General features: G+C 67.1%; 103 protein-coding genes, 3 tRNA genes and 1 riboswitch (1 of these 107 running past the window's edge). Of the genes, 47 read left to right on the top strand and 59 right to left on the bottom strand.

Annotation, left to right across the window (positions count from 1 at the left end):
- The first annotated feature begins 144 nt into the window (after window positions 1–144).
- Entirely contained in the window at window positions 145–1,464 is a 1,320-nt protein-coding gene (locus B4A39_RS07030) for a UDP-glucose dehydrogenase family protein (RefSeq protein ID WP_292034721.1), read from the top strand.
- Window positions 1,465–1,529: 65 nt separating this feature from the next.
- Here B4A39_RS07030 and B4A39_RS07025 read toward each other — a convergent pair whose 3' ends face one another.
- A complete protein-coding gene (locus B4A39_RS07025; protein WP_292034719.1) occupies window positions 1,530–2,204 on the bottom strand; it encodes an OmpA family protein in 675 nt (224 codons plus the stop codon).
- 201 nt (window positions 2,205–2,405) lie between these two features.
- On the opposite strand from B4A39_RS07025, the gene B4A39_RS07020 reads away from it, so the two are divergent.
- Both B4A39_RS07020 and B4A39_RS07015 read left to right on the top strand, forming a co-directional pair.
- Window positions 2,406–2,828, top strand: coding sequence for an Hsp20 family protein (locus tag B4A39_RS07020; RefSeq protein ID WP_292034718.1), 423 nt, complete (start codon window positions 2,406–2,408; stop codon window positions 2,826–2,828).
- 55 nt (window positions 2,829–2,883) lie between these two features.
- On the top strand, window positions 2,884–3,138 hold the full coding sequence (locus B4A39_RS07015; protein ID WP_292034716.1) for a DUF1150 family protein: 255 nt from the start codon (window positions 2,884–2,886) through the stop codon (window positions 3,136–3,138).
- Between the two features lie 34 nt (window positions 3,139–3,172).
- On the opposite strand, the gene B4A39_RS07010 is transcribed toward B4A39_RS07015, so the two are convergent.
- The 11 genes from B4A39_RS07010 to rplU form a co-directional block, all read right to left on the bottom strand.
- Window positions 3,173–3,637 carry a PTS sugar transporter subunit IIA gene (locus B4A39_RS07010; RefSeq protein ID WP_292034714.1) on the bottom strand — a complete coding sequence of 155 codons (465 nt, stop codon included), beginning with the start codon at window positions 3,635–3,637 and terminating at the stop codon, window positions 3,173–3,175.
- A 75-nt stretch (window positions 3,638–3,712) separates the two neighbouring features.
- Complete coding sequence (hpf, locus tag B4A39_RS07005) at window positions 3,713–4,360, bottom strand: ribosome hibernation-promoting factor, HPF/YfiA family (protein ID WP_292034711.1); 648 nt, start codon at window positions 4,358–4,360, stop codon at window positions 3,713–3,715.
- Between the two features lie 76 nt (window positions 4,361–4,436).
- Window positions 4,437–5,954: an RNA polymerase factor sigma-54 gene (rpoN, locus tag B4A39_RS07000; protein WP_292034709.1), complete on the bottom strand. Its 1,518-nt coding sequence runs from the start codon at window positions 5,952–5,954 to the stop codon at window positions 4,437–4,439.
- A gap of 392 nt (window positions 5,955–6,346) precedes the next feature.
- On the bottom strand, window positions 6,347–7,144 hold the full coding sequence (gene lptB, locus B4A39_RS06995) for an LPS export ABC transporter ATP-binding protein (protein ID WP_292034707.1): 798 nt from the start codon (window positions 7,142–7,144) through the stop codon (window positions 6,347–6,349).
- Between the two features lie 6 nt (window positions 7,145–7,150).
- Window positions 7,151–7,636 carry an LptA/OstA family protein gene (locus tag B4A39_RS06990; RefSeq protein WP_292034705.1) on the bottom strand — a complete coding sequence of 162 codons (486 nt, stop codon included), beginning with the start codon at window positions 7,634–7,636 and terminating at the stop codon, window positions 7,151–7,153.
- Window positions 7,633–8,295, bottom strand: a complete 663-nt coding sequence (lptC, locus tag B4A39_RS06985) for an LPS export ABC transporter periplasmic protein LptC (protein ID WP_292034703.1) — start codon at window positions 8,293–8,295, stop codon at window positions 7,633–7,635. Before lptC ends, B4A39_RS06990 begins: the two co-directional genes overlap by 4 nt.
- A 7-nt stretch (window positions 8,296–8,302) precedes the next feature.
- Window positions 8,303–8,917 (bottom strand): ribonuclease D, encoded by a 615-nt coding sequence (locus tag B4A39_RS06980; protein WP_292034701.1) that lies wholly within the window; start codon window positions 8,915–8,917, stop codon window positions 8,303–8,305.
- A 169-nt stretch (window positions 8,918–9,086) separates the two neighbouring features.
- Window positions 9,087–9,173 (bottom strand) — tRNA-Leu (locus tag B4A39_RS06975).
- 124 nt (window positions 9,174–9,297) lie between these two features.
- Entirely contained in the window at window positions 9,298–9,831 is a 534-nt protein-coding gene (locus tag B4A39_RS06970; RefSeq protein WP_292034699.1) for a GNAT family N-acetyltransferase, read from the bottom strand.
- A 173-nt stretch (window positions 9,832–10,004) separates the two neighbouring features.
- Window positions 10,005–10,289, bottom strand: coding sequence for a 50S ribosomal protein L27 (rpmA, locus tag B4A39_RS06965; RefSeq protein ID WP_292034698.1), 285 nt, complete (start codon window positions 10,287–10,289; stop codon window positions 10,005–10,007).
- Between the two features lie 95 nt (window positions 10,290–10,384).
- The gene (gene rplU / locus B4A39_RS06960) at window positions 10,385–10,864 is read right to left on the bottom strand and encodes a 50S ribosomal protein L21 (protein ID WP_292034696.1); all 480 of its coding nucleotides are present in this window, start codon (window positions 10,862–10,864) and stop codon (window positions 10,385–10,387) included.
- Between the two features lie 276 nt (window positions 10,865–11,140).
- Between rplU and B4A39_RS06955 the strand changes: the two genes are divergently transcribed.
- The 4 genes from B4A39_RS06955 to B4A39_RS06940 all read left to right on the top strand — a co-directional run bounded on the left by B4A39_RS06955 (window position 11,141) and on the right by B4A39_RS06940 (window position 14,244).
- Window positions 11,141–11,800 (top strand): hypothetical protein, encoded by a 660-nt coding sequence (locus B4A39_RS06955; RefSeq protein ID WP_292034693.1) that lies wholly within the window; start codon window positions 11,141–11,143, stop codon window positions 11,798–11,800.
- Window positions 11,801–11,885: 85 nt separating this feature from the next.
- Complete coding sequence (locus B4A39_RS06950) at window positions 11,886–12,881, top strand: cation diffusion facilitator family transporter (protein ID WP_292034692.1); 996 nt, start codon at window positions 11,886–11,888, stop codon at window positions 12,879–12,881.
- A 50-nt stretch (window positions 12,882–12,931) separates the two neighbouring features.
- A complete protein-coding gene (locus tag B4A39_RS06945) occupies window positions 12,932–14,038 on the top strand; it encodes a CobW family GTP-binding protein (protein WP_292034690.1) in 1,107 nt (368 codons plus the stop codon).
- On the top strand, window positions 14,035–14,244 hold the full coding sequence (locus tag B4A39_RS06940; protein ID WP_292034687.1) for a DUF2093 domain-containing protein: 210 nt from the start codon (window positions 14,035–14,037) through the stop codon (window positions 14,242–14,244). Before B4A39_RS06945 ends, B4A39_RS06940 begins: the two co-directional genes overlap by 4 nt.
- Before the next feature lie 18 nt (window positions 14,245–14,262).
- Here the strand turns inward: B4A39_RS06940 and B4A39_RS06935 are convergent, their stop codons facing one another.
- Window positions 14,263–14,949 (bottom strand): alpha/beta fold hydrolase, encoded by a 687-nt coding sequence (locus B4A39_RS06935; RefSeq protein WP_292034684.1) that lies wholly within the window; start codon window positions 14,947–14,949, stop codon window positions 14,263–14,265.
- A gap of 87 nt (window positions 14,950–15,036) precedes the next feature.
- On the opposite strand from B4A39_RS06935, the gene B4A39_RS06930 reads away from it, so the two are divergent.
- The 3 genes from B4A39_RS06930 to B4A39_RS06920 all read left to right on the top strand — a co-directional run bounded on the left by B4A39_RS06930 (window position 15,037) and on the right by B4A39_RS06920 (window position 18,822).
- Window positions 15,037–16,002 (top strand): WD40 repeat domain-containing protein, encoded by a 966-nt coding sequence (locus B4A39_RS06930; RefSeq protein WP_292034682.1) that lies wholly within the window; start codon window positions 15,037–15,039, stop codon window positions 16,000–16,002.
- 42 nt (window positions 16,003–16,044) lie between these two features.
- Window positions 16,045–16,749: a monofunctional biosynthetic peptidoglycan transglycosylase gene (gene mtgA, locus B4A39_RS06925; protein ID WP_292034680.1), complete on the top strand. Its 705-nt coding sequence runs from the start codon at window positions 16,045–16,047 to the stop codon at window positions 16,747–16,749.
- 117 nt (window positions 16,750–16,866) lie between these two features.
- Window positions 16,867–18,822, top strand: a complete 1,956-nt coding sequence (locus B4A39_RS06920) for a pilus assembly protein TadG-related protein (RefSeq protein ID WP_292034679.1) — start codon at window positions 16,867–16,869, stop codon at window positions 18,820–18,822.
- A 76-nt stretch (window positions 18,823–18,898) separates the two neighbouring features.
- On the opposite strand, the gene B4A39_RS06915 is transcribed toward B4A39_RS06920, so the two are convergent.
- The gene (locus B4A39_RS06915) at window positions 18,899–19,810 is read right to left on the bottom strand and encodes an isopenicillin N synthase family dioxygenase (protein ID WP_292034728.1); all 912 of its coding nucleotides are present in this window, start codon (window positions 19,808–19,810) and stop codon (window positions 18,899–18,901) included.
- 237 nt (window positions 19,811–20,047) lie between these two features.
- Between B4A39_RS06915 and B4A39_RS06910 the strand changes: the two genes are divergently transcribed.
- The gene (locus B4A39_RS06910) at window positions 20,048–20,260 is read left to right on the top strand and encodes a hypothetical protein (protein ID WP_292034677.1); all 213 of its coding nucleotides are present in this window, start codon (window positions 20,048–20,050) and stop codon (window positions 20,258–20,260) included.
- Between the two features lie 51 nt (window positions 20,261–20,311).
- Here the strand turns inward: B4A39_RS06910 and B4A39_RS06905 are convergent.
- The 3 genes from B4A39_RS06905 to B4A39_RS06895 all read right to left on the bottom strand — a co-directional run bounded on the left by B4A39_RS06905 (window position 20,312) and on the right by B4A39_RS06895 (window position 21,143).
- Window positions 20,312–20,387, bottom strand: a tRNA-Ala gene (locus tag B4A39_RS06905).
- 84 nt (window positions 20,388–20,471) lie between these two features.
- Window positions 20,472–20,547: transfer RNA gene (locus B4A39_RS06900), tRNA-Ala, on the bottom strand.
- Window positions 20,548–20,675: 128 nt separating this feature from the next.
- Complete coding sequence (locus tag B4A39_RS06895; protein WP_292034675.1) at window positions 20,676–21,143, bottom strand: TIGR02300 family protein; 468 nt, start codon at window positions 21,141–21,143, stop codon at window positions 20,676–20,678.
- A gap of 147 nt (window positions 21,144–21,290) precedes the next feature.
- Here B4A39_RS06895 and aroA point away from each other — a divergent pair, with 147 nt between their 5' ends.
- The 5 genes from aroA to mscL all read left to right on the top strand — a co-directional run bounded on the left by aroA (window position 21,291) and on the right by mscL (window position 26,051).
- A complete protein-coding gene (gene aroA, locus B4A39_RS06890) occupies window positions 21,291–22,601 on the top strand; it encodes a 3-phosphoshikimate 1-carboxyvinyltransferase (RefSeq protein WP_313005439.1) in 1,311 nt (436 codons plus the stop codon).
- Window positions 22,598–23,248 carry a (d)CMP kinase gene (gene cmk / locus B4A39_RS06885; protein ID WP_292034673.1) on the top strand — a complete coding sequence of 217 codons (651 nt, stop codon included), beginning with the start codon at window positions 22,598–22,600 and terminating at the stop codon, window positions 23,246–23,248. Before aroA ends, cmk begins: the two co-directional genes overlap by 4 nt.
- A 169-nt stretch (window positions 23,249–23,417) precedes the next feature.
- Window positions 23,418–25,121, top strand: a complete 1,704-nt coding sequence (rpsA, locus tag B4A39_RS06880; protein WP_292034671.1) for a 30S ribosomal protein S1 — start codon at window positions 23,418–23,420, stop codon at window positions 25,119–25,121.
- A 213-nt stretch (window positions 25,122–25,334) separates the two neighbouring features.
- Window positions 25,335–25,625, top strand: coding sequence for an integration host factor subunit beta (locus B4A39_RS06875; RefSeq protein WP_292034669.1), 291 nt, complete (start codon window positions 25,335–25,337; stop codon window positions 25,623–25,625).
- A gap of 15 nt (window positions 25,626–25,640) precedes the next feature.
- A complete protein-coding gene (gene mscL / locus B4A39_RS06870; protein ID WP_292034667.1) occupies window positions 25,641–26,051 on the top strand; it encodes a large-conductance mechanosensitive channel protein MscL in 411 nt (136 codons plus the stop codon).
- Between the two features lie 18 nt (window positions 26,052–26,069).
- Here the strand turns inward: mscL and B4A39_RS06865 are convergent, their stop codons facing one another.
- Entirely contained in the window at window positions 26,070–27,236 is a 1,167-nt protein-coding gene (locus B4A39_RS06865) for an N-acetyltransferase (RefSeq protein WP_292034664.1), read from the bottom strand.
- A gap of 294 nt (window positions 27,237–27,530) precedes the next feature.
- On the opposite strand from B4A39_RS06865, the gene B4A39_RS06860 reads away from it, so the two are divergent.
- Window positions 27,531–29,237, top strand: a complete 1,707-nt coding sequence (locus B4A39_RS06860; RefSeq protein ID WP_292034662.1) for a peptide MFS transporter — start codon at window positions 27,531–27,533, stop codon at window positions 29,235–29,237.
- Window positions 29,238–29,329: 92 nt separating this feature from the next.
- On the opposite strand, the gene B4A39_RS06855 is transcribed toward B4A39_RS06860, so the two are convergent.
- On the bottom strand, window positions 29,330–31,366 hold the full coding sequence (locus B4A39_RS06855) for a TonB-dependent receptor plug domain-containing protein (RefSeq protein ID WP_292034661.1): 2,037 nt from the start codon (window positions 31,364–31,366) through the stop codon (window positions 29,330–29,332).
- A 148-nt stretch (window positions 31,367–31,514) separates the two neighbouring features.
- Between B4A39_RS06855 and B4A39_RS06850 the strand changes: the two genes are divergently transcribed.
- Window positions 31,515–32,480 carry a TraB/GumN family protein gene (locus B4A39_RS06850; protein ID WP_292034657.1) on the top strand — a complete coding sequence of 322 codons (966 nt, stop codon included), beginning with the start codon at window positions 31,515–31,517 and terminating at the stop codon, window positions 32,478–32,480.
- Here the strand turns inward: B4A39_RS06850 and tldD are convergent.
- The 4 genes from tldD to B4A39_RS06830 form a co-directional block, all read right to left on the bottom strand.
- A complete protein-coding gene (gene tldD / locus B4A39_RS06845; protein ID WP_292034655.1) occupies window positions 32,477–33,907 on the bottom strand; it encodes a metalloprotease TldD in 1,431 nt (476 codons plus the stop codon). The genes B4A39_RS06850 and tldD overlap by 4 nt on opposite strands.
- 114 nt (window positions 33,908–34,021) lie before the next feature.
- Window positions 34,022–34,801, bottom strand: a complete 780-nt coding sequence (locus tag B4A39_RS06840) for a GIN domain-containing protein (RefSeq protein ID WP_292034654.1) — start codon at window positions 34,799–34,801, stop codon at window positions 34,022–34,024.
- A gap of 21 nt (window positions 34,802–34,822) precedes the next feature.
- Window positions 34,823–35,389: a DUF1700 domain-containing protein gene (locus B4A39_RS06835; RefSeq protein WP_292034653.1), complete on the bottom strand. Its 567-nt coding sequence runs from the start codon at window positions 35,387–35,389 to the stop codon at window positions 34,823–34,825.
- On the bottom strand, window positions 35,386–35,802 hold the full coding sequence (locus B4A39_RS06830; RefSeq protein ID WP_292034650.1) for a PadR family transcriptional regulator: 417 nt from the start codon (window positions 35,800–35,802) through the stop codon (window positions 35,386–35,388). Before B4A39_RS06830 ends, B4A39_RS06835 begins: the two co-directional genes overlap by 4 nt.
- 249 nt (window positions 35,803–36,051) lie before the next feature.
- Between B4A39_RS06830 and coxB the strand changes: the two genes are divergently transcribed.
- From coxB to B4A39_RS06775, 11 genes are all read left to right on the top strand, one after another.
- Window positions 36,052–37,023 carry a cytochrome c oxidase subunit II gene (coxB, locus tag B4A39_RS06825; protein ID WP_292034648.1) on the top strand — a complete coding sequence of 324 codons (972 nt, stop codon included), beginning with the start codon at window positions 36,052–36,054 and terminating at the stop codon, window positions 37,021–37,023.
- 23 nt (window positions 37,024–37,046) lie between these two features.
- A complete protein-coding gene (gene ctaD, locus B4A39_RS06820; protein ID WP_292034646.1) occupies window positions 37,047–38,699 on the top strand; it encodes a cytochrome c oxidase subunit I in 1,653 nt (550 codons plus the stop codon).
- 63 nt (window positions 38,700–38,762) lie between these two features.
- Window positions 38,763–39,740 carry a heme o synthase gene (locus B4A39_RS06815; RefSeq protein WP_292034726.1) on the top strand — a complete coding sequence of 326 codons (978 nt, stop codon included), beginning with the start codon at window positions 38,763–38,765 and terminating at the stop codon, window positions 39,738–39,740.
- 4 nt (window positions 39,741–39,744) lie between these two features.
- A complete protein-coding gene (locus B4A39_RS16410; protein ID WP_312217509.1) occupies window positions 39,745–39,978 on the top strand; it encodes a hypothetical protein in 234 nt (77 codons plus the stop codon).
- Window positions 39,975–40,538 carry a cytochrome c oxidase assembly protein gene (locus B4A39_RS06805; RefSeq protein ID WP_292034645.1) on the top strand — a complete coding sequence of 188 codons (564 nt, stop codon included), beginning with the start codon at window positions 39,975–39,977 and terminating at the stop codon, window positions 40,536–40,538. The genes B4A39_RS16410 and B4A39_RS06805 overlap by 4 nt, the downstream gene beginning before the upstream one ends.
- A 58-nt stretch (window positions 40,539–40,596) precedes the next feature.
- Window positions 40,597–41,475, top strand: a complete 879-nt coding sequence (locus tag B4A39_RS06800) for a cytochrome c oxidase subunit 3 (RefSeq protein ID WP_292034643.1) — start codon at window positions 40,597–40,599, stop codon at window positions 41,473–41,475.
- 59 nt (window positions 41,476–41,534) lie between these two features.
- Window positions 41,535–41,882 carry a DUF983 domain-containing protein gene (locus B4A39_RS06795; protein ID WP_292034641.1) on the top strand — a complete coding sequence of 116 codons (348 nt, stop codon included), beginning with the start codon at window positions 41,535–41,537 and terminating at the stop codon, window positions 41,880–41,882.
- Window positions 41,879–42,601, top strand: a complete 723-nt coding sequence (locus B4A39_RS06790; protein ID WP_292034639.1) for an SURF1 family protein — start codon at window positions 41,879–41,881, stop codon at window positions 42,599–42,601. The genes B4A39_RS06795 and B4A39_RS06790 overlap by 4 nt, the downstream gene beginning before the upstream one ends.
- A 50-nt stretch (window positions 42,602–42,651) precedes the next feature.
- The gene (locus B4A39_RS06785) at window positions 42,652–43,866 is read left to right on the top strand and encodes a M16 family metallopeptidase (protein ID WP_292034637.1); all 1,215 of its coding nucleotides are present in this window, start codon (window positions 42,652–42,654) and stop codon (window positions 43,864–43,866) included.
- Between the two features lie 42 nt (window positions 43,867–43,908).
- Complete coding sequence (locus B4A39_RS06780; protein WP_292034636.1) at window positions 43,909–44,532, top strand: GNAT family N-acetyltransferase; 624 nt, start codon at window positions 43,909–43,911, stop codon at window positions 44,530–44,532.
- Window positions 44,529–46,196, top strand: a complete 1,668-nt coding sequence (locus tag B4A39_RS06775; RefSeq protein WP_292034634.1) for a putative bifunctional diguanylate cyclase/phosphodiesterase — start codon at window positions 44,529–44,531, stop codon at window positions 46,194–46,196. The genes B4A39_RS06780 and B4A39_RS06775 overlap by 4 nt, the downstream gene beginning before the upstream one ends.
- On the opposite strand, the gene B4A39_RS06770 is transcribed toward B4A39_RS06775, so the two are convergent.
- On the bottom strand, window positions 46,193–46,759 hold the full coding sequence (locus B4A39_RS06770) for a YqgE/AlgH family protein (RefSeq protein WP_292034632.1): 567 nt from the start codon (window positions 46,757–46,759) through the stop codon (window positions 46,193–46,195). The two genes, B4A39_RS06775 and B4A39_RS06770, sit on opposite strands and share 4 nt — an antisense overlap.
- Window positions 46,760–46,897: 138 nt before the next feature.
- Between B4A39_RS06770 and B4A39_RS06765 the strand changes: the two genes are divergently transcribed.
- Both B4A39_RS06765 and B4A39_RS06760 read left to right on the top strand, forming a co-directional pair.
- Complete coding sequence (locus B4A39_RS06765; RefSeq protein ID WP_292034630.1) at window positions 46,898–47,386, top strand: peroxiredoxin; 489 nt, start codon at window positions 46,898–46,900, stop codon at window positions 47,384–47,386.
- Window positions 47,387–47,409: 23 nt separating this feature from the next.
- Window positions 47,410–47,820 carry a very short patch repair endonuclease gene (locus B4A39_RS06760; protein WP_292034628.1) on the top strand — a complete coding sequence of 137 codons (411 nt, stop codon included), beginning with the start codon at window positions 47,410–47,412 and terminating at the stop codon, window positions 47,818–47,820.
- On the opposite strand, the gene B4A39_RS06755 is transcribed toward B4A39_RS06760, so the two are convergent.
- From B4A39_RS06755 to B4A39_RS06735, 5 genes are all read right to left on the bottom strand, one after another.
- Entirely contained in the window at window positions 47,817–49,715 is a 1,899-nt protein-coding gene (locus tag B4A39_RS06755; RefSeq protein WP_292034626.1) for an ATP-binding protein, read from the bottom strand. The genes B4A39_RS06760 and B4A39_RS06755 overlap by 4 nt on opposite strands.
- A 66-nt stretch (window positions 49,716–49,781) precedes the next feature.
- Window positions 49,782–50,819: a quinone-dependent dihydroorotate dehydrogenase gene (locus B4A39_RS06750; RefSeq protein WP_292034624.1), complete on the bottom strand. Its 1,038-nt coding sequence runs from the start codon at window positions 50,817–50,819 to the stop codon at window positions 49,782–49,784.
- A complete protein-coding gene (locus B4A39_RS06745) occupies window positions 50,816–51,172 on the bottom strand; it encodes a DUF952 domain-containing protein (RefSeq protein ID WP_292034622.1) in 357 nt (118 codons plus the stop codon). The genes B4A39_RS06750 and B4A39_RS06745 overlap by 4 nt, the downstream gene beginning before the upstream one ends.
- Window positions 51,169–51,666, bottom strand: coding sequence for a SixA phosphatase family protein (locus B4A39_RS06740; RefSeq protein ID WP_292034620.1), 498 nt, complete (start codon window positions 51,664–51,666; stop codon window positions 51,169–51,171). Before B4A39_RS06740 ends, B4A39_RS06745 begins: the two co-directional genes overlap by 4 nt.
- A gap of 9 nt (window positions 51,667–51,675) precedes the next feature.
- Window positions 51,676–52,446, bottom strand: coding sequence for a class I SAM-dependent methyltransferase (locus B4A39_RS06735; protein ID WP_292034619.1), 771 nt, complete (start codon window positions 52,444–52,446; stop codon window positions 51,676–51,678).
- A 152-nt stretch (window positions 52,447–52,598) separates the two neighbouring features.
- On the opposite strand from B4A39_RS06735, the gene gloB reads away from it, so the two are divergent.
- Window positions 52,599–53,327: a hydroxyacylglutathione hydrolase gene (gene gloB, locus B4A39_RS06730; protein WP_292034618.1), complete on the top strand. Its 729-nt coding sequence runs from the start codon at window positions 52,599–52,601 to the stop codon at window positions 53,325–53,327.
- On the opposite strand, the gene B4A39_RS06725 is transcribed toward gloB, so the two are convergent.
- From B4A39_RS06725 to B4A39_RS06680, 10 genes are all read right to left on the bottom strand, one after another.
- Window positions 53,324–53,635 (bottom strand): YdeI/OmpD-associated family protein, encoded by a 312-nt coding sequence (locus tag B4A39_RS06725; RefSeq protein ID WP_292034616.1) that lies wholly within the window; start codon window positions 53,633–53,635, stop codon window positions 53,324–53,326. The genes gloB and B4A39_RS06725 overlap by 4 nt on opposite strands.
- 156 nt (window positions 53,636–53,791) lie before the next feature.
- A complete protein-coding gene (locus B4A39_RS06720) occupies window positions 53,792–54,160 on the bottom strand; it encodes a hypothetical protein (RefSeq protein WP_292034614.1) in 369 nt (122 codons plus the stop codon).
- Between the two features lie 366 nt (window positions 54,161–54,526).
- Window positions 54,527–55,354: a DUF4908 domain-containing protein gene (locus tag B4A39_RS06715; protein WP_292034612.1), complete on the bottom strand. Its 828-nt coding sequence runs from the start codon at window positions 55,352–55,354 to the stop codon at window positions 54,527–54,529.
- Between the two features lie 48 nt (window positions 55,355–55,402).
- The gene (gene phbB, locus B4A39_RS06710; protein ID WP_292034609.1) at window positions 55,403–56,128 is read right to left on the bottom strand and encodes an acetoacetyl-CoA reductase; all 726 of its coding nucleotides are present in this window, start codon (window positions 56,126–56,128) and stop codon (window positions 55,403–55,405) included.
- 100 nt (window positions 56,129–56,228) lie between these two features.
- Window positions 56,229–57,299, bottom strand: coding sequence for an NAD(P)-dependent alcohol dehydrogenase (locus B4A39_RS06705; RefSeq protein WP_292034607.1), 1,071 nt, complete (start codon window positions 57,297–57,299; stop codon window positions 56,229–56,231).
- A 76-nt stretch (window positions 57,300–57,375) separates the two neighbouring features.
- Window positions 57,376–58,125, bottom strand: coding sequence for a DUF72 domain-containing protein (locus B4A39_RS06700; protein WP_292034604.1), 750 nt, complete (start codon window positions 58,123–58,125; stop codon window positions 57,376–57,378).
- A 63-nt stretch (window positions 58,126–58,188) separates the two neighbouring features.
- Entirely contained in the window at window positions 58,189–58,569 is a 381-nt protein-coding gene (locus tag B4A39_RS06695; RefSeq protein ID WP_292034602.1) for a hypothetical protein, read from the bottom strand.
- A 13-nt stretch (window positions 58,570–58,582) separates the two neighbouring features.
- Window positions 58,583–60,175 (bottom strand): ATP-binding protein, encoded by a 1,593-nt coding sequence (locus tag B4A39_RS06690; protein WP_292034600.1) that lies wholly within the window; start codon window positions 60,173–60,175, stop codon window positions 58,583–58,585.
- 83 nt (window positions 60,176–60,258) lie between these two features.
- Window positions 60,259–61,620, bottom strand: a complete 1,362-nt coding sequence (locus tag B4A39_RS06685) for a glutamate--cysteine ligase (RefSeq protein ID WP_292034599.1) — start codon at window positions 61,618–61,620, stop codon at window positions 60,259–60,261.
- A 70-nt stretch (window positions 61,621–61,690) separates the two neighbouring features.
- On the bottom strand, window positions 61,691–62,410 hold the full coding sequence (locus B4A39_RS06680) for a 16S rRNA (uracil(1498)-N(3))-methyltransferase (RefSeq protein WP_292034597.1): 720 nt from the start codon (window positions 62,408–62,410) through the stop codon (window positions 61,691–61,693).
- 99 nt (window positions 62,411–62,509) lie between these two features.
- On the opposite strand from B4A39_RS06680, the gene B4A39_RS06675 reads away from it, so the two are divergent.
- A complete protein-coding gene (locus tag B4A39_RS06675; protein WP_292034595.1) occupies window positions 62,510–62,866 on the top strand; it encodes a hypothetical protein in 357 nt (118 codons plus the stop codon).
- A gap of 28 nt (window positions 62,867–62,894) precedes the next feature.
- Here B4A39_RS06675 and B4A39_RS06670 read toward each other — a convergent pair whose 3' ends face one another.
- The 5 genes from B4A39_RS06670 to B4A39_RS06650 form a co-directional block, all read right to left on the bottom strand.
- The gene (locus B4A39_RS06670) at window positions 62,895–64,058 is read right to left on the bottom strand and encodes an acyl-CoA dehydrogenase family protein (RefSeq protein ID WP_292034594.1); all 1,164 of its coding nucleotides are present in this window, start codon (window positions 64,056–64,058) and stop codon (window positions 62,895–62,897) included.
- 111 nt (window positions 64,059–64,169) lie between these two features.
- Window positions 64,170–65,951, bottom strand: a complete 1,782-nt coding sequence (locus B4A39_RS06665; RefSeq protein WP_292034593.1) for an acyl-CoA dehydrogenase C-terminal domain-containing protein — start codon at window positions 65,949–65,951, stop codon at window positions 64,170–64,172.
- 2 nt (window positions 65,952–65,953) lie between these two features.
- Window positions 65,954–66,439, bottom strand: coding sequence for a MerR family transcriptional regulator (locus tag B4A39_RS06660; RefSeq protein WP_292034592.1), 486 nt, complete (start codon window positions 66,437–66,439; stop codon window positions 65,954–65,956).
- Window positions 66,440–66,584: 145 nt separating this feature from the next.
- Complete coding sequence (locus B4A39_RS06655; RefSeq protein ID WP_292034590.1) at window positions 66,585–66,995, bottom strand: DoxX family protein; 411 nt, start codon at window positions 66,993–66,995, stop codon at window positions 66,585–66,587.
- A 212-nt stretch (window positions 66,996–67,207) separates the two neighbouring features.
- Window positions 67,208–68,671, bottom strand: coding sequence for a protein adenylyltransferase SelO family protein (locus B4A39_RS06650; RefSeq protein WP_292034587.1), 1,464 nt, complete (start codon window positions 68,669–68,671; stop codon window positions 67,208–67,210).
- A 209-nt stretch (window positions 68,672–68,880) separates the two neighbouring features.
- On the opposite strand from B4A39_RS06650, the gene nhaA reads away from it, so the two are divergent.
- Together nhaA and B4A39_RS06640 are read left to right on the top strand one after the other, a co-directional pair.
- Window positions 68,881–70,086, top strand: coding sequence for a Na+/H+ antiporter NhaA (nhaA, locus tag B4A39_RS06645; protein ID WP_292034585.1), 1,206 nt, complete (start codon window positions 68,881–68,883; stop codon window positions 70,084–70,086).
- Window positions 70,087–70,323: 237 nt separating this feature from the next.
- Window positions 70,324–72,924, top strand: a complete 2,601-nt coding sequence (locus B4A39_RS06640) for a TonB-dependent receptor (RefSeq protein WP_292034583.1) — start codon at window positions 70,324–70,326, stop codon at window positions 72,922–72,924.
- 160 nt (window positions 72,925–73,084) lie between these two features.
- On the opposite strand, the gene B4A39_RS06635 is transcribed toward B4A39_RS06640, so the two are convergent.
- From B4A39_RS06635 to B4A39_RS06600, 8 genes are all read right to left on the bottom strand, one after another.
- Complete coding sequence (locus B4A39_RS06635) at window positions 73,085–76,201, bottom strand: efflux RND transporter permease subunit (protein WP_292034581.1); 3,117 nt, start codon at window positions 76,199–76,201, stop codon at window positions 73,085–73,087.
- Between the two features lie 9 nt (window positions 76,202–76,210).
- Window positions 76,211–77,356 (bottom strand): efflux RND transporter periplasmic adaptor subunit, encoded by a 1,146-nt coding sequence (locus B4A39_RS06630; protein ID WP_292034580.1) that lies wholly within the window; start codon window positions 77,354–77,356, stop codon window positions 76,211–76,213.
- Window positions 77,357–77,525: 169 nt separating this feature from the next.
- Window positions 77,526–77,939, bottom strand: a complete 414-nt coding sequence (locus tag B4A39_RS06625) for a DUF6491 family protein (protein ID WP_292034578.1) — start codon at window positions 77,937–77,939, stop codon at window positions 77,526–77,528.
- A 61-nt stretch (window positions 77,940–78,000) separates the two neighbouring features.
- Window positions 78,001–79,812: an FAD-dependent 5-carboxymethylaminomethyl-2-thiouridine(34) oxidoreductase MnmC gene (gene mnmC / locus B4A39_RS06620; RefSeq protein ID WP_292034576.1), complete on the bottom strand. Its 1,812-nt coding sequence runs from the start codon at window positions 79,810–79,812 to the stop codon at window positions 78,001–78,003.
- Window positions 79,813–79,926: 114 nt separating this feature from the next.
- Window positions 79,927–80,208: a hypothetical protein gene (locus tag B4A39_RS06615; RefSeq protein WP_292034574.1), complete on the bottom strand. Its 282-nt coding sequence runs from the start codon at window positions 80,206–80,208 to the stop codon at window positions 79,927–79,929.
- 186 nt (window positions 80,209–80,394) lie between these two features.
- Window positions 80,395–80,685, bottom strand: a complete 291-nt coding sequence (locus B4A39_RS06610; protein WP_292034572.1) for a hypothetical protein — start codon at window positions 80,683–80,685, stop codon at window positions 80,395–80,397.
- 461 nt (window positions 80,686–81,146) lie between these two features.
- Window positions 81,147–82,016 carry a flagellar motor stator protein MotA gene (gene motA / locus B4A39_RS06605; RefSeq protein ID WP_292034570.1) on the bottom strand — a complete coding sequence of 290 codons (870 nt, stop codon included), beginning with the start codon at window positions 82,014–82,016 and terminating at the stop codon, window positions 81,147–81,149.
- A 98-nt stretch (window positions 82,017–82,114) separates the two neighbouring features.
- Window positions 82,115–83,914 (bottom strand): long-chain-acyl-CoA synthetase, encoded by a 1,800-nt coding sequence (locus B4A39_RS06600; protein WP_292034568.1) that lies wholly within the window; start codon window positions 83,912–83,914, stop codon window positions 82,115–82,117.
- 337 nt (window positions 83,915–84,251) lie between these two features.
- On the opposite strand from B4A39_RS06600, the gene B4A39_RS06595 reads away from it, so the two are divergent.
- A complete protein-coding gene (locus B4A39_RS06595; RefSeq protein ID WP_292034565.1) occupies window positions 84,252–84,815 on the top strand; it encodes a hypothetical protein in 564 nt (187 codons plus the stop codon).
- Window positions 84,816–84,880: 65 nt separating this feature from the next.
- Here the strand turns inward: B4A39_RS06595 and B4A39_RS06590 are convergent, their stop codons facing one another.
- The gene (locus B4A39_RS06590) at window positions 84,881–86,194 is read right to left on the bottom strand and encodes a PQQ-dependent sugar dehydrogenase (RefSeq protein WP_292034563.1); all 1,314 of its coding nucleotides are present in this window, start codon (window positions 86,192–86,194) and stop codon (window positions 84,881–84,883) included.
- Window positions 86,195–86,325: 131 nt separating this feature from the next.
- On the opposite strand from B4A39_RS06590, the gene B4A39_RS06585 reads away from it, so the two are divergent.
- The 3 genes from B4A39_RS06585 (at window position 86,326) to B4A39_RS06575 (ending at window position 89,143) form a co-directional block, all read left to right on the top strand.
- Window positions 86,326–87,273, top strand: a complete 948-nt coding sequence (locus tag B4A39_RS06585) for an ABC transporter ATP-binding protein (RefSeq protein WP_292034562.1) — start codon at window positions 86,326–86,328, stop codon at window positions 87,271–87,273.
- Window positions 87,273–88,040 (top strand): ABC transporter permease, encoded by a 768-nt coding sequence (locus B4A39_RS06580; RefSeq protein ID WP_292034559.1) that lies wholly within the window; start codon window positions 87,273–87,275, stop codon window positions 88,038–88,040. The genes B4A39_RS06585 and B4A39_RS06580 overlap by 1 nt, the downstream gene beginning before the upstream one ends.
- Window positions 88,041–88,138: 98 nt before the next feature.
- Window positions 88,139–89,143 carry a hypothetical protein gene (locus B4A39_RS06575; RefSeq protein WP_292034556.1) on the top strand — a complete coding sequence of 335 codons (1,005 nt, stop codon included), beginning with the start codon at window positions 88,139–88,141 and terminating at the stop codon, window positions 89,141–89,143.
- Here the strand turns inward: B4A39_RS06575 and B4A39_RS06570 are convergent.
- From B4A39_RS06570 to B4A39_RS06560, 3 genes are all read right to left on the bottom strand, one after another.
- Window positions 89,140–89,604 carry a hypothetical protein gene (locus B4A39_RS06570; RefSeq protein WP_292034553.1) on the bottom strand — a complete coding sequence of 155 codons (465 nt, stop codon included), beginning with the start codon at window positions 89,602–89,604 and terminating at the stop codon, window positions 89,140–89,142. The two genes, B4A39_RS06575 and B4A39_RS06570, sit on opposite strands and share 4 nt — an antisense overlap.
- Before the next feature lie 114 nt (window positions 89,605–89,718).
- Entirely contained in the window at window positions 89,719–90,096 is a 378-nt protein-coding gene (locus B4A39_RS06565; RefSeq protein WP_292034551.1) for a hypothetical protein, read from the bottom strand.
- Between the two features lie 44 nt (window positions 90,097–90,140).
- Window positions 90,141–90,923: a ribonuclease T2 family protein gene (locus B4A39_RS06560; protein ID WP_292034550.1), complete on the bottom strand. Its 783-nt coding sequence runs from the start codon at window positions 90,921–90,923 to the stop codon at window positions 90,141–90,143.
- Window positions 90,924–91,042: 119 nt separating this feature from the next.
- Here B4A39_RS06560 and B4A39_RS06555 point away from each other — a divergent pair, with 119 nt between their 5' ends.
- Both B4A39_RS06555 and B4A39_RS06550 read left to right on the top strand, forming a co-directional pair.
- Window positions 91,043–91,324, top strand: a complete 282-nt coding sequence (locus B4A39_RS06555; protein ID WP_292034549.1) for a hypothetical protein — start codon at window positions 91,043–91,045, stop codon at window positions 91,322–91,324.
- A 70-nt stretch (window positions 91,325–91,394) separates the two neighbouring features.
- Entirely contained in the window at window positions 91,395–92,072 is a 678-nt protein-coding gene (locus tag B4A39_RS06550) for a DsbA family oxidoreductase (protein WP_292034548.1), read from the top strand.
- 10 nt (window positions 92,073–92,082) lie between these two features.
- On the opposite strand, the gene B4A39_RS06545 is transcribed toward B4A39_RS06550, so the two are convergent.
- Together B4A39_RS06545 and B4A39_RS06540 are read right to left on the bottom strand one after the other, a co-directional pair.
- Window positions 92,083–92,598: a cupin domain-containing protein gene (locus tag B4A39_RS06545; RefSeq protein WP_292034547.1), complete on the bottom strand. Its 516-nt coding sequence runs from the start codon at window positions 92,596–92,598 to the stop codon at window positions 92,083–92,085.
- A gap of 193 nt (window positions 92,599–92,791) precedes the next feature.
- Window positions 92,792–93,574 carry a hypothetical protein gene (locus B4A39_RS06540; protein WP_292034546.1) on the bottom strand — a complete coding sequence of 261 codons (783 nt, stop codon included), beginning with the start codon at window positions 93,572–93,574 and terminating at the stop codon, window positions 92,792–92,794.
- 357 nt (window positions 93,575–93,931) lie between these two features.
- Between B4A39_RS06540 and B4A39_RS06535 the strand changes: the two genes are divergently transcribed.
- Both B4A39_RS06535 and B4A39_RS06530 read left to right on the top strand, forming a co-directional pair.
- Window positions 93,932–94,948: a phosphoribosyltransferase-like protein gene (locus B4A39_RS06535; RefSeq protein WP_292034544.1), complete on the top strand. Its 1,017-nt coding sequence runs from the start codon at window positions 93,932–93,934 to the stop codon at window positions 94,946–94,948.
- Window positions 94,917–95,588 (top strand): NADAR family protein, encoded by a 672-nt coding sequence (locus tag B4A39_RS06530; protein ID WP_292034542.1) that lies wholly within the window; start codon window positions 94,917–94,919, stop codon window positions 95,586–95,588. Before B4A39_RS06535 ends, B4A39_RS06530 begins: the two co-directional genes overlap by 32 nt.
- Here B4A39_RS06530 and thiC read toward each other — a convergent pair.
- Window positions 95,551–97,515, bottom strand: coding sequence for a phosphomethylpyrimidine synthase ThiC (gene thiC, locus B4A39_RS06525; protein ID WP_292034540.1), 1,965 nt, complete (start codon window positions 97,513–97,515; stop codon window positions 95,551–95,553). The genes B4A39_RS06530 and thiC overlap by 38 nt on opposite strands.
- Before the next feature lie 63 nt (window positions 97,516–97,578).
- Window positions 97,579–97,688: riboswitch (TPP riboswitch) on the bottom strand.
- A 223-nt stretch (window positions 97,689–97,911) separates the two neighbouring features.
- Here thiC and B4A39_RS06520 point away from each other — a divergent pair.
- From B4A39_RS06520 to B4A39_RS06505, 4 genes are all read left to right on the top strand, one after another.
- On the top strand, window positions 97,912–98,913 hold the full coding sequence (locus tag B4A39_RS06520) for a D-cysteine desulfhydrase (protein WP_292034725.1): 1,002 nt from the start codon (window positions 97,912–97,914) through the stop codon (window positions 98,911–98,913).
- Entirely contained in the window at window positions 98,910–99,569 is a 660-nt protein-coding gene (locus B4A39_RS06515) for an aspartate/glutamate racemase family protein (protein WP_292034538.1), read from the top strand. The genes B4A39_RS06520 and B4A39_RS06515 overlap by 4 nt, the downstream gene beginning before the upstream one ends.
- Before the next feature lie 162 nt (window positions 99,570–99,731).
- Window positions 99,732–100,667, top strand: coding sequence for a nucleoside hydrolase (locus tag B4A39_RS06510; RefSeq protein ID WP_292034536.1), 936 nt, complete (start codon window positions 99,732–99,734; stop codon window positions 100,665–100,667).
- A protein-coding gene (locus tag B4A39_RS06505) for a ribokinase (protein WP_292034534.1) crosses the window boundary here: on the top strand, window positions 100,664–100,884 show its 5' end (the start). 622 nt of this gene lie beyond the right edge of the window; only the first 221 of its 843 coding nucleotides appear in the window; it begins with the start codon at window positions 100,664–100,666; its stop codon lies beyond the right edge, outside the window. Before B4A39_RS06510 ends, B4A39_RS06505 begins: the two co-directional genes overlap by 4 nt.

Here is a 100,884-nt window from a genome sequence, read left to right as displayed (position 1 = left end):
CCCGATGATCTTGAAGGTCGATAAGATTAGAGCGGTCGATCCTTTCGGATCGGCCGCTCTTTTCTTTGTCTGGCGATATGGGCTGACTGGCAAACGTCATGCTTGGGCGTTATCTCGACCTGACAGCATAAAGAGGATGACCGCATGCGCGTCGCAATGATCGGCACCGGCTACGTCGGGCTCGTTTCCGGAGCCTGCTTCGCCGACTTCGGCCATGTCGTGACCTGTGTCGACAAGGACGCCCGCAAGATCGATCAGTTGAACAATGGTCGGATGCCGATCTATGAGCCGGGCCTCGAGGATCTTGTCGCGGCCAATGTGCGCGACGGGCGTCTGTCCTTCGCGCTGGATGGCGCCGAAGCCATCCGCGCCGCCGACGCCGTCTTCATCGCTGTGGGCACGCCTTCGCGACGCGGAGACGGCCACGCCGACCTGTCCTATGTCTACGCCGCCGCCGAAGAAATCGCGGACCTGATCCAGGGCTTCACCGTGGTGGTGACCAAATCGACCGTCCCAGTGGGCACCGGGGACGAGATCGAGCGCATTATCCGCGCACGCCGCCCGGAGGCGGATTTCGCGGTCGTTTCCAATCCCGAATTCCTGCGCGAAGGTGCCGCCATCGGCGACTTCAAGCGTCCCGACCGCGTCGTGGTCGGCCTGGAGGACGAGCGTGCTCGTCCGGTCATGGCCGAACTCTATCGCCCGTTGAACCTGAACGAGACGCCGATCCTGTTCACCGGCCGTCGCACCTCGGAACTGACGAAGTACGCCGCCAACGCCTTCCTGGCGCTGAAGATCACCTTCATCAACGAGATGGCGGACCTGTGCGAAAGCCTGGGAGCGGATGTCCAGCAGGTGGCGCGGGGGATCGGTCTGGACAACCGCATCGGCTCCAAATTCCTGCATGCCGGCCCCGGCTATGGCGGGTCCTGTTTCCCGAAGGACACCCTGGCCCTGGTGCGCACGGCGACCGACGCCGGTTCGCCGCTGCGCCTGATCGAGACGACGGTCGAGGTGAACGATGCGCGCAAGAAGGCCATGGCCGACCGCGTGGTCGCCGCCCTGGGTGGGACGGACCTGAAGGGCAAGACCGTGGCCCTGCTGGGCCTCACGTTCAAGCCGAATACGGACGACATGCGCGACGCGCCCTCTCTGGACGTGGCGCCGGCTCTGATCGCCAAGGGAGCGTCGGTTCAGGCCTTCGATCCGGAAGGCATGCACGAGGCGGCGAAGGTGCTGGACGGGGTGATATTCCGCGACGGTCCCTATGATGCGATCGAAGGGGCCGACGTCGTCGTCATCCTCACGGAGTGGGACCAGTTCCGGGCCTTGGATCTGGACCGGATTAAGCTGCTGCTGAAGCAGCCGGTCATGGTCGATCTGCGCAATGTCTATCGGCCTGAGGACATGAAGGCGCGGGGCTTCCGCTACACCTCGATCGGCCGCCCGGACAGCGCGCGCTAGTCATCTAGACAAGAAAAAAGGGCGGCGCGCTGGCGCCGCCCTTCTGTTGTTCTGCTCAGCGGCCCTTAACCAGTGAAGGGGCGGATGAGGATTTCAACGCGGCGGTTCTTCGCCTTGCCGTCTACCGTCGTGTTGTCGGCGATGGGGTTGCGCGAGCTGTTGCCGGCGACATACAGGCGCTCGCGGATCAGGCCGCGCTCCATCAGGGCGGCGGCGACCGAAGAGGCGCGACGTTCGGATAGGGGTTGGTTGATGGCGTCGCCGCCCGAGGCGTCGGTGTGGCCGATGACGTCCACCATCGAGCGGTCGTACTCGTTCAGCACGCGGGCCACGTCATCCAGGACCGGCAGGAAGCGGCTGTCCAGGCTGGACTGGTTGGTGGCGAAGGTGACGTCGGAGGGCATCCGCAGCACCAGATTGTCGCCTTGGCGGGCCACGCCGACGCCGGTGCCGGACAACTCCGCTTCCAGGGCGCGCTGCTGGCGGTCCATGTACTGGCCCACGCCGGCGCCGGCGAGGGCGCCGATGCCCGCGCCGATCAGCGCATTCTTGCGGCCCTGTTCACCGCTCGAGGTATTGGTCAGATAGCCAAGCAGAGCGCCGATGCCCGCCCCGGCGAGCGCGCCGGTCCCCGTGTTGTTGCGGGTCGGGGTCGAGCTGTAGGGATCGGTCGTGGTGCAGGCCGAGGCGCCGAGCAGGGCTGCAATGCTGGCGCTGGCGACAATGAGCTTGGCGCGCATGAGGTGTCCTTTTGATGTGATGAAGTCAGATGGAAAAACGGGGCCTAACGGTGAAGGTTCCAACCTGTATGTCAGGTGAACGGCTGCGACATACGGGCGGTTGACCGCGCCGGGCCGCGTAACCATCTAGGTTGGACGGCCGCGCGTTCTTGCCGCCTTAGGGAGAACGCGGACGGCCAGGTCGCTTGTATGCGAGGACCGATGACGACGCGAACACTCCTGTTTGACAGCCCCTTCCTGCTGGGCTTCGACCATACACGCAGCCTGATCGATCGGGCGACGAAGGCGGCGGCAGAAGGCTACCCGCCCTATAATGTCGAGCAACTCAGCGATAGCGCTGTGCGTATCAGCCTGGCTGTCGCCGGTTTCACGCCTGAAGACCTGGCGATCACGCTCGAGGGACGCCAACTGACCATAGCTGGGAAACGCGACGACGCAGGGAGGGGCGAACAGGCCTTTCTCCATCGTGGCATCGCCGCGCGAGGCTTCGTGCGCAACTTCGTGCTGGCCGACGGTCTGGAGGTCGCTGGGGCGCGGCTGGAGCACGGCCTGCTGCACGTCGACCTGGAGCGGCCGGACTTGGAGCGCCAGATCCAGCGCATTCCCATTACGACGGGATCGTGATCCGTCGAACCGCTCGGCTTGCCGGGCGTTTAGTCAAGCGTAAGGAGGCGGTCCTATGACGCCGATGATGAACCAGAAAGACTTCGCCGGCCTCGGCGCGCCCGACCTCGTCTATGTCCGTGCGATCCGCGCCTCGGACGTCATGGATGACGCCCATGTCGAGGTCACGCCAGGCCTGGATATTGATCCGGAACAGATCCTATACGCCGTTCACGGCGCCGATGGGGAACGCCTGGCTGTCATGCTTGACCGCGAGACAGCCTTCGCCGCTGCGGCCGCGCATGAGTTGGAGCCGGTTTCGGTTCACTGATGATCCGGCTGCGGCCCGTTGACGTCCTAGGGCGTCAGGCTGCGGTGGCGGGCACGTCCTTCACGAACAGGGCGCGAATAGCGTCGACGGTGCGGGCCTGGCGCAGATGTTCGCGCAACTCGGGCGACCGCAGGGCGCGCGAGACCGCCGCCAAGGCGCGCAGGTGCTCCGCACCGGCGTTCAGGGGAGCGAAGAGGGCGAACAGAAGGTCCACGGGACGGTCGTCGACCGACTCGTAGGCGACCGGCGTCTCGAGGCGAACGAAGACGGCGCAGACGCGGTCCAGACCCTTGATGCGGGCGTGAGGCACCGCCACGCCCGAGCCCAGTCCCGTCGAGCCGAGCGCCTCGCGTTCGAGCAGCGCTTCCAGCGCGCGATCCTCGTCGAAGCCCAACGCCAGCGACGCGGCCTCGGCCACGGTATGCAGCGCCTGACGCTTGGATGAGACGCCGCCGCGCAGGACTATTCCGCCCGACGACAACAAATCAGCGATGTCCATGGTGACCCCGAAACCGAACCCGACATTGCGAAAGGGCGAAGGCGTCTTAGCGCCTTCGCCCTCCTCGTGGAAGTCTTACGACCCCTTGCCGTTCGTGGCCTTGAGCGTGCGCTCGGGGTCGATCCAGCCCACATTGCCGTCCGGACGGCGGTAGACGACCGCCAGACCGCCGTGGGCGGCGTTGCGGAACATGACGATGGGGTAGCCGGTCATGTCGAGTTCCAGAACCGCGCGGCCCACCGTAATGGTGCGGATTTCCGACTCGGTTTCGGCGATGACCATGCCCACGGGCGGGGGTTCGTCCGGCGCGCCGGCGTCGCCGAAGGCGTCATCCTCGACCGAATCGGGATTGCGGAAGACGGTCATGGAGGCCACTTCGCGGGCGGCGTCCTCGGTCTTCTCGGGGGACAGGCCCTTGGGACCGATATGGTGATCCTTCAGGCGGCGCTTGTAGCGGCGCACGCGCTTCTCAAGCTTGTCGAGGCTGTCCGAGAAGCTGGCGTGGGCGTCGCCGCCGAAGCCCGTGGTCACCAGACTCTGGCCCGAAGCCAAACGCACCCAGCAGTCAACGCGGAAGCCGTGGCCGTCCTTGGACACCACGACCTCGGCATTGTCTCCGCCGCGGGCGAAATACTTGCCGATTCCCTCTTCGAGTTCCTGGGAGATGCGCGAGCTTAGCGCTTCGCCGACATCCACTTGCTTGCCGCTGACTTGGATCTGCATAGGCATAGAACGCGACGGGTTGCGTTTGGTGTCAACGCCGATCACCGATTTGTGGTGGCGCTTCGCCGCAGCGTGATCAGCCCGCCTTGAGCAGCCTGCGACGCTGGACAGAGGACGGAATTCTAAGGGCTTCCCGGTATTTGGCCACGGTCCGCCGGGCGATGTCGACGCCGGTCTCGTTGAGGATTTCGACGATGCGGTCGTCGCTGAGCACGTCGCCGTCGGCGGCCTCGTTGTCGATCATGGTCTTGATCCGGTGGCGGACGGCTTCGGCGGAATGAAGCGCCCCGCCGTCGGAGGACTGGATGGCGGCCGTGAAGAAGAATTTCAGCTCGAACACGCCGCGCGGGGTGGCGACATACTTGTTCGAGGTGACGCGGCTGACCGTCGATTCGTGCATGCCGATGGCGTCGGCGACCGTCTTCAGATTGAGGGGCCGCAGGAACTCGACGCCGAAGGCGAGGAAGGCGTCCTGCTGGCGCACGATCTCGGAGCCCACCTTGAGGATGGTCCGGGCGCGCTGGTCCAGGGACTTGACCAGCCAGCTGGCCTGGGCGGCGCACTCGGCCACGAAGTGCTTTTCGGTCTCGGAGCGGGCGCCGGCGGCGACCACGCCGTGATAGCGCTTGTCCATCAGAAGGCGGGGCAGGGTCTCGCTGTTCAGCTCCACCCGCCAGCCGCCGGCCGGATCGGGACGGACGTGGACGTCGGGCACAACGGTCTGGGCGGGCTCGCCGCCGAAGCCGGCGCCGGGCCGCGGGGTCAGCCCCTTCAGCTCGGCGATCATGTCGGTCAGGTCGTCGGCGTCGACGCCGCAGACCTTGCGGAGGGCGGCCAGGTCGCGGCGCGCCAGCAGTTCGAGATTGTCCAGCAAGGCGGCCATGGCCGGATCGAAGCGGTTGCGCTCGACCAGTTGCAGCTTCAGGCATTCCGGCGCGGAGCGGGCCATGACGCCTGTGGGCTCGAAACCGTGGCAGACCGTCAGGACCGCCTCGATCCGCGCCAGATCGACGCCCAGCCGGTCGGCGAATTCCTGAAGCTCTCCCCGCAAGTAGCCGCCTTCGTCAGTGGCGTCGATCAGGGTCAGGGCGATCGCGTGGTCCGCCGCGCTGAACCCGGCCGAGGAGGCCTGGGCCTGCAGATGCTCCCAGAGCGTGGCCTCGCGGGTGTCGGGGCGTTCCATGCCTTCGTCGTGGCCCGCGCCGCCGGCGCCAGCGCGCGACCAGTCTGACAGGCCGGGCTGTTCGATCGACTCGCCTGCATCGCGTTTGCGGTCGGCGTCGCGCTCGCCGGGCGGCGCGTCATCGTAGAGGTCGTCGGCCCGCGCATCCATGGCGCGTTCAGCGTCGCCGGAAGGCTCGGTGAACTGCAACTCGCCGGCCTCGCCGGAGGCGGACGATTCGGCGGGATCGGTCGAGGTCTCTCCGCCCTGATCGCCCTCGTCCCGTTGCAGCAGAGGGTTTCGTTCCAGTTCGGCCTCGACGAAGGCTTCCAGCTCGAGGTTCGACAGTTGCAGCAGCTTGATCGCCTGCTGCAGCTGGGGCGTGATGACCAGCCCCTGACCCTGTCTGACCTCCAGCCTCTGACCGATCACGGCGCCGCCATCCCCTAGTATGGGCCGCTTTGGCCCGGTTCTTGCTGGGATCGTGGGCCATAGCCGTTAACGTCTGGCGAACAGCGCCGGCCCGTTGTCAGTTCGACGGAGCAGCGGGGGGCGAGATTGCACCCCGCCATCAGAAAAAACAGTCCAATTGGTGCAATCGCCAAGCGGTGCGGGAGGCGCGTCAGGACGCCTTGAGCTGCGCGCTTCGGCTGCTCGAACAGGATGTCTGCGGGCGAACGATGTCAAAGATCAGGAGGCTGATCCTAATCGATCCTGGACCGCTGCGCGGAATGCGGGCGCAAGAGGGGGCCAATCGCCTTTACCGCAAGGGATTGGGCGGTGCTGTTGCGATAGCGGAGCGCGCGCAGGCCCCCGCAGCGACGTCAGCCGAACATTTCGCCCAGGTAGACGCGGCGGACCTCGGGATCGTTGACGGCCTGGTCGGCGGTGCCCTCGAACAGGACCGAGCCGGCCGAAATGATCGAGACGCGGTCGATGATGTCCAGGGTCTCGCGCACGTTGTGGTCGGTGATCAGCACGCCGATGCCCTGGCTGGACAGGTAGCGGATGACGTGACGGATGTCGGCGATGGCCAGGGGGTCGATGCCGGCGAAGGGTTCGTCCAGCAGCATGAAGCTGGGCCGGGCCGCCAGGGCGCGGGCGATTTCGACGCGACGGCGTTCACCGCCGGACAGGCCTGTGGCGGGGGCCTGACGCAGGTGGTCGATCCGCAGTTCTTCCAGCAGGCGGGTGGTCTCGTCGCGGACGCCGGCGGCGGTCTTTTCACGCAGTTCGACCACGGCCTTGATGTTCTGCTCGACCGTCATGCCGCGGAAGATGGAGGCTTCCTGCGCCAGATAGCCCAGACCCATGCGGGCGCGCTGATACATCGGCTGAGCGGTGATCTCCTCGCCGTCCAGCCAGATCGAGCCGCTGTCGGCCGGGATCAGGCCCGTGATCATGTAGAAGCAGGTCGTCTTGCCCGCGCCGTTGGGACCCAGCAGGCCGCAGACCTCGCCGCGCTGGACGCTCAGGGAGACGTCCTTGACCACCTGACGCGGGCCGAAGCTCCGCGCGATGTGCTCGACACGCAGACCGGTCTGGCGCGCCGCCTCGAGCGGGGGCGCGGGATCGACATCCGTCTGATCGAGGTTGAGGGCTGAGAGTTCCTTGCGCGCCAAGCGGGGTCAGTTCCCTTGCGGATAGAAGACGCCCTGGACCCGGCCGTTGCCGCCTTCCATGCGGGCGGTCTCGGTGCGGACGTTGTAGACGAGGCGGTTGCCGGTCAGGACGTTCTTGCCCTGGGTCAGGATGACGTCGCCGGTCACGACCACCTCGGCGTTGCCCAAGGTGTAGACGGCGCGGTCGCCGCGCATGCTCTGGTCCGGGGTGACGAAATAGACGTTGCCGACCGCTTCCACCCGGCTCAGGTCGCCGTTGGCGGTCGCGCCGGTGATGGCGTCGGCGCGCAGGCGGTTGCCGCCCTGGGTCAGTTCGGCCCGGCCGCGCAGGGCGAAGCCGTTGGGCGTGTATTCGCCGCCGTCGGCTCCATACTGGACCGGCTGCTTCGAGGCGTCGGCGCGGGCGCTCTGGGCCCCGGAGGTCGCGGGGACCGTCAGGGCCAGCAGCAGGGCGGCGCCCGCGATCATGGTGTTCGACTTGGACATGGTCATTTGCCGGATCCCGCGGGATTGATGGTCCCGCTCATCTTGTTGTCGCCCTGGCCGCTGAAGACGACCCGTTGGCCCTGGTCATAAATGGCATAGGACGAAGCATTGATGGTTCCAAGAGGGCCTTTCCCCTGAACCCCCTTGTCGCCCGTCACCACGCCGGTGTTGGTGTCGACCACGGCTTCCGGCGTGGTCAGGACGAAGCCGGAGCCGCCGTCCGAAATCCTGACGTTCGGCCCGATCACCACGCGGCGGTTCGTCTCGATATAGACGCCCCCGTCGGCGGTCAGTTCCGTCACCTTGCGGCCGCCCAGGTTCAGGCGGAGCAGGGGGCCGACCAGGCGGAAATGGCCCGTGGCCGGATCGCGAATGGCGCCCTGGGCCCCGATGACGAAGGAGCGACCCTGGGCGTCCTGGCCATGGAACATGGGGTTGTCGAGGCGGATCTCGCGGCTTTCGCTGGCCTTGCGCTCGACGCCCGACATGACGGTGCGGAACACGGTCCAGGTCAGGGCGCCGCCCGCCAGAACCAGAATGATGATCGGCAGGATGCGGCGGTAGAGCTTGACCCGACGCGAGCGCGCGCGCCAGCGTTCGCCCGCCTGGGCGACCCGGGCCTCGTCGGCGCGCTTGCGCGCTTCCTGGGCGTCAAGGTCGCTCATGGCGGCCTCAGGCGTGCGCGAAGATGTCGATCTCGTCCCAACCGGCCAGGTCGAGACGCGAGCGCGTGGGCAGGAAGTCGAAGCAGGCGCGGGCCAGTTCGCCGCGACCTTCGCGTTCCAGCATGACGTCCAGCTTCGCCTTGATGGCGTGCAGGTAGAGGACGTCGGATGCGGCGTAGTCCAGCTGGGCCTGGGACAGGACCGGCGAGCCCCAGTCCGAGCTCTGCTGGGCCTTGGACATGTCGACGCCAGCCAGTTCGCGCGCCACGTCCTTCAGGCCGTGCCGGTCGGTGTAGGTGCGGGCCAGCTTGGAGGCGATCTTGGTGCAGTAGACGGGGCGGGTCTCGACGCCGAGGTGCAGGTCGAACATGCCGATGTCGAAGCGGCCGAAGTGGAAGATCTTCAGCACAGCGGGATCGGCGAGCAGGCGCTTCAGGTTGGGGCAGTCATAGCCGGGGCGGTTCAGGCGCACGACATGGGCGTCGCCGTTTCCAGAAGACAGTTGCACCACGCACAGGGGATCGCGACGAAAGCGCAGGCCCATGGTCTCGGAATCGATCGCGACCTCGGGGCCGAGGTCGAGGCCGTCAGGCAGGTCGCCTTCGTGCAGATAGACGGTCATGGGCAGGAACTCTGGCGCAGGAAACTGGAATGGCGTTCTGGCGACAACATAGACGAACCGCACGCTATCGCTAGGACGCTCGGCCAACCTTCGCGGTTATGGAATAAGAAGGCAGGGCTGAAATGACAAACGGCGCCGTATCCATCGGATACGACGCCGCTTGAGAATGTGGTGCCCAGGAGAGGACTCGAACCTCCACGGCCGTTAAGCCACTGGCACCTGAAGCCAGCGCGTCTACCAATTCCGCCACCTGGGCCCGGTGGGTCGCCCCGCCGAGGGCCGGACTAATAGGGGGGACCTCCGGGACGGTCAACTGGCTTTTTTCCGATTCCGGAAAAAACTGCGCCATTGACCAAAAGCCCCGAGAAATCCGCGATCTATCAGGCCAGCCAGACCATCATGCGGGTATCGGCGATCTCGCCGCGCGCCTGGCTGAAGGCGGGACGGGTCTCGCCGGTGTAGAGGAAGCCGGCCTTCTCCAGCACGCGCCCGGAGGCGGGGTTGTCGGCGAAGTGGCCGGCCACCAGGGCGCGGCGCCTCCACCGCTTCGAGGCCCAGACCAGGGCGCCCTCCAGGGCTTCCGTGGCGAAGCCCCGGCCCCAGAAGTCGCGGCCGATCCAGTAGCCCGTTTCGGGGACCGCATCCTCGCCCTCGAACAGGCCGATGACGCCGACAGGGCCGTGGTCCTCGTGCTCGATGACGAAGGTGTTGGCGCGCCTGGGGTCCTGGGCGGCGACGTGCAGGAGGAAGTCCTCGGCATCGGTCACCTGGAAGGGGTGGGGCATCCGCTTGGTCATGCGGGCGATGTCGCGGTCGTTGGCCAGGCTGGCGATGCGGCCGATGTCCTGGGCGGCGGGCGCGCGCAGGATGAGGCGCCGGGTTTCGACGACAGGAGAAGTTTCAATCACGCACATGGGTCACGCCCCTCTGGTGCGACCGCCATCCTTGTTCATCAGGGCTCGGGCGGTCAGCGAGGCGGGGAAACGCAAACGGGGAGCCTGGTGATCCAGACTCCCCGCGGAATATTTCCCTGGTCCGGATCGCGGCTTCTAGAGCGACGCGATCCCGGATTTTGGTCCAGTTCGCGTTACTCGGCGGCCATAGCCTGAGCGTCGTCGTTGGCCGCGAGAATCGACACGTAACAACGGCCGCCACGTTTGGTGGTGAATTTCACAGCGCCGGTCGCGGTGGCGAACAGGGTGTGGTCGCGGCCCAGGCCGACGTTTTCACCAGCGTGGAAGGTGGTGCCGCGTTGACGCACGAGGATGTTGCCGGCCAGCACCTGCTCGCCGCCATACTTCTTCACGCCGAGGCGCTTGGAATGGGAGTCGCGACCGTTACGCGACGAACCGCCGGATTTCTTGTGAGCCATCTTGCTGCTCCTCTTCCTTAGCGCGCTACCGACCTGTCGGCCTGGTTGAGCGCACTTGTAACTCGCTAGGCGCCGAACAGGCGCCGGTGAATGTCTTAGGCTTCGGCGCCTTCAGCCTTGGCGGCTTTCTTGGCGGGAGCCTTCTTGGCCTTCGGGGCTTCGGCTTCGACAGCTTCAACGCGCGGGGCGAGGCCACGGGCGCGAGCGTTGATCTCAGCCTTGGTCGTCAGATCGACCGTGCCGTCCCACTTGGCCTTCTCGCCGGCGCCTTCGATGCCGGTGATGCGCAGGACGGTTTCCATCTGGCGGTGGCCGTTCGTGCGGCGGTAGCCCTGACGGCGGATCTTCTTGAAGACCTTGATCTTCTCGCCCTTGCGGGTCTCGATCAGCGTGGCTGCGACAGCGGCGCCGTCGATCAGCGGAGCGCCGACCGTAACACCCTTGTCGCCGCCCAGCATGAGGACTTCACCGAAATTGACGGCAGCGCCAGCGTCGCCGTCGAGTTTCTCGACAACAATCACATCGCCCGGTTGAACCCGGTACTGCTTTCCGCCGGTCTTGATCACCGCGTACATTTGGAAGCCTCAGCGTGAACGCAAAAAAGAATGCGCCCGTCAGGAAACCCTGCGGGCGAAGAGCGGCGACATATACGGAAGGGCGAGCCAGAGTCAACGCGAAAGGGCGGGTTCTGAGGCTAAAAGCCGTGCACAGGCGGCGTTGCGTGAAGGATGTGGCCTGATTTGCCGCCCTTTCGCAATAGGAAGAACGCCCGCGTGAGAGACGCAGATTCGCGGCAGATTCCCGCGCCAACCCTCTCGACCGTTACAAAGTAACAATATAGAAGCCGCGGAATGTCGCCTCCCGACCTTCAGCAGCCCGTTCTGATCTCGCTTCTGGGCGGGGGATTCGTCGCCGCCTTCCTGCACGCCGCCCTGCCGACCCACTGGCTGCCCTTCGTCCTGGTCGGGCGCGCCCAGCGCTGGAGCCTGGCGCGGGTCATGACGGTCGCCGTGACGGCCGGGCTGGCTCACATCGCCTCGACCGCTCTGGTCGGCTCGCTGATCGTGGCCGCGGGACTGGCGCTGAACGCCTGGATCGGGGGTCTGCTGCCGCACCTGTCTGCGGCCCTGCTCTTTATCTTCGGGGCCTTCTATCTGGCGCGGGCCTCCTTGCAGAAGCCGATCACGGCGACGGGGCCTGAGGCCGAGGTCCCGGAGCCCGCCGTATCTGACCGCGCCGCCTTCTGGGGGCTGGTGCTGATGATGGCGGTGACGCCGGGCGAGGTGCTGCTGCCCATCTATCTGTCCTCGGCGACCGAGGGCGTCGTGGCCCTGGCCTTGCTGACGGTCGCCTTTGCGGCGGGGACGGTGCTGGGCATGACCCTGCTGGCCGCCCTGGCCAGCGCCGGCTACTCGATCCTGCGACTGGAGCGCTGGGCGCGGTATGAGGGGGCCATCCTGGGCGTGGCCCTGATCGTGATCGGCTTTCTGGTGATGACCCATCAGCACTGAGAAGCTGATAGGTTATATATTTACATTCAATGACTTGCGTTCGCCCTCGTTGACGCGATGCGGCGGGCGAGCCTAGAGGGTCTTCATGGCGCACGACCACGCACACGACCATGACGACCACGCGCACGGGCATGACCACGGCCCCGGCGGCCATAGTCATGCGCATGGCCACGATCACGGCCACGGCCATTCCCACGGGATCGGCGGACATCATCATGGCCCGGTGGATACCGGCGACTGGCGCTACGCTGTCGGTCTGATCGTCAACCTGGCCTTCGTCGCCTGCGAGTTCGGCGCCGGAATCTGGGCCGATTCCACGGCCCTGATGGCCGATGCGGGCCACAACCTGTCCGATGTTCTGGGTCTGGCCATGGCCGGCGGAGCCGCCTGGCTGGCGCGGCGCGCGGCGGGGCCGAAGCGGACCTACGGCTATGGCAAGGCGACGGTGCTGGCGGCCCTGGGCAACGCCCTGCTGCTGATCTTCGCCTGCGGGGCCATCGCCTTCGAGGCCATCCGCCGTCTGGCCGAGCCCGCGCCGGTGGCCTCGGGCGTCATCATGGTGGTGGCGGGCATCGGCTTCGTCATCAACCTGGGCACGGCCATGCTGTTCATGAAGGACCAGCACAAGGACCTGAACGTGCGCGGGGCCTATCTGCACATGATGGCCGACGCCGCCGTGTCGCTGGGCGTCGTGGTGGCCGGCGCGGTGATCCTGCTGACCGGCTGGGCCGTGATCGACGCCCTGGTCAGCCTGGGCATCGTGGCCGTCATCATGATCGGGACCTGGGGCTTGCTGAAGGATTCGGTCAATCTGGCGCTGGACGCCGCCCCGAACGGGGTCGAGGTGAATCAGGTTCGCGACGCCTTCCTGGCCCTGCCGGGCGTCAGCGCCGTGCACGACCTGCACATCTGGGGCCTGTCGACCACGGATACGGCCCTGACGGCGCATCTGGTCCACGACCGACCCGACGCCGACGCCCTGCTGATCGAGGCGCAAGGCGTGGCGCGCAGCCGTTTCGGCGTCAGCCACACCACCTTCCAGCTGGAAAGCGGCGCCCTGCCGGACTGTCCGACCTGCTAAGCGCCCGGCGCCTCTTCCCTTCCGGCCCCGTAGCCGCCATCTAGCCGCCCATGACCCAGAAGACTCCCGTCACCGTCCTCACCGGCTACCTCGGCGCCGGCAAGACCACCCTGCTGAACCGCATCCTCACCGAGGACCACGGCAAGCGTTACGCCGTCATCGTCAACGAGTTCGGCGAGATCGGCATCGACAACGACCTGGTGGTCGGCGCCGACGAAGACGTGTTCGAGATGAACAACGGCTGCGTCTGCTGCACGGTGCGCGGCGACCTGATCCGGGTGGTTTCCGGTCTGATGAAGCGCCAGCGCCCGGGCAAGCCCGCCTTTGACGCCATCATCGTCGAGACGACCGGCCTGGCCGATCCCGGCCCGGTGGCCCAGACCTTCTTCGTCGACGAAGAGGTCAAGGCCAAGACCCAGCTGGACAGCGTCACCGCCCTGGTCGACGCCAAGCACGTCATGGCGCGTCTGGACGATTCGAAGGAAGCGCGCGAGCAGGTCGCCTTCGCCGACCGCATCATCCTGAACAAGGTCGATCTGGCGACGGCCGAGGAACTGGACGCCGTCGAGGCTCGCCTGCGCGCCCTCAACCCCTTGGCCCCCATTGTCCGCGCCGAGCGCTCGAACGTGCCGCTGGATCAGGTTCTGGGTCTGCACGCCTTCGACCTGGAGCGCATCCTTGAGGTCAAGCCGGACTTCGTGAACCCGCCGCATGGCGCCGAGGGCCATGTCCACGACGAGCATTGCGGCCACGATCACCATGACCACGACCATGTGCATGACGAGCACTGCGGTCATGACCACGGCCATGACCATCACGACCACGGTCATGAGCATGGGCCGCGCGGTCACGCCCACAACGACGACATCAAGGGCATCTCCCTGACGCTGGACCGTCCGCTGAACGGGGCGAAGTTCACCGCCTGGCTGGACAAGCTGCTGGGCGAGCAGGGGCAGAACATCCTGCGCGCCAAAGGCATCATCGACGTGGACGGCGAGGACCGCCGCCTGGTCTTCCAGGCCGTGCACATGATCCTGGAGGGCGACCTGCAACAGCCCTGGGGCGACAAGGAGCGCCGCTGGAGCCGCGCCGTCTTCATCGGCCGCGATCTGAACGAGGCGGAACTGAAGGCCGGGTTCGAGGCCTGCGCGGCGTGAACCCGCCGCCGCATCCGCGGGTGGAGGCCAAGGTGATCTATGGCACGCCCGATTTCGAGATCGTCAAGGGCGGCGACCATGTGCGCTGCGCCGTCTCGGGCGCGGCCATCCCGCTGGACATGCTCAACTACTGGAGCGTGGAACTGCAGGAGGCCTATGCGTCCGGCGCGCTGATGACCCAGCGCTGGGTCGAGACGCACGGGTGATCTGCTGACCCTTTCCTGTCAGGAGAGGGTGGCCAGCCAGTCTGTCATCGCCTTGGCCAGCGTCTTGGGCTGTTCCAGTGGGATCATGTGACCGCTGCGCGCGACGTGAACCAGGGTTGAGCCGGCGATCCCGCGATGCAACTCCTCCGCCTCGTCCGCACCGCGCAGGCGGTCGGCGTCCGCCGCCACGATCAGGGTCGGTTGGGCGATCTTGTCCAGCCGGTCGAGGTCGCCGGCGCGGGCCATGGCCGACTGCCGGTGGAAGACCTCGCCGCCCAGCCGCAGACCCATGTCGCGCACGCGGGCGATCATGGCCTCATCCCCGGCCAGATCGGGATGCAGCGACGAGACGATGGCCGGGCGGCTCAGGCCCTTGAATGACTTCGGCGCGGCCTTGAGGGCCGAGCGGCGCTGGCGGATCAGCTCCTCGGTGTCGCCGCGCGCCGAGGTGGCGATCAGGATCAGGGCCGTGACCCGATCCGGCGCGATCCGCGCCAGTTCGCGCGCCACATAGCCGCCCATGGAAAAGCCGACGGCGACGAAGCGATCCGGGGCGTCGCCGAGGATGGCGGCGGCCATGGTCTCGATATCCTCGCCCCGGCTCAGGTCCGTCGCGCACAGAGGCCCGAACGGGGCCAGGTCGTCGGTCATGGCGTCCCACAGGGTCGCGTCGGCCATGAAGCCGGGAATGAGCAGCAGGGTCATGGGCTGGTCTATAGGCCCGATGCGCGACAGACGCGACGCGGGAGGCTATGAGGCGCGTCTGACTTTTTCTGCCTTGCGTGAGCCGCCATGCCGACCTTCTCCTTCGACGCCCAGGTCACCGCCGCCCTGTTCGACAAGACGGGCGCGATCTTCGCCCTGGGCGACGGCTCGGTCCGGTTCGAGAACGGCGCCCGTAGCGAGGTCCATGACGGGGCCATCCTGTGCGCCGCCGTTCACCCCTCGGGCGAAGGGGTCGTCACCGGAGGCGACGACGGCAAGGTGGTGTGGAGCCGAGAGGGCGAAGCTGTCCTGCTGGCGACGTCGAAAGGCCAATGGATCGATTCCATCGCCGCCTCGCCAGCCTCGGGCCTGATCGCCTTTTCGGCGGGGCGCACCCTTTCGGTGATCGACGTCAAGGATGTCGCCTTCCGACGCGACTTCCAGCACGAGCGCACCGTCTCGGGCGTGGCCTTCGATCCCAAGGGGCGGCGCATCGCCACCGCCACCTATGGCGGGGCCTGGCTTTGGTACGCGCGCATCGAGCAGCAGCAGCCGACCAAGCTGGCCTGGGCCGGATCGCACCTGGCGGTGGCCTTCTCGCCCGACGGCGCCTTCGTCGTCACCTCGATGCAGGACGCGCAACTGCACGGCTGGCGCATGAAGGATCAGAAGAACATGCGCATGGGCGGCTATCCGTCCAAGGTGAAGAGCTTCGCCTTCATGGCCAAGGGACAGCTGCTGGCGACCTCGGGCGCGCAGGGCGTGGTGCTGTGGCCCTTCATCGGCGCCAATGGCCCGATGGGGCGCGAGGCGACCGAGATCGGCTTTGACGAGACGACCCTGATCGCCCACGTCGCCGCCGCCGAACAGCATGGGCGTCTGGCCGCGGGTCTCGAAGACGGCCGCGTCTGGTGGGCCGATCCGGCGGGGCAGGGGCTGGACTTCGTCAAGAAGGACAAGGGCGCGCCCATCGTCGCCCTGGCCATGAGCGCGGGTTCGGCCCGCATCGCCTGGGCCGACGAGGACGGCCAGGCTGGCGTGGTCTCGCTCTGAGATCGCGCTTGCGCTGACGCTTGAGCCCGGCAGGATGACGGCATGACCCGTGCGAAGACCCGCAAGCGGCGCCCGCTGCTGACCCTGCTGCTGATCCTGGCCCTGATCCCGGTCGGCGGGGTGGTGCTGCACCGCTTCGTGCCGCCGCTGTTCACCATCCTGATGGTCAAGCAGGCGGTCGCCGGTCACGGCATGGACTATCGCTGGCGCTCGCTGGACCGCATCTCGCCGCGCCTGGTCGAGGCGGTGATCGCCGCCGAGGACGCCCGCTTCTGTCAGCACCACGGCTTCGACGTCGAGGCCATCCAGAAGGCGATGGAGGCCAATGAACGGGCCGAGCAACGCGGCTCGGACAAGCGGCGGGGCGCCTCGACCATCAGCCAGCAGACCGCCAAGAACGTCTTCCTCTGGCCCGGCCGCGACTGGGTGCGGAAGGGGTTGGAGGTCGGCTACACCGGTCTGATCGAAGGGATCTGGGGCAAGCGCCGGATCATGGAGATGTATCTGAACGTCGCCGAGTGGGCGCCGGGCGTCTATGGCGCCGAGGCCGCCTCGCGGCACTGGTTCGACAAGAGCGCCGAGAATCTGACCGCGCGCGAAGCCGCCCGCCTGGCCGCCATCCTGCCCAGCCCGCGGCGTTACAAGGCGGCCTCGCCCGGCCCCTATGTCCGCCGCCGGGCCAGCCGTATCCAGGCCGCCATGGGCACGGTGCGCGAAGCCGGGCTGGACGCCTGCGTCGACCGCTAAGACGGCGTTAACCCTTGCCGTAGGCCCAAGCCTTAACCGAACCGCGTCACCTTCTTCCAGAGTGCGGGCCTGCGTCCGCTGAGGAATGCTGGGGTTGGAACGGTGAAGCACGGCGTCATGGGTGAACTGGACCGGCTGGCGCGCGCCGCCCGACGCTTTGCAGCGCGCTTCGTCGCCGGCCGGCGCGGCAACGTCGCGATGATGTTCGCCCTGGCCCTGCCGGCGCTGATGATGATCTCGCTGGGCGCGATCGACATCCACCAGGCGTCCAAGGTGAAGGCCAATCTGCAGGATGCGCTGGACGCCGCCGCCTTGGCCGCCGCCCGCTCCAAATACACCGACGACGTCAATCTGGACCGCATCGGTCTGGCGGCGCTGAAGGCCAACATGCCCGCCTATTTCAAGGACCAGTCGGGCGACACCGCCAGCTTCAAGCTGCAGGGCAACACCATCGTCGCCGACGCGCGCGTGAACGTGAAGGTCATCGTCGCCAACATCGTCCTGCCGCCCTACGGCAAGCTTCTGGACGACTATCTGCCCGTGGGCAGCCATTCCGAAGTGCTGCGCGCCTCACGCGACGTCGAGGTGGCGATGGCCCTGGACATCACCGGGTCCATGGACAACTGCAACAAGAACTGCCCGCCGACGTCCAAGATCCAGGACCTGAAGGCGGCGGCCAAGGAACTGATCGATCTGGTGGTCCAGGATCAGCAGTCGCCCTTCTATTCTAAGGTGGCCCTGGTGCCCTATGCCGCCGGGGTCAATGTCGGCGGCGTGGCGGACACCGTGCGCGGATCGCTCGACACCACGTCCAAGTCGGTGAGCGCAGCCAGCTGGATCAGCGGCACGATCCGCACGGTGTCGGCGGTGAACCGGAACAGCGCGGCCACGGTGACGGCGTCCAGCCACGGGTTCGTCAACGGCGACCGCGTGGTGATGTGGAACATCGACAACATGGCCGCCGTCAACGGCGTGCCCTATCAGGTCGTGAGGACGTCCAGCAGCCAGTTCCAGCTGCGTCTCTTGGACAGCAACGGCAATGCGACGTCGAACTACCTCAACACCACGGGCTACAACTCCTTCTCCGGCTCTGGATACGTGGCCAAGTGCGTCAGGACCGATTGCGGTCTGACGCTGACGGTTTCGGGACATGGGCTGGTCGCCAACGACTATGTGCGACTGGCGGACATGGGCGGCCTGTCGCAGCTGAGCAACGGCGGCTATCGCGTGGCCAGCCAGAGTGGAAGCCAGGTCATCCTCGACACGTCCCGCAGCCTGGGTCTGGTCGATACGACCAAGGGCGGCGTCACCTATTCCAGCGGCGGCAAGCTGTTCAATGGTCGCGACGGCGGCCAATGGCGCGCCTATCCCGCCGCGTCCGGCATGGTGGCTGTGCTGGGGTCAAGCACCTGCGTGAGCGAGCGAACGGGGGGGCAGGCCTATACCGACTCCTCTCCGAGCGTCGGCGCCTATGTGGGCCGCGCCTATCTGGACGACAGCAACCCCTGCCCCAGCGTGGCCATCACGCCGCTGTCCAGCAGCCGGGTCAATCTGGGCAAGGAGATCGACAAGCTGCAGGCGGGCGGCTCCACCGCCGGTCAGATCGGCATCGGCTGGGCCTGGTACATGATCTCGCCGAACTTCGGCACCCTGTGGGGCTCCAACAGTCGGCCGGCCGCCTATGATCCCAGCAAGACCCTGAAGGTGGCGATCCTCATGACGGACGGTGAGTTCAACACGCCCTTCCGTGCGGGCGTCATCGCAGCGGATGCGGGCTCCGGCAGCGGCAGCGCGGACAGCCACATCAACCAGAACGCCACCAACGGGCACCCGTTTCAGCAGTCCCTGGACCTGTGCCGGGCGATGAAGGCCCAGGGCGTGGTTGTCTATACGGTCGGATTTGACCTGGGGACCGGCACGGGCGGCGCCGGCATCGACACCGCGCTGGAGATGCTGGAGGAGTGCGCGACCAGCAAGACCACCCATTTCTTCAAGGCGGCCAGCGGCACGGACCTGAAGGAGGCCTTCAAGTCCATCGGTCGCGACATCACCCGCCTGCGCATCGCGCGCTGACGCAGCGGGGCCAACAACAAAAAGGGCCGGCGGATCGCTCCGCCGGCCCTTCTTCGTTGGGCGATGCGCCGATCTGTCAGATCAGGCGGATTTCCTTGAGGCGCTCCATCAGGAAGTCCTCGGCCAGGATGGTCTTGCCCGCATAGCGGTCGGGGTTTTCCGGCGTGATGGTCGAGGGCAGGGTCTCGATCGGGAAGTCCGGGTTGAAGTGCAGGAAGAAGGGCGTCGAGTAGCGGGCGAAGCCGCGACGCTCGGGGGCCGGATTGACCACGCGGTGGGTCGTCGACGGCAGGACGTGGTTGGTCAGACGTTGCAGCATGTCGCCGATGTTGACCACCAGAGCGCCCGGCGGCGGAGCGATGTCCAGCCATTCGCCGTCGGCGTCCTTCAGCTGAAGGCCGGCCTCTTCGGCGCCCAGCAGGAGGGTGATGACGTTGATGTCCTCATGGGCGCCGGCGCGGACGCCGGGCGCATCGGCAGGAACGGGCGGATAGTGCAACATGCGCAGGACGCTGTTGCCCAGTTCGACCTTGTCTTCGAAATAGTCGTCGCCCAGCTGCATGTAGCGGGCGATGGCCCTGAGGATCTTGCGACCCAGTTGGTCCAGGGCGTCGAACATGCCGTAGAGGTGGGGCTGGAAGCCCTCGATCTCGGTCGGCCAGACGTTGTCGCGCATGTATTTGCGATAGGGGTGGTCCGCAGGCAGTTCGCGGCCGACGTGCCAGAACTCCTTGAGGTCCACGGATGCTGCGCCCTTGGCGGCTTCAACGCCGAAGGGGGTCAGGCCGCGCGCGCCGCCGGTGCCAGGCTGATGATACTGACGCTTCACATCCTCGGGCAGGGCGAAGAAGGCCTTGGCGTCGGCGATGGCGGCGTCGATCGTCGGCTGGTCCAGGCCATGGTCGGCGATCACGGCGAAGCCGTAGCGCGAGAAAGAGGCCCCGAGGGCGTCGGCGAAGGCCTGGAAGTCGGCGTCATAACCCTGCATCGACACGGGGACGATGGCGCGGGTCCTGGTCTTGTCCTCTGCGGAGGAGGCGGCCAAGGCGGAAGGGGGCGGCGATGAACTCACGGGCGAATAGGCCTCTGATGGGGTGATCTGGCGGTTTCCATACGCCTTGCCGGAACAAATTGGCAGTCCGGCGCCCTTTCGGATCGCGCTTCAATCTTTGACTCTCGAGCGTTGCTGTTGTGGTGTCGTCTTTCAGCCAGGAGGGAACGACAGATGGACAGGCGATTGCAGCCCGATCCGCCGAAGGGCGAAGGGGAGTGGGCGCTGCTCCAGACCCGGACCGACCGCAGCTTCTGGCAGCAGACCGTGGACACGGGCGACGGACGCTCGATGACCTGGTTCGTGATCGCCCGTCCGCCCGAGCAACTCGCCTACGATACCTTCGACGAGGCGGAGGCGATGTTCGAGGCCATGGAAGAAGACTGAGCGGGCCCAGACAGGACAAAGGCCCCGCGGGCGGTCCCGCGAGGCCTTTGATGGTGGAGCTTAGCGGAGTCGAACCGCTGACCTCTTGCATGCCATGCAAGCGCTCTACCAGCTGAGCTAAAGCCCCAAGCCTTGCGGCGAGGTATGTGTGAGCTCCGGCGAACCGGGGCAGATAGGACGAAGGCCCCGCGGCGTTCCGCAGGGCCTTCGATGGTGGAGCTTAGCGGAGTCGAACCGCTGACCTCTTGCATGCCATGCAAGCGCTCTACCAGCTGAGCTAAAGCCCCGAACCTTTCGGTCGGTCCCGCCGGAGACCCAGGTGGGCTCCGGCGAGGGGCGGAAACTATGTCAGGGCTTTTGAGAGATCAAGCCAGTCTGACAACTTTTTTTCCGCTTATTTTTCCGACCCTTGGTATCAATCGTCGTCGCGCGACGGCTTGACGATGTCGTCGTCGAGGTTGTCGTCGTCCTCGTCTTCGATGAAGGGCACCGAGTCATCGTCGTCGTCGCCCAGGGCGTCGTCGTCGTCGCCGTCGGAGGAGCCCATGCCGGCGTCGTCGGCGCTGGGTTCAGCATCGTCGTCGTCGTCGGGGGTCAGGATGGGCTCGTGGCCTTCCTCGTCGATTTCGGGGGTCGAGGCTTCGGTGTCCTCTTCCTCGTCGTCGCTGTCGGCCGACTTGTCGGCGACTTGATCCTCGGCCTCTTCGTCCGCCGCAAAGCCGGCGCCGGTGCGACCGCGAACGCGGCGGTTGCGCAGCGCTTCTTCAAGCGGGTCGAACTCGGTGTCGCACTTGGGGCAGTGCGCCGGGCGGCGGTTCAGGTCGTAGAATTTGGCCTGGCAGTTCGGGCAGACCTGCTTTTGGCCCAGTTCGGGTTTGGCCACGGGATTACCTTCGGCAGGAGTTGAATTCGGGAATTCGGCCGGCTCCCTTGCCACCCAAGGGGGCCGCTGTCAAAAGCCTTCTTCTCCGCTTAGCGCGGCGTTTCCTGAACAATTGGAGTTTTTGGCCAGGTGACTGCCCCTTCGACCCTGACTGCGCGTCCCGTTTCCACGCCGTTGAAGGGCGCTGTGCGCGCTCCGGGCGACAAGTCAATGTCGCACCGCTCGCTGATCTTCGGCGGCATGGCCGAGGGCGTGACCGAGATTGAGGGACTGCTGGAAGGCGACGACATCCTGGCCACGGCGCGGGCTGTTGAAGCCTTTGGCGCGCAGGTCGAACGCCTGGACGAGGGGCGCTGGCGGGTCGCCGGCGCGGGCGGGTTCAAGACGCCGGGCGCGGTCATCGACTGCGGCAACGCGGGGACGGGGGTGCGGCTGCTGATGGGCGCCGCCGCCGGCTATGACCTGAGCGCGACCTTCGACGGCGACGCCTCGCTGAGGAAGCGGCCGATGAAGCGGGTCACCGGGCCTCTGGCCGACATGGGCGCGCGCTTCGACTGGAACGCGGCCGAGGACCGCGTGCCCCTGACCCTGCATGGTGGGGGTCTGACCGGCATTGAGTATGTGCAGACGGTGGCCTCGGCCCAGATCAAGTCGGCCATCCTGCTGGCCGGACTGAACGCGGCGGGCGAGACCGTCGTGGTCGAACCGGAAAAGAGCCGCGACCACACCGAGCGGATGCTGCGCGCCTTCGGGGCCACGGTGGACGTGAGCGAGGAAGGCGAGGGCTGGCGCATTCGTCTGCAGGGCGGGCAGACGCTGACCGGAACCGCCGTGGCCGTGCCGGGCGATCCGTCGTCGGCGGCCTTCCCCCTGGCGGCGGCCCTGGTCGTTCCGGGTTCGGAGGTGACGGTCGAGGGCGTCATGTTGAACCCGCAGCGCACCGGCCTGTTCGACACCTGGATCGAGATGGGCGCCGACCTGACCATCTCGAACCGCCGCATTAGCGGGGGCGAGGACGTGGGCGACATCACGGCCCGCTATTCCGCGCTCAAGGGCGTGGTCGTGCCGGAAGACCGCGCCGCCTCGATGATCGACGAATATCCCATCCTGTCGGCGGTCGCCGCCTATGCCGAGGGCCGCACCGTCATGCGCGGCATCGGCGAGATGCGGGTCAAGGAAAGCGACCGCATCGCCCTGATGGTCGCCGGCCTGAGCGCCTGCGGCGTCGCGGTGGAGGAGGAGGCCGAGGGCTTCATCGTCACGGGTGGTCCGGTGAAGGGGGGCGCAACCGTCGCCACCGCCCATGATCACCGCATCGCCATGAGCCACCTGATCCTCGGTCTGGCCGCCGAGCAGCCCGTCTCGGTGCTGGACCCGGAAATGATCGCCACCAGCTTCCCCGGCTTCGTCGCTATGATGAAGGGCCTGGGCGCGTCGGTGTCGGAGGGGGCAGCGTGACCCAGTCGCTCGTCATCGCCGTCGACGGTCCCGCCGCATCGGGCAAGGGCACCATTGCTGCGCGTCTGGCGACGCACTACGGCCTGCCGCATCTGGATACGGGCCTGCTGTATCGGGCTGTCGGGCTGGCGGTGCTGGACGCGGGGCAGGATCTGGGCGACGCCGCAGCGGCCGAGGCGGCGGCTCTGGCGCTGGACCTTTCGACCCTGTCGGACAATCCGCGCCTGACCGAGCGCCATGCGGGCGAGGCGGCGAGTCGGGTCGCAAGCCACGCCAGCGTGCGCGCCGCTCTGCTGAAGCTGCAGCAGGACTTCGCGGCCCAGCCCGGCGGCGCGGTTCTGGACGGGCGCGACATCGGCACGGTGATCGCGCCCGCCGCCGCCGCCAAGCTTTATATCACCGCCACGTCCGAGGTCCGCGCCGAGCGGCGCTGGAAGCAGTTGACGGCCCGGGGGCAGGACATCGCCTTCGCCGACATGCTGGAGGACATCCGTCGGCGCGATGCGCGGGATTCGGGCCGGGATTCGGCCCCGATGGTCCAGGCTGACGACGCGGTCTTGCTGGACACGACCGATCTGGGTATAGAAGCCGCCTTCGATGCGGCCCGCCGTATCGTCGAGGCGGCGCGCGTCCGGCATGGTCTCTAGGGGCTTGCGGACAAATCCAACGCTCCTGACCTCGGCTTCCGCGGGCGCTCTGGCTTTTCCTGTATGCGCCTCTTGCGCCGGCCTCGCGTCCTGACGACCTGACTTTCCCTTTCCCTGTTTATCCACCCGCGCGGGGCCATCCGGTCGCGCGCCATAACCCCAGAGCTACATGACCGACACCCACAACCCCTCGCGTGACGATTTCGCCGCGCTGCTCGACGAACAACTGCAGGGCCGCGACCTTGGCGAAGGCCAGGTCGTTCACGGCCGCGTCGTCGGCATCGAGAAAGACATCATCATCATCGACGTCGGTCTGAAGACCGAAGGTCGCATCCCGGCCCGCGAATTCGGCATCGGCGAAGGCGCCGTCATCCCGAAGGTCGGCGACAACGTCGAAGTCTACCTGGAGCGCGTCGAGAACGCCCTGGGTGAAGCCGTCATCAGCCGCGACAAGGCTCGCCGCGAAGAAGCCTGGACCCGTCTGGAAGTCGTCTTCGCCGAAGGTCAGCCGGTCAACGGCGCTATCGTCGGTCGCGTCAAGGGCGGCTTCACCGTCGACCTGGGCGGCGCCTCGGCCTTCCTGCCCGGCTCGCAAGTCGACATCCGCCCGGTGCGCGACGTCGGCCCGCTGATGGGCAAGGAACAGCCCTTCGCCATCCTGAAGATGGACCGTCCGCGCGGCAACATCGTCGTCTCGCGTCGCGCCATCCTGGAAGAAGCCCGCGCCGAACAGCGCACGGAGCTGGTCGGCCAGCTGCAAGAGGGTGAAGTCCGCGAAGGCGTCGTCAAGAACATCACCGACTACGGCGCGTTCGTCGACCTGGGCGGCATCGACGGCCTGCTGCACGTCACCGACATGTCGTGGAAGCGCGTCTCGCATCCGTCGCAAGTCCTGGCCGTCGGCGACACCGTCAAGGTCCAGATCGTCAAGATCAACCCGGACACCCAGCGCATCTCGCTCGGCATGAAGCAGCTGCAGTCGGATCCGTGGGACGGCGTCGAAGCCAAGTACCCGGTCAACGCCAAGTACACGGGCCGCATCACGAACATCACCGACTACGGTGCGTTCGTTGAGCTGGAAGCCGGCGTCGAAGGCCTGGTCCACGTCTCGGAAATGTCCTGGACCAAGAAGAACGTCCACCCGGGCAAGATCGTCTCCACCTCGCAGGAAGTGGAAGTCATCGTCCTGGACGTCGACAGCGCCAAGCGTCGTATCTCGCTGGGCCTGAAGCAGGCTCAGAACAACCCGTGGGAAGCCTTCGTCGAGGCTCACCCGGTCGGTTCGACCGTCGAAGGCGAAGTCAAGAACGCCACCGAGTTCGGCCTGTTCGTCGGCCTGGACAACGACATCGACGGCATGGTCCACCTGTCGGACCTGGACTGGAACGTGTCGGGCGAAGAAGCCATCCAGCGTTACCGCAAGGGTGAAACGATCAAGGCCAAGGTGCTGGACGTCGACATCGAGAAGGAACGCGTTTCGCTGGGCGTCAAGCAACTCGGCGGCGACCCGATGGAAGGCGACGTCTACAAGCGTGGCCAGCAGGTCACCGTCACCGTGACGTCGGTCGAAACGGGCGGCATCGAAGTCAAGTTCGGTGAAGACGACGCGCCGGTCACGGCCTTCGTCCGCAAGTCGGACCTGTCGCGCGACCGCAACGAGCAACGTCCGGAGCGCTTCGCCGTCGGCGATCGCATCGACGCCATGATCACGGGCATCGACAAGGCCACGCGCCGCGTCTCGGTGTCGGTCAAGGCGCTGGAAATGAAGGACGAGGCCGAGGCCATCGAACAGTTCGGTTCGTCGGACTCGGGCGCTTCGCTGGGCGACATCCTGGGCGCCGCGCTTCGCGAGAAGGCCGGTTCGAAGGACTAATCGTCCTCTTCGACCAGAAAATGGGGCGGCTGGAGCAATCCAGCCGCCTTTTTTCTTGCGCGACGGGCAAGAACCCGCGCCAATGGCGAGGCTACCCCTTTGAGAATCGCTCTTAATCCGATGCGCCCTCTTTATTCCTGTGGCGTCAGACGGTTAGGGTGCGGACCTGAGCGGAAGCGACTGCATCTGAAACAGCCACAGGCGGGGGCCTGAATGATCAAGTCTGAACTGATCGAGAAGCTGGCGGCCGAGAACATCCACCTCACCCACGCCGAGGTGGAACGGGTCGTCAACGTCATCCTGGGTCAGATGACCGAGTCGCTGTCGGACGGCGGTCGGGTTGAACTTCGGGGCTTCGGCGCCTTCTCCGTGCGCAGCCGTCCGGCCCGGGTGGGGCGCAACCCCCGCACCGGCGACACGGTCGAGGTTCCGGCCAAGGCCGTGCCCTTTTTCAAGAGCGGCAAGGAACTTCGCGAGCGCCTGAACGCTTCCGGCGACGCCTGAACGAAAGACTGAAGAATGAGCCTGCTGACCGAGTTTCGTGAGTTCGCCGCGCGCGGCAATGTCGTCGACCTGGCGGTCGGGGTCATCATCGGCGCCTCGTTCGGCAAGATCGTCACCAGCCTGGTCGATCAGGTGGTGATGCCGCCCATCGGCCTGCTGCTGGGCAAGGTGGACTTCTCCAAGCTGGAATGGGTTCTGGTGCCCGAGGATCCCGCCACCACGGCGGTCGAGAAGGTGGCTATCCAATACGGCGCCTTCATCAACACCCTGATCCAGTTCCTGATCGTGGCCTTTGTGGTCTTCCTGGTGGTCAAGGCCATCAACAAGCTGCGCCGCGAACAACCGGCCGAGGCCGCGCCCGCCGCCCCGACGCCCACGGAAGCCCTGCTGGCGGAAATTCGCGACGAGTTGAAAGCCCGCCCCTGAGCCTGAGAGGGCCGCGCGTCAGGTCGACGCGCCGGCCTTCGACATGGTGGGGTCCTGCTTGTCGGAGAACCATTGCTGGCGCGCGCGCAGCGATCGGACGGGCAAGGGGCGAATGCAGAAGGAATAGTCGCCGTCGAACGGGGTTGGACGCCAGCCGGCGGCCGCGTCGACGTCGTGCGTGAAGGCGACGTGGCAATGGCCCCATCCGCCCTCGCGTCGCGCCCTGTGCGCCAGCGACCCCAAGTCGTGCAGCACCCCCTCGCTGACCATTGGCAGGCGCACCTTGGCGGCGCCGAGCGCTGGAGCGTGTTTCAGCAGGGCGGCGACCAGAGCGGGGATCGCTGCGCGGTCTTTATCCAGCGCCTCCAGATCGAGAATCTCCAGCGTTGGCGGCTCGATGGAGTTGCCCTTGCCGAGAAGGGCGATCGCGTGGCCGGTGATCTCGTCGCCCTGGCGCCGCACAAGGTGAAGCGGCCGGGACGTCAGGTCGGGATCCGCCAGGCGCCAGCGCAGCATGGCGGGGCTGCGATCGGCCACCAGCCGCCCCTGTCCGCGCAGCGCCTGCCAGAAGCGATCGTAGGGAGAGCCGTCGGACAGATCGTGCAGTTCCGAGATCCCGCCCGGCGATCCTGCGGTGGCGACAGGGCGGGAGGCGGCGCGGCGCGGCATCAACTGTTCGCCCAGCCAGCGGGCAGCGCGAGGTTCACGCGCCACAAGGGCTCTGAGGCCCCGGCTGTAGAGACAGGCGGCGGGATTGATGATCCATGACAGCTTGAGCGCATGGGTCGCCGGCGGCCAGGGGATCATGCCGAACCGCTTGTACAGCGGACTGGAGCGGGCGTTGGCGTTCAGGGTGTAACGGGCGAAGCAGCCCGGCTGCCGCACGAAGGCGCCGATCAGATCGCGGCTGCGCCCCTTCTGATCCGGCGGAACGATGACGGAGAAGCCGGTGGCGCCATAGACGGCGCGGTCGCCGACCCAGAACCGCTGAATGAAATTGCCCAGGAAGGCGGCTGGCGCATCCGAGGCGTCCGGCACCACCCAGCCGGCCGGCGCGTCCAGGTCGCGGCGCGCCGGGTTGTCTTCCAGCCATCGCCAGCCCGCAGACGACCGCTCCGGCCACCACACCGCGCGGTGCAGGTCGTTTACTGCGGAAACGTCTGACGGCTGAAACGGGCGGATCATGACACGGTGTTATTCCTTTATGGCACAGCAACTATCGATATGGCTTTGAGTTGCATCGGCCGTGCCGCATCGCTCATCGCGCGCAAGAGGCGCGCGTCTGGGGCTGACAAATGCGTCATTGCGGTGACGGGTCGCGGCGTTAACGCTTGTTCGCGCGGTCCTGTCGTGCTGTTTCTCCGCCCTTAATGCGCCAGTCAGGGCGTAGTTTTTGGGAGAACGCCGTTGAGCACGACGGATGGGGGGGGCGCGTTGTCAGCGCCTCGCAAGACGTTTCTAGGCCACCCGCGGGGGCTGGTGGTCCTGTTCCTCACAGAGATGTGGGAACGCTTTTCCTACTACGGCATGCGGGCCCTGCTGGTTCTCTATCTGACCCAGCACTTCCTGTTCGGCCCGAAAGAGGCCCAGGGCATCTACGCCGCCTATGCGGCGCTGGTCTATCTGATGCCGGTGGTCGGCGGCATGATCGCCGACAAGTATCTGGGCTCGCGCAAGGCCGTCATCATCGGCGCCGTGCTGCTGGTCGCCGGTCACTTCATGATGGCGTTCGAGGGCACCGGCGGTCGTGAGAACCTGACCATCGGCACCACGACCTATGAGCTTCAGGTCGAGGGCCGCGATCAGAACCGCGCCATCTTCGCCGTCAACGGCGACGAGCGGACCCAGATCACGATTTCGCCGGAAGGCATTTCGCGCGTCGGCGCCGAACCGGCGGCGGCCATGGCGGCCGATGTCGCGGCTCCGGCCGTGGCCCCGGCGGCGGGCGGCTTCCCGGCCTTTACGGCCACGGACGGCTACAGGCTGGAAACCGTGCGGGATCTTGGCTTTGGGGAGCCGGTCCTGTTCTTCGCCCTGTCGCTGATCATCGTCGGCGTGGGCTTCCTGAAGGCCAACATCTCAACGGTCGTCGGCGCCCTGTATGAAGAGAACGATCCCCGTCGCGACGGTGGTTTCACCATCTTCTACGTCGGCATCAACCTGGGTTCGGTGCTCGCCACCGCGGCCTGCTCCTATCTCGGCATCAAGTACGGCTGGGCCTACGGCTTCGGCCTGGCCGGCATCGGCATGCTTCTGGGCCTGCTGACCTTCATCCTCGGCCAGAGCTGGCTGGAAGGCCGCGGCGGTCCGCCGCAACCGGAAATGCTCAAGACCCGCAAGGTCTTCGGCCTGCCGTTCGAAGCCATCTTCTGGATCGGCGGCCTGGTCGCCGTCTTCCCGGTCTGGCTGCTGATGCAGCGTCACCACATCATCGAGACGGCCCTGCCCTGGCTGGCCGGCGTCATCTTCGCCTCGGTGGTCGGCTATGTGGTGCTCAAGCTGCGGGGCGCAGAGCGCAGCCGCATGCTGGTCGCCCTGACCCTGATCTTCTTCTCGGTCCTGTTCTGGGCCCTGTTCGAGCAGGCCGGTTCGTCGCTAACCCTGTTCGCAGACCAGTCGACCGCCATGCCGTCGTGGTTCAATGCGCCCATGACCCAGATGTTCAACCCGGGCATCATCGTCATCGGCGGCCCGATCATCGCCGCCCTTTGGGTCTGGCTGGGCAAGCGCAACATGGAGCCGTCGACCCCGGTCAAGTTCTCCTTCGCCCTGGTTCTGGTCGGCGCGGGCTTCCTGCTGCTGACCTGGGCGTCGGCGAACCAGGCCGGCGTGGACTTCCGCGTTCCGCTGCTCTTCCTGTTCCTGACCTACTTCCTGCACACGATGGGCGAGCTCTGCCTGTCGCCGGTGGGGCTGTCGATGATCACCAAACTGTCGGTGGATCGCGTCGTGGGTCTGATGATGGGCGTCTGGTTCCTGTCCAGCTCGGTGGCCCACATCGCCGCCGGCTTCATCGCTCAGGCCACCTCGACCGACACCGTCGCAGGCGTGGTGACCAGCCCCGAGCTGGCGCTGCAGACCTATGGCTCGATCTTCGGGACCATCGGTTGGACCGGCGTCGTCGTCGGCGTGGTCCTGCTGGTCCTGTCGCCGCTGCTGAAGAAGGGCATGGCGGGCATCCACTGATCGCCTGACATCCCAAGCAAAAGAGAAGGGCGGCGCCTCGCAAGAGGCGCCGCCCTTTTTTCTTGGCGGGTGGTTCGGGCCAGGGCCCGTTGTCAGAAGGTCTTGCGGACGCGAATCTGCCAGAAGGTGCGCGGGTCGATGAAACGGTTCTCGACATAGGCGATGGGGCGCGTGTCGCGGTCGGCGAAGACGGTGCGGGTGACGTCGAAGTCGTTCCAGATGTTGACCTGACCGCGGATCGACAGGGTCGAGGTCGGCTTGTATTCGGCCCACAGCTCGTAATAGTCGGTGCCGCGCCAGCCCGAGACCTGATCCGGCTGGTAGTCCTTCTGGCCCAGCAGGGGGATCCAAGCGCCGCCCCATTGCAGCTTCCACGAAGTGATGTCCTGCTGGAAGGTGATGGTGGCCTGCGACGCGCGAACGCCCGAGATGGGACGGGTCTCGCCCGAGGTAGGGTCGGTGACCTCGGTCTTGTTCCAGGTGTTCCGGAACCCGAACTTGCCGCCGGAGACGCCGAGCTTGTCCGTGGGGATGGTCACGTTGAGCGCCAGCTGGTCCAGGGTGCCGTCGCCGATGTTGCCGACGGCCGCCAGACCGCCCTCCAGCGGGATGAGGTCGATGGCGTCGGTGATCTCGTCGTGGCGCAGGCCGATGCTGACGATGCCTTCGCCCCAGAAGCGCTTTTCATAGGTCAGTTCGCTGACCCAGCGGGATTCCGGCTGCAGGTTGACGTTGCCGCCGAAGACATTCTCGTCGGCGAACTCGGCCGAGGCGGCGAAATCGCCGAAGTCCAGCTGACCCACCGTGCGTTCGAAGCGCAGCCGCAGCTGGTTGTTGGGCATGGGGGTCCAGGTCGCCAGGATGCGAGGCTTGGCGAAGAAGAAGCTCTTTTCCTGTGCAGCGTCGCCTGACTGGCTGATGGTCGAGGATTCCAGCCGCAGGCCGCTTTCCAGGCTCCACTTGGGATTGATCCGCCAGGTCGCCTTGCCGAACAGCTCGCCGCGGGTCTCCTCGACCTTGACCGAGGCCGAGGGCAGGGGCACGGCGACGCCGCCTACGGTGTAGGCCTGATCGGTCTCCAGCATGTTGTAGGCGATCTCGCCGCCCGTCTCGAAATCCATCGACGGCGAACGTTCGTAGCGAACCAGGCCGCGCAGGATGGTCTCGGACGACTTGCCGTCGGCGTTGAACAACTGCTCGGGGCTGTCCGTCGCGCCAAGGCGGGTGCGCGAGGTCGAGATCGTGTCGAAGTCGCCGAATTCGTGGATGAACCGGGTTTCCAGCTTCAGCTTTTCCGACAGGGGGCGGGTGTAGACGACGCCGAACTCGCCGCTGTGACCGTCCTCGTCGTAGAGGCTTTCCCGGCGGATATCGGGCGCGGTCTGCAGGTTGATGTTGTGCCAGTCATTGATGCCGTAACGCGCCGTCAGGTCGATCTTGCCGCCCATCAGGGGGGTGGAGAAGTTGCCCCGGATCGAGTTCCCGCCGCCGTAGCCGTCGTTGTAATACTGCTCATTGCGCAGGATGTTGCCGTTGGCGTCGGTGCGCACGACGTAGCCCGCGCCGTTGGAGTCGCTGGACGAGATACCGTCGCTCAGGGTCACGCCCCAGGTCCGGTCGCCCTCGCGCGCCGTGAACTGGTAGGAACCGCCGAACAGGTCCTGGCCGCCCTCGAACAGGCTGGCGTTGGCGGTGAGCACGTGTTCGCGGCTGGACGTCGTCTTCAGGATGACGTTGGCGACGACCGAATAGCCCTGCATGTCGATGCCCGGGGCGCCGCCGCGCACCAGTTCGATCCGCTCGACCTGCGTCGCCACCGTGCGGCCCAGGACGTTGGAGCCAGTGTCGTTCTTGGAGGCCGGGCGGGCGCCGTTGATCAGGATGTTGCCGACGGCGCCTTCGAACCCGCGGGCGCCGTCGCCGTCGTTGACGGAGAAGCCTGGCACCCGGTTGACCATGTCCAGGGCGGTGTTGGGCCGCGCGTCCTTGAAGAAGTCGGGGGTGAAGACCAGGACGCCCTGATCGCTGGCCTGGGCGGTCTGGGGCGCAGGCGCGGCGTCAGCCAGAACCGGCGAGGCGGCGGCGAAAGCCAGCGCAGCGGTGGTGGCGAGCAGGATGGTCTTGGTCATGGCGTCGGTCTCTCCCTCGGTCGTGGGGAAGGTGTGACGGCAGGAACGCCTGGTCTCCAGTTACAAGCCTGACAGGTGGATTAAATCGCGGACAGCATTACCGAATAGTCAGATTACGCCTTGGCTGGTTACTGATATTCACTGGTTCATGATGTCTCGTCTCTTCCTCATGTCGGCTGTAGTTCTTGGCCTTGTCCTGCCTCTGCCCGCATGGGCGCAGGAGGTCGCCACCACGGTCGACGAGATCGTGGTCACGGCCCGTCGCACGGACGCCCCGGTCTGGGAGGTGACGCGCGGCGACAGCACCCTGATCCTAGTGGGCGCCATCAGCGGCGTGCCGCGCGATGTCGAATGGCGGCCCGAGGCGCTGGAGGCGGCGACGCGGCGGTCGCAGCGAATCCTGTTTCCACAGGAGGGGCGGGCCTCGGTCACCGACGTCCTGCGCCTGATATGGCGAATCCGCACGATCGCGACCCTGCCGCGCGGCACGACGACCGCCGACTATCTGTCGCCAGAGGTGCAGGCGCGACTGGAAACGGAGATGGCGGATCAGAAGAACGACAGCTGGCGCACCAACAGCCTGATGATCCTGAGCATGGATCTGATGAGCGATCACGCCGGCTATGAGCGCGGGCGCACCCGGAACGCCACCGATGTCATCAAGAAGGTGGCGCGCGAGGCCCGCATACCGCTGCGGCCGGTCGGGACTGTGCGCGGCGACGAGATCGTCGACAGCCTGATCACCGCTCCGCCCGCCACCTATGCGACCTGTGTGGAGCGCGCCCTGGCCGCCGCCGAGGTCGGGCCGGAGGGGGCGGCGATGCGGATCGCGGACTGGCGGGCGCGGCGCGTTCCCGCGGTCATGGCGCAACCCCTGGAGCAGGCGCTGGGCCTGTGCTGGCCGTGGGGCGATCCCGAGATCGCGCCCCTGCTGCGCCGCCAGTGGGCCGAAGCGGTCCAGACGGCCCTGGGCGAGCCCGGCGTCACCATGGCGGTGGCCCAACTGCGCGTCCTGGCCGAGCCGGAAGGCGTGCTCGATACCCTGGCGGCCCAGGGCTACGAGATCGAGGGGCCGGAATGGAAGGCGGCTGTTGCGGAAGCTGCGGCGCCCTAGACCGCCGTGCCGCCCACGGTCAGGCCGCCGATCTTGAGGCTGGGCTGGCCGATGCCGACGGGAACGCCCTGGCCGGCCTTGCCGCAGGTGCCGACGCCGGGGTCGAAGGCGAAGTCGTCGCCGATCATCTGGATATGGGTCAGGGCCGTGGCGCCGTCGCCGATCAGGGTGGCTCCGCGCACCGGGGCGGTGATCTTGCCGTCCTCGATCAGGTAGGCCTCGGTGCACTGGAAGACGAACTTGCCGTTGGTGATGTCCACCTGGCCGCCGCCGAAGTTGGCGGCGTAGAGGCCGCGTTTGGTCGAGGCGATCATGTCGGCCTTGGAATCCTTGCCGCCTTCCATGAAGGTGTTGGTCATGCGCGGCATGGGGATGTGGGCGAAGGACTGGCGACGGCCGTTGCCGGTGGCGCTGGCGCCCAGCTGACGCGCCGACAGCCGGTCATGCATCAGGCCGACCATGACCCCGTCCTCGATCAGGACCGTGCGCGAGGTCGGGGTGCCTTCGTCGTCGAAGGACAGGGAGCCGCGACGCCCGGAAATGGAGCCGTCGTCCACCACGGTCACGCCGGGGGCGGCGACGCGCTGGCCCATCTTGCCGCTGAAGACCGACGAGCCCTTCCTGTGGAAGTCGCCCTCGAAGCCATGGCCGACCGCCTCGTGCAGGAGGACGCCGGGCCAGCCCGCGCCCAGAACCACGTCCATCTCGCCCGCCGGGCAGTCGATGGCGTCGAGGTTGACCAGGGCCTGCCTCAGAGCCTCGTCGATCTGGCCTTGCCAGCGGTCTGGGGCGATCCAGGCTTCAAAGCCCGCACGGCCGCCGGCGCCGGAGGAGGCGCTCTCGCGCTTGCCGTCACGCTCGACGGTGACCGACACGTTCAGGCGGACCAGAGGGCGCACGTCGCTGAGCAGGCGGCCGTCGGCGCGCAGGATCTCCACCGCGCGGCGCTCGCCGATGATGGAGGCCGAGACCTGGACCACGCGCGGATCGCGCGCGCGCGCCCAGGCGTCGATTTCGGACAGCAGTTCGATCTTGTCCGAGAAACCGGGCGAGGCGAGGGGATCGACCTCGTCATAGAGTTTCTGATTGGTGGCGCGCGGGGCTTCTGCGGCGTGACCAGCGTAGCCGCGCTTGGCCAGGGAGGCGCTGTCGGCGGCGCGGCGAATGGCGGCGGCCGAAATCTCGTTGGCGTGGGCGTAGCCGGCGGTCTCGCCCGCCACGACGCGCAGGCCGAAACCCTCGACCGCGTCATAGGAGGCGCCCTTCAGCCGCCCGTCGTCGAAGACCAGGGATTCGCTCTCGGTCCTTTCCAGGAACAGTTCGCCGTCGTCGGCGCCGGCCAGGGCCGTCTGCAGGATCGACAGGGCCTCGTCGGGGGCCACGCCGGACGCGTCGAGGATGGGGGAGGGGGAGGCGGCTGCGGTCATGCAGGCTAGATAGGCGCTCGACCGGCCTCCGTCACGGGGCAGATCACGGGACGGGATGAAGAACGGCCCCTCTCGCAGAGCGAAAGGGGCCGTTGGTCGTGCGGAAGTCGGGGATCAGTCTTCCGTGACTTCACCCGAACCGCTGACCGACTGGCGCAGTTCGGCGGGACGGCGCGTCAGGCGCACCTCGCCGCTGCCCGAGACATCGACGTCGGCCTTGTTGCTGGGGCCGACCCGGACGTCGCCGGAGCCGCTGACGCGGACCTTGGCGTCATTGACGATCAGTTCGTCCAGACGGGCGTCGCCGGCGCCGGACACGTCCACCGTCACCGTCTCGGTGCGGCCTTGCACCTTTACGTCCGAGGACCCGGTCAGGGTCACGTCCAGGGTCGGCTGGTCGTAACCACGGATCTTCAGCTCGGTGGGGCCGGACAGGTCGAAGGTCTTCACCGCAGGGGCCTTGATGACGATCTTCAGGGCGTCGGTCTCGCTCCAGCCGCGAATGCCGGTGCGGGTCCAGCGGACGTAGCTGCGGTCGCCGCGCGGGCCTTCGTCCAGGGTCAGTCGGCCGTTGGAGAAGCGGACGCGGTTCACGATCGTCTCGGCGCCGGAGACGGTGATGCCGGGGGCGTCGGCCTGCTGGTCGTAGATCACGTCGGCCGGAATATCGATGGCCAGGCGCGGGCCGTCGACCCAGGCGATGGTGCGGGTGATCTCGGGCGAGACCTGGCCGCGTTCGATGGTGAAGCCGTCGTCGCCGGGCTCGTCGTCGGTGACGACCCAGGTCCAGTCATGGCGGGCCAGATCGCGACCCCCGACGGCGAAGGCGCCGCCGATGCCGACAACGGCCAGAACCAGGCCAGCGGCGGAGATGATGAGCAGATTGCGGATCATGACATTAATCTCCCTTTGGGCTCAGGCTTGCGGTTCGAGGGCGGGCTTGATCACCCGGTAGTGCAGGCGGGCGTACCAGATGGTGGCGTCGATCAGCCACTTGGTCAGCAGGGCCATCAGGGCGACCATGAAGACGCCAAGGCCCATCAGGCCGACCCCGAGCAGGGCTGCAGCCAGAGCGCCGCCCGGCAGGCCCATGAAGGAGCCGGCCACCATGACGAAACCGCCGGCGACGAAGACTGCAACGCCCCCGATCAGCATGGACAGGACGGTGCCGAACACCGGCAGGGCGATAGGCAGCAAAATCAGGATGTCGATCGCCCCCAGACCGAGGATGCCGAAGATGGCGCCGGCGGCGGCGGGCGGCGACTGTTCCTGGGTCCAGCGCTGGGCGCTGGCCTCGGCCTTCAGTTCACGGGCCAGGCGATCGGGATCGCCCAGGGCCTCGGCGACCTGCGCCTCGGTGCGGCCGGCGGCGGCGCCGTCGGCGAAGTGGCTTTCATAGTCGGCGACGATGTCGTTGGCCGTGGTGGTCGGCAGCCCGACCAGACCGCGTTTCAGGCGGGCCAGAAATTCGGCGCGGTTCATTGTTCAGCTCCCCGTTGAGCGTCTGCGGATTGGTCGGTCAGGGCGGCCGGTTCGACCGGCGCGCCTGCGGCTATGGCGTCGCTGTGCGGCGCGGTGTTCGCCACCAGGGCGTCGACGGCCTGGGCGAAGGCTCGCCATTCGGCGGTCTGGCCTTCCAGAGCGGCGCGGCCGGCGGCCGTCAGGCGATAATACTTGCGCGACGGGCCGCTGGAGGATTCGACCAGATAGGTCTCGACCAGGCCGTCCGTCTGCATGCGGCGCATCAGCGGATAGATCGTGCCTTCCCCCATGCCGATGGCGTCGGACAGGCGGCTGGCGATTTCGTAGGCGTAGCTGTCGTCGCGGGCCAGCAGGGCCAGCACGCATAATCCCAGCACGCCTTTCTTCAGTTGGATGTCGATGGAGTCGGGCATGGCGTTCCCTTCGTTGATGACGAATGGGTATCGCAAGGTATCGTGCGCTGCAAGGTAGCTGTCGCTACATGACAGCGAATTAATCCGCCGAAGTTTCGCCGCATGTCGCCACTTGAGCGTCTTGATCGCTTGGCAAGCGCAACCCGAGCCGATAAGGACCGGCCTGAAACGCCGAGGTCTGTCCAGGACCCGGGGGTGTTTGCGAATTGCTCGCAAGTATCGGCTGCGAAACGGTTTATGAGGATTCGAATGGGGATGGGCACGCGAGCCATGGCGCGGATCGGAGGCGGTGTCGCCGCGACCGCCCTTGCCGCCTTCGTCGCCGCGCCGGCATGGGCGCAGGATCTGCTGGGTCAACCGACCCCGGGCGGAATTGACCTGCAACCGGCCGCGTCGCCGCTGAAGCACGAGGCGATCTTCTTCCACAATGTGGTGCTGATGCCGATCATCACGGTCATCACCCTGCTGGTGCTGGGTCTGCTGATCTGGATCGCCATCCGCTACAACAAGAAGGCCAACCCGGTTCCGGCCAAGTGGAGCCACAACACGGTCATCGAGATCATCTGGACCGTGGTGCCCGTGCTGATCCTGGTGGGAATCTCGCTGTTCTCGTTCCGCCTGCTGTTCGCCTATCACGACACGCCGGAAGTCGATCTGACGGTCAAGGTCACCGGCAACCAGTGGAACTGGGCCTATGAATATCCCGACCAGGGCATCGCCGAATACATCTCGAACATGACGCCTGAGGACAGGGCGCCGGCCCACCTCTATCGTCTGGCCGCCGACGAACCGATGGTGGTTCCTGTCGGCAAGACGGTCGAACTACTGGTCACCGCCTCCGACGTGATCCACGCCGTGGGTCTGCCGGCCTTCGGTCTGAAGACCGACGCCGTTCCGGGCCGCATCAACCACACCTGGTTCAAGGCCGAGAAGACCGGCATCTACTATGGCCAGTGCTCCGAGCTGTGCGGCGTCGACCACGCCTTCATGCCGATGCAGATCAACGTCGTCACCGAGGCCGAATTCGCCGCATGGGTCGCCTCCAAAGGCGGCTCCATGACGAAGAAGGCCGACGATGCTGCTGCAGCCGCCGCCGCAGCAGCTGCGCCCTCCGCCGCTGTCGTCGCCGCTTCGGCTGCTGACGCCGCCGCCGCCCCGACCGACGCCGCTCCCGCGGCCCCCGCAGCCGTTGCCGCGCCCGCCGCGCCGGCCGCCCAGTAACAAGACGCGAGAGCCCCAAGATCATGGCCACCGCTGCCGCAACTCACGACGATCATCACGATCACAAGCCGGGTTTCTTCACCCGCTGGTTCCTGTCGACCAACCACAAGGACATCGGTCTTCTGTACCTGGTGTTCGCCATCTTCACCGGTCTGGTGGGCGGCGCCCTGTCGGGCCTGATCCGCTGGGAACTGGCTGAGCCGGGCATCCAGCTGTTCAAGGAAGGCACGATCATCCAGCAACTGGGGATCGTCGAGGCCTCCAAGCACGGCTACAACGTCACGGTCACGGCCCACGCCCTGATCATGGTCTTCTTCGTCGTCATGCCGGCGACCATGGGCGGCTTCGCCAACTACTTCACGCCGATCATGATCGGCGCGCCGGACATGGCCTTCCCGCGGATGAACAACATCTCGTTCTGGCTGCTGGTCGCGGCCTTCATCCTGCTGTGCGTGTCGATGTTCGTCGACGGCGGACCGGGCAAGGGCTTTGGCGGCGGCTGGACGGCCTATCCGCCGCTCTCCACCATGGGCCACACGGGGCCTTCGTTCGACCTGGCGATCTTCTCGCTGCACGTCGCCGGCGCCTCGTCCATCCTGGGCGCGATCAACTTCATCACCACCATCTTCAACATGCGCGCGCCGGGCATGACCCTGCACCGTATGCCGCTGTTCGCCTGGGGCGTTCTGATCACGGCCTTCCTGCTGCTGCTGTCGCTGCCGGTTCTGGCGGGCGCCATCACCATGCTGCTGACCGACCGCAACTTCGGCACCTCGTTCTTCGATCCGGCCGGCGGCGGCGATCCCGTGATGTACCAGCACCTGTTCTGGTTCTTCGGTCACCCCGAAGTCTACATCATGATCCTGCCGGGCTTCGGCATCATCTCGCACATTGTCTCGACCTTCTCGAAGAAGCCGATCTTCGGCTACCTCGCCATGGCCTACGCCATGGTCGCCATCGGCTTCATCGGCTTCATCGTGTGGGCGCACCACATGTACACCGTGGGCATGAGCATCAACCTGCGCGCCTATTTCGTGGCCGCGACGATGATCATCGCCGTGCCGACCGGGGTGAAGATCTTCAGCTGGATCGCCACCATGTGGGGCGGCTCGATCACCTTCAAGACGCCCATGCTGTGGGCGATGGGCTTCATCTTCCTGTTCACCCTCGGCGGCGTGACCGGCGTGGTGCTGTCGAACGCCGGCATCGACTACAGCCTGCACGACACCTACTACGTCGTGGCTCACTTCCACTACGTGCTGTCGCTGGGCGCGATCTTCTCGATCTTCGCGGGCTTCTACTACTGGTTCGAGAAGATGTTCGGCGTGAAGTACAACGAGTTCCTCGGCGCGACCCACTTCTGGATCATGTTCGTCGGCGTGAACCTGGTCTTCTTCCCGCAGCACTTCCTGGGTCTGCAGGGCATGCCGCGTCGCTACATCGACTATCCGGAAGCCTTCACCTACTGGAACCACATCTCGTCGGTCGGCTATCTGATCACCATCATCGGCGTCGCCGTCTTCCTGGTGATGCTGGCTGAGGCGGCGATCCGTCGTCGCAAGGGCGAGGCCAATCCGTGGGGCGAAGGCGCCACCACCCTGGAGTGGACCCTGTCGTCGCCCCCGCCGCACCACCAGTTCAACGAACTGCCGGTGGTCAAGGCGGACAACCACTGATCCGAACCGGATAACCCTTGAGAGGCCGCCCTTTCGTCACCGGAAGGGCGGCCTTTGGCTTTTATGACCATGACCGACCGCCCCACTCGCGAGACCCCGCTCGTCACCACCTCCCAGCCGGAAGATTTCTTCCAGCTGCTGAAGCCGCGCGTCATGTCGCTGGTGGTCTTCACCGCCGTGACGGGCCTGGTGGTCGCGCCCGGCCATCCCAACCTGCTGCTGGCGGCCATCGCCGTCCTGTGCATAGCCGTGGGGGCCGGCGCCGCCGGGGCGCTGAACATGGCGCTGGAAGGCGAGACCGACGCCCTTATGCGCCGCACGCGCGGTCGTCCGGTCGCCGCCGGCCGCGTGCGGAAAAACGATGCGATGGCGTTTGGCGTCATCCTGTCGATCTTCTCGGTCATGCTGCTGGGCATGACGACCAACTGGCTGGCCGGCGGCCTGCTGGCCCTGACCATCGTCTACTACGCTGGCTTCTACACCCTGCTGCTCAAGCGCCGGACGCCCCAGAACATCGTCATCGGCGGCGCCGCCGGCGCCTTCCCGCCGGTGATCGGCTGGGCGGCGGTGACGGGGGACGCGCCCTGGCAGGCCTGGCTGCTGTTCCTGATCATCTTCCTGTGGACCCCCCCGCATAGCTGGGCGCTGGCGCTCTATTCGGCCGGGGACTACGCCAAGGCGGGCATTCCGATGATGCCGGTCGCGCGCGGCGCCAAGTCGACCCGTCTGCAGATCCTGATCTACACCCTGATCTTCGTGCCCGTGGCCATCGCCCCGGCCTTCCTCGGCCTCGGCGGCGTCGTCTATCTGGCGGTGTCGGTGGCGGGGGGGCTGTTCTTCCTGGCCCTGGCCTTCCGTCTGTGGCGCTCGCGGGCCGGCGACCAGCCGGACAAGGCCGAGGCGGTGGGGCGAGAGGCCGCATTGTATGACGTTCGGGCCGAGGCCAAACCGGCCCGTAACCTGTTCGCCTTTTCCATCCTGTATCTGATGGCGCTATTCTCGGCCTTGCTGGTCGAGCAGCTGCCGGGCCTGGGAGCCTGATCGCGTGACCCGTCCGAATTTCGTCAAACTGACCGAAGAACAAGTGCGGGCGCGCAAGCGCCGCAACGTCGCCATCGCCCTGGGCCTGCTAGGTTTCATCGTCCTGGTCTTCATCGTCACCGTGGTGAACCTCCAGCGCAACACCGAGACCCGCAAGGCGGCCGAAGCGGCGGCCGCCGCGACGCTGGAGCGCGCCGATCCGGCGCTTCCCGCCCCGACGCCGGAGCCGGCGCCGTGAAGGACCGCAAGAACCTCGTCGCCTTCATCTGTGCGGCCGTGGTCATGGGTATGACCGGAGCGGCCTTCGCCGCCGTGCCGCTGTATCAGCTCTTCTGCCAGGTGACGGGCTTCGACGGCACGGTGAAGAAGGCCGAGGCGGCGCCGACGCAGATCCTGGACCAGAGCGTCCTGATCCGGTTCGACACCAACGTCCGCAACCTGCCGATGAACTTCAAGGCCGAGCAGGTCAGCCAGCGCGTGCGCATCGGTGAAACCGGCATGGCCTATTTCGCGGTGACCAACACCTCGGACCAGCCGATCCACGCCACGGCGGCCTATAACGTCGTGCCCGAGCGCGCCGGCCCCTATTTCCAGAAGCTGCAGTGCTTCTGCTTCGAGGGGCAGGAAATCGGCCCCGGCGAAACAAAGGAATTCCCGGTTCAGTATTTCGTCGCCCCTGAAATGGCGACGGATGCGGAATCCAAGGGGGTGCGGGAAATCACGCTGAGCTACACCTTCTTCCCCACCAAAGGGTTCCAGCAGGCCGCTTCCGGCCAATCCCCTACTGGCAAATCCTGATAGCGGACGCTATAGCCCCTGTAAGAACGATCTCTCGCCTTAATTCAGAGACCCTGGAATGGCCGACGCGCACGCGAAACCGCAACACGATTATCACCTGGTGGACCCGAGTCCCTGGCCGCTGATCTCGTCCATGGCCTGCGTGGTCATGTTCATCGGCGCGGTCATCTGGATGAAGGGCCTGTTTGGCCTGCCGGAAGGATCGAAGATCGTCTTCTTCGCCGGCCTGGCGGGCGTGCTCTACGCCATGTTCGGCTGGTGGTCGGACGTGATCAAGGAATCCAAGAAGGGCGACCACACCCCCGTCGTCTCGATCGGCCTGCGCTACGGCATGGTGCTGTTCATCGCCTCGGAAGTGATGTTCTTCGTCGCCTTCTTCTGGATGTTCTTCGACATGGCGCTCTTCACCGAGTCGCGCGCCCTGACGCCGGAAGTCGGCAACTGGGCCGACACCGCCGCCTCGTGGACCACCTGGCCGCCGAAGGGCGTCGAGCTGCTGGACCCGTGGGGTCTGCCGCTGCTGAACACCGTCATCCTGCTGCTGTCGGGCACGACCGTCACCTGGGCGCACCATGCGCTGCAGGTCGGCGACCGCAAGGCCGCCAAGCTGGGCCTGCTGCTGACGGTTCTGCTGGGCGTGATCTTCACCGGCGTTCAGGCCTATGAGTATCACCACATCCTGCACGAGGGTTACTTCTTCAACGAAGCCGCGACCCACTCGAAGCTCTATGGTTCGGTCTTCTTCCTGACGACGGGCTTCCACGGCTTCCACGTCCTGATCGGCACCATCTTCCTGGCCGTCTGCCTGCTGCGCCTGCAAGCGGGCCAGATGACCCCGCAGAAGCATTTCGGCTTCGAAGCCGCCGCCTGGTACTGGCACTTCGTGGACGTGGTCTGGCTGTTCCTGTTCGCCTTCGTCTACGTCACCTTCGGGTGAAGACGGGCGATCCAGCCTCTGCACTTCAAACGGCGCGGGACGAACAGTCCCGCGCCGATTTGCTTGGCGGGCAGGCCATCCGCGCGGGTGTGCTAGGACGCTGCCCGGCCTGCGGGCAGGGGCCCTTGTTCGAGGGCTTCCTGAAGGTCCGTCCGGCCTGCCAGGCCTGTGGTTACGACCTGGCCTCGGTCGAGACCGGAGACGGGGCGGCGACCTTCATCATGCAGATCGCGGGCTTCCTCGTCGGCTTTTCGGCCCTCGCGGTGGAGATCGCCTGGCGCCCGCCCCTCTGGCTGCACCTGGTCGTCTGGCTGCCGCTGGTCGCCGCCCTGGCCCTCGGCCTGATGCGCCCCGGCAAGGGGCTGATGACCGCGCTGCAGATGTTGAGAACCCGAGACCCGAAATGACTGCTGCCGCCCGAACCCGTTTCCCCGTCGTCCTGACCGTCCTCGCCGTCATCCTGCTGGGTGTCCTGCTGGCGCTCGGCGTATGGCAGGTGCAGCGGATGCAGTGGAAAGAAGGGCTGATCGCCGCCGCCGAGGCCGCGACGGACCAGCCGCCCGTCCCCCTGGCAGAGGCGCTGAAGGCCGACAATCCTGAATTCCGTCGCGTTATCCTGACCTGCCGCGGTCTGTCGGCGGCGCCCTATGTAGAGCTGCAGTCCATTGAGGACGGCGACGCGGGCGTGCGCCTGGTCTCGGCCTGTGCGGCGGAAGACGGTGCGACCCTGCTGGTTGACCGCGGGTTCGTCGCCGCCGAGGTGTCGGCCCGGCCGCCGGTCGTTGCGGCCGACACCATGCCCGTCGTCCTCACCGGCGTCCTGCGCCGCGCCCCAGCGCCCAGCGCCCTGACCCCACCGCCGGCTCAGGGCCGCTTCTACGGCCGTGACGCCGAGGCCATGGCCCGCGCCCTCAAGGTCGAGGGAGCGGTGTCGCCCTTCACCGTTTTCGCCACCACCTCGAGCAACCCCGACTGGGCCGCGCTGAAGCCCTCGGCCCCGCCCGCCGCCTTCTCGAACAATCACCTCGGCTACGCCTTGACCTGGTTCGGTCTCGCCGTCGCCCTGATCGCCTTCTACGGGGTGCTGCTGCGCCGCCGCATGACCCGCAAGGACCTGGACTTCTGACCGCTCGACTTCACACCCTGCCTAATGGCGTCCGCGTCGTTTGCGACCCCATGCCCGGTCTGCGGACCTTCGCCCTGACCGTCGCCGTGCGCGGCGGGGCGCGAATGGAAGATGAGGCCCGTTCCGGCTGGTCGCACCTGCTGGAGCATCTGGTGTTCAAGGGCGCCGGCGACATGGGCGCGCGCGACATCGTCGAGCGGATCGAGGCCGAAGGCGGCTCGATCAACGCCGCCACCGGCTACGAGCGCACCAGCTTTGAGATTCGCGCCCTGCACGGTTCGCTGCCGCTGGCCATGCAGATCGTTTCGGACCTGGTCTTCCGTCCCACGCTCGATCCCGCCGAGATCGTCCGCGAAAAGGACGTCGTGGCCCAGGAGATCGCCGAGGCTTTCGACACTCCCGACGACCACGTTTTCGAAATGGCCCAGACGCGGGCCTATGCGGATCAGGCGCTGGGGCGGCCGATCCTCGGCACCGTCGAGAGCCTGAAGGCGGCCGACCGCGCCGCCGTGGCAGACTGGCGCGCGCGGCTCTATTCGCCCGACCGCATGGTGGTGGCGGTGTCGGGCGCGGTGGAGGAGAACGAACTTCTGGCCCTGGCCGAGCTCTGGTTCGGCCAGGAGGTCGCGACGCCGCTGGCCCCGCTGGCGCCCGCCGTCTTCGTCGGCGGCGAGGCGAAGCTGACGCGCAAGATCGAACAGGCCAATCTGGTCTTCCAGTTGCCGACCATGGGCGCTCTGGACCCGCGCCTTCCGGCCCTGCGCCTGTTCACCGAAATCCTCGGCGGCGGCATGGCCTCCCGCCTGTTCCAGAGCGCGCGCGAGGATAGGGGCTTGGCCTACGCCATCGACGCCTATCAGGAAGCCTATGAGGACGCGGGTCTGCTGGGCGTCTACGCCGGCGCCGCCGCCGACCGTGCGGTGGAGCTGGCCGAGGTCAGCGCCGCCGAGCTGCTGGACCTGGCCGAGAAGGGCCCCACCGACGCCGAACTGTCACGCGCCAAGGCGGTGCTGAACGCCACCCTGTGGATGGCCGACGAAAGCCCCGCCAGCCGCGCCGGCCGGAACGCCGCCCAGACCCTGATCTTCGGCGCGCCGGTGTCGTCCGAGGACAGCGCGGCGCGGATTCTGGCCCAGACCAGCGACGACCTGCGCGCTGTGGGGCGGTCCATGATCGAGGCGGGACGTTCAGCCGCGGCGGTGCTGGGGCCAAGGGCGGCGGGGCCTGCGGGTGCCGCCTTCAGCGCTCGGCTGGCGGGCCGATAAGTCGTGGCTGGCGTCGGGCGCGTGCTGAGGTAGTCTGCGCCCATGGCCCTGTTTGACTGGATGGCGGAGACGACTGGACCGGTCCTGGGCGGACAGGCGGTCCTGCTGCGCCCGCCGCGTCCGTCGGACTATGCGCAATGGGCCGAATTGCGCGGCGGGTCTCGCGACTATCTGCAGCCCTGGGAGCCCGCCTGGGCCGAGGATGATCTGACGCGGGCGGCCTTCCGCCGCCGTCTTGGCGTCTACGCCCGCGAGATGGAGCTGGGAACGGCCTGGCCGCTGTTTGTCTTCGATCCTGAGGAAGAGACCCTGATGGGGGCCATCACCCTGTCCAACATCCGGCGCGGCGTGGCTGAAACCGGAACCCTCGGCTACTGGATCGGTCAGCCGCACGCCGGGCAGGGCGTGGGCACGGCGGCGGCGAGGACCATGCTGGCCTTCGCCTTCGAGGCCTTGAAGCTTCACCGCGTGGAGGCGGCCTGCGTGCCGGGCAACCAGGCCTCGCGCCGCGTCCTTGAGAAGGCGGGCTTTCGCCACGAAGGACTGGCGAAAGCTTATTTGAAAATTAACGGCGCATGGGCAGATCATCTGCTGTTCGGGATTGTTCAGGACGAGTTCGTCCCAGACCCTGCCGCGTCCAGTTCTTACACCCGGGAATCGCTTTGACCACACGATCCAGAGCGCTGGCTTGGGACCCGACCACAGCGATCGAGGCGCTGGCTGCGGCCGACGCCGCGCTGTGGATATGGACGCCGGCCGACGACCAGATACGTTTTACCGGCGCGACCCGTTCGCTGGGGCTCGGACCCCTGGCGCCGGAGTGTTCGGGCGCGGCCTTCGCCGCCCTGGCCATGCCGCAGGATCGCGCCCTGGCCGACCGACTGCTCAAGCCCCAGGCCGAGGGGTCCGAGATCGCGGTACGGCTGCGCATGCGCGGCTGCGAAACCTGCCTGTGGCGCGGCGTCTGGCTGGAGGACGGCCTGCGCGCGGCGGGCGTCGTGGCGCTGGAGACCAAGTTCGCCGGGGCCGACCGGGACACCCTGACCGGTCTGCTGGACCGCCGCACCTTCCTGGTCCGCGTGGCCGAGACCCTGGCCCAGCCCGGTGACTATGAGCTGGTCGTGGCCGACGTGGATCGCCTGCGACGTCTGAACGAGGCGCTGGGGCACGAGCGCGCCGATCTGGTGCTGTCGGCCCTGGGCTCGCGTCTGGCGGCCGCCTTCGCGCAGGACTGTTCGCCCGCCCGCATCGGCGAGGACGAGTTCGCCGTTCTGGCGCCGCGCGGGATCACGGGCGCCAGCGAGCGGATGCGCGACGCGCTGGAACAGCCGCTGCGGGTCGCCGGCTTCGACATTTATCCGACCGTTTCGATCGGCGCCGTGGCCGCCGAGGGCGGACCAGACGCCCCCGACCCCGCCGAGCTGCTGCGCCGCGTCGAACTGGCGGTGGAGCAGGCAAAGACAGCGGGACGCGGCGGGGCTGCGGCCTATGGCCGGGCGCTGGAATCCGACAGCCTGTCGCGACTGGCGCTGGAAGCGGATCTGCGCAACGCCTTCGTGCGCGGCGAGATCGAGCCCTTCTATCAGCCGATCGTCAATCTGAAGACCGGCGCGGTCGCCGGGTTCGAGGCCCTGGTTCGCTGGCGCCATCCGCAACGCGGCCTGGTGCCGCCGGACGAGTTTCTGGCCCTGGCCGATGAAATGGGCCTGATGAACGAGCTGGGCCTGTTGATGATGACCCAGGCCTCGCGCCAGCTGGCCGAGTGGCTGCATCGTCACCCCAGCGCCGGCGCGCTGTTCTGCAGCGTCAACCTGTCGGTCGGCGAGATCGAGCGGGATCATCTGGTCGAGGACGTGGCCCGCATCATTCAGGAAACGGGCCTGCCGCGCGGCGCCCTGAAGCTGGAGGTCACCGAGGGGGACATCATGCGCGACACCGCGCACGCCGCCGAGGTGCTGACGAAGCTGCGCGAGGCGGGGGCCAGCCTGGCGCTGGACGACTTCGGCACCGGCTTCTCCTCGCTGTCCTATCTGGCGCGTCTGCCCTTCGATACGCTGAAGATCGACCGTTATTTCGTGCTGACGATGAACAAGGACGAAGGCTCGGCCAAGATCGTCAAGTCGGTCGTCAACCTGGGCCGCGACCTGTCGCTGGAAGTCGTCGCGGAGGGTGTGGAGAACGCCGAGCTGGCAGGTCTGCTGCTGGACGCCAGCTGCCACTACGGTCAGGGCTTCGGCTATGCGCCCGCCCTGCCGGCCGTGGAAGCCGAGGTCTATCTGAACGAGTCCCTGGCCGACGGCACGGCGCCGATCAAGGCGCGGTCGGCCTAGGCCCGCCCGCTCTGGGCCGACAGACGCGCGGCGTCGACGCCCAGACCCGCCAGGGCGCGGGCCCATTTGGTCGTATAGTCGGCGTCGAAGATCAGGTCCGGATCGGCGTCGGCGGTCAGCCAGACGTTTTCGGAAAGCTCTTCCTCCAACTGGCCCTCGCCCCACCCGGCGTAGCCGAGCAGCAGGATGGACTGGCGCGGGCCGTCGTCCTCGCTCATGGCCGACAGGGCGTCCCGGGTGCCGGTCACGGCCAGGCCGTCGCCGAAGGTCAGGGTGACGTCGTCATTGCTCCAGTCATCGGTGTGCAGGACGAAACCCCGTTCGCGTTCGACCGGCCCGCCGATCAACACCGAATGGTCCGCCATGGCGTCGGCCACGGGGGTGTCCAGCTTCTTGAGCACGTCGGACAGGGTGACGCCGGGAGCAGGCTGGTCCAGCCGCAGGCCCATGGCGTGATCGTCGTCGTGGGCGCAGATCAGGATGACGGCGTGGCGGAAACGGTCGTCGTCTATGCCCGGCATGGCCACCAGAAGACGCCCGGTGAGGGAAGAGAAGGCGGTCATGATCCTATCATCGGGGGGCGATGGCTCCAGCGCAAGACAGGAGGCGTCGAAGCCGCCTTGGCGATCATGGCCGGGCTCTCTATCTGAGGGGGTGAACGTCGCCCGGATGTCCCGGGCCCTTCAGCCCGGAGACCCTGCATGACCATTCAGATCGGCGATCGCATCCCCGAAGCGACCCTGACCACCATGACCGCCGACGGCCCCAAGCCGGTCACCACGGCTGAACTGTTCGGCGGCAAGACGGTGGCCCTGTTCGCCGTTCCCGGCGCCTTCACCCCGACCTGCTCGGCGCGTCACCTGCCGGGCTATGTCGACAGCCGCGCCGACCTGAGCGCCAAGGGCGTCGACACCGTGGCCTGCCTCTCGGTCAACGACGCCTTCGTCATGGGCGCCTGGGCCCAGGCCAATGATCTGAACGGCACGGACGACATCGTCATGCTGGCCGACGGCAACGGCGACTTCACCCGCAGCGTCGGCCTGGCTCTGGACGCCAAGGGCTTCGGCATGGGCGAGCGCTCGCAGCGCTACTCGATGCTGGTCAAGGACGGCGTGGTCGATCAGTTGAACATCGAGCAGGGCGGCGAGTTCAAGGTGTCCTCGGCCGAGCACCTGCTGGCCCAGCTGTAATCTTGCCTGTCATGGAGTGATCCGTGACAGACGTCTTCACCCCGGAAAAGCGCAGCGTGGTCATGCGCCGGGTGAAGGGGCGCGACACCGCGCCCGAACTGAAGGTCCGGCGGATGCTGCGCGCCGCCGGGATCGGATACCGTCTGGGCGGCTGCGGCCTGCCCGGACGGCCCGACGTTGTGATGAAGGGACGCAAGGTCGCGCTTTTCGTCCACGGCTGCTTCTGGCACGGCCACGACTGTCCGCGCGGCGCGCGAAAGCCCAAGGCCAACGCCGACTACTGGAACGCCAAGATTGACAGGAACCGTGCGCGAGACGCCCGCGTGGAAGCGGCGCTGACGGCCGCTGGCTGGCGGGTTTTGGTCGTGTGGGAATGTCGCCTGCGTGAGCCCGGCTTCGCGGAAGCCCTGGCCGCCGAGATCAGGGAGCCTTAGGCCGCCGCGCTCTCGGCGGCGTCAGCGGCCTCGTTCAGCACCTGGGACAGGGCGCCCAGCAGTGCGCCGGGCGTCAGGGGCTTGGACACGAAATAGTTCATCCCGGCGGCGGTGCAGGCGGCGATGTCCTCGGGCGCGGTGTCGGCGGTGACGGCGATCACCGGGACGGCGGCGTTCAGTCCGCCGCTGGCGCGCAGCCGCCGGGTGGTCTCGCGGCCGTCCAGCTCGGGCATCCGCACGTCCATGAAGATCACGTCGAACTCGGCCCGCTTGCAGGCTTCCAGTGCGGCCAGACCGTCTTCCGCCATGGCGATTTCGCAGTCCACGGACTGAAGGATCAACTGGATGGCGCGGCGGTTGATGGCGTGATCGTCAACGACCAGCACGCGGAGCGGCGCGGCCGAGAGGTCATCGTCACTGGATGAAGCGTCGTGGGGCGTCGGCGCTGGAGGGGATACACCGGCTTCCGATTGCGGGACGGCGGGCAGGTCGCTCGTCGCCGATCGGGCCAGGGTGCGGGTGATCGTGGCGCGGGCCTCGGGCGTCAGGCTGGCGGGCGGTGCTTCCACAGCCGCGCCGCGCGGCAGGCTCAGCGACAGGGTGAAGATGGAACCCTGGCCCGGCGTACTGCGCACGGTCAGGCGGCCGCCCATCAGCTCGATCAGGTCGCGACTGATGCTGAGACCCAGGCCCGAACCGCCGAAACGCGCCGCTACGCCGTCGGCGGTCTGGTCGAAGGCGTTGAAGAGGCGGCGAAGCTGGGCCGCGGTCATGCCTGGTCCGGTGTCCTCGATGTCGATCAGCAGGACATGGGCGCCGTGTTCGTCGGGCCAGGATTGCAGACGCAGGGTGATCGCCCCCTCGTCGGTGAACTTCATGGCGTTGGAGATCAGGTTGTTCAGAACCTGACGCAGCCGCATGGCGTCTCCGCGAACCATACGCGGCAGGAACCGTGCGCCCTCCATCCGCAGGCGCAGGCCCTTGGCGCGGCTGGGGGCCTGCCACAGGCGAGCGGTCTGGGACACCAACAGGCGGAGGTCGAAGTCGCGACTGTCGACGCTCATGCGTCCGGCGTCGAGGCGAGCGTGGTCCAGCAGGTCGTCCAGCAGGGCCTTCATCATCAGGCCGGCGTCGGTGATCAGGGCGACCTGCTGCCGCGCGGAGCCCGTCTTGCCGTCGCGCTCCAGTTCGTCGGCGCCGGTCAGAATGGCGCTGATCGGGGTGCGCAGGTCGTGGGCGACCGCCGCCAGAAAGGCGCCGCGGCTGGCCATGGCGGCTTCGGCTTCGGAGCGCTTGCGGTCGGCTTCAATGCGAGCGGCGGTCTCGGCGCGGTTGGCGCGGAACAGGTGACGACGCGTGTTCAGGCAGAAGGCGGTGTAGGTCAGGATGGCCACCGCCACGGCTGTGACGATGTGGGGCGGCGCGCCCAGTTGCGCCATGAACAGCGGGGTCAGGGCGAAGATCGCCAGCTGGGGCAGGACGGTGCAGGCGAAGATCCGCATGGATCCGCCCGACATGATGACCGAGTTGATCATCCCGGCCGAGAGCAGGACCGAGGCCGCCACTCCGCCCATGGCGCCGCCCAGAATCCACAGGGGCACGGCGATGAGGCCGAAGAAGCCGGCGTTCAGCATCAGCACCAGATCGCCGTAGAAGCCACGCCAGCCGACCGGCTCGGCGACCTTGCCCGCCACCACGGGGCGGAACACCTCGACCTCCAGGCATTGGATCAGCACGTAGAGCACCAGCCAGATGGCGCTGAAGCGCCAGCCGAGCATGGGGCTGAACACCAGAGCGGTCGCTGCGCCCATGACGATGCGTTGCAGCATCGCCTTGCGGCGTTGGCGAATGGCGGGCGCCCAGATGGTCAGGGCGTCGGCGGCGGCTTGCGTCATGCGACTTTCCGAGCAGGCGAATTCGCCTATCGGGCCGATGATGCAGCGGCTTGCCCTAATGCTCCGTCAACGGCCCGAACCAACCGCGTCAGAAATGTGACTGAAGCCTTCGGCGCGAAGCCGCGCGGCCAAGTCGCGCTTGATCGCGCCGACCAGCCCCGGACCCTGATAGATGAGCGCCGAATAGACCTGCACCGCCGAAGCGCCGGCTCGAAGGCGCGCCCAGGCGTCAGCGCCGCTGGCGACACCCCCCACCGCGATCAGAGGCAGACGGCCTGCGGCCGCCTCGGCGGCGGCTTCCAGCGCCTTCTGGGCGAAGGGCTTGAGCGGCGCGCCCGACAGGCCGCCGGCCTCGCCCGCGAAGCCGGACTTCAGCGACGCGGGGCGTTCCAGCGTGGTGTTGGACACGATCAGGGCGTCGATGCGGTGCGCCAGCGAGGCCTCCACGATCATGCCGATCTCTTCCCCGATCAGGTCGGGGGCGATCTTCAGGAAGACCGGGGCTCCGTCGGAAGGGCGAGCCTCGTTGATCCGGCCCAGCAGGTCATCCAGCGCCTCGCGGCCCTGCAGCGCCCGCAAACCCGGCGTATTGGGCGAGGAGATGTTGATGGTGAAATAGTCGGCCAGACCCGCCAGACGCTTCAGACCCGCCACATAGTCCGCCGCCTTGTCCTCGGTGTCCTTGTTGGCCCCCAGGTTGGCGCCGATGGCCGTGCGTTTGGGGCGGGCCGTCAATCGCGCGGCGAAGGGCTCAAGCCCCTGGTTGTTGAAGCCCATGCGGTTGATGATCGCCTGGTCTTCCGACAGACGGAACAGGCGCGGCCTGGGGTTGCCTGCCTGCGCGCGCGGGGTGACCGAGCCGCATTCCACGGCGCCGAAGCCGAGGCGCGACAGGCCGTGCAGCGCCTCGCCGTTCTTGTCCAGACCGGCGGCCAGACCGACAGGGTTGGACATCTCCAGCCCGGCGATGCGGGTCTTCAGGATTGGATCATCGGCGCCAGGGGCGGGCAGGGGCGTGACCTGCAGGGCGCGGATGGCCAGACGGTGCGCCGTCTCGGGATCCATCTGGCGCAGAATGGCGGCGCCAAGGTCGGTCAGGCTCATGAAGGCTCGCTCAGGATCATGTCGCCCGCGTCCGTCACCGACAGGGCGCGCACGCCCCGCGTCGCTGCAACCGGCAGGGGGCCATAGATGTGGGGAAAGAGGGCGCCGCCGCGAGACGGCTCCCAGATCAGGCTGTCGCCCAGCGCCTTCAGATCGACCTCGACCAGCATGAGATCGTCCTGACCGGCATAGTGTCTGGCGGCGGTGCCGGCCAACTGGTCCGCCGCGGACAGGTGGATGTAGCCGTCGGCGCGGTCGACGGGCGAACCGTCATAAGCGCCCTCGGCCAGGGTCGCGCGCCAGTCGGCGCGGCTCAGAATCTTGAAGGCCGTGGTCGGCAGGGCGTGGGTCATTTTTCGAGGTCGTGCGGGGTCAGCCAGCCTTCGTAGGTCGGGCGTCCGGCGACGTCGACGGTGAAGATGGCCGCCGCCCCGGTGGGAAAGCCGCCGCTCATCTTGTCCATGACGCCGGGCGAGGCGGCGCTTTCGATCAGGTATTCGACCGCCAGTTGGTGCACGCCCGGATTATGGGCGACCAGCAGCAGGCAACCCGCGTCGTCTTCGGCGGCCTCGACCGCGCGGCGCAGGGTGTCCGACGAGGCGTTGTAGAGCGCGGGCGACAGGCGCACCTCGACGTCGCCCATCGACTCGCTGACGGCGTCCCAGGTCTGATGGGTGCGTCGGGCGCTGGACACCAGGGCCGTGTCCGGTCGCAGGCCGCGTTCGGCCAGAGCCCGTCCCATGGCCAGGGCGTCATGACGGCCGTGTTTGGACAGGGGGCGGTCGACGTCGCCGCCGGGGGCGCTTTTTTCAGCCTGGGCGTGACGCATGATGATCAGTCGCTGCATGGGCTCGCCTTAAGGCCGTTTGCGGTCGCCGACCAGAGCATGGGCGGGCGGCCCATGGTCGCGTGACGCGGGCGAGGGGCTCAGGGCCGGCCGTCCGGCCAGCACGGTCTGCGCCAGACCCTGCGGTCGCACGCGGGCGTAGGACTGACGCGAGGCTTCCAGCATGATCAGGCCCGCCGCCCCCGGCAGCATCCAGCGACCCACCTGTTCTATGCCGTCGGCCATGGGCAGCAAGGGTCGCCAGGGTGGGACATAGAGGGCCTGGGACCAGGCGGCGGGCTCCAGCCCCACCTCGCGCACCAGCCGTTCCAGCTGGCCGCGCGTGAACGGGCGGCCGTGACCAAAGGGGGTGGCTTCCGCGCGCGCCCACATGCCGCCGCGCGCCGCCGTGGCCAGGATGATCCGGCCGGCCGGGGCGAGGGCGCGCACGGCCTCGGTCAGGAGGGCGCGCGGATCGTCCGCCTCCTCAAGGGCGTGGACCAGAAGGATGCGGTCGAAGGCACCGGCCGCGAAGGGCAGGCGTCGCTCGTCGACCAGAAGCGTGCGGTTGCGTCCGCCCGAGGCCCATTGTTCGGCCCCCTGTCCGCCGGGCATGGCGGCGATGACGCGCCGGGCCCCGACAAACCCGTCCAGCCATGGCGTGGCGTAGCCCAGGCCCAGAACGTCGCTGCCCTCGGCCTCGCCCCAGGCGTCGTCCAGACGCCGCGCCAGCATGCGTCGCACCAGCGCGCCGGTGGGCTCGCCGTAGAAGGTGCGAAGATCGTCGATGCTGCGCCGCATTTCTCTCACTCACGCTCCATTCGCTGCGCTCATCGCTCCGTGGGGCGGCGAACGGTCGCCGACGCCCGGTCGGGCTTTGGGCGGCATGGTCAGGCCTGGGTCTCTTGCGGCCACTATAGTCCCTGCACGGCATCGGCTGCTAGGATGCGTCCATGACCCTGTCCGTGCGCCAGTTTCCCTGCCTGTCCGACAACTACGGCTTCCTGATCCGCGATGAGGCGACGGGGCGGGTCGCGGCCGTGGACACGCCGGACGCCGAGGCCATCCTCGCCGAGATCGAAGCGGCGGGCTGGGGGCGGCTGGACCTGATCCTCAACACCCACTGGCACCCTGACCACACGGGCGGCAACGAACGGCTGAAGGCCGAGACCGGCTGCGAGATCGTCGGCCCGGAAGAGGTGCGCCGCGCCGCCCCTCTGGATCGCGTGGTGGTGGACGGCGACGTGGTGCGGCTGGGCGAGACGACGTTCGAGGTGGTGCTGTCGCCCGGCCACACCCTGGGTCATGTGGTCTATCGCGCAGCGGGCGACGGCTTGGCCTTCGTCGGAGACGTCATCTTCGCCCTGGGCTGCGGTCGTCTGTTCGAGGGCTCGCCGGAGCAGATGTGGGACAGCCTGAACCGCATCGCCGCCTGGCCCGAGGCCACCACCCTCTATTGCGCGCACGAATATACGGCGTCCAACGCCCGCTTCGCCCTCAGTCTCGATGACCGGCCCGAGATGCAGGCCCACGCCGAGGCGATCTTCGCCGCCCGAGAACGCGGCCAACCGACCGTGCCGACCACCGTCGCGACGGAGCGGCGTTTCAACCCCTTCCTGCGCGCCGCCGACGCCGCCGACTTCGCCGCCCGCCGCGCGGCCAAGGACGGGTTCAGGGGCTAGCCGTCCTTCGCCTTGCCGTCGATCAGGACGGCCTGCTGCCAAGGGCTGGGCGCCTTGTCGGTGCGGTGGATGCAGCCGACCCAGCAGCAGGGACGCTTCTTGCCCTCCTGCAATTCCTCAACCGTGCGTTCGATGCGGCGCTGGCGGGTCTTGGGCTGCTTGGCGTCCTCGACCCAGCAGATGAACTCGTTGCGACCGAGAGGCGTCAGGGCCTTCCAAAGCTCGAAGACCTCTGTATCGGCCCGCAAGGCCGCCTGCATATCGGCGTCCGCGTCATGGACGACGCCTTGCGGAAAATCACTCGCCATTGAAGTGTCTCCTTCGAGGAATGCGGAGCTTGGTCACGAGACGCCGGATTGTCCACCACCGGCGGGGAGCCTGAGTTCGGCTATGGGTGGAAAGCGGACCTTGATCCCTTCGCCTCTGCCTTGGACCGACTGAGGTCATACGGGTGGGTCTGGAGCTCAATCGCCGAAAACAATCGACCGCCGAAACTCATGCGCCCACTGGCTGATCACGCCGACGGCTGCGCCGAGCGCTGTTAGGCCTATCAGGGCCAGCAGACCCGAGCCGGGCAAGAGGAAAAGGCCGCCACACGCTCCCATGAGCGCGCCCTGACTCGCTGTAAGACCGTACATCGCTCTGGTCGAAACCAGCCCCCCGAGAACGATATTGAACACGAGGATCATGCATAAGCAGAACAGGACGCCAGCGCCGAATAGCGGGTAGATCTTGTCGCCGATGACCATCCCGCCTAGGCCGGCGAACGCTACGGCCAGCACCGCAAGAACAAGCACTGTTGGGGCAATGAAACGGGGGATGGGCTGGCTCATCCGTGTGAGACTAGGCGGGCCCACATGGAAGCTCAACAGTGGACGTTGGGAGTGTCGGCTAGGGATGGGAAGCGGACGTTCGGCTATTTGACCCTTGAGGCTCTACGTTGCCACAGGCCCAAGCTGAACCGTCCTAGGTTCCAAACCCCCGTGACGCCAACGAACAGCCACATCCAACTGGAAGGCACCTTGTCTGCCAGGCCTTGGAACAGGTCGCAGCGAAGCACCGCCCAAGAGGTCGTGACGAAAGCGATAATGCTCGCCCACACCTTAAGTGAATCTCGCAGATCGCTGTTCATCACGAGAACATAGCATCCGCTTGAACGTCCGCAACGGGTCGATTGCGGACGCGCGTCCGCTCTCCCGTCAGTCCTGCGGGATCACCGCGCGGATGACGCGGGCGGAGGAGGGGCGGCCGGCGATGCCGCGCTTGGGGTCGACCACGACGCGCAGGTCGCCGTTGGAATAGCTGACCGAGGCGCGCGAGCCTTCGATGACGGTGATGCTGCGCAGCCGGTCCAGGAAGGGGCGGGCGCTGGGCGAGCGGGCGATGCGGACCACGGCGTCGGTGGTGACGATCAGGGCCTCGATGCACAGGGCCTCGGATTCCTGGCCGTCCAGATTGATGCGGACGAGCCGCCCCAAAGCCTCGCTGACCAGGCTGCTGCGGCGGGTCATCAGGTTGAACATCTGCACCGGGCCGAGGCTGGTCGGCTCCAGGCTGACGGCCGGACCGGTCAGGGAGACGGGCGAACCGCCCGGATTGCGCGTCGTATAGACGGTGATGCCGCCCGAAGGCGTGACGCGCAGAACCTGCTCGCCGGCGTCGTTGCGATAGATGGTGTCGCCGCGCGGCGCCGACGAAGGGCGCAGGGCCCAGGTCTCGGTCGAGCGCTCGAACCGCAGCAGGGTCAGGGACCCCGCGCGGTCCAGCATGAAGGTCTGACCCGCTTCGGACGAGTATCGCCCCGGCGGGGGCAGGGTGCGGGTCACCGACTGGTCGCGGATGGCCCGACTCTGTTCCATCTGGGCGTTGGAGCGCAGCTGAGCCGCGGCCGGGGTGGCGGCCAGACAGGCGGTGAGCAGCATCAGGGCGGCGAGGTCGAGGCGCACGCCCGCGACCGTCCGGGCGCGCGGCGCCGGGACGGCGAAGAGCGGCGGATTCTCCGCCTCAACCTCGACCGTTGCCATCATGGATGCAGTGGTGGAACGCCCGAACGGCGGATTTTAGGCAAAGCCGATTTAGCCAACCAGGTACTGGCCGCCGTTCAGCGACAGGGTGCAGCCTGTGACATATCCGGCACGTTCGCCCGAAAGCCAGGAGACCATGTCAGCGATTTCCTCGCCTTTTCCGAGCCTTCCGACAGGAATCTGGGCGATGATGCTGTCCAGAACCTTCTGGTCCATGGCCCCCACCATCTCGGTGTCGATATAGCCGGGGGCGATGCAGTTGACGGTCACGCCCTTGCGCGCGTTTTCGAGCGCCAGGGCCTTGGTGAAGCCGATCATGCCGGCCTTGGCCGCGGAATAGTTGGTCTGGCCGATCTGGCCCTTCTGGCCGTTGATCGAGGAAATGTTGACGATGCGGCCAAAGCCCCGGTCGCGCATGCCGTTGATCACCTGGCGCGTCATGTTGAAGACGCTGTCCATGTTGACGCGGATCACGTCGGACCACTGGTCGGCGCTCATCTTGTGGAAGAAGCCGTCCCGGGTGATGCCGGCGTTGTTCACCAGGACGTCGATGGGGCCAAGCTCGGCCTCGACCGCCTTCACCGCCCGTTCGCAATCCTCGAACGAGCCGACATTGCCCTTGACCACCATGACGCCGAGTTCGCGCGCGGTCGCCGCCGCGGCCTCGTCATTGCCGGAATAGCCGGCGGCGACGGACAGGCCGTCCTCTCTCAATCGCTGGACGATCGCCTTGCCGATGCCCCGGGTGCCCCCGGTAACCAAAGCCACTCTCGCCATGATGCGTTTCCCTGTCCCTTGATTTGAGGCGCCGTCGCCGACGACGCCCCACCCTCAAGACTACGCTTTAGCGCGGCAAGCGTTGCCAGAGAAGACGTCGTTACGCGGCGGCGCCAATCTGGGCCATGTCGATGACGAAGCGATAACGGACGTCGGACTTCTCCATCCGGACATAGGCCTCGTTGATCTGATGCGGGGCGATGGTCTCGATGTCGCAGACGATGCCGTGCTCGGCGCAGAAGTCGAGCATCTCCTGGGTCTCGCGGATGCCGCCGATCAGGCTGCCGGCGACGCTGCGCCGACGCCACAGCAACGGCATGGCGAAGACTGGCAGGCCCTCGGTCGTCAGGCCCAGCATGACCATGGTCCCGTCGCGCGCCAGCAGGTTCAGGTGGCTGGCGATCTCGTGCGTGGCCGAGACGGTGTTGATGATCAGGTCGAACTTCTCGGCCGCCGCCTTCATCGCGGCCTTGTCCGAGTTGATCAGGAAATGTTTGGCGCCCATGCGCTCGGCGTCGGCCTTCTTGCGGTCCGAGGTCGACAGGACGCTGACTTCCGCCCCCATGGCCACGGCCAGCTTGACCGCCATGTGGCCCAGGCCGCCCAGGCCCACGACAGCGACCTTGGATCCCGGACCCACCTTCCAGTGACGCAGGGGGCTGTAGGTGGTGATGCCGGCGCACAGCAGAGGGGCGGCCGCATCCAGCGGCAGGCTGTCGGGGATGGACAGGACATAGTTCTGATCCACCGTGATCCGGTCGGAGTAGCCGCCCTGGGTGACCGACTGGCCGACCTCGGCGCCCTTGGGATCCGGCGAGCCGTAGGTCTGGGTCATGCCGGGGACGCAGTACTGCTCCTCGCCGGCCTGACAGGAGACGCAGGTGCGGCAGCTGTCGACCATGCAGCCGACGCCGACGCGATCGCCTTCCTTGAAGCGGGTCACATTGGCGCCGACAGCGGTGACCACGCCCGCGATCTCGTGGCCGGGCACGATGGGGTAGCGGGTGCCACCCAGGTCGTTGTGCACGATGTGGAGATCGGAATGGCAGACGCCGCAATACTTGATCTCTATGGCCACGTCGTCCGGGCCGGGATCGCGGCGCTGGAAGCTGTAGGGGCTCAGCGGCTGGTCAGCGGCGGTGGCGGCGAAGGCGCGCGTGGCGATCGGCATGGGACATCCTCAAGCTTGGCGGGAAGGCGCGCCGCAGATGGGACGCGCCCCGCGTCGTCGCAAGACGACCCGGCCGCTATTTCAGCTTCGCGATCAGCGCTTGGGCGGCCGCCGGGTTCCGCACCTTGGCCCCGGAAATGAAGTAGGCGAAGATGTCGCCGCGCTTGGCCCAAGCACGGGTCTGGGCTGCGACGGCGTCCAGCTCGTCGGACGTCATGCCCGTGGGCTCGTCCTCGCGGCTGGACATCAGACGGGCGTAGCTGAAGTCGGCGGTGGCCTCGTCTATCTGGGGCCAGGTCGGCTCCTCGTCGTCGACGGCGTAGACGATGGCCGCGCCGTACTTGCGGGCCAGGTCGTAGAATTCCTGACAGGCGAAGGTCGGATTGCGGACCTCGAGCGCGTGGCGCAGGCGCACGCCGTCCTTCTCCTTCGGCAGCAGTTTCAGAAAGCCCTCGAAGTCCTCGGCGTCGAACTTCTTGGTGCCCATGAACTGCCAGTTGATCGGCCCCAGCTTGTCGCCCAGCAGGGTCAGGCCCTGCGACAGGAAGCGGTCGAAGCTCTCGCCGCCCTCGGACAGGACCTTGCGATTGGTGCAGTAGCGGCTGGCCTTGACCGCAAAGACGAAGTCATCGGGGGTTTCGTCGCGCCACTTCATCCAGCTGTCGGGCTTGAAGGTGGAGTAATAGGTGCCGTTGATTTCGATGCTGGTCAGCGCCCGGCTGGCGAACTCCAGCTCGCGCTTCTGCGTCAGGCCCTCGGGGTAGAAGACGCCGCGCCATGGCTCGAAGGTCCAGCCGCCGACGCCGATATGGATGGAACCCGTCATGACCGCCTCCGTGAATGCCTCGAAACTTCATGCACCCGGGGCGGGGCGAGGGGCAACCGCCGTCTACCCGGGCGAAAGGGTTCTGGAGGCCGGGCACCGATGACGAACGAACGGCTCGTCCGTTTCGTCGACATAGGTGAGCGACCGGCCGTCGTCGGACAGCGTGAACCTGTACTCCGTTATCGAGGTCTCCTCTGCGTCGCTGACATCGGCCACGATCAGAAGCTCGTTCGGGCCGTTGAGGGCGGCGCTCCTGATGTCGCCGGCGCTTTCGTAGAAGTCGATCCGTGTGGCGGTGATCACGATCAGGGAATCGTTATTGGCGGTTCCGCAGTCGGCGAGGACCTTGTTCCATTCGCCATGAAACCGCGCCGGCGCCGTCTGCTCGTTGGGCAGTTGCATGGCCAGGGCGATGACCGGGATCAGGGCGGCGAGGATCTTCATGGGTCTCGGTATCTCAGGCTTGTGACGGGACCAGCATCGCCAGGGCGGCCAGCAGGTCGCAGGCGGTGACGGGCTTGGCCAGGTGCAGGTCGGCGCCGGCGGCGCGGGCGTCCTCGCGGTGCTCGGCCATGGCGTTGGCGCTCAGCATCAGGATCGGCGTGCGCGCGAGGGCGGGGCGCGCCTGTTCGATGGCGCGCAGGGCGCGGGTGGCGGTCAGCCCATCCATGCCCGGCATCTGCATGTCCATCAGCACCACGTCGAACGACTGGGCCTTGAAAGCCGCGACCGCCTGGTCGCCGTCGTCCACGGTGACGAGTTCGGAGACATGGTCTCCCAGGATCAGCTGGACCACGCGCTGATTGACCGGGTGGTCCTCGGCCAGCAGGACGCGCAGCCGGCGTGATGGGGCGGGACCGGCGGCCTGTCCGAGACCGTCGCGCGCGTCGGGCGGGCTTTCGGTGCGCGGCAGGGGCAGTTCGACGCGGAAGCGGCTGCCCACGCCAGGTGTGGAGGCGCCGGTGATGCGTCCGCCCATCATCTCGGTCAGCGAGCGACAGATCGACAGACCCAGGCCCGTGCCGCCGAAGCGACGGGTGATGCTGCTGTCGGCCTGGCTGAAGCGCTGGAACAGGCGTGCGGCGTGGTCGGCGTCGAAACCGACGCCCGTATCCTCGATTTCGAACGACAGCAGGGTGGGGGCGCAATCCTCCTCGCTCAGGGCGAAGCGGACGGAGACAGCGCCTTGGGCGGTGAACTTGACGGCGTTGGACAGGAGGTTGCCCAGGATCTGTCCGATGCGGACGCTGTCGCCGACGAAGGCGCCGCGCACGTGGGCGGGCCGCTCGACGTGGAATGCCAGGCCCTTGTCCTCGGCGCGGATTCGCAGGGTTTCGAGCGTCGCGCTCAGCGCCTCGTCCAGATCGAAGGGGCGCAACTCCAGCTCCAGCCGGCCGGCCTCGATGCGCGAAACGTCCAGCATGTCCGAGACCAGTCGCTCCAGCGTGACGCCGGAGTTGGCGATCAGCCCCACCATCTCGGCCTGCTCGGGCGACAACTGGGTGCGGGACAGGGCGTCGACGATGCCGATGACGCCATTCAGCGGAGTGCGGATTTCGTGGCTCATATTGGCCAGGAACTCAGACTTGGCGCGGTTGGCGGCCTCGGCCGCCGCCGTGGCGTCGACCAGGGCGCGTTCCGCCGCGATCTTGGCGGTGACGTCGCGGGCCACGGCGTAGATCCGATCACCAAATCTCTGGGCGCGCCACTCCAGGGTGACGTAGTGACCGTCGCGGTGGCGGTAGCGATTGACGTGGCCCAGGACCGGCGCGTCGGGGCCGCGCGTTTCGACCTCGACGACGCTGTCGCGCGTGGCGGGCAGGTCTTCGGGGTGGACCAGGGTCAGGATGGCCAAGCCGATCAGATCGTCGGGATCGTAGCCGAGGGTCGCGGCCCAGGAGGCGCTGACCCGCACGATGATCCCCGCCAGATCGCGGATGACCAGCAGGTCCAGCGAGACGTCGAAAAAGGTCGCCAGATCAGCCGCCGTGTCGCGCACCAACTGCGGCTGTCCCGTCTTGGCAGGGGCGGCGGCAGAGGCGGAGGTCATGAGCGATCCTTGTGAACGGATACCCCGTCTCTAGGGCGTTCCGGTTAAGGTCGCATTGCCGGCCCGTGACGTTGGGTTGACCCCTAGTAGGCGAAGTCGCGGTAGATGCGGCTGACGTCGCCCTGCCAGTCGCCGTGATACAGCTCCAGCAAGCGGTCGGCCGGGGTCACGCCGCTGTCGGCGATGTCTTCCAGTTCGGACAGATAGCCGCGCTCGTCGACCATGCCGCCGCTGAAGCGGGCGCGGTTCTTCAGGCCGTGCTTGGCGATCTCGACCAGATCGACGGCGATGTCGCGCACGCTGCGGCCCGCCACCTCGGCCTTCAGGCCCAGACGGGTTACGTCGCGGCGCAAGCGCTCGTGGTCGGCGATGTCCCAGTCCTTGCACAGGTCCCAGGCGGCGGCCAGCGACGGCGCATCATAGAGAATGCCGGCCCACAGGGCGGGCAGGGCGCAGATGCGGCTCCACGGTCCGCCGTCAGCGCCGCGCATTTCCAGATATTGCTTCAGGCGGACTTCGGGGAAGAGGGTGGTCAGGTGGTCGGCCCAGTCCTTGGCCGTGGCGCGCTCGCCGGGCAGGGCGTCCAGACCCTCGGTCATGAACTTGCGGAACGACTGGCCCGACAGGTCGACGTAGGTCTCGCCGCGCTTGGCGAAATACATGGGGGTGTCGAGCGCATAGTCGGCGTAGCGCTCGTAGCCGAAGCCGTCGGCGAAGACGAAGTCCAGCATGCCGGTGCGGTCGGGATCGGTGTCGGTCCAGACGTTGGCGCGCGCCGACAGGAAGCCGTTGGGCTTGCCCTCGGTGAAGGGCGAACAGGCGAACAGGGCCGTGGCGATGGGCTGAAGCGCCAGCGAGGTGCGGAATTTCATGATCATGTCGGCTTCTGAGTCGAAGTCGAGATTGGCCTGGATGGTGCAGGTGCGCAGCATCATGTCGAGGCCCAGAGAACCCTTTTTCGGCATATAGGCGCGCATGATGCCGTAGCGGCCCTTGGGCATGACCGGCACGTCCTCGCGCCGCCACAGGGGGTCGAAGCCGGCGCCGAGGAAGCCGAGGTTCAGCTGGTCCGCAACCTGCTTGACCTCCATCAGGTGCTGGCCGGTTTCCGAACAGATGTCGTGGATGGTCTGCAAAGGCGCGCCCGACAGCTCGAACTGACCGCCCGGCTCCAGGCTGATCGAGGCGGTGAAGCCTTCGGCGTTCTTGCGTTCGAGGGCGATGACGTGGCCGGCCTCTTCCACCGGCGACCAGCCGAAGCGTTGCAGCCCGGTCAGCATGGCCAGGATGCCGTTCTCGCCGTCGTAGGCGGGGCGGCGCAGGCTGGACTTGTCGAAGCCGAACTTCTCGTGCTCAGCGCCGATGCGCCACTGGTCGGCGGGCTTCTCGCCCTTCGACATGGCGTGGATCAGTTGCTCTCTGGAAAGCGGCGCCGTGTCGGTCATCTGTAACCCCTGCTGTCGCGGCTAGATGGGCGAGGCCACGGCCCCGCTCAAGAGGGTAGGCGCAAAACTTCTATCGGTCCCAGTCGCCGATGGCCGCCTGCCACAGGGTCAGGGCGGCGATGGCGGCGGTGTCGGCGCGCAGGATCCGCGGACCCAGGGAGACCGCGGTGGTGAAGGGCAGGCCGCGCAGCCGCTCGCCTTCCTCGGGCGAGAAACCGCCCTCGGGACCGATCAGGATGGCCCACTTGCCCCCGCCCGCAGCGGTCAGGGCCGAGACGGCCGGCGAGCCGCCGGTCTCGTCGCAGAACATCAGGCGGCGCGAGGCGTCCCAGCCGTCCAGGAGGGCGTCCAGCTTGATCGGATCATCGACCAGGGGCACGTCCAGCCGCCCGGTCTGCTCGGCGGCCTCCTCGGCGATGGCGTCCAGCCGGTCGAGACGCAGGCGGTCGGCGTTGGTGCGATGGGTCAGGGCCAGACGCACGCGGCCGGCCCCCAGTTCCGTGGCCTTCTCGACGATGGTTTCGATCCGCGCCTTCTTCACCACGGCGACGATCAGCTCTAGATCGGGGCCGTGGGTCTGCGCGCGCACTTGTTCCTCGGCGCGCAGGATGACGCCCTTCTTCAGCACCTCGGCGACGCTGGCGCGCCATTCGCCGTGACGGCCGTTGAAGACCAGCAGGTCGTCGCCTGCCTTCAGCCGCATCACCTGGGTCAGATAGCGCGACTGGTCGAGGGTCGGAGCGACGGCGAGGCCGGGGGCGAGGTCGCCCTGAACGTGCAAACGGATCATGGGGGCGGTTTAGGCGGATGGCGGGCCGCCGTCACCCTCGCCCTTGCCCTTGGCGGACGTCTCGGCCACGCTCAAAGCGCCGAACGTGAAGGTGAAGAGATGCTGCGCAACTTTGAACGCCGGGTTGGCCCCATTGCGGCCGTCGTGGCGGCGACAATTATTGCGGTGGGAAGCTATGCGCAGTTTGCGCTTCCCTATTACAGCGGGGGACCGGCGGGGTGCCACTTCAGCGATGCCCTGATTGTCTTCATTTCGTGTGACGCCAGCGTGCCCGGCCTTGTTGAAGGCATTCTGGAATGGAGCTGGTATCTGACTTGGGGGTGGTTCTGGCTCGCGGCCTTCTTTGTCCCCTTCGTGCCACTGTTCGGCCTCCCCGCGCTGGGGCTATGGATCGTCACGATTGTCTTTGCGATCCGTTGGGTCTGGCGACAGCGCCCGTGGAGAGCCCGCGATTAAGTCTGCGCAGGCCCTGTCGCTAAGCGTTTTACAGCGTCCGCGCGATCAGCAGCTTCATGATCTCGTTGGTGCCGCCGTAGATGCGTTGGACGCGGGCGTCCTTGTAGAGCTGGGCGATCGGATACTCGTTCATGTAGCCGTAGCCGCCGAAGAGCTGCAGCATCTCGTCGATGGTCTCGCCCTGGATGTCGGTGACCCAGTATTTGGCCATCGAGGCCGTGGCGGCGTCCAGCTGGCCCTTCAGGTGCAGGCCGATGCAGTGGTCGACGAAGACCTTGGCCACGGTCAGTTTCGTTTTGACCTCGGCCAGCTTGAACTGGGTGTTCTGGAAGTCGATCACCCGCTTGCCGAAGGCCTTGCGCTGCTTGACGTAGTCCAGCGTCGCCTCCAGCCCGCGCTCGGCGGCGGCCACGCCCTGGACGGCGATGTTCAGGCGTTCCTGCGGCAACTGCTGCATCAGCTGGACGAAGCCCTGACCCTCGCCGCCGCCGATGGCGTTGTCCAGCGGGACTTTCACGTCATTGAAGAAGAGCTCGGAGGTGTCGTTGGCCTCCATGCCGATCTTGTGCAGGTTGCGGCCGCGCTCGAAGCCCTCGGCGCCGTCGGTCTCGACCACGATCAACGACGTGCCCTTGGCACCTTCGGCCGGGTCGGTCTTGGCGACGACGATGATGAAGTTGGCCAGCTGGCCGTTGGTGATGAAGGTCTTGGAGCCGTTCAGGACATAGTGGTCGCCGGATTTGACGGCGGTGGTCTTGATCCCTTGCAGGTCCGAGCCCGCCCCTGGCTCGGTCATGGCGATGGCGCCGACCAGTTCGCCAGACGCCAGGCGCGGCAGCCAGCGCGCCTTCTGCTCGGCCGTGCCGTAGTGCCAGATATAGGGCATGACGATGGCGTTGTGCAGCGAGATGCCGAAGTGGTCCGCGCCCTTCCAGCCCAGCTGACGCATCAGCACCACCTCGTGGCGATAGTCGCCGCCGAAGCCGCCGTCTTCCTCGGGCAGGCTGAGGCCCAGCAGACCAGCGTCGCCCGCGTCGTTCCACAACTGGCGCGGCACCGAGGAGTTGGCGATCCATTGCTGGAATTTCTCGGGCGGGGCGTGCTCGTCGATCCATTTGCCGACGCTGTCGGAGAAGAGGGTGATCTCCTCGTCCTGCATGAAGTCGGGTTCGGGCGTGTTGAGCACGTTCATGGTCGCGTTTCCTGTTGGCGCGGCTCGGACTCTGACGGTCGTCTGGGCGCGGTCGATAGAGAAGGGGCCTCCCTCGCGTTCGCGAGAGAGGCCCCGATGGTCAGCGCCGGATCAGAAGGCCTCGGCGGGCATCTGCATCAGCACCTCGGCGCCGGTCTTCATCTTGGTCAGATGAGCGCTCGCGTCGGGCAGGATGCGCTCGACGAAGTAGCGGCCGGTCTGCAGCTTGGTCACATAGTAGGGATCGGCGTCGCCGGCGGCGATTTTCGCCTGCGCCGACTTGGCCATCTGCGCCCACATATAGGCCAGGGCCGTCAGGCCGAAGATGTGCAGGTAGTCGGTCGAGGCGGCGCCGGCGTTGTCCGGGTTGGCCATGCCGTTCTGCATCAGCCACATGGTGCCGTCCTGCAGCTTCTTCTTGGTGTCGGCCAGACCGTCGACGAAGGGCTTGATGGCCTCGTCGTCGCCGTTCTCGGACACGAAGGCGTCGATATCGGCGAACCAGCTCATGATGGCGCGACCGCCGTTGGACGGCAGCTTGCGGCCCACCAAATCCAGGGCCTGAATGCCGTTGGTGCCCTCATAGATCATGGTGATGCGTGCATCGCGCAGATACTGAGAGGCGGGGAAGTGCTCGGTGTAGCCCGAGCCGCCGTGGACCTGCATGGCCAGCGAGGCGACGTGGAAGCCCTTGTCGGTCAGATAGGCTTTCAGCACGGGCGTGATCAGGCCCATGTAGTCCTTGGCCTTGGTCGCCGTGGCCTCGTCCGAGGACTTCTGCAGGTCGGCCTGCAGGGCGGTCCACAGGATGAAGGCGCGACCGCCTTCGACGAAGGCCTTGGATTCCAGCAGCATCCGGCGCACGTCGGGGTGGACCATGATGGGGTCGGCCGGGCCGTCCGGGTTCTTGGCGCCGGTCAGGGCGCGGCCCTGCAGGCGGTCGTTGGCGAACTCGACGGCGGCCTGATAGGCGGCGTCGCCGATGGCCAGGCCTTGCAGGCCGGTGCCGAGGCGGGCCTCGTTCATGACCACGAACATGTTGTTCATGCCGCGGCCTTCTTCGCCGATCAGCCAGCCCTTGGCGTTCTCATAGGCCATGACGCAGGTGGCGTTGCCGTGGATGCCCATCTTGTGCTCGAGACCGGCGCACGAGACGCCGTTGCGCTCGCCGATGGAGCGGTCCTCGTTGACCAGGAATTTCGGCACCACGAAGAGGCTCAGGCCCTTGATGCCCGGAACCGCGCCTTCGACGCGGGCCAGCACCGTGTGGATGATGTTGTCGGCGAAGTCGTGCTCGCCGGCCGAGATCCAGATCTTCTGGCCGGTGATGGAATAGGAGCCGTCGCCGTTGGGCACGGCCTTGGTGCGGACCATGCCCAGGTCGGTGCCGCACTGCGGCTCGGTCAGGTTCATGGTGCCGGTCCATTCACCGGTCGCCATCTTGGGCAGATAGGTCTGCTTCAGCTCGTCCGAGGCCGAGGCTTCGATGCCGTGATAGGCGCCCGCCGTCAGGCCCGGATACATGGAGAAGGCCGCCGAGGCCGCCGCCGTGAACTGACCCACCGCCATCGACACGATCGAGGGCAGGCCCTGGCCGCCGTATTCCGTGCCGAAGGCCAGGCTGGTCCAGCCGGCCTCGACCATCTGGTGATAGGCGTCCTTCCAGCCCTTGGGCGTCGTCACGACGTCGCCGTCGATATGGCAGCCTTCCTGGTCGCCCGGACGATTAATCGGGGCGATGACCTCTTCAGCGAACTTGCCGCCTTCCTCGATGATCTGGTCGATCAGGTCGCGCGACAGGTCGGCGTCGGCGAAGTGGTTGGCGTAACGTTCGACCTCCAGGACGTCGTGAAGGACGAAGGACAGGTCGCGGACAGGCGCCTTGTAGGCCATGATCAGGCTCTCGCTTTGAAGGGCTGGAATTGGTTGTCGGGGTTGAGCCGTTCGCTCAGCAGGCTGGCGTATTTGTCCGCCCCCGGCAGAAGGTCGGGGCGGTGTTCGCCCAGTTTGGACTCCATCCAAGCGCAGGCTTCTTCCGCCGTCTGGATGGCGCCCTCGATGTCTTCGAGCTGCTGCTTCAGCGCCTCGACCTGGGCGCGGTGACGACGCAGGGCCACGGCCATCTGATGGACGTTGTGATCCTTGCGGTCATACAGATCCAGCATCTCCTGGATTTCCTGCAGGGTGAAGCCGATGCGGCGCCCCCGAAGGATCAGCTTCAGGCGGGCGCGGTCGCGGCTGTCATAGACCCGCGTCTGGCCCTTTCGGGCCGGGGTCAGAAGGCCCTTGTCCTCATAGAAGCGCAGGGCGCGCGCGGTCGCGCCGAACTCGCGGCACAGGTGCCGGATGGAATAGGTGCGGTGATCATCAGCGGTCGCCATGCGCCACACATAACTTGACGCGGACGTAAAGGGAAGCTTCTCGCTCGCCCCTTCGACAAGTTGTGAACGGCAGGGCCTGAACGCAAATCGGCCGCGGCGAGCTTGCGCCCGCCGCGGCCGATCCGGGGAGGAGTTTGTCAGGCGATCAGTGGCGGCGGAACCAGAAGACCGGCGCCGTGATGGCGATCAGGAAGAGGTTGGTCAGGGCCAGACCGATGTTCAGTTCCGTGGCGTGCAGGATCAGCATGATGCTCTGCAAGGCCAGCAGGCCGACGCTGGCGGTAAGCAGCAGGGGGCGACCGAAGCGCCACGACACCAGCGGCGCCAGCATCATCACCGCGAGGACGACCTCGACCACGCCCAGACCGCGCACGAAGTTGGCGCTGGCCATGGCGGGCCAGTGCATCAGCACGGTCAGGTTCTCCATCGACTCCGTCAACTTGGCGTAGCCGGCCGCGATGAAGAACATCGCGATCCACCCCTGGAAGGTCCACAGGGTCAGGTTCAGGTAGTCGGATTTTGCACGGGCGCTGGGCGTCAAGGTCGTCGAGGTCATGGCCGAAACCGTTGGGGTTGAATTGGTAACAGTCGCTAGATCAGATTGCGGAGCGCGAACGTCAAGGAAGTGTAACAATCTGTGAACTGGGTGGGCGGAACCTGCGGCGGGCACGTGGCGAAAACCACAATTCCTCGTAACCCGACGCCGTTGGATTATCGTCTAGGCCTCCAAATGGGGCCTGTCAACGCGTGATGACATCAGTTGATGACTTAAAGGCGCCAGGCGCTCCGGGCGGCGTCCAGACGCGCCAGCTTGGCGTGCAGCGGGCGCCAGTCGTCGCCCTGCTCGATGGCCGACCACAGGGTCTCGACCTCGTCGATCAGCATCTCCTCGGGCGCCTCGGCCGAGAACATCGGATGCTCCAGCCGTTCGGGACGATCCGGCTCGTGTTCCAGCAGGGCGAAGCGGAAGGCGTCGAAGGCCTCGCCCTGATAGATCTTGCCGCGCGCTCCGCCCAGGGCGCGCGCGCCGGAGCTGAAGCCGCCGAACCAGTCGAAGAAGAGCGGCTCCCAGCGCAGGGCCTCGCCCTTGTCGCGCAGCAGGGCGAGGGTGGCGTCCAGCAGGCGCTGCTCCGCGGCCTCGCTCAGGCTCAGCACGCCCAGCCGGTTGAGGAAGGCGGCGCGGAGGTGGCGGATGTAGGCGGGCCCGAAGCTGTTGAGCGCCTCGGTCAGGGCGGCGACCTGCGGTTCCGTGTCCGCGATCAGCTTCAGGCAGCCGGCGAGCTGGGTCAGGTTCCAGAACACGGCTTCAGGCTGACGCGCGAAGGCGTAGAGGCCGGAGTTGTCGAAGTAGGCGGCGGTGAAGCCGGGCTCGTAGTGGGGCAGAAAACGCCACGGACCGTAGTCGAAGCTCTCGCCCGTCACGTTCAGATTGTCGGTGTTGAGCACGCCGTGGACGAAGCCGGCGGAAATCCATTTCGCCGTCAGCTGCGCCGAGCGTTCGACCACGGCGCCGAGGAAGCCGGGCGCGTCGCCGGGCGCGACCGTCGGGTGATAGAGGCTGCGGGCGTGCTCCAGCAGGGTCTCGAGCTGATCTTTGCGACCGTAGTAGGCGGCGCGCTGGAAGGTCCCGAAACGCACGTGGCTGTGCGACAGCCGCACCATGACGGCCGATCGGGTGGGCGAGGGCTCGTCGTGGCGCTCCAGCGCCTCGCCGGTCTCGACCAGCGACAGGATGCGGCAGGTCGGCACGCCCAGACTTTCCAGCATGGCGGCGGCCAGGACCTCGCGCACGCCGCCCTTCAGCGTCAGCCGACCGTCGGCATGGCGTGACCACGGCGTCTGGCCGGAACCCTTGGTTCCCAGGTCGAGAAGGCGGCCATTCTTGTTTTCCCTACCGCCTCCCTCGCGGAGGGAGGCTGCTTGAGGGAGTTCTCGCAGCTGCGCCGCCAGAAAGCCGCGCCCGTCGCCGATATCGGGATTGTAGGTGCGGAACTGATGGCCGTGATAGCGCATGGCGATCGGCCCCGGCTGGCCCGGCAAAGGCTGAAAGCGGCCGAAGTGGGCCAGCCACTCCTCGTCGGTCAGCGTCTCCAGCCCGACCGTCTTCGCTGCGCGATCATTGCGAACGCGCAGGAGGGTCTGGGGAAAGTCAGCCGCCTGCACCGGATCGCCGAACTCGGGGCCGAGGTCGATGAAGCGTGGGTCGGGGTGATAGGCGGGCGCGACGGGCATGGGCGGCAGATGCGCGTTCGCACCGCGTTTCGCAACCGCGAAGGCAGGGTTGAACCCCGTGCCCGCTCTGGTATTTTCACCAGCAGAGATCAGGTCCCGTTCCACGCCGTGCGCGCCGGGGCCAGGCTGGCGCTCCATGAGAGTGAATCCGGTCAGGCGTCCGTCGATAACCTGACGCCACGACAGTCCTTTTGATTTCGGAGACCGCCGTGGCCAAGAAGCTTACGCTCGATTTTCTCAAGACCGAGGCCGGCTCGGGCGCCGTCCTGGGCCTCGCGGCCCTGGCCGCCCTGATCGTCGCCAACTCGCCCTGGGCCGGCGACTATTTCGCCTGGCTGAAGAGCGTGCACGTGCTTCAGGTCGGCCCTCTTCGGCTGGAAGAGACGATTTCGAACTGGATCAAGGAAGGCCTGATGGCGGTCTTCTTCCTCGTCGTCGGCCTGGAGATCAAATACGAGGTTCTGAAGGGCGAGCTCAGCAATCCCAGGAAGCTGGCCCTGCCGATCATCGCCGCCATGGGCGGGATGGCGGTCCCCGGCGTCGTCTATCTGATCGTCGCGCATCTGCTGGGCGGGCCGGCTCAGGGCTGGCCCATCCCGCTGGCCACCGACATCGCCTTCGCCCTGGCCGTCTTTGCGGTGGTAGGCAAGGGCCTGCCGTCGTCGCTGAGGGTCTTCCTGCTGACCCTGGCGATCGTCGACGATCTGGGGGCGATCGCCCTGATCGCGGTCCTGTTCAGTCAGGGCGTGCAGTGGCTGCCGCTCCTGGGCGTGGCCGGGGTTCTGGCCGCCTTCGCCCTGCTGGGTCGCCGTCGCATGGCCGGGCCCTTCTGGGTGCTGGGCTTCGGCGCGGTCTGGTATCTGACCGTCCTTTCGGGTCTGTCCACCTCGCTGACGGCGGTCGCCTTCGCGATGATCGTGCCGGTCGAGCCACGGCCGGAGACCTCGCAAAGCCCGTTGAAGGAGGCGATGCACGACCTCCACCCCTATGTCGCCTATCTGGTCCTGCCGTTGTTCGCCTTCGCCAAGGCGGGCGTGTCGTTTGCCGGTCTGTCGCTGGAGCAGGCCTTCGCGCCCCTGGTCATCGCCATCGCCCTCGGTCTGTTCATCGGCAAGCAGATCGGCGTTTTCGGCGCGGCCTGGCTTGCCGCCAGACTGGGTATCGGCGCCAAGCCGTCGGGCGCCAGCTGGTTGCAGCTCTATGGCGTCAGCCTGCTGTGCGGGATCGGCTTCACCATGAGCCTGTTCATTGGCGTCCTGGCCTTCCCTGGGGCCGTCGATTCCGCCGAACAGATCGAGGTCAAGTTGGGCGTGATTGGTGGATCTCTACTGTCTGGCTTCGCGGCCGCCGTGATTCTGAGCCTCGCGGCGCGACGTCAGCAGCAAAGAGAAGAGGCGTCATCTGCCTCAATGTAGAAGTGAACGTTGATAATATTGACCTTGCGTCATCGAATTTTGTCGCTTTCACGCCACATATAGAGCGGCGTTGGCTGAAATCGCCGTTCGCCGCTTGGCCGGTTCTTGTCGCTGTCCCCACCCTGGCTTACGCCTATCAATGGAGAATTCACGCCGTTCAACGAGTGTGGATCGACAGGGACAGGAATCGCCACGGTCGCCGCGGGCGGCCGGGCCTCAGAGCCGGGGAGCCGCTTCATGCGTTTCAATAACATCCTTCGCTGCACTGCGTCGGCCGCCGTTGTCGGCGCCGTCGCCTTCGGCTTCGCCGGGGCCGCCTCCGCCCAGGAGGGACCGACGACGATCGACGACATCATCGTCACCGCCCAGAAGCGCGAGCAGAACCTGCAGGACGTGCCGATCGTGGTCACGACCCTGTCGCAGGAAGCGCTGAACGGCGCGGGCGTCCGCGACATCAAGGATCTGCAGATCCTGACGCCGGGCATGACCGTCACCTCGACCCAGTCGGAAGCCTCGACCACGGCGCGTATCCGCGGCGTCGGCACCGTCGGCGACAACCCCGGCCTGGAAAGCTCGGTCGGCGTGGTCATCGACGGCGTCTATCGCTCGCGCAACGGCGTCGGCTTCGGCGACCTGGGCGAACTGAGCCGCATCGAGGTCCTGAAGGGGCCGCAGGGTACGCTGTTCGGCAAGAACACCTCGGCTGGCGTCATCAACATCATCTCCGAGGCGCCGTCCTTCACGCCGGGCTTCAACGCCGAGGCCACCTACGGCAACTTCAACGCCTGGGGTCTGGCCGGCTCGGTCACGGGGCCGATCACGGACCAGATCGCGGGCCGTCTCTACGTCGCCAAACGCGAGCGCGACGGCTTCTATGACGTGATCACCGGCGCCGGTCCGCGTACGGAAACGGACGACCAGAACCAGAACTTCTGGACCGCGCGCGGCCAGCTGCTGATCCTGCCCTCGGACGAGGTCTCGATCCGTCTGATCGCCGACTACTCCAAGCGCGACGAGTATTGCTGCGTCTCGACCCAGATCCGCACCGGCCCGACCTATGGCGCCATCACCGCCGTCGGCGGCCAGCAACAGCCGCCGGCGCCCGGCTTCGGGCCTTTGCCGTTCTCGCGCACGGCCTACGCCAACCGCAGCACGGCGCAGCAGATGGAGGATATGGGCTTCTCCGCCGAGGCCAATATCGACATTCCCTCGTGGAACGCCACCCTGACCTCGATCAGTTCCTGGCGGAACTGGGAGGGGATCAACGGCATGGATCTCGACTACACGACGGCCGATCTTCTTTACCGCAAGGATGACGGCAACTACGGCTTCGAGCTGGAGAACCTGACCCAGGAATTCCGTCTGGCCGGCTCAAATGATCGTCTGGACTGGCTGGTCGGCGCCTTCTTCACCAAGGAGGACATCAGCCGGGCCGACAGCTACTGGTACGGGGCCGCCTACACGCCCTTCCTGTCGTTGCTGCTGTCGTCGCAACTGAACGCAGCTAATCCGGCCCTGCCGGTCAGCCCCAACGACATCGGCTGTTTCAGCCGGCCTGGCCAGACGGCCGCCGGTCTGGGCGGCTGCCTCGCGACGGGCGGGATGGCTCCCTCGGGGCCGACGGCTGCGACCGGCCCGGGCTTCGGAGTCGGCGAGGGCGTGCGCGATCACTACAGCCAGAGCACCGAGTCCTTCGCCTTCTTCACCAATAATACGGTGCACCTGACCGACCAGTTCGATCTGACGCTGGGTCTGCGTTACACGCAGGACCACAAGCGCCTGCTGGGCGTCCAGGACAATGTGGGAACGAACGGCGCCGCCTGCGGCGGCGCCCTGGCCAACGCCGCCGCCATTCAGGGCGTGTTCGGCGCAGCGATCGGTCCGCGTCTGATCGGCAATATCTGTCTGCCCTGGGCTAACCCTCTGTACGACAACCGCCGTCTCTCGGAAGAGAACACGGGCGGCGATTTCACCGGGACGATCAAGGCCAGCTATCGCTTCAACGACAGCGTCATGGCCTACGGCTCCTACGCACACGGCTACAAGTCGTTCGGCTATAACCTGGACCGGGTCCAGAACGGCATCACGCCGACGTCCTCGCTGTATTTCCCGGCGGAAACCGTCGACAGCTACGAACTGGGCCTCAAGAACACGCTGTTCAACCGCACGGTCCTGTTGAACCTCACCTACTTCAATCAGAAGTTCGAGGACTTCCAGCTCAACACCTTCCTGGGCACGGCCTTCGTGGTCGAATCCATTCCCGAGCTGAAGTCGCAGGGCTTCGACGCCGACTTCGTCTGGTTCACCCCGATCGAGGGACTGTCGTTCACCAGCGGCCTGACCTACACCGACACCAAGTATGGCGTGTTCACCGCCGCAGACATGACCAACCCCGGGAACTTCCCGCAGCTGTCGTTGCTGCCGGGAGCGCGAGCGTCCTTCGCGCCGGAATGGTCCGCGACAGGATCGGTTTCGTTCGACCGTTCCATCGGCGCTGGCCTGAAGGTGGGCTTCAACCTCTCCGCCAAATACTCGACGGAATACAACACTGGCTCTGATCTGCTTCCCTACAAGATGCAGGACGCTTTCACCCTGCTGAACGGCCGCATCACTCTGGGCTCGGATGACGACCGCTGGAGCCTCGACGTGTGGGCGCAGAACCTGACCGATGAGGAGTACAAGCAGGTGGCCATCAACGCCCCGCTGCAAGGCTCCGCCTTCCAGACGACGCTCCAGCCGAACGGCACCTACTTCAACCCGGCGTTGGACACCCAGACCTACAACGCCTTCATGGGGCAGCCCCGCACCTACGGCGCTACCCTGCGCGTCAAATACTGATCGACCTTCGCCCTCTGGGGCGAAGTGAGAAGGCGGCCCGGAGCAATCCGGGCCGCCTTTTTCTTTGGCCTCTGTACGAGCTTCGAGGCAGTCGCGCGTGCGGCCACGAAAAAGCCCCCGGAGATCGCTCTCCGGGGGCCTGAGGCGGGGCTGAGCCCGTCTATTCGTAAGGTTCGTAAGGGACGGCGGCTGTGCCGGGGCGGCTGCCGTCGGCCAGCTTGCGCTGTCCGGCGAACATCCGGCCCAGCACCCGACGTCCAAAGCCGGCGATGTCGTCGACGATTGTGAAGATGGCCGGGATGTAGAGCAGCGACAGGAAGGTCGAGGAGATCAGACCGCCCAGCACGGCGATGGCCATGGGCGAGCGGAACTCGACATCGGCGCCGATGCCCATGGCGATCGGCACCATGCCGGCCCCCATGGCGAAGGTGGTCATCAGGATGGGGCGCGCCCGCTTGTGGGCGGCGTCCATGATGGCCTCGCGACGGCTGAGCCCGCCCTCCTTCTCGGCGATGATGATGTAGTCGACCAGCAGGATGGAGTTCTTGGCCGCGATCCCCATCAGCATCAGCACCCCGATCAGCGCCGACATCGAGAAGCTCTTGCCGCCGATCACCAGGCCGATGAAGGCGCCGCCGATGGCCAGGGGCAGGGCGGCCATGATGGTGACCGGGTAGGCGAAGCTTTTGAACAGCAGGGTCAGGACCGCGTACATCAGCAGGATGCCGGAGATGAAGGCGATGCCGAAGCCGACCAGCATTTCCTGGATGAACTCGGCGTCGCCGGCGGGGACCTGACGGACGCCCTCGGGCAGGTTCCCTACCGAAGGCAGGCGGTTGACCGCCTGACCGGCGGCGCCGGTGGTGATGCCGTCCAGCTCGGCCGTGATCGAGGCGATCCGCGAACGGTCCTGACGGCTGACCGTGGCCGGACCGGCGCCGAACTCGATGTCGGCCACGGCGCTGAGCGGCACCGAGGCGCCGGAGGCGGTCGGCACGCGCAGGTTCTCCAGCACGTTCAGGTCTTCACGGGCGGCTTCGGTCAGTTGCAGCCGGATCGGAATCTGGCGGTCGCCCAGGTTATACTTGGGCAGGTTCTGCTCGATGTCGCCGATGGTGGCGACGCGCACAGCCTGAGAAATCGACCCGGCCGAGACGCCCAGCAGGGCGGCTTCATCGGGGCGCGGCGTGACCAGGATTTCCGGGCGGGCGATGGCGGCCGTGTTGACCACGTTGGCCAGGCCCGGCACGCCGCGCATCTCTTCCTCCACCTTGCGGGCCGCGGCTTCCAGGGTCACGGGATCGTCGCCCAGGATGGAGAAGGTGTAGCTGGTGCCGTCGCCGGGCCCGCCGCCCTGCTGGGCGATGCCGGCCCGGATGCGGGCGCCGGGAATCTGCTTCAACTCGTCGACAAGAACGCGCTGGAAGGCCTGCTGGCTGAGCGCGCGCTCGCCCTTGGGCGTCAGGTCCGCGTAGACGTTGGCCTGGCCGACATCCTGGCCGCCGATGGCGGCATAGACGGAGGTGACCTCCGGCCGGGCGTTGAGCTTCTGGGTGACCTGCTGCACCACGGCGTCGGTCTGGCGCAGGGTCGAGCCGGGCGGCAGCTCGACCTGGAAGGCCGCGCGACCCTCGTCGCCGGGCGACATGAACTCGAACGACATCTTGGCGACGATCGAAAGACCGACAGAGCCGACCAGGAACAGGGCGCCCATGACGAACACCTTCCAGCGGTTGCCGAGGCACCAGTGCAGGGCGCGCAGGTAGCCCTTCATCCAGAAGGGATCCTTGTCCTCATGTTTGGTGTGCTTCAGCAGATAGGCCGCCATCAGCGGCGTCAGCGTCCGGGCCACGACCAGCGAGAAGAAGACGCTGATGCAGGCCGCCAGGGCGAAGGCCTTGAAGAACTGGCCGATGATGCCCGGCATGAAGCCGACGGGGGCGAAGACGGCGATGATAGTGCCGGTGGTGGCCACGACCGCGAGACCGATCTCGTCGGCGGCCTCGAAGGCGGCGTCGTAGGGCGGCTTGCCGTCGCGCATGTGGCGGACGATGTTCTCGATCTCCACGATGGCGTCGTCGACAAGGATGCCGATGGTCAGGGACAGAGCCAGCAGGGTCACGACGTTCAGCGACTGATCCATCGGCCCGAGCAGGGCGAAGGTGGGGATCAGCGACATCGGCATGGCGGTGGCCGCGATCAGTGTCGCGCGCCAGTCACGCAGGAAGATGAAGACGACGATGACCGCCAGGACGGCCCCCAGCAGCAGGGCTTCCAGCGAGGCGAGATAGCTCTCCTCGATATATTTCACGCTGGAGGTGACCTGTTCGATGGTCAGCTCCGGGTGGGCCTCGTCGATCCGGGCGACTTCCTCGCGCACCTTTTCCGCCACCTTGACCTCGCTGGCCTCGCGCGAGCGCAGGAAGTTGAAGGTGACGGCCTCTTGGCCGTTGTAGCGAGCCAGACGGCGCGGTTCGCCCCACTTGTCGACGACGGCGCCCAGGTCGCCCAGCCGTACGCTCTTGCCGTTGCCCAGCGGGATCAGGGTGGCGCGCAACTGCTCGACCGAGCCGGCGGCGCCCAGGGTGCGCACGGCCCGTTCCGATCCGGCCACGGTGACGCGACCGCCGGGCAGGTTGTTGTTGACGTTGTTCAGGGCCTGGCTGACCTCGGCGGCGGTGACGCCGTAGGCCGACAGCCGTTGTGGGTCCAACTCGACGCGAATTTCACGGTCGACGCCGCCCGAACGATTGACCTCGCCGACGCCGCCGAGCGCCAGCAGGGCGCGGCTCATCTCGTTGTCGATGAACCAGCTGATCTGTTCCGGCGTCATCGTCGGCGAGCGGACCACATAGGTGATCAGGGCGTCGCCGGTGATGTCGATGCGCTGGACCGTCGGTTCCTGCATGTCCTGGGGCAGGGAGCCGCGCACGCCGCTCATGGCGTTGCGGACGTCGTTGGTGGCGCGCTCCGTGTCCGTGCCCAGCTCGAACTCAATGGTGGTCGAGGACACGCCGTCGGTGACGTTGGAATAGATGTGGCGAACGCCCGACAGGCCCGCGATCGAATCCTCGATCACCCGCGTGACCTGGACCTCCATCTCGGCCGGGGCTGCGCCCGGACGGGCGGCGCTGACAGCGACGATGGGGAAGTCGATGTCGGGGTTGTTGTTGATCCGCATCCCCATGAAGCCGGTGATGCCGCCCAGGGTGAGCAGCACGAACAGCAGGATGATCGGAATGGGGTTCTTGATCGCCCAGGACGAGATGTTGTTCATGGCCGGGCCTTACTTCGCGGCCGGCGCCGCAGCCGCAGACGCGGCGGCGGGGGCAGCGGCGACCGTGACCCTGTCGCCCTCGTTCAGGAAGCCGGCGCCCTGAACCACGACGCGGACACCGGGTTCGATCCCGCTGACCGCGGTTTGATCGTCCCGACGCGACAGAACGGTCACTGGACGGAAATGGGCGGCCGACTGGGCGTCCAGCACGAAGACGCCCGAGCGGTTGTTGCGATAGAGGACCGCCCCGGTCGGCACGACCGTTGTCGGCTGGGCCCCGGCGGTGATGGAGGCGCGGGCGAACATGCCGGGCTTCAGACCGCTGCCCGGCGACAGGCTGATGCGGGCCAGGCCCAGACGCGTTTCGGGGTCCACTTCAGGCGTGACGATGCGGATTGTGCCGCTGGTGGCGACGCCTTCGTTCGAGGTGATGGTGGCGGTCTGGCCGGCGCGCAGAGCGGGCAGGTCGGTCTCGGGCACCTGGGCGTCCAGCTCCAGGCGGCCGTCGCGGACCATGCGGAAGAGCTGCGTCCCGGCCTCCACGATCTGGCCGCGCGTGACGTTGCGGCTGATGATCAGCCCCGACACCGGAGCCTTGATTTCGCTCTGGGACAGGCGCGTGCGGGTTTCCGACAGAGCGGCGCGGGCCGAGGCCAGATTGGCCTGGGAGGCGCGCTGATTGGCCAGCGCCGTATCCAGCGAGGCCTGGCTGAGAAAGCCGCGCTGCTTCAGCTCCTGGGCGCGACCCAGGGCGGCGTCGTCGCGCGCGGCGTTGGCCTCGGCCGTCTCCACAGCCGCCTGCTGCTGACGCAGTTGGGCCTGAAGCAGGGCGTCGTTCAGTTTCACCAGAACCTGGCCCTGGCGAACATAGGAGCCTTCATCGACATAGACGCCGACGGCGGTGAGGCCGCCGGTCTCGGCCCCGACGGGGACTTCCTCCCAGGCCGAGACGCTGCCCGACGCGACGATGACGCGGGGCAGGGCCTGCTCGATCGCAGTCGCGGCGCTGACCGTCTGGCGCGACGCGCCGGCCGGCTTGTCGCCCGTCTTGGACTTGTCCTCCCCATGGCCGCCGCAGGCCGAAAGCGTCAGGGCCGCGGCTGCAGCCAGAATCAGGGCGGGAACGGCGCCCGGGAAGGGAAGGGATTTCGCCACGTGCGGGGATCCTTGAAAGGGTCGGTGCAGGGAGGGCGCGAACCTTCTGTCCGGCGCCGGACACGAGTTTGATAGCCAGGCTTCTTATCGTTTCAGCGAAGCGTTCTCAAACCTAGCCTGCCTGCATTACCGCGAAGTAATACGGTTCGATCTTCGCGGAAATTTATGATCAGGGGCGATCGCGGTCCGGCAGGGCGGCGACTTCCGCGTCTGTCAGGCGCTTGACGATGCGTACACGGCAGGGCGTGACCGGCGGCGTCCCGCCCGAGGGCACGATCATGGTCCAGTCGCCGGTGCACAGGCGGGTCAGGCCGCCCTGGGGCAGGAAGGCGAGGCCCATGGCGTTCTCCAGATCGCGGCAATAGCCGGCGGTTTCCAACTGGAACACGTCCTTGCCCGAGCCTCTTAGGTAGATGGTGTTGTTGCGGACCCGGAAGCTCGAAATCTGGTCCTGGAACAGGCACTGCCGCGCCGCGCTGTCGCTGGTGCTGGCCGCCTGCTCGGTCGATGCGGTGGGCGCGCACCCCGTCAGGGCGACGGCGCCGGTGGCGATGAGGGCGAGGGATGGTGTCAGGCGCAGCATTGAGGGGCTCCGTGCAAGCTCTGCGGCCCAGCTTATCACCGGCCGGATGAACCGCGCCTGTCTAAGCGGCGGACCCCGGCTTTGGTTGCGGCGCCAAACGTAACGGCTGCAGCCTTTCCGCATAGGCCAACGGCAACGGAGACGGCTGATCGAGGATGATAGCCGCCAGATGCTCGGCCAGAAGGGGGGCGACGCAGAAGCCGCGCGATCCCAGACCGGTCAGGGTGTAGAGACCCGATGAGGTCAATGCTCCGACCATGGGCAGGCGGTCAGGCGTCGTGGCGCGCACCGCCGTGCGGCGTTGCGACGGGCCGGCGGCCTCGACTCGCTGGGCTAGCTCGGGCAGGACGGCTGCAAGGGTGGCCAGATTGCGGGCCGACGCCTCGTCGCCGGGGGCGAGGGCGGTCTTGCCGCGATCGTGGGTGGCGCCGAACAACAGGCCGTCGCCCGTCGGCACGGCGTATCCGCCCCAGGCTACGGGCTGGGCTGTCGGACCCTCCACCCAGTCCGCCTGACCGGCGATAGGGGCAAGCGGCAGGTCTGGGGCCAGGGCCTCGGTCCCCCAACCGGCGGCGATGACTACAAAATCGGCCTTCGCCACCACTTCACCGCCGTCTTCCATCAGGCGCCAGCCTCCATCGCAGGGCTGAACCGAGGCGACGCGCCCGACCACGCGTTTGGCCCCGGTCAGCCAAGTCTCCAAGACGGCGGCGGGGCGTAGGGCCAGCGCCCCGCTCATGCGCAGGGCGCCGCTCGAGACCGGTTCGCCCACATGGCTCGAGACGCGATCGGGATCGAGACGGGTCATGGCGGCCGAGGGCCACAGGGATTGGGCGGCGACCTTGTCGAAGCGGGTCGCGTCGCGCGGCGCCTGTTCCAGTTGCAACACGCCCTCGGCGATGACGGCGTCGGGGACGGCGCCATAGAGCGTGCGGGCCCGCTCCAGCGCCTGGGCGTGGAAGCCGGCGATCAGGGCGTCGCCCGCGTCGAGGCGGGGCGTGACAAGGGCGGCGGGGAAGCCCGATCCGCCCGCGCCGGGGTGCTCGGCCTCGATCACCGTGACGCGGGCGCCGCCGGCGATCAGGGCGCGGGTCACGGAGGCGCCGGCGATGCCGGCGCCGACGACGGCGACGTGGCGCTGCGGGCGGGCGGCAGGCGGCGGGCCGGGCAGATGGGCTTCCAGCCGTTCGCGCTTGCGTCCGTGACCGGGCTTCTTCTCGACAAGGAAGCCGTGCTCGGCCAGTCCGCGCCGGACGGCCCCGGCGACGGTGAAGGTGGCGAGACGCGCCCCGGGGGCGGAGCGGGCGGCGATCAGGGTCATGATCTGCGGCGACCACATGCCCGGGTTCAGGGCCGGTGAGAAGCCATCGAGGAACCAGGCGTCCGCCGGGCCGGACCATTGCTCCAAGGCCCATTGGGCGTCGCCGACGGCCAGGTCGATGCTGGCGTTCCACTGCGGCAGATCGAGGCGATGGAAACCCGGCGTTCCGGTCGGCCAGGCGGCCAGGACGGCGGCGGCGGTCTCGGCCAGTTCGGGCCAGGCGGCGAGGGCGCGGGCGGCCTCATCGCGGGTCAGGGGGAAGCCCTCGATCGAGAAGACGTGCAGTCGACCGTTCGCGGGTCGGGTGCGGCGCCACAGGTCCAACAGGGCGACGATGTTCAGCCCGGTGCCGAAGCCCAGTTCGGCGACGGTGAAGTCGGCGCGACCCGCCCAGGTTTCGGGCAGGCCGCAGCCATCGAGGAAGACCGCGCGGGTCTCGGCCAGGCCGTCGTCCCGGGAGAAATAGACGTCGCCGAACCGGCCCGAGCGCGGCGAGCCGTCATCGGCCCAGAACAGTTGCGGAGAGGCGTCGTCGGGCAGTTCATCGACCATGAGAGGGCTTTATCCGTCCGCAATCCCACTGGATAGCGGGCACGAAAAAGGGGCCGTCCGAAGACGACCCCTTTCCGCATCGCGACCCGAGGGCCGCGATCCAAGACGTAAGTCTTAGTGAGCGGCAGCCGGAGCGGCCGGAGCAGCAGCGGCGTCAGCGGCCGGAGCGGCAGCAGCGGCTTCAGCAGCAGCGGCCGGAGCGGCGGCAGCGGCTTCACCAGCGGCGGCGGCAGCGTCGGTGGCGGCGGCGTCGGCGGTCGCAGCAGCGTCCGTAGCGGTTGCAGCGGCGTCGGTGGCGTCGGCAGCGGCGTCTTCAACCTTGTCGGTGGCGGCGGGTTGGCAAGCAGCCAGAGCCAGAGCGGCGGCCGAAGCGGCGATCAGAGCGGTGATGCGCATAGTTTTTATCCTTCAGAAGGGAAACGCGAGATCATGAATCCTCGCTGAGGGGAGATAACGGGATCGTGAGTGAAACCGCAAGCGAAATTCTCACAGGTTCGTGAAGTCTCGTTATCCGCCATCGAAAAGGGCCGCCCCGACCCAGTCGGAGCGGCCCTTGGCCGGCTTTTTTCGGTGTGGATTGTTTTAGTGAGCGGCCGGCGCGGCGGCGGGCGGCGGGGGCGGTGCGACCGTAGCGGCGGCGGCGTCAGCGGCCTTTTCGGTTGCAGCGCCAGCCGAGGCGGCGGCGTCAGTGGCGGCGCCGGCGGCGGAGGCGGCGGCGTCAGCAGCCTGATCGGCGGCGACAGCGGCCGTATCGGCAGCGGCGTCGGCGGCGACAGCGGCGGTTTCTTCAGTTTGGGTCGCAGGTTGCTGGCAAGCGGCCAGCGACAGGGCGCTGAGCCCCGCGGCGACGATCATCAGGCGACGGATGGTCATGTGACTATAGCCCCTTTGATTCAATATCCGGCGAGACAATCCCGCCGGTGCAAGGCGTAACGCGAGATTACCAGGTTCTACAAGCCTGTTCTGGGACCTAGGCCGGCGGTATGGGCCGGGCGGTCGGGTCCATCGGATCGGCGGGCGGCCGGTCGTCAGGAAGGGTCGGCGGTGTCGGGCTCGGCGCGGAGGACGATGGAGGCGTGACTTCCACCGGCGGCGGCGCGGCTGAAGTCTCAGGCGAGGGAGCCGGCGCCATGGCGTCGGCCGGGACCGTGGCGGGCTCCGTCGGCTCCGGCGTCGGACTTGGAGGCGGGGTGTCGTTGCAGGCCGCCAGCGTGAGCAGGGCGGACGCAGAAAGCAGCAGCGGGAGGGCTTTCATCGGAGCTCCACAATGAATGCACGCGAACGTGACCTGTGGAGAACCGTCGTGAGCGGTTCGTGTTCCCTCCGTGGACGGATCAGGCGTCCATCGGCGCGGCGGCCAGGGCTTCTTCCATTTCAGTGAAGGAGGGCTGGGCCGTCGAGGGGATGTCGCCACGGCCGATCTCAACCGAGATCTGGGCGGCGTTGCCGTGCAGGTGGGCGACCAGGACCGAGCGGATGATCTTGTAGTAGGCGGCCTCCTCGTCAATGATCGCGCCCAGACGGGCGGCGAAGGGTCCGACCAGACCATAGGCCAGGAAGACGCCGAGGAAGGTGCCGACCAGGGCGCCGCCGATCATGCCGCCCAGAACTTCAGGCGGCTCGCTGATCGAGCCCATGGTCTTGATGATGCCCAGCACGGCGGCGACGATGCCCAGAGCGGGCAGGCCGTCCGCCAGGTTCTGAAGCGCGTGGGACGCGGCATGGGCCTCGTGGTGGTGCTTTTCCAGCTGCTTTTCCATGGCGTCCTCGATCTGGTGCGGATCTTCGAGGTTCATGGTCATCATGCGCAGGGTGTCGCAGATGAAGTCGGTGGCGAAGTGGTCCTTCAGCACCTTGGGGTATTTCTGGAAGATGCTGCTCTCGGCGGGCTTTTCGATGTGGCTTTCCAGGGCGATGACGCCCTTGGACTTCATCGTCTTGGTCAGTTGGAACAGGAGGCTGAGCAGGTCCTTGTAGTCCTGCTTCTTCCACTTGGGTCCGGCGAAGGCCTTGCCGAAGCCGCCCAGCGCGCCCTTGATGACTGACATGCTGTTGGAGATCAGGAAGGCCGCGATGCCCGCGCCCAGGATGGCCATCAGCTCATAGGGCAACGAGTAGAGGATCGTCGCCATCTTGCCGCCGTGCAGCAGGAAGCTGCCGAACACCATGGCGAACAGCATGATGATGCCGATAATCTGGAACATGGGGCCGCCGGACGTCCTGCTGGAGAGAGCTCAGGACGCCCGTTATCGGCGTTAATGCTTAAGGGCGGGTTTCGGGAATCCCGGTTCGGGACGCGAAATCAGAGGCGCGTGGTCCCGTCGACAATGGCTTCATAGGCCTTGGCGGTCAGCTTCTGGTAGCCGGCCTTGCCGCCGCGGACATAGACGGCCCCCTCGACCTTCTCCAGGTCGAAACCGTCGGCGACCAGATCGACCTTGCGATACTTGAAGGTGCCGGTGGTCTCGGCCGATTTCATCAGGCGGATGAAGACCGGACGGGCGTAGGGCGGCAACTGCTCGTCGGCGTAGGCGGCGAAGGCGGCGGGGTCGAACTTGCCTTCCATGACCAGCCCGGCCATGCCCGCCTTGCCTTCCTGACCGGGAACCGTGACGCCGTAGGCGATCACCTCCTGAACGCCCGGCGCGTCGTGCAGACGTTGCTCGACCTCGGCGGTGGAGACGTTCTCGCCCTTCCAGCGGTAGGTGTCGCCCAGGCGGTCCATGAAGTAGAGGTAGCCGTCACGGTCCTGGCGCATCAGGTCGCCGGTGCGGAACCAGCGGTCGCCCTTCTTGAAGACGTCGGTGAGGATCTTCTTTTCGGACGCCTTCTTGTCGGCGTAGCCCGAGAAGTCGTGGCGAATGTCGGACGCGATCTGGCCGATGGCCTCGCCGGTTTCCCCGGTCGCGACCAGACGACAGGCGCCGTCGGAGCCCCGGATCGGCTCGCCCGTTTCCGGGTCCAGGGCGATCAGGCGGATGTTGAGTTGCGACTTCAGGAATCCGGGGACGCGGCCGATGGCGCCCGCCTTGCCGTCGAAGTTGAACAGGGAGACGTTGCCCTCGGTGGAGCCGTAGAACTCCATGATGTCCTTGATGCCGAAGCGCTTCTGGAACTCGGTCCAGACATCGGGACGCAGGCCGTTGCCGAAGGCGAGGCGCAGCTTGTGGGCGCGCTCGTCCTCGTTGGGCGGGCAGTTGACCAGGTAGCGGCACAGCTCGCCGATATAGACGAACATGGTGGCGCCGGACGTCTTTACATCGGGCCAGAAATGGGTCGCGGAGAAGCGGCGACGAATGATCATCCGGCCGCCGTTCAGCAGGATGGAGCCGACCCCGACCAGACCGCCGGTCGAGTGATAGAGGGGCAGGCAGTTGTAGAGGGCGTCCTTCGTCGTCGAGGCGGTGGCTCCGGCGAAGGCGCGCATATAGGTGCGGGCGCGCGAATGCGGGATGCGCGCGGCCTTGGGCAGGCCCGTGGTGCCCGAGGTGAAGATGAACAGGGCCGTGTCGCGATTGGTCAGACCCTTGCGCAGGCCCGGATCAGGGCGGACCGACGAAGCGCTGCGCACGGCGTTGTCGATGTCGCGGCGGTCGTTGGTCTCGTCCTCGTCGGCTAGGCCGTGAACCCAGCTCATCAGGTTGCGATCGACGAAGGGGCGGGCTTCCTCGACCGCGCGCCAGCATTCCTGATCGGTCACCACGTTGAAGGCGTTGGAGATGGTCAGGCAGTGGGCGAGGGCGGCGCCGCTGAGATTGGTGTTGATCAGGGCGGTGGCCACGCCGACCTTGGAGAAGCCGATCCAGGCGGCCAGGTATTCCACCCGGTTGTGCATGACCAGGGCGATGACGTCCGACCGTTTCAGGTTCCGCGCCTTGGCCCAATGGGCGTAGCGGTTGGCCAGGGCGTCCAGCTCGCGATAGGTCAGGCGGCGGTTTTCGTCCTCGACGGCGAGGTTGTCCGCGAACTTGTCGACCGCTTCCTCGATGTCGTCACAGAGCAGGACGTCGCTGTCGAGGGTGATGGGCTTGATACGCTTCAGGAGGCGGTACAGCCCGCCCGCGAACTTCATATCGCGCCGGATGTTCGCTGCCAGACCCATGGTTGCGCCGCCTCTTCCCGAATTTAGCCTTTCCACGGTGATGAACGGGCAGCGACGACGGGTCAACCGGTCGTAAGCGCACATCGCCACAATGTTTCGCGAATGCGATGCTTGCGTCGCCTTTTCGATGACGTTGGGTAAGGTTGCTTCGCGACGTTACGTCAACGTGGGTGGCGAAATACGAAAGATCGGATTGAGAAGTGACGATCGGATGACTTGATCATGCTTTCGCCTGAACTGTGGCGAGGGTGGTGTTTCTTCGCGGCGAAGGGGTCTGTTCGTGGAACCTTGCTCTTCTGGTCGGGGTTGTGGGGCCCTGGATCAAGGAGAAGACATCATGTCCGTGACCTATACCGATCAAGTTCGCCCCGCCGCCCCGCGCGTGGACAGCGACGCCTATGTGCCGGTCTACGCCCGCAGCAGCGCCCGCAAGTCGAACAAGCCCGTGAAGACCTGGATGGTCCTGGCGCCCCTGGGCGTTCTGGTGGTCGGCGGCGCCGCGGCGGCCATGCTGATGCAGCCGGCCGAGACGACGGCGCCGGCGACCGTCGAGGCGGCGCAGATTGAAGCGCCGCTCGCCATGGCCGCAACGTCGCCCCTGACCGCGCCGTCGGTGCCGATCGAGACGCCTGCGGACCTGGCGACGGCTGCGCCCATCCCGCCGGCCGCCGCCGCTCCGGTCGAACGCCGCGTCGCGCCGCCGACCCCGGCTCCCGCCCGCGCGGTTCGCGCTGCGCCTCCGGCCGCTGCTCCGGTGGTCGAAGCGCCGGTCCCCACGGGCCCGCAGCCCTATCTGTCGGTCGCCCCCGAAGCGACGCCCGTGACGGTCGCTCCTCCGGCCGCCGCGCCGGTGACCCCCGCAGCGCCGCCGGCGCCCATCGTGATCACGCCGACGAACTGATCGCTGGTGTCATAAACTGGAAGGCCCGGCTCGCGCCGGGCCTTTTCTTGTATGGGCCGCCCCGTTCAGGATCCGGCCGGCGTAACCCGCCAGATCGCATCGCCTACGTCGTCGGCGACCAGAAGCGCGCCGGAACGCACCCCCAGCACCCCGACCGGCCGCCCCATGGCCTCGCCCTTGTCGTTGCGGAAGCCGGTCAGGACGTCCTGCGGCGGGCCCGCGGGCTTGCCTCCGCTGAAGGGGATGAAGATGACCTTGTAGCCGGCGGGCGGGTTGCGGTTCCATGAACCGTGCTGACCCACGACGGCCCCGTTGCGCCACCGGGGCATCAGGGCGCCGGTATAGAAGGTCAGGCCCAGAGACGCCGTGTGCGAGCCCAGGGCGTAGTCCGGCTTGATGGCCTTGGCCACCATATCGGGGCGGGGCGGCTGGACCCGGGCATCGGCCGTCTGGCCATAGTAGCTCCAGGGCCAGCCGTAGAAGCCGCCGGGCGTGACCGAGGTCATATAGTCGGGCACAAGGTCATCGCCGATCTCGTCGCGCTCATTGACCGAGACCCACAGCCTTCCGTCCTCGGGGTTCCAGGCCATGCCGACCGGGTTGCGCAGGCCCGAGGCGAAGACGCGGCGGGCGCCGGTGGCGGGGTCGATCTCCAGCACGGCGGCGCGGTCGACCTCTTCGTCCAGGCCGTTCTCGCCGACGTTCGAATTGGAGCCGACGCCGACGTAGAGCCGAGATCCGTCAGCCGAGGCGATCAGGCTCTTGGTCCAGTGGTGGTTGCGACCGGCGGGCAGGTCCGCGACCTTGACCGGCGTGGCGGTGATCTGCGTCTGTCCTGTTTGATAGGGGACGGCGACGACGGCGTCGGCGTTTGCGACGTAGAGGCGGTCGCCGATCAGGGCCATGCCGAAGGGCGAGGCCAGGCCGGACATGAAGGCGGTCTTCATTTCCGCGACACCGTCGCCGTCGGCGTCCCGCAGCAGGGTGATGCGATTGGCGCTGGGCACGCCCGCGCCCGCCTTGCCCATGACGAGGCCCTGGATCCAGCCGCGTAGGCCACCCTTCTTGTCATCGGGTCTGGGTGGGGCGTTGCTTTCCGCCACCAGCAGGTCGCCGTTAGGCAGTTCGTAGAGCCAGCGTGGATGGTCGAGACCGGTCGCAAAGGCGTTCACGGCCAAGCCGGAGGCCGCCACCGGCGCGCCGCCCTCGGGCCAGCCCACGGCCGGGGCGATCTTGACGGTGGGCAGGCGCTGGGTGCGAGCCTCGGGCAGTTGCGGATCAGCGCCGAAACCCAGATGCTCCGGGAGGGTGCTTTCAGTCTCGCAGGCGGCCAGGACAAGGACCAGCGGCAGGGCGGCGATGAAACGAAGCGCGGACATGAGAGCAGCCTGTGATGTTCGGCGCATCATAGCGCGAACCGGGGAGAAAAACCTTGTTTCGCCGCGTGGGGGAGGCCCCTTGAGCCAGGGCTGTTCGTTGCCTATCTGCGCAACCTGCGCCGGGAGGGCCCATGCCGCCAGTCATCACCATTCAGGGTCTGAGCAAGACCTATAAATCCGGCCATCAGGCGCTGAAGCGCGTCGATCTGGAAATCGAGAAGGGCGAGATTTTCGCCCTGCTGGGGCCGAACGGCGCGGGCAAGACGACGATGATCTCCATCGTCTGTGGCATAGTCACGCCCTCGACCGGAACGGTCACCGCCGACGGCCACGACATCCAGAAGGACTATCGCGCCGCCCGCACCCGCATCGGCCTGGTGCCGCAGGAGCTGACAACCGACGCCTTCGAGACCGTCTGGGCCACCGTCACCTTCAGCCGCGGTCTGTTCGGCAAGGCGCCCAACCCTGCCTATGTGGAGCAGATCCTTCGCGACCTCAGCCTGTGGGACAAGAAGGACGCCAAGATCATGACCCTGTCCGGCGGAATGAAGCGCCGTGTCATGATCGCCAAGGCCCTGAGCCACGAACCCGACATTCTGTTCCTGGACGAGCCGACGGCGGGCGTGGACGTGGAGCTGCGTCGCGACATGTGGGCTCTGGTGCGGCGCCTGCGCGAGCGGGGCGTCACCATCATCCTGACCACCCACTATATCGAGGAGGCCGAGGAGATGGCCGATCGGGTGGGGGTCATCCTCAAGGGCGAACTGATTCTGGTCGAGAAGACCGCGGTCCTGATGAAGAAGCTGGGCAAGAAGACCCTGACGCTGAACCTGCAGGAGCCGATGACGGTCCTGCCGCCGGAACTGGCCGAATGGGACCTGAGCCTGAAGAACGAAGGCGGGGAACTCGAATACGCCTTCGACGCCCACGCCGAGAAGACCGGGGTCCCGTCGCTGCTGCGCCGCCTGTCCGACCTGGGCGTCGCCTTCAAGGACCTGAACACCCGCCAGAGCTCGCTGGAAGACATCTTTGTCAGCCTGGTCCATCGCGACAGCAACAGTGGCGGGGAGGCCGCGTGATGACGTTCAACGGACATGGCGTCTGGGCCATCTATCGTTTCGAGATGGCGCGGGCCCTGCGCACCCTGTGGCAGTCGATCGTCACGCCGGTGATCACCACAGCCCTCTATTTCGTCGTCTTCGGCGGGGCCATCGGCAGTCGGATGGAGGAGGTCGGGGGCGTGCCCTATGGCGCCTTCATCGTGCCGGGCCTGATCATGCTAAGCCTGTTCACCCAGTCGATCTTCAACGCCAGCTTCGGCATCTATTTCCCGAAATTCACCGGCACCATCTATGAGATCCTGTCAGCCCCCGTGTCGCCGCTGGAGATCGTCATCGCCTATGTCGGGGCGGCGGCGACCAAGTCGGCGGTTCTGGGGTTGATCATCCTGGCGACGGCGGCCCTGTTCGTGCCCTTGCAGATCCTGCACCCCTTCTGGATGCTGGCCTTCCTGATCCTGATCTCGACGACCTTCAGCCTGTTCGGTTTCATCATCGGCGTCTGGGCGCAGAATTTCGAACAGTTGCAGATGATCCCCATGCTGATCGTCACGCCCCTGACCTTCCTCGGCGGGGCCTTCTATTCGATCGACATGCTGCCGGACGGCTGGCGCACGGTGACCCTGTTCAATCCGGTGGTCTATCTGATCTCGGGTTTCCGCTGGGCCTTCTACGGCATAGGCGACGTCAGCGTGGGGTTGAGCCTGATGGCCACGCTGGGCTTCTTCTTCGCCTGCCTGGCCGCCGTGGGCTGGATCTTCAGAACCGGCTATCGTCTGAAGAACTGAGGTCGGTTCTGCGCGTCACGAAACCGCCGAACTCGCTCAGCAGTTTGACGGTCTGCCTGCCCCTTTCGTGATGCGCGCCGTCCGGCGCCGGAGCCCGAATGTCCGACGCCGACGACAAGTCCACGCCCTTCGCTCGCCGTCCCGTGCAATGGGGACGGCCGCCCCAGACGGTCTTCCGCGCAGGCCCTTTGCCGCGCGGCGCGGGACTGGCTCCGCCGGTCGTTCCTACGCCCCGAACCTCAGCGCCCAGGACAGAAGCCTCTGGGGTTGAGCCGCCCAGACCGACCTCGCGTCCCGCCGTGACGACCGCGGCCACGCCGCGCGGCCCCTCCAGCGGCGTGTTCGGCGGCTCCCTGGTGCCGCAGCGCCGGCCGGCGCCGCCGGCGGCCGCTCCGGGGCTGATCACGGCGCCGAAGCCGGCCGCGCCCCAGCCGTCCCGTCCTGCGGGGCCGCCTGTTTCGTCTGCCGGGGGGGACACAACGCCCTCGCCGGCGGCGCGTGCGACCGCTCCCGCCCGTCCGGCGGTCGTGTCCGAATCCGAGCAGGCCGTCGCCCCCTTGCCGGTCGTCGCGCCGGCCGCTGCCGCCCGCCCGACGCCGGCCCCGGTCGCGCCGCGCGCCGGCACGGACAAGGGGCCCCGTCGCACCGCGCTCTATGTCGTCGCCGCAGTCGTGGTGATCGGCGCGCCGCTGGCCACATGGCTCATTGCGAGGTCCGGCAGCGAACCGGCGCCGGACGCTCTCCCGACCATCGCCGCGCCCGTGGCTTCGCCGCCGTTGGAGGCTCCGCTGGTCGCCGCCCCCACCCCTGCGCCTGCCCCCGCGGAGCCGCCGGTCGCAGCGGCCGCCGTCGCCCCCTCGCGTTCAGCCGCCGCGCCTCGCCCCGCCGAAGCAGTTCGTCCCGCCGCCGCATCGGGAGAGCCCCAGGCCGCCGCCGCGCCGCCGGTTGCTGTTCCCGCTCCGGCCGCGGCGCCGCCTCCCGTGGTGGTGATCGCGCCTGCGCCGGAAGCCGTGCAGCCCGCCGGACCTCCGCCGACCCCCGCTCGACCGACCTCGAATGATCCCGACGCCCCGGTCGTGACCAAGCCTCAACCGCTGGACTAGGGCGGCGGCGTCTGCTCGGCCAGAGGCGGCACGCCGGTCGCTTCGCGGATGGAGTCCGTGAGCAGGTCGCGGTCGAGGGCGCTCTGGTTCGTCGGCTGGTCCGGGATCGCGATGAACTGGGTGCCGTAGATCTGAGGTCGGTCCACGGCCACCAGGTAGCGGTCCAGGCTGGCGGCGGCCAGCCAGGCGCCGTCCTGTTCGCCCAGGCTCAGGGCGGCGGTCGCCAGGGCGTGGGCCAGCAGAAAGTCATCGGGATGGTCGCCGTGCTGGAAGATGAAGCCGGCTCGCCAGTAGTCCCCTCCGGAACGCACCTCGCCTCGATCCAGCATGGCTCGGACCTGCTCTCGGCGTTCGGCGTCGGCCAGACTCATCCTCAAGCCTTCCTTCAGATCAAGGATGCCTCCCTTGCGCGCCTTCTGGTCGGCGTTGAACAGGGCGGTCAGCGCCCGATTGTCGGCCACAGGCGCCGGGGCGCCCTCAGAACGAGCCGAAGGACCGCAGGCCGTGAGCAGGAGCAAGGCCGCGAAGAGGGGAGCGAAACGTTTCACGCCTTTTGATAAGGGCAATGGCAGCGCTTAGCGCAAGGTCAGGTATCCACGTTCCACCATGCGGCGCAGGGCTTCGTAGGCTTCGGCCAGTTCCTCGTAGGCGGTGCGGGCGGCGGTCAGGCGGGCGGTCTGATCCGGGGTCACGGCGGAGCCGGATTCGGACAGGCGCAGGGCTTCGGCGGCCCAGCGCGCGCGGGCGTTGGCCGTCAGCACGGCCAGCTTCTGAAACGCGCCCGTATCCACGCGCGAAAGCGTCTGGCCGATGACCTCGCGGTTGGAGATGAAGGCGGCGTAGTCGATCTGCTCCAACTGGCCGCGCAGGCGGCGCTGCTCCTGCGGGTCCAGGTCCTCGGGCTCGAAGTGGTCGCGCTGGCGGCGATAGCTCTGGGTCAGGACGGTCGACATGGCGTGCTCCAAGGGGGCCGTGGAGCGAGGCTGCGCCGTTCCGGTTAACGGGTCGTTTGCGCCTCCGCCGCGACCCCGGTCGGAGCCAGCTTCAGCCGCTCGCGGTCCGGCGCACCGAGGCCGCGCGGGCAGGACATGGGCTGGTAGGCCCTGGAGTAGCAGAGCCGCGCCTCGCGGAACCAGCCGTCGGTGGTGGCGATGAACACGCCGTCGCGCGGCAGGCCGGGATTGGCGGCGACGAAGGCGTCGCGGATGGCGCCCGCGGTCAGGCGCTCGGCCGGAATGGCCTCCAGATCGGGCTTGTTGAGGCCGTTCCACATGCGGGCGGCCCGTTCGAAGTAGGCCTCAGGATCGTCCCAGCCGCAGGTGCCGTGGGCGGCCCATTCGTGCTGCTGAAGGGAGGGCGAGGGCGTCATGCAGAAGTGCTTCTTCACCGTCGCCACGGGGATGGCAGGGCCGGGGGCGGCGCAGTAGCGCGGGTGTTTATTGTCCGCGCCATTGGGCCAGAGGCCGTGCAGGGTCAGGCCGAACTGGTTGTGGGCGCACTGATGGCGCGCGTCCGGGTAGTCCTTGCCCGAGCGGCAGGCCTGGGGCGACCAGCTGACGGCCAGCATGTTGAAGGCGACCGGCACGTCGGGCGCGGCCTCGTCCGCCGGGACGGGGTAGGGGCGGGCCGGCTCCAGATCGGCGGGGACGGCGCAGGTCGCGCCGTCGACGGCGGCGGTCATGACCGGCGACGACAGGCGCGGTTCGCACCCGGCCAGCAACAGGACGGCGCCCAGGGCCAGGGCGGCGGCGGCGGGCGAGAGCAGGGCGGACGGCCGCATCAGGAACTCCGGTCGGACGGGCGGGAAAGCGACGCCTAAACCCTTCACATCACGCGGTCGAGACGGAACCGGGCGGGCGTCTCAACCATTGATAAGCGTAAGCATAATGGGACCCGGTCATGCCTGAACAAACCGCCTTTGAAGCCGCCCTGGAAGAGGCGATCGCCCTGTTCGAACAGGGCGAGGCGATGAACCAGGCCCGGTTTGACGAACTGATCGCTGAGCTGGAAGCCCGCCGCCCCGCCCTGGCCGCCGTGCCCGAGGACGACCCCCGCGCCGCCCGCGCCCGCGACCTGCAGGCCCGCGCCGACGAGCTGGAGCGCCGCGCCGCCCAGGGCCACGGCCAGATGGACGAGGTCAACACCCTGCTGACCCCGCTGATGGGGCGAAAGGGCGAGTAGTCGCGCGCGGCGGGACTGGCGCTCGCCATCTGCAACACCATATGGTGCGGATAACCAGAGGAACCGCACCATGACCGACGCCGCCGCCCCCGCTCTGAAGACCCTGAAGATCGACTTCGTCTCGGACGTAGTCTGCCCCTGGTGCGCCGTGGGACTGGGCGGGCTGACGACCGCGCTGGACAAGCTGAAGGGGGAGGGGATCGCCGCCGACATCGCCTTCCAGCCGTTCGAACTGAACCCGCAGATCGCGCCGGAGGGCGAGAACATCGTCGAGCACATCGGCCGCAAGTACGGCTCCACCCCCGAACAGTCGGCCCAGAACCGCGAGATGATCCGCGCCCGCGCCGCCGAGGTCGGCTTTGACATGAAGATGGGGCCGGAGAGCCGCATCTGGAACACGTTCGACGCCCACCGCCTGCTGCACTGGGCGCATGAGACGGCGCCGGAGAAGCAGGAGGCCCTGAAGCGCGCCCTGTTCACGGCCCACTTCACCGAGAACCGCAACATCACCGACGCCCGCGTCCTGACCGAGGCCGCCGAGGCGGCGGGGCTGGACCGGGCCGAGGCGGGCGAGGTCCTGGCCTCGGGCCGCTATGCCACCGAGGTGCGCGGCGCCGAGGAGCTGTGGCGGGCGCGGGGCATCACCTCGGTGCCGGCCGTCGTGGTCGAGGGCAAGTACCTGATCAGCGGCGGCCAGCCGGCGGCGGCGTTTGAACAGGCCCTGCGCCAGATCGCGGCGGAGACCTGAGGCCCGACGCCTAGAAGGGCGGATCGCCCAGGTTCTCCACGTCATAGACGTCGCTCAGCGCATACATGCGCGGGCCATAGTCGGGGTGGCCGGGCGGCGAGGTCTTCACCAGTTCCTCCCGCGCGCGGAAGAAGCCGAGGAAGTCGCCCGACGACACGCTCATCAGCAGCCGGGTCGGCTCCTGGCCCTGGTTGCCCTGGGCGTGGGGCGTGCCGCGCGGGATGAAGACATAGTCGCCCGCCCCCAGCACCCGCGTCTGGCCATTCACATGCAGGGTCAACTGTCCCGACAGGACGTAGAAGCTCTCGTCCATGCGGTGATGGACGTGGATTGGGGTGCGATAGCCCGGCCCCTCGATCAGCAGCAACTGGCCCATGGCCCCGGCCTCGGGCGGGGTGAGATAGGCGACCTGTCCCACCCCGATCGTGCCCGCCGCTTCGTCGGCGCGGCGGATGACGGCCGCGTTGGCGGGCGCGGGGGCCTGCTGAGCGGGCGGCGTCAGCAGGGCGGCGAGCAAGATCAGCATCGGGCGGTCCTTCCTGACCTGCCGAACGGCGATATGGCGACATCAAGCGCCGCCGGTCGCGGTTTGGCAAGGCGGGGACGCGGCTCGGCTTCCTTCTCCCCTTGCGGGAGAAGGTGGGCGCCGCAGGCGCTCGGATGAGGGGTGTCGGCGGGGCGTTTTGACCGGAGGCCGGGTGCGAATTTCCGCGCACCCCTCATCCGTCAGGCTCTCGCCCGCCACCTTCTCCCGCAAGGGGAGAAGGGGAGGGAAAAACAGAGTCCAATTCGTCTGAATCGTCTGAAATCGCCCCCTCGAAATCGAGGCGGACCTTGAGGGCGGTCAGGCGCGCTTCGATGGCGATGCGGCCGGCGTGGTCGGTGGGCGAGAGGGCGGCGGCGTCGCGGGCGACGGCGGCGACCTCCTGCAGGTCCTGCTCCAGGGTGGAGAGGGGTTCGGCCTTGGGTTCAGCGGCGGCCAGAAGGGCGGGGTCGCCCAAACTCACGCTGGAAAGCGCGCGCCAGGTGCGCAGCCAGGAGGCGGCCTCGGCGGCGCGGCCGCGCTGCAGGGCGCGGTTCAGCCGCATCAGGGCCTGGGCCGCCATCCGGGTCAGGTCGGGCGGGGTCGTGTCGGCCTCTTCGTCCTGCGGATCGGGCCAGACGTCTTCGATGTCGCTGCGGCACCAGCCCTCGCGCGCGGCGCGGGACCGCAGGGTCCCCAGCTTCAGGTCATAGCGGGCGCAGACGGCCTCGGCCGCATCCCCGGCCAGATAGTCGCGCCGCGCCGCCGTCCAGACGGCGTCGGAACGGATGCGATAGCCGTCGGCCCCGGTCCGCTCGCCCTCAACGTTGACAGGGGCCGCGTCGGGATCGGCGGGCGGCGCCGTCGAGGGGCGGATGTGGTCGGGGATGTAGGTGGTGTCGCCGTGCTCGTCCTGCTCCCACCGCCCGGAGGCGATGATGCGGGGTTCGCCCTCGTGCCAGTAAGTCTGGTCGTCCATCTCGCCGCCTCCTGCCTGAGCGAAGCAGGATGGCGGACGGGTGCGTCAGGATCGGACGGGGGGAGGGGCGCTCCCCTTCTTTCGTTGTCTTCCGACGAGCGTAGCGAGATCGGGGGACCTAGCGGCGCCGAAGGCGGCCTTTCAGTCGCGGATGCGGCGGGCATGGGTGAGTGGTCAGCGTTGTTTCACGCATCACGTCGGTGCGGGCGCTGTGGGTCCCGCAGGCAACGGGCGTGGGTGCTTGAGTAGGTGTTGCGGGGGAGAGGTGAAACCAATTCTGACGTTCCACATGATCACGTATCGCCGGTTGCGCTCTCGCGAAGGTTGAAGGATGCTAACTTGGGGAGGGCCAAAAACATGCCAACTGATGACCAACTAGCCGCGTCGATTGCTGAAAAACTTGCTGATTATCGGTTCGGCGAGATAGCGGCACCTGATGCGCTGCACGTGGAACTTTGGGGCGGGCAGTTTCCCAAAGCCGTCCGATCAACCGTGCTCTCGGAGATGAATGCCGTACTGTCTCAAAACTATTTGAGCAAAGAACTGGCCGTTGGATTTCTTGATGGCCTACTGGGCAGCGAAAAACTCACTGGAGGAGACCCAAAGGGCTTTTGGTCAAGCGCCAAACTTCTGAATATACAGCAAAATGGTAACAGCCAAGCTGAAATGATCGCCCTCTTCGATGGGCTTTCAAAATCCAAATTCGGCCCCTTGGCCGAACCGGAAACGCCAAGTTCTTACGTCTATATCGATGACGTAATTTTCACCGGCAACAGAGTTGCAACCGATCTGATCAACTGGTTTCAAAACGATGGGCCAGATGGCGCAGTTGTGCACATAATTGTGCTTGCCATGCATAAATCCGGGTCGTGGTGGATAAGGCAGAAGCTCGATAAATTTGCGAAAGATTCCGGAAAAAAATTCGATTACCATCTTTGGTTTGGTGTCGAAATCGAGAACCGGAAAGCATACCGAAACTCGTCGGAAATTTACTGGCCCATTAGCCTTCCGCCTTCCGCGAGTGAATACTCACGCGGACCCTATCCGTTTGATGCTCGGACCCCTGGTTGCACAGGTACGCCATTCTCGTCCGAAGCGAACCGGCAGATTCTTGAAGGTGCGCTCCTTGAGGCCGGTATGAAAATCAGAAGCTTTAGTGCTCAGCCAGCGGCTAATCTGCGCCCGTTGGGGTTCAGCTCCTTTAGCGTAGGCTTCGGGGCAACGATCGTGACATATAGGAATTGCCCGAATAATGCTCCTTTGGCTCTTTGGTGGGGTGACCCGGACGCGGCGCCGGGCCATCCTTTCCGCAACTGGCGTCCGCTAACGCCTCGGAAAACCTATGCGAAACCGTTCGTCAATTTTGATTTCTGAGGAGCCTGCTCAAGAGCCTTTTCGGCGATACGTGCGGTCTGAGGCTGCCGTCTTTCTAAAGACGAAGGAGAAATTCGGCGGCTTGTCGAATATGGCTGGGGGCTTTCCGGTACGAGTTAATGGCGCGCTCATCCCTACGGTAGAAGCGTTCTATCAAGCTTGCAGATTTCCACACTTGCCCGAAGTTCAGCTAGCGATAATTCGCGAAGCGAGTCCAATGACGGCAAAGATGAAGGGGAAGCCTTTTCGATCTCAATCTCGTCCAGACTGGGATGTTGTTAGAATTCCAATTATGAGATGGAGTTTAAGACTTAAGCTGGCATTCCATTTTCGCGAATTCTCGACGCTACTTCTAAGTACGGGGTTCAATCCTATCGTAGAAGAGTCTCGGAAAGATCCGTTCTGGGGTGCGCAGCCTCAAGAGGCTGACTTGCTTATAGGGGAAAACATACTGGGACGGCTCCTAATGGAGCTTAGAGAAGAAGTTAGGAACCGTCCTGAAGAGAGTTTTCGTTCTCTGAAAGTTCTGAATATACCGGATTTCTGTATGCTAAATAAGCAGATAGAATCGATTGTGACCTATAAAACGCGTTCGACGTATCTCACACCTTCACCTCAATCGCAGCGCCTCCCGCTCTGAACTTGGCGCTCATTTCGGCCATGCCGGCTTCGGCCTCCGCTAGGCTGGCGCCGGCGTCGTTTTGGGCCAGGGCGTCGCGGCGGATATCCTGGCTGATCTTCATCGAGCAGAACTTGGGGCCGCACATGGAGCAGAAGTGGGCGGTCTTGTGCGCTTCCTTCGGCAGGGTAGCGTCGTGGTATTTGCGGGCGGTTTCGGGGTCGAGGCCGAGGTTGAACTGGTCCTCCCAGCGGAACTCGAAGCGGGCGCGGCTTAGCGCGTCGTCGTGCAGGCGGGCGGCGGGGTGGCCCTTGGCCAGGTCGGCGGCGTGGGCGGCGATCTTGTAGGTGATGACGCCGTCCTTGACGTCCTGACGGTCGGGCAGGCCGAGGTGTTCCTTGGGCGTGACGTAGCAGAGCATGGCCGTGCCGAACCAGCCGATCATGGCCGCACCAATGGCCGAGGTGATGTGGTCATAGCCGGGGGCGATGTCGGTGGTCAGCGGGCCCAAGGTATAGAAGGGCGCCTCGTGGCAGTGTTTCAGCTGCTCATCCATGTTGGCCTTGATCTTGTGCATCGGCACGTGGCCAGGGCCTTCGATCATGACCTGGCAGCCCTTGGCCCAGGCGATTTTCGTCAGCTCGCCGAGGGTGCGCAGTTCCGCGAACTGGGCCTCGTCGTTGGCGTCGGCGATGGAGCCGGGGCGCAGGCCGTCGCCTAGCGAGAAGCTGACATCATAGGCGCGCATGATGTCGCAGATGTCCTCGAAGTGCTCGTAGAGGAAGCTCTCCTTGTGGTGGGCCAGGCACCACTTGGCCATGATGGAGCCGCCGCGCGAGACGATGCCCGTCACGCGTTTGGCCGTCATCGGCACGAAGGGCAGGCGCACGCCCGCGTGGATGGTGAAGTAGTCCACGCCCTGTTCCGCCTGTTCGATCAGGGTGTCGCGGAACACCTCCCAGGTCAGGTCCTCGGCGACGCCGTTCACCTTCTCCAGCGCCTGATAGATGGGCACGGTGCCGATGGGGACGGACGAGTTGCGGATGATCCAGTCGCGGATGTTGTGGATGTTGCGGCCCGTCGACAGGTCCATGACGTTGTCGGCGCCCCAGCGGGTGGCCCAGACCAGCTTGTCCACCTCGTCGTCGACGGAGGAGAGGACGGCCGAGTTGCCGATGTTGGCGTTGATCTTCACCAGGAAGTTGCGGCCGATGATCATCGGCTCGACTTCGGGGTGGTTGATGTTGTGCGGGATGATGGCGCGGCCGCGGGCGATCTCCTGACGGACGAACTCGGGCGTGACGAAGTCGGGGATGGAGGCGCCGAAGTCTTCGCCGTCGCGGATGCAGGGGGCGTTCTGCTCGCGGCGCAGGTTCTCGCGGATGGCGACGTATTCCATCTCGGGCGTGATGATGCCGGCCTTGGCGTATTCGTACTGGGTGACGGGGCGGCCCTCGACGCCCTTGAAGACCTGATGACTGGACACGTCGAAGCGGGGGGCCAGGTGCTTGCCCGAGGCGTGGCCGTTGTCCTCGGGTTTGACCTCGCGGGGGTTGGCCACCGGGGCGATGTCGCCGCGATCCAGTTGCCACGACGACTTGACGCGGGGCAGGCCCTTCTTGATGTCGATGGTCACGGCGGGGTCGGTGTAGGGGCCGGATGAGTCATACATCGTCACCGGCGGCTCGTTGGCCGAGGGGTGGACGGCGACCTCGCGGAAGGGGACGCGGATGTCGGGATAGAGCTCGCCCGCCACGAAGACCTTCACGCCGCCGGCGCGGGGGCCGGTGGGGATGCGGCCGGTCTCGGCCTCGACGGCCTTGCGGGCCTCTGCCAGCGGCAGCTCCACGTTCGGCTCATTGTGCTGGAGGCTATCGCTCGCGACGCGGTCGCTCGCTGCTTGAGCCTCGGACTCAGCTTGGGCGGTCGGGGTGACGTTGATGTTCATGGCGGCCTCAAAACGTTTGAGGTCCGCCGACGTCGGGCGTGCCGGTCCTGTGGCGTCAAGCCGGGGCCGGAAGCGTACTCATCCCTTCGCCGGCATGACCCGGATCAGGTTCGACGGGTCAGAGGAGAAACCTCTATCTCAGCCGCTCGCTTGCGACACCCCGGAGAACGTCGCGACCCTTAGTCCCTTTCGGGGGGAGGTCAAGCGGGGCGTGGGGAGGAGAGGGGGGGGGGCGGCCCGGCTTCTCAGTCGGGGGGGCGTTAAGGCCGGGCCGCCACAGACGACATCGGGGTTGGGGGGCGTCCGATGTGTCCGATGCAATAAACAACGAGCCTGAAACTTGGTTCCGCGAGAATTCGCGTGTTAGCCATGATTATTGAACCGGAGTTCTCGACCATGCATCTGGCCCGCTTTCCCCGCGTCCGACTGGCGCACCTGCCGACCCCGCTGGAGCCCGCGCCGCGGCTGTCGGAGGCGCTGGGAATCGAGCTGTGGATCAAGCGCGACGACTGCACCGGACTGGCCGGCGGGGGCAACAAGACGCGCAAGCTGGAGTTCCTGCTCGGCGACGCGCTGGAGGTCGGGGCCGACACCCTGGTGACCCAGGGCGCGGTGCAGTCGAACCACGTGCGCCAGACGGCGGCGGCGGCGGCCGCTCACGGACTGAAGTGCGAGATCATCCTGGAAGAGCGGACCGGCTCGACCGCGACCGACTATGTCGAGAACGGCAATGTCCTGCTGGATCGGCTGTACGGGGCGGCGATCCGGCGCGTGCCGGGCGGGACCGACATGGCGGCGGAGCTGGAGCGGACGGCGGAGGCGGTGCGCACGCGGGGCGGTGCGCCCTATGTCATTCCCGGCGGCGGCTCGAACGCGGTCGGCGCCCTCGGCTATGTCGATTGCGCCCGCGAGATCGTGGTGCAGGCGGACGAACTGGACCTGGCCGTCAGCCGGATCGTCACGGCGACCGGCAGCGCGGGCACCCACGCGGGTCTGGTCGCCGGACTGGCGGTCATGGGCGCGGACATTCCGGTTCTGGGCATCGGCGTGCGGGCGCCGAAGGACAAGCAGGAGGCCAACGTGCTGAAGCTGGCCAAGGAGACGGCGTCGCTGCTGGGCCATCCCGAGCGGGTGAAGGACGAGATGGTGGTCGCCGACTGCGACTATGTCGGCGCAGGCTACGGTCTGATCGACCAGGCGGTGATCGAGGCCCTGACGCTGGCGGCGCGGACGGACGGCCTGCTGCTGGACCCGGTCTATACCGGCAAGGCGATGAAGGGACTGATCGCCCTGGCGCGGGCAGGACGGTTCAGGGACGAGACCGTGGTCTTCCTGCACACCGGCGGGGCGCAGGGGCTGTTCGGCTATCAGGGTGAACTGGAAGGCGCGCTGGCGTGAAGACGCTCGGGGTGCTGGGCGGCATGGGGCCGGCGGCGACGCTGGCCTTTCTGGCGCGCGTGCAGGCCCTGACCCCGGCCCGGGGCGACGAGGACCATATCCGCGTGATCGCCGACATCAATCCGCAGGTGCCGAACCGCCATTCGCAACCCGAAGCGGCGGGGCGGACCCTGGCCGAGATGGCGGTGCGACTGGGCGCGGCGGGCGCCGAGGTGCTGGCCATGCCGTGCAACACCGCCCACGCCCACGCCGACGCCATCCGGGCGGCGGGTCTGCCCTTCATCGACATGGTGGGGGAGACGGCGAAGGCCGCCGCGGCGCGCGGCGCGCGCCGGATCGGGGTGCTGGCCACGCCGGGCGGCGAGGCGCTCTACGCCCGGGCGCTGGCGGCCGAGGGGGCGGAGATCGTGCGCCTGTCCGAGGCGGATCGCGCCCGCTTCATGGCCGTGGTGTTTGGCGTCAAGGCAGGCGACACGGGCGTCGAGCAGAGGGCCGCCATGCGCGACCTGGCGGCGGCTCTGGTCGCGGCAGGGGCGGAAGGAATCATCGGCGGCTGCACCGAGGTGCCGCTGTTGCTGGACGCGGCCGACGTGGCGGCGCCGCTGACGGATTCAGCCGAGGTTCTGGCGCAGGCGTGCGTGGTGGCGTGTCTGTAATCTGCCCTTCTCCCCTTGCGGGAGAAGGTGGCCCGGCAGGGCCGGATGAGGGGTTTTGCGAGACTGGCCGTCGCTGAATGCGCAGCGTAGCGCGACCCCTCATCCGACCTCGCTACGCTCGCCCACCTTCTCCCACAAGGGGAGAAGGACTAAAGCGGTACGGTGAAACAGTCTCTCATCATTGATTGCGACCCCGGCGTGGATGACGCCACGGGGTTGCTGACCGCCTTCGCCTCCGCCGATCTCGACCTGCTGGCCGTGACCACGGTGGGGGGCAATGTCAGCGCCGACAAGACGGCGCGCAATGCGCGGATCCTGCGCCAGATCGCCGGGCGCGAGGACGTGCCGGTCTTCGTCGGCGCCGAGCGGCCGCTGAAGCGCGCGTCGGCGGGGGCGGGCGAGTTCCACGGGGACGAGGGACTGGGCGATCTGGAGCCGTTCGAGCCCTCGGCGCCGGTCGGCGAAGGGACGGCGGCGGAGGCCCTCGTGCGGCTGGTCATGGCGCGGCCGGCGGGGAGCGTGGCCCTGGCCGTCATGGGGCCGATGACCAATCTGGCGCTGGCGATGCGGGCCGAACCGAGGCTGGCGGCGCATCTGGGACCGGTGGTGGTGATGGGCGGGGCGCGCAGCGAGGGCGGCAACATCACCGCCAGCGCCGAGTTCAACATCTGGGCCGACCCCGATGCGGCGGCCGAGGTCTTCGCCTCCGGCTGCCGGATGATCGTCATGGGTCTGGATGTCACGCATCAGGTGCGGGCCACCGAGGAACGGATCGCGGCCATCGAGGCGGTGGACACGGGCTCGGCGCGGACGGCGGCGGCCATGCTGCGCTTCTCGCAGAGGATCGAGCGGGTGATCGTCGGCTGGGACGCGGGGCCGTTGCACGACCCCTGCACCGTGGCCTGGCTGTTGAAGCCCGAGCTGTTCGCGCTTCAGCCCTGCCGGATCGCAGTGGAGACCGAGAGCGAGCTGACGCGCGGGCATACGGCGGTGGAGTTCCGCGTCGAGGCCGCGACGGCGAACCATTTCTGGGCGACAAGGGCGGACGCCGACGGGGTCTTCGCCCTGATCACCGAGCGACTGGGAGAAGGCCAATGAGGATCACCGTCGTCGGATCGGTCAATCTGGACATGGTGGCGTCGGCGCCCAGCCTGCCTGGGCCGGGCGAGACGGTGACGGGGGCGACCCTGGCCCGGCACGCGGGCGGCAAGGGCGCCAACCAGGCGCTGGCGGCGCGACGTCTGGGGGCGGAGGTCAGCCTGATCGGACGGGTCGGCGATGACGAGATGTCGGGCGCGGCGGTGGCCCTGATGCT

The sequence above is a fragment of the Brevundimonas sp. UBA4553 genome (assembly GCF_002387245.1).
Lineage (GTDB): Bacteria > Pseudomonadota > Alphaproteobacteria > Caulobacterales > Caulobacteraceae > Brevundimonas.
The sequence above is the reverse complement of the archived record's forward strand: the minus strand, read 5'-3'. Positions and strand labels throughout refer to the sequence as shown.

Coding starts and splice junctions, on each gene's coding strand:
- B4A39_RS06815 (WP_292034726.1), top strand. CDS start 38,763: ATGACCATGACCGACCGCCCCACTCGCGAGACCCCGCTCGTCACCACC.
- B4A39_RS06950 (WP_292034692.1), top strand. CDS start 11,886: ATGGCGCACGACCACGCACACGACCATGACGACCACGCGCACGGGCAT.
- B4A39_RS06550 (WP_292034548.1), top strand. CDS start 91,395: ATGACCGACGCCGCCGCCCCCGCTCTGAAGACCCTGAAGATCGACTTC.
- B4A39_RS06585 (WP_292034562.1), top strand. CDS start 86,326: ATGCCGCCAGTCATCACCATTCAGGGTCTGAGCAAGACCTATAAATCC.
- hpf (WP_292034711.1), bottom strand. CDS start 4,360: ATGCAGATCCAAGTCAGCGGCAAGCAAGTGGATGTCGGCGAAGCGCTA.
- B4A39_RS06955 (WP_292034693.1), top strand. CDS start 11,141: ATGTCGCCTCCCGACCTTCAGCAGCCCGTTCTGATCTCGCTTCTGGGC.
- B4A39_RS06565 (WP_292034551.1), bottom strand. CDS start 90,096: ATGTCGACCGTCCTGACCCAGAGCTATCGCCGCCAGCGCGACCACTTC.
- B4A39_RS06765 (WP_292034630.1), top strand. CDS start 46,898: ATGACCATTCAGATCGGCGATCGCATCCCCGAAGCGACCCTGACCACC.
- B4A39_RS06560 (WP_292034550.1), bottom strand. CDS start 90,923: ATGCGGCCGTCCGCCCTGCTCTCGCCCGCCGCCGCCGCCCTGGCCCTG.
- B4A39_RS06930 (WP_292034682.1), top strand. CDS start 15,037: ATGCCGACCTTCTCCTTCGACGCCCAGGTCACCGCCGCCCTGTTCGAC.
- B4A39_RS06625 (WP_292034578.1), bottom strand. CDS start 77,939: ATGCTGCGCCTGACACCATCCCTCGCCCTCATCGCCACCGGCGCCGTC.
- B4A39_RS06580 (WP_292034559.1), top strand. CDS start 87,273: ATGACGTTCAACGGACATGGCGTCTGGGCCATCTATCGTTTCGAGATG.
- B4A39_RS06850 (WP_292034657.1), top strand. CDS start 31,515: ATGATGTCTCGTCTCTTCCTCATGTCGGCTGTAGTTCTTGGCCTTGTC.
- B4A39_RS07025 (WP_292034719.1), bottom strand. CDS start 2,204: ATGCGCGCCAAGCTCATTGTCGCCAGCGCCAGCATTGCAGCCCTGCTC.
- B4A39_RS06680 (WP_292034597.1), bottom strand. CDS start 62,410: ATGATCCGTTTGCACGTTCAGGGCGACCTCGCCCCCGGCCTCGCCGTC.
- rpsA (WP_292034671.1), top strand. CDS start 23,418: ATGACCGACACCCACAACCCCTCGCGTGACGATTTCGCCGCGCTGCTC.
- B4A39_RS06740 (WP_292034620.1), bottom strand. CDS start 51,666: ATGCAGCGACTGATCATCATGCGTCACGCCCAGGCTGAAAAAAGCGCC.
- B4A39_RS06755 (WP_292034626.1), bottom strand. CDS start 49,715: ATGACGCAAGCCGCCGCCGACGCCCTGACCATCTGGGCGCCCGCCATT.
- tldD (WP_292034655.1), bottom strand. CDS start 33,907: ATGACCGCAGCCGCCTCCCCCTCCCCCATCCTCGACGCGTCCGGCGTG.
- B4A39_RS06735 (WP_292034619.1), bottom strand. CDS start 52,446: ATGCGGCGCAGCATCGACGATCTTCGCACCTTCTACGGCGAGCCCACC.
- B4A39_RS06670 (WP_292034594.1), bottom strand. CDS start 64,058: ATGAACGTGCTCAACACGCCCGAACCCGACTTCATGCAGGACGAGGAG.
- B4A39_RS06610 (WP_292034572.1), bottom strand. CDS start 80,685: ATGACCATCCGTCGCCTGATGATCGTCGCCGCGGGGCTCAGCGCCCTG.
- B4A39_RS06590 (WP_292034563.1), bottom strand. CDS start 86,194: ATGTCCGCGCTTCGTTTCATCGCCGCCCTGCCGCTGGTCCTTGTCCTG.
- B4A39_RS06980 (WP_292034701.1), bottom strand. CDS start 8,917: ATGACCGTCTATCTGCACGAAGGCGACCTGCCTGACGGCCTCGACCTC.
- B4A39_RS06520 (WP_292034725.1), top strand. CDS start 97,912: ATGCATCTGGCCCGCTTTCCCCGCGTCCGACTGGCGCACCTGCCGACC.
- B4A39_RS06635 (WP_292034581.1), bottom strand. CDS start 76,201: ATGAACAACATCTCGTCCTGGGCGATCAAGAACCCCATTCCGATCATC.
- B4A39_RS06920 (WP_292034679.1), top strand. CDS start 16,867: ATGGGTGAACTGGACCGGCTGGCGCGCGCCGCCCGACGCTTTGCAGCG.
- B4A39_RS06700 (WP_292034604.1), bottom strand. CDS start 58,125: ATGACGGGTTCCATCCATATCGGCGTCGGCGGCTGGACCTTCGAGCCA.
- B4A39_RS06575 (WP_292034556.1), top strand. CDS start 88,139: ATGTCCGACGCCGACGACAAGTCCACGCCCTTCGCTCGCCGTCCCGTG.
- B4A39_RS06785 (WP_292034637.1), top strand. CDS start 42,652: ATGCCCGGTCTGCGGACCTTCGCCCTGACCGTCGCCGTGCGCGGCGGG.
- B4A39_RS06535 (WP_292034544.1), top strand. CDS start 93,932: ATGCCAACTGATGACCAACTAGCCGCGTCGATTGCTGAAAAACTTGCT.
- B4A39_RS06800 (WP_292034643.1), top strand. CDS start 40,597: ATGGCCGACGCGCACGCGAAACCGCAACACGATTATCACCTGGTGGAC.
- B4A39_RS06830 (WP_292034650.1), bottom strand. CDS start 35,802: ATGCCCGACTCCATCGACATCCAACTGAAGAAAGGCGTGCTGGGATTA.
- B4A39_RS06935 (WP_292034684.1), bottom strand. CDS start 14,949: ATGACCCTGCTGCTCATTCCCGGCTTCATGGCCGACGCGACCCTGTGG.
- B4A39_RS06725 (WP_292034616.1), bottom strand. CDS start 53,635: ATGGCGAGTGATTTTCCGCAAGGCGTCGTCCATGACGCGGACGCCGAT.
- B4A39_RS06790 (WP_292034639.1), top strand. CDS start 41,879: ATGACTGCTGCCGCCCGAACCCGTTTCCCCGTCGTCCTGACCGTCCTC.
- B4A39_RS07010 (WP_292034714.1), bottom strand. CDS start 3,637: ATGGACATCGCTGATTTGTTGTCGTCGGGCGGAATAGTCCTGCGCGGC.
- B4A39_RS06600 (WP_292034568.1), bottom strand. CDS start 83,914: ATGGGTCTGGCAGCGAACATCCGGCGCGATATGAAGTTCGCGGGCGGG.
- B4A39_RS06640 (WP_292034583.1), top strand. CDS start 70,324: ATGCGTTTCAATAACATCCTTCGCTGCACTGCGTCGGCCGCCGTTGTC.
- rplU (WP_292034696.1), bottom strand. CDS start 10,864: ATGTACGCGGTGATCAAGACCGGCGGAAAGCAGTACCGGGTTCAACCG.
- B4A39_RS06720 (WP_292034614.1), bottom strand. CDS start 54,160: ATGAGCCAGCCCATCCCCCGTTTCATTGCCCCAACAGTGCTTGTTCTT.
- B4A39_RS06690 (WP_292034600.1), bottom strand. CDS start 60,175: ATGACCTCCGCCTCTGCCGCCGCCCCTGCCAAGACGGGACAGCCGCAG.
- B4A39_RS06705 (WP_292034607.1), bottom strand. CDS start 57,299: ATGCCGATCGCCACGCGCGCCTTCGCCGCCACCGCCGCTGACCAGCCG.
- B4A39_RS06655 (WP_292034590.1), bottom strand. CDS start 66,995: ATGACCTCGACGACCTTGACGCCCAGCGCCCGTGCAAAATCCGACTAC.
- B4A39_RS06665 (WP_292034593.1), bottom strand. CDS start 65,951: ATGGCCTACAAGGCGCCTGTCCGCGACCTGTCCTTCGTCCTTCACGAC.
- B4A39_RS06915 (WP_292034728.1), bottom strand. CDS start 19,810: ATGCAGGGTTATGACGCCGACTTCCAGGCCTTCGCCGACGCCCTCGGG.
- mscL (WP_292034667.1), top strand. CDS start 25,641: ATGAGCCTGCTGACCGAGTTTCGTGAGTTCGCCGCGCGCGGCAATGTC.
- B4A39_RS06945 (WP_292034690.1), top strand. CDS start 12,932: ATGACCCAGAAGACTCCCGTCACCGTCCTCACCGGCTACCTCGGCGCC.
- phbB (WP_292034609.1), bottom strand. CDS start 56,128: ATGGCGAGAGTGGCTTTGGTTACCGGGGGCACCCGGGGCATCGGCAAG.
- B4A39_RS07020 (WP_292034718.1), top strand. CDS start 2,406: ATGACGACGCGAACACTCCTGTTTGACAGCCCCTTCCTGCTGGGCTTC.
- B4A39_RS06545 (WP_292034547.1), bottom strand. CDS start 92,598: ATGCTGATCTTGCTCGCCGCCCTGCTGACGCCGCCCGCTCAGCAGGCC.
- thiC (WP_292034540.1), bottom strand. CDS start 97,515: ATGAACATCAACGTCACCCCGACCGCCCAAGCTGAGTCCGAGGCTCAA.
- B4A39_RS07015 (WP_292034716.1), top strand. CDS start 2,884: ATGACGCCGATGATGAACCAGAAAGACTTCGCCGGCCTCGGCGCGCCC.
- B4A39_RS06685 (WP_292034599.1), bottom strand. CDS start 61,620: ATGACCGACACGGCGCCGCTTTCCAGAGAGCAACTGATCCACGCCATG.
- B4A39_RS06675 (WP_292034595.1), top strand. CDS start 62,510: ATGCTGCGCAACTTTGAACGCCGGGTTGGCCCCATTGCGGCCGTCGTG.
- B4A39_RS07030 (WP_292034721.1), top strand. CDS start 145: ATGCGCGTCGCAATGATCGGCACCGGCTACGTCGGGCTCGTTTCCGGA.
- B4A39_RS06910 (WP_292034677.1), top strand. CDS start 20,048: ATGGACAGGCGATTGCAGCCCGATCCGCCGAAGGGCGAAGGGGAGTGG.
- B4A39_RS06555 (WP_292034549.1), top strand. CDS start 91,043: ATGCCTGAACAAACCGCCTTTGAAGCCGCCCTGGAAGAGGCGATCGCC.
- B4A39_RS06970 (WP_292034699.1), bottom strand. CDS start 9,831: ATGTGCGTGATTGAAACTTCTCCTGTCGTCGAAACCCGGCGCCTCATC.
- B4A39_RS06745 (WP_292034622.1), bottom strand. CDS start 51,172: ATGACCCACGCCCTGCCGACCACGGCCTTCAAGATTCTGAGCCGCGCC.
- B4A39_RS06695 (WP_292034602.1), bottom strand. CDS start 58,569: ATGAAGATCCTCGCCGCCCTGATCCCGGTCATCGCCCTGGCCATGCAA.
- B4A39_RS06855 (WP_292034661.1), bottom strand. CDS start 31,366: ATGACCAAGACCATCCTGCTCGCCACCACCGCTGCGCTGGCTTTCGCC.
- B4A39_RS06715 (WP_292034612.1), bottom strand. CDS start 55,354: ATGATGGCAACGGTCGAGGTTGAGGCGGAGAATCCGCCGCTCTTCGCC.
- lptC (WP_292034703.1), bottom strand. CDS start 8,295: ATGAGCGACCTTGACGCCCAGGAAGCGCGCAAGCGCGCCGACGAGGCC.
- motA (WP_292034570.1), bottom strand. CDS start 82,016: ATGTTCCAGATTATCGGCATCATCATGCTGTTCGCCATGGTGTTCGGC.
- ctaD (WP_292034646.1), top strand. CDS start 37,047: ATGGCCACCGCTGCCGCAACTCACGACGATCATCACGATCACAAGCCG.
- B4A39_RS06840 (WP_292034654.1), bottom strand. CDS start 34,801: ATGATCCGCAATCTGCTCATCATCTCCGCCGCTGGCCTGGTTCTGGCC.
- mtgA (WP_292034680.1), top strand. CDS start 16,045: ATGACCCGTGCGAAGACCCGCAAGCGGCGCCCGCTGCTGACCCTGCTG.
- rpmA (WP_292034698.1), bottom strand. CDS start 10,289: ATGGCTCACAAGAAATCCGGCGGTTCGTCGCGTAACGGTCGCGACTCC.
- B4A39_RS06780 (WP_292034636.1), top strand. CDS start 43,909: ATGGCCCTGTTTGACTGGATGGCGGAGACGACTGGACCGGTCCTGGGC.
- B4A39_RS06595 (WP_292034565.1), top strand. CDS start 84,252: ATGTCCGTGACCTATACCGATCAAGTTCGCCCCGCCGCCCCGCGCGTG.
- gloB (WP_292034618.1), top strand. CDS start 52,599: ATGACCCTGTCCGTGCGCCAGTTTCCCTGCCTGTCCGACAACTACGGC.
- B4A39_RS06990 (WP_292034705.1), bottom strand. CDS start 7,636: ATGACCATGTCCAAGTCGAACACCATGATCGCGGGCGCCGCCCTGCTG.
- B4A39_RS06650 (WP_292034587.1), bottom strand. CDS start 68,671: ATGCCCGTCGCGCCCGCCTATCACCCCGACCCACGCTTCATCGACCTC.
- B4A39_RS06615 (WP_292034574.1), bottom strand. CDS start 80,208: ATGCGCATCACCGCTCTGATCGCCGCTTCGGCCGCCGCTCTGGCTCTG.
- B4A39_RS06540 (WP_292034546.1), bottom strand. CDS start 93,574: ATGGACGACCAGACTTACTGGCACGAGGGCGAACCCCGCATCATCGCC.
- B4A39_RS06750 (WP_292034624.1), bottom strand. CDS start 50,819: ATGAGCCTGACCGACCTTGGCGCCGCCATTCTGCGCCAGATGGATCCC.
- B4A39_RS06865 (WP_292034664.1), bottom strand. CDS start 27,236: ATGATCCGCCCGTTTCAGCCGTCAGACGTTTCCGCAGTAAACGACCTG.
- B4A39_RS06770 (WP_292034632.1), bottom strand. CDS start 46,759: ATGACCGCCTTCTCTTCCCTCACCGGGCGTCTTCTGGTGGCCATGCCG.
- B4A39_RS06660 (WP_292034592.1), bottom strand. CDS start 66,439: ATGGCGACCGCTGATGATCACCGCACCTATTCCATCCGGCACCTGTGC.
- B4A39_RS06835 (WP_292034653.1), bottom strand. CDS start 35,389: ATGAACCGCGCCGAATTTCTGGCCCGCCTGAAACGCGGTCTGGTCGGG.
- B4A39_RS06875 (WP_292034669.1), top strand. CDS start 25,335: ATGATCAAGTCTGAACTGATCGAGAAGCTGGCGGCCGAGAACATCCAC.
- coxB (WP_292034648.1), top strand. CDS start 36,052: ATGGGGATGGGCACGCGAGCCATGGCGCGGATCGGAGGCGGTGTCGCC.
- B4A39_RS06530 (WP_292034542.1), top strand. CDS start 94,917: ATGCGAAACCGTTCGTCAATTTTGATTTCTGAGGAGCCTGCTCAAGAG.
- mnmC (WP_292034576.1), bottom strand. CDS start 79,812: ATGGTCGATGAACTGCCCGACGACGCCTCTCCGCAACTGTTCTGGGCC.